114 protein-coding genes and 1 other RNA gene (2 of these 115 running past the window's edge) are annotated in these 115,343 nt (G+C 35.8%); 60 read left to right on the forward strand and 55 right to left on the reverse strand.

Features of this window, described 5'->3' with window-relative positions; all coding sequences use genetic code 11:
* The 14 genes from HCO57_RS04245 to HCO57_RS04310 form a co-directional block, all read right to left on the reverse strand.
* A protein-coding gene (locus tag HCO57_RS04245) for a nuclear transport factor 2 family protein (RefSeq protein WP_167987986.1) crosses the window boundary here: on the reverse strand, nucleotides 1-25 show its start. Its footprint begins 572 nt before the window's first position; only the first 25 of its 597 coding nucleotides appear in the window; its start codon is at nucleotides 23-25; its stop codon lies off the left edge, out of view.
* Between the two features lie 219 nt (nucleotides 26-244).
* A complete protein-coding gene (locus HCO57_RS04250; protein ID WP_167987987.1) occupies nucleotides 245-895 on the reverse strand; it encodes a hypothetical protein in 651 nt (216 codons plus the stop codon).
* Nucleotides 896-925: 30 nt separating this feature from the next.
* Nucleotides 926-1,534, reverse strand: a complete 609-nt coding sequence (locus tag HCO57_RS04255; RefSeq protein WP_167987988.1) for a hypothetical protein — start codon at nucleotides 1,532-1,534, stop codon at nucleotides 926-928.
* Nucleotides 1,535-2,042: 508 nt separating this feature from the next.
* The gene (locus HCO57_RS04260; RefSeq protein WP_167987989.1) at nucleotides 2,043-2,339 is read right to left on the reverse strand and encodes a hypothetical protein; all 297 of its coding nucleotides are present in this window, start codon (nucleotides 2,337-2,339) and stop codon (nucleotides 2,043-2,045) included.
* Entirely contained in the window at nucleotides 2,332-2,574 is a 243-nt protein-coding gene (locus tag HCO57_RS04265) for a hypothetical protein (protein ID WP_167987990.1), read from the reverse strand. The genes HCO57_RS04260 and HCO57_RS04265 overlap by 8 nt, the downstream gene beginning before the upstream one ends.
* Nucleotides 2,575-3,122: 548 nt before the next feature.
* Nucleotides 3,123-5,186, reverse strand: a complete 2,064-nt coding sequence (locus HCO57_RS04270; RefSeq protein WP_167987991.1) for a YARHG domain-containing protein — start codon at nucleotides 5,184-5,186, stop codon at nucleotides 3,123-3,125.
* A gap of 47 nt (nucleotides 5,187-5,233) precedes the next feature.
* On the reverse strand, nucleotides 5,234-5,857 hold the full coding sequence (locus HCO57_RS04275) for a CatB-related O-acetyltransferase (RefSeq protein ID WP_167987992.1): 624 nt from the start codon (nucleotides 5,855-5,857) through the stop codon (nucleotides 5,234-5,236).
* A 21-nt stretch (nucleotides 5,858-5,878) separates the two neighbouring features.
* Nucleotides 5,879-6,343 (reverse strand): MFS transporter, encoded by a 465-nt coding sequence (locus tag HCO57_RS04280; RefSeq protein WP_167987993.1) that lies wholly within the window; start codon nucleotides 6,341-6,343, stop codon nucleotides 5,879-5,881.
* 571 nt (nucleotides 6,344-6,914) lie between these two features.
* Nucleotides 6,915-7,937: a hypothetical protein gene (locus HCO57_RS04285; RefSeq protein ID WP_167987994.1), complete on the reverse strand. Its 1,023-nt coding sequence runs from the start codon at nucleotides 7,935-7,937 to the stop codon at nucleotides 6,915-6,917.
* Nucleotides 7,938-8,044: 107 nt separating this feature from the next.
* Nucleotides 8,045-9,088: a hypothetical protein gene (locus tag HCO57_RS04290; RefSeq protein ID WP_167987995.1), complete on the reverse strand. Its 1,044-nt coding sequence runs from the start codon at nucleotides 9,086-9,088 to the stop codon at nucleotides 8,045-8,047.
* A 160-nt stretch (nucleotides 9,089-9,248) separates the two neighbouring features.
* The gene (locus HCO57_RS04295; protein ID WP_167987996.1) at nucleotides 9,249-10,325 is read right to left on the reverse strand and encodes an ABC transporter substrate-binding protein; all 1,077 of its coding nucleotides are present in this window, start codon (nucleotides 10,323-10,325) and stop codon (nucleotides 9,249-9,251) included.
* An 88-nt stretch (nucleotides 10,326-10,413) separates the two neighbouring features.
* Nucleotides 10,414-11,151, reverse strand: a complete 738-nt coding sequence (locus HCO57_RS04300; RefSeq protein ID WP_167987997.1) for an MIP/aquaporin family protein — start codon at nucleotides 11,149-11,151, stop codon at nucleotides 10,414-10,416.
* A gap of 24 nt (nucleotides 11,152-11,175) precedes the next feature.
* The gene (gene glpK, locus HCO57_RS04305; protein WP_167987998.1) at nucleotides 11,176-12,672 is read right to left on the reverse strand and encodes a glycerol kinase GlpK; all 1,497 of its coding nucleotides are present in this window, start codon (nucleotides 12,670-12,672) and stop codon (nucleotides 11,176-11,178) included.
* A gap of 58 nt (nucleotides 12,673-12,730) precedes the next feature.
* Nucleotides 12,731-14,290 (reverse strand): glycerol-3-phosphate dehydrogenase/oxidase, encoded by a 1,560-nt coding sequence (locus tag HCO57_RS04310; protein ID WP_167987999.1) that lies wholly within the window; start codon nucleotides 14,288-14,290, stop codon nucleotides 12,731-12,733.
* Nucleotides 14,291-14,570: 280 nt separating this feature from the next.
* On the opposite strand from HCO57_RS04310, the gene HCO57_RS04315 reads away from it, so the two are divergent.
* Both HCO57_RS04315 and rluF read left to right on the forward strand, forming a co-directional pair.
* Nucleotides 14,571-15,338, forward strand: coding sequence for a DeoR/GlpR family DNA-binding transcription regulator (locus tag HCO57_RS04315; protein ID WP_167988000.1), 768 nt, complete (start codon nucleotides 14,571-14,573; stop codon nucleotides 15,336-15,338).
* 59 nt (nucleotides 15,339-15,397) lie between these two features.
* A complete protein-coding gene (gene rluF / locus HCO57_RS04320) occupies nucleotides 15,398-16,117 on the forward strand; it encodes a 23S rRNA pseudouridine(2604) synthase RluF (RefSeq protein ID WP_136949742.1) in 720 nt (239 codons plus the stop codon).
* Here rluF and HCO57_RS04325 read toward each other — a convergent pair.
* Nucleotides 16,114-16,668 (reverse strand): uracil-DNA glycosylase family protein, encoded by a 555-nt coding sequence (locus HCO57_RS04325; protein ID WP_245167534.1) that lies wholly within the window; start codon nucleotides 16,666-16,668, stop codon nucleotides 16,114-16,116. The genes rluF and HCO57_RS04325 overlap by 4 nt on opposite strands.
* 306 nt (nucleotides 16,669-16,974) lie before the next feature.
* On the opposite strand from HCO57_RS04325, the gene HCO57_RS04330 reads away from it, so the two are divergent.
* The 4 genes from HCO57_RS04330 to HCO57_RS04345 all read left to right on the forward strand — a co-directional run bounded on the left by HCO57_RS04330 (nucleotide 16,975) and on the right by HCO57_RS04345 (nucleotide 21,758).
* Nucleotides 16,975-18,069, forward strand: a complete 1,095-nt coding sequence (locus HCO57_RS04330) for a TolB family protein (RefSeq protein WP_136949740.1) — start codon at nucleotides 16,975-16,977, stop codon at nucleotides 18,067-18,069.
* Between the two features lie 53 nt (nucleotides 18,070-18,122).
* Nucleotides 18,123-19,802 carry a PorP/SprF family type IX secretion system membrane protein gene (locus HCO57_RS04335; protein WP_167988002.1) on the forward strand — a complete coding sequence of 560 codons (1,680 nt, stop codon included), beginning with the start codon at nucleotides 18,123-18,125 and terminating at the stop codon, nucleotides 19,800-19,802.
* Nucleotides 19,803-20,276: 474 nt separating this feature from the next.
* Nucleotides 20,277-20,921, forward strand: coding sequence for a response regulator (locus HCO57_RS04340; RefSeq protein ID WP_167988003.1), 645 nt, complete (start codon nucleotides 20,277-20,279; stop codon nucleotides 20,919-20,921).
* Nucleotides 20,922-21,050: 129 nt separating this feature from the next.
* Entirely contained in the window at nucleotides 21,051-21,758 is a 708-nt protein-coding gene (locus HCO57_RS04345; protein ID WP_136949737.1) for a Bax inhibitor-1 family protein, read from the forward strand.
* A gap of 69 nt (nucleotides 21,759-21,827) precedes the next feature.
* On the opposite strand, the gene dnaK is transcribed toward HCO57_RS04345, so the two are convergent.
* The gene (dnaK, locus tag HCO57_RS04350) at nucleotides 21,828-23,747 is read right to left on the reverse strand and encodes a molecular chaperone DnaK (RefSeq protein ID WP_136949736.1); all 1,920 of its coding nucleotides are present in this window, start codon (nucleotides 23,745-23,747) and stop codon (nucleotides 21,828-21,830) included.
* Nucleotides 23,748-23,979: 232 nt separating this feature from the next.
* Here dnaK and HCO57_RS04355 point away from each other — a divergent pair, with 232 nt between their 5' ends.
* Nucleotides 23,980-25,404: an L-serine ammonia-lyase gene (locus HCO57_RS04355; RefSeq protein WP_167988004.1), complete on the forward strand. Its 1,425-nt coding sequence runs from the start codon at nucleotides 23,980-23,982 to the stop codon at nucleotides 25,402-25,404.
* Here the strand turns inward: HCO57_RS04355 and HCO57_RS04360 are convergent.
* Entirely contained in the window at nucleotides 25,401-25,859 is a 459-nt protein-coding gene (locus HCO57_RS04360; RefSeq protein WP_167988005.1) for a nuclear transport factor 2 family protein, read from the reverse strand. The two genes, HCO57_RS04355 and HCO57_RS04360, sit on opposite strands and share 4 nt — an antisense overlap.
* 71 nt (nucleotides 25,860-25,930) lie before the next feature.
* Here HCO57_RS04360 and panB point away from each other — a divergent pair, with 71 nt between their 5' ends.
* From panB to HCO57_RS04380, 4 genes are read left to right on the forward strand one after another with little or no spacing between them, the layout of a single operon-like run.
* Nucleotides 25,931-26,749 carry a 3-methyl-2-oxobutanoate hydroxymethyltransferase gene (gene panB / locus HCO57_RS04365; protein ID WP_136949733.1) on the forward strand — a complete coding sequence of 273 codons (819 nt, stop codon included), beginning with the start codon at nucleotides 25,931-25,933 and terminating at the stop codon, nucleotides 26,747-26,749.
* Between the two features lie 11 nt (nucleotides 26,750-26,760).
* Nucleotides 26,761-27,261: a signal peptidase II gene (lspA, locus tag HCO57_RS04370; protein ID WP_167988006.1), complete on the forward strand. Its 501-nt coding sequence runs from the start codon at nucleotides 26,761-26,763 to the stop codon at nucleotides 27,259-27,261.
* The gene (locus HCO57_RS04375) at nucleotides 27,201-27,932 is read left to right on the forward strand and encodes a pseudouridine synthase family protein (protein ID WP_209065970.1); all 732 of its coding nucleotides are present in this window, start codon (nucleotides 27,201-27,203) and stop codon (nucleotides 27,930-27,932) included. Before lspA ends, HCO57_RS04375 begins: the two co-directional genes overlap by 61 nt.
* Before the next feature lie 28 nt (nucleotides 27,933-27,960).
* Nucleotides 27,961-28,482, forward strand: a complete 522-nt coding sequence (locus HCO57_RS04380; RefSeq protein WP_167988007.1) for a DUF4252 domain-containing protein — start codon at nucleotides 27,961-27,963, stop codon at nucleotides 28,480-28,482.
* On the opposite strand, the gene HCO57_RS04385 is transcribed toward HCO57_RS04380, so the two are convergent.
* On the reverse strand, nucleotides 28,472-30,016 hold the full coding sequence (locus HCO57_RS04385; protein ID WP_136949730.1) for a hypothetical protein: 1,545 nt from the start codon (nucleotides 30,014-30,016) through the stop codon (nucleotides 28,472-28,474). The two genes, HCO57_RS04380 and HCO57_RS04385, sit on opposite strands and share 11 nt — an antisense overlap.
* 146 nt (nucleotides 30,017-30,162) lie before the next feature.
* Here HCO57_RS04385 and HCO57_RS04390 point away from each other — a divergent pair, with 146 nt between their 5' ends.
* Nucleotides 30,163-31,335, forward strand: a complete 1,173-nt coding sequence (locus tag HCO57_RS04390) for a 2-isopropylmalate synthase (RefSeq protein ID WP_167988008.1) — start codon at nucleotides 30,163-30,165, stop codon at nucleotides 31,333-31,335.
* 25 nt (nucleotides 31,336-31,360) lie between these two features.
* Nucleotides 31,361-32,479 carry a 3-isopropylmalate dehydrogenase gene (gene leuB, locus HCO57_RS04395; protein WP_167988009.1) on the forward strand — a complete coding sequence of 373 codons (1,119 nt, stop codon included), beginning with the start codon at nucleotides 31,361-31,363 and terminating at the stop codon, nucleotides 32,477-32,479.
* 31 nt (nucleotides 32,480-32,510) lie between these two features.
* Here the strand turns inward: leuB and HCO57_RS04400 are convergent, their stop codons facing one another.
* Nucleotides 32,511-33,734, reverse strand: coding sequence for a peroxiredoxin family protein (locus HCO57_RS04400; RefSeq protein WP_167988010.1), 1,224 nt, complete (start codon nucleotides 33,732-33,734; stop codon nucleotides 32,511-32,513).
* Nucleotides 33,735-33,863: 129 nt separating this feature from the next.
* On the opposite strand from HCO57_RS04400, the gene pheT reads away from it, so the two are divergent.
* Nucleotides 33,864-36,290: a phenylalanine--tRNA ligase subunit beta gene (gene pheT / locus HCO57_RS04405; protein WP_167988011.1), complete on the forward strand. Its 2,427-nt coding sequence runs from the start codon at nucleotides 33,864-33,866 to the stop codon at nucleotides 36,288-36,290.
* A gap of 75 nt (nucleotides 36,291-36,365) precedes the next feature.
* Here the strand turns inward: pheT and HCO57_RS04410 are convergent, their stop codons facing one another.
* The gene (locus tag HCO57_RS04410) at nucleotides 36,366-36,932 is read right to left on the reverse strand and encodes a fasciclin domain-containing protein (protein ID WP_167988012.1); all 567 of its coding nucleotides are present in this window, start codon (nucleotides 36,930-36,932) and stop codon (nucleotides 36,366-36,368) included.
* 210 nt (nucleotides 36,933-37,142) lie between these two features.
* On the opposite strand from HCO57_RS04410, the gene HCO57_RS04415 reads away from it, so the two are divergent.
* The gene (locus HCO57_RS04415) at nucleotides 37,143-37,817 is read left to right on the forward strand and encodes a hypothetical protein (protein WP_167988013.1); all 675 of its coding nucleotides are present in this window, start codon (nucleotides 37,143-37,145) and stop codon (nucleotides 37,815-37,817) included.
* A gap of 5 nt (nucleotides 37,818-37,822) precedes the next feature.
* Here the strand turns inward: HCO57_RS04415 and HCO57_RS04420 are convergent, their stop codons facing one another.
* Nucleotides 37,823-39,451, reverse strand: coding sequence for an ABC-F family ATP-binding cassette domain-containing protein (locus HCO57_RS04420; RefSeq protein ID WP_167988014.1), 1,629 nt, complete (start codon nucleotides 39,449-39,451; stop codon nucleotides 37,823-37,825).
* Between the two features lie 163 nt (nucleotides 39,452-39,614).
* On the opposite strand from HCO57_RS04420, the gene HCO57_RS04425 reads away from it, so the two are divergent.
* Entirely contained in the window at nucleotides 39,615-41,024 is a 1,410-nt protein-coding gene (locus HCO57_RS04425) for a TlpA family protein disulfide reductase (protein WP_167988015.1), read from the forward strand.
* A 76-nt stretch (nucleotides 41,025-41,100) separates the two neighbouring features.
* Here the strand turns inward: HCO57_RS04425 and fsa are convergent, their stop codons facing one another.
* The 3 genes from fsa to ffs form a co-directional block, all read right to left on the reverse strand.
* Entirely contained in the window at nucleotides 41,101-41,757 is a 657-nt protein-coding gene (fsa, locus tag HCO57_RS04430) for a fructose-6-phosphate aldolase (protein ID WP_136949722.1), read from the reverse strand.
* 30 nt (nucleotides 41,758-41,787) lie between these two features.
* Nucleotides 41,788-42,597 carry an SDR family oxidoreductase gene (locus HCO57_RS04435; RefSeq protein WP_167988016.1) on the reverse strand — a complete coding sequence of 270 codons (810 nt, stop codon included), beginning with the start codon at nucleotides 42,595-42,597 and terminating at the stop codon, nucleotides 41,788-41,790.
* Between the two features lie 50 nt (nucleotides 42,598-42,647).
* Nucleotides 42,648-42,746, reverse strand: an RNA gene (ffs, locus tag HCO57_RS04440) — signal recognition particle sRNA small type.
* A 122-nt stretch (nucleotides 42,747-42,868) separates the two neighbouring features.
* Here ffs and HCO57_RS04445 point away from each other — a divergent pair.
* The 8 genes from HCO57_RS04445 (at nucleotide 42,869) to HCO57_RS04480 (ending at nucleotide 50,768) form a co-directional block, all read left to right on the forward strand.
* Complete coding sequence (locus HCO57_RS04445) at nucleotides 42,869-43,864, forward strand: glutaminyl-peptide cyclotransferase (protein ID WP_167988017.1); 996 nt, start codon at nucleotides 42,869-42,871, stop codon at nucleotides 43,862-43,864.
* A 2-nt stretch (nucleotides 43,865-43,866) separates the two neighbouring features.
* Entirely contained in the window at nucleotides 43,867-44,256 is a 390-nt protein-coding gene (locus tag HCO57_RS04450; protein ID WP_167988018.1) for an acyl-CoA thioesterase, read from the forward strand.
* A gap of 1 nt (nucleotide 44,257) precedes the next feature.
* Entirely contained in the window at nucleotides 44,258-45,754 is a 1,497-nt protein-coding gene (locus HCO57_RS04455) for a hypothetical protein (RefSeq protein WP_167988019.1), read from the forward strand.
* A gap of 103 nt (nucleotides 45,755-45,857) precedes the next feature.
* The gene (locus HCO57_RS04460; RefSeq protein ID WP_136949717.1) at nucleotides 45,858-46,589 is read left to right on the forward strand and encodes a LytR/AlgR family response regulator transcription factor; all 732 of its coding nucleotides are present in this window, start codon (nucleotides 45,858-45,860) and stop codon (nucleotides 46,587-46,589) included.
* Nucleotides 46,590-46,730: 141 nt separating this feature from the next.
* A complete protein-coding gene (locus tag HCO57_RS04465; RefSeq protein WP_136949716.1) occupies nucleotides 46,731-46,994 on the forward strand; it encodes a hypothetical protein in 264 nt (87 codons plus the stop codon).
* A 136-nt stretch (nucleotides 46,995-47,130) separates the two neighbouring features.
* On the forward strand, nucleotides 47,131-49,203 hold the full coding sequence (locus HCO57_RS04470) for a sensor histidine kinase (protein ID WP_167988020.1): 2,073 nt from the start codon (nucleotides 47,131-47,133) through the stop codon (nucleotides 49,201-49,203).
* A 60-nt stretch (nucleotides 49,204-49,263) separates the two neighbouring features.
* Nucleotides 49,264-49,932, forward strand: a complete 669-nt coding sequence (locus tag HCO57_RS04475; protein ID WP_167988021.1) for a response regulator transcription factor — start codon at nucleotides 49,264-49,266, stop codon at nucleotides 49,930-49,932.
* A gap of 185 nt (nucleotides 49,933-50,117) precedes the next feature.
* On the forward strand, nucleotides 50,118-50,768 hold the full coding sequence (locus tag HCO57_RS04480) for a hypothetical protein (protein WP_167988022.1): 651 nt from the start codon (nucleotides 50,118-50,120) through the stop codon (nucleotides 50,766-50,768).
* A gap of 28 nt (nucleotides 50,769-50,796) precedes the next feature.
* Here HCO57_RS04480 and glyA read toward each other — a convergent pair whose 3' ends face one another.
* Nucleotides 50,797-52,071, reverse strand: a complete 1,275-nt coding sequence (glyA, locus tag HCO57_RS04485) for a serine hydroxymethyltransferase (RefSeq protein WP_136949712.1) — start codon at nucleotides 52,069-52,071, stop codon at nucleotides 50,797-50,799.
* A gap of 243 nt (nucleotides 52,072-52,314) precedes the next feature.
* Here glyA and HCO57_RS04490 point away from each other — a divergent pair, with 243 nt between their 5' ends.
* A complete protein-coding gene (locus HCO57_RS04490) occupies nucleotides 52,315-53,499 on the forward strand; it encodes a hypothetical protein (protein ID WP_167988023.1) in 1,185 nt (394 codons plus the stop codon).
* Between the two features lie 32 nt (nucleotides 53,500-53,531).
* On the opposite strand, the gene ytxJ is transcribed toward HCO57_RS04490, so the two are convergent.
* Entirely contained in the window at nucleotides 53,532-53,921 is a 390-nt protein-coding gene (gene ytxJ, locus HCO57_RS04495) for a bacillithiol system redox-active protein YtxJ (RefSeq protein ID WP_167988024.1), read from the reverse strand.
* Nucleotides 53,922-54,054: 133 nt separating this feature from the next.
* Between ytxJ and clpB the strand changes: the two genes are divergently transcribed.
* From clpB to HCO57_RS04510, 3 genes are all read left to right on the forward strand, one after another.
* Entirely contained in the window at nucleotides 54,055-56,655 is a 2,601-nt protein-coding gene (gene clpB / locus HCO57_RS04500; RefSeq protein ID WP_167988025.1) for an ATP-dependent chaperone ClpB, read from the forward strand.
* A 97-nt stretch (nucleotides 56,656-56,752) separates the two neighbouring features.
* On the forward strand, nucleotides 56,753-57,349 hold the full coding sequence (locus HCO57_RS04505; protein ID WP_167988026.1) for a TetR/AcrR family transcriptional regulator: 597 nt from the start codon (nucleotides 56,753-56,755) through the stop codon (nucleotides 57,347-57,349).
* Nucleotides 57,350-57,440: 91 nt separating this feature from the next.
* A complete protein-coding gene (locus tag HCO57_RS04510) occupies nucleotides 57,441-58,019 on the forward strand; it encodes a SixA phosphatase family protein (protein WP_167988027.1) in 579 nt (192 codons plus the stop codon).
* Between the two features lie 2 nt (nucleotides 58,020-58,021).
* Here the strand turns inward: HCO57_RS04510 and HCO57_RS04515 are convergent, their stop codons facing one another.
* The gene (locus HCO57_RS04515; RefSeq protein WP_167988028.1) at nucleotides 58,022-58,756 is read right to left on the reverse strand and encodes a DUF6503 family protein; all 735 of its coding nucleotides are present in this window, start codon (nucleotides 58,754-58,756) and stop codon (nucleotides 58,022-58,024) included.
* A gap of 79 nt (nucleotides 58,757-58,835) precedes the next feature.
* On the opposite strand from HCO57_RS04515, the gene smpB reads away from it, so the two are divergent.
* Entirely contained in the window at nucleotides 58,836-59,294 is a 459-nt protein-coding gene (gene smpB, locus HCO57_RS04520) for an SsrA-binding protein SmpB (RefSeq protein WP_167988029.1), read from the forward strand.
* Here the strand turns inward: smpB and HCO57_RS04525 are convergent.
* On the reverse strand, nucleotides 59,291-59,932 hold the full coding sequence (locus HCO57_RS04525) for a protein-L-isoaspartate(D-aspartate) O-methyltransferase (RefSeq protein ID WP_167988030.1): 642 nt from the start codon (nucleotides 59,930-59,932) through the stop codon (nucleotides 59,291-59,293). The two genes, smpB and HCO57_RS04525, sit on opposite strands and share 4 nt — an antisense overlap.
* Nucleotides 59,933-60,022: 90 nt before the next feature.
* Between HCO57_RS04525 and HCO57_RS04530 the strand changes: the two genes are divergently transcribed.
* Genes HCO57_RS04530 through HCO57_RS04570 form a run of 9 tightly spaced genes read left to right on the forward strand, consistent with a single transcriptional unit; the run spans nucleotide 60,023 to nucleotide 68,698 of the window.
* Nucleotides 60,023-60,994 (forward strand): Gfo/Idh/MocA family protein, encoded by a 972-nt coding sequence (locus HCO57_RS04530; protein WP_167988031.1) that lies wholly within the window; start codon nucleotides 60,023-60,025, stop codon nucleotides 60,992-60,994.
* 12 nt (nucleotides 60,995-61,006) lie between these two features.
* The gene (locus HCO57_RS04535) at nucleotides 61,007-61,894 is read left to right on the forward strand and encodes a 3-hydroxyacyl-CoA dehydrogenase family protein (RefSeq protein ID WP_167988032.1); all 888 of its coding nucleotides are present in this window, start codon (nucleotides 61,007-61,009) and stop codon (nucleotides 61,892-61,894) included.
* A 3-nt stretch (nucleotides 61,895-61,897) separates the two neighbouring features.
* Nucleotides 61,898-63,133 carry a DUF1015 domain-containing protein gene (locus tag HCO57_RS04540; protein ID WP_167988033.1) on the forward strand — a complete coding sequence of 412 codons (1,236 nt, stop codon included), beginning with the start codon at nucleotides 61,898-61,900 and terminating at the stop codon, nucleotides 63,131-63,133.
* Nucleotides 63,134-63,136: 3 nt separating this feature from the next.
* Nucleotides 63,137-63,799 (forward strand): YggS family pyridoxal phosphate-dependent enzyme, encoded by a 663-nt coding sequence (locus HCO57_RS04545; protein WP_167988034.1) that lies wholly within the window; start codon nucleotides 63,137-63,139, stop codon nucleotides 63,797-63,799.
* 6 nt (nucleotides 63,800-63,805) lie between these two features.
* The gene (locus HCO57_RS04550; protein ID WP_167988124.1) at nucleotides 63,806-65,098 is read left to right on the forward strand and encodes an exonuclease domain-containing protein; all 1,293 of its coding nucleotides are present in this window, start codon (nucleotides 63,806-63,808) and stop codon (nucleotides 65,096-65,098) included.
* A 2-nt stretch (nucleotides 65,099-65,100) separates the two neighbouring features.
* The gene (locus tag HCO57_RS04555) at nucleotides 65,101-65,961 is read left to right on the forward strand and encodes an ion transporter (protein WP_167988035.1); all 861 of its coding nucleotides are present in this window, start codon (nucleotides 65,101-65,103) and stop codon (nucleotides 65,959-65,961) included.
* Nucleotides 65,958-66,866 (forward strand): tRNA (adenosine(37)-N6)-dimethylallyltransferase MiaA, encoded by a 909-nt coding sequence (miaA, locus tag HCO57_RS04560; protein ID WP_167988036.1) that lies wholly within the window; start codon nucleotides 65,958-65,960, stop codon nucleotides 66,864-66,866. Before HCO57_RS04555 ends, miaA begins: the two co-directional genes overlap by 4 nt.
* A gap of 6 nt (nucleotides 66,867-66,872) precedes the next feature.
* Nucleotides 66,873-67,364, forward strand: a complete 492-nt coding sequence (locus HCO57_RS04565) for a gluconokinase (RefSeq protein WP_136949697.1) — start codon at nucleotides 66,873-66,875, stop codon at nucleotides 67,362-67,364.
* Nucleotides 67,364-68,698, forward strand: a complete 1,335-nt coding sequence (locus HCO57_RS04570) for a GntP family permease (RefSeq protein WP_167988037.1) — start codon at nucleotides 67,364-67,366, stop codon at nucleotides 68,696-68,698. Before HCO57_RS04565 ends, HCO57_RS04570 begins: the two co-directional genes overlap by 1 nt.
* Before the next feature lie 53 nt (nucleotides 68,699-68,751).
* Here the strand turns inward: HCO57_RS04570 and HCO57_RS04575 are convergent, their stop codons facing one another.
* The 13 genes from HCO57_RS04575 to HCO57_RS04635 form a co-directional block, all read right to left on the reverse strand.
* Nucleotides 68,752-69,474: a response regulator transcription factor gene (locus tag HCO57_RS04575; protein ID WP_136949695.1), complete on the reverse strand. Its 723-nt coding sequence runs from the start codon at nucleotides 69,472-69,474 to the stop codon at nucleotides 68,752-68,754.
* A gap of 5 nt (nucleotides 69,475-69,479) precedes the next feature.
* Nucleotides 69,480-71,057: a sensor histidine kinase gene (locus HCO57_RS04580; protein WP_167988038.1), complete on the reverse strand. Its 1,578-nt coding sequence runs from the start codon at nucleotides 71,055-71,057 to the stop codon at nucleotides 69,480-69,482.
* Between the two features lie 72 nt (nucleotides 71,058-71,129).
* Nucleotides 71,130-71,720, reverse strand: coding sequence for a dephospho-CoA kinase (gene coaE, locus HCO57_RS04585; RefSeq protein ID WP_167988039.1), 591 nt, complete (start codon nucleotides 71,718-71,720; stop codon nucleotides 71,130-71,132).
* Entirely contained in the window at nucleotides 71,717-72,679 is a 963-nt protein-coding gene (locus tag HCO57_RS04590) for a hypothetical protein (protein ID WP_167988040.1), read from the reverse strand. Before HCO57_RS04590 ends, coaE begins: the two co-directional genes overlap by 4 nt.
* The gene (locus HCO57_RS04595; RefSeq protein WP_167988041.1) at nucleotides 72,676-73,683 is read right to left on the reverse strand and encodes a glycosyltransferase; all 1,008 of its coding nucleotides are present in this window, start codon (nucleotides 73,681-73,683) and stop codon (nucleotides 72,676-72,678) included. The genes HCO57_RS04590 and HCO57_RS04595 overlap by 4 nt, the downstream gene beginning before the upstream one ends.
* A 59-nt stretch (nucleotides 73,684-73,742) precedes the next feature.
* On the reverse strand, nucleotides 73,743-74,555 hold the full coding sequence (locus HCO57_RS04600; RefSeq protein ID WP_136949691.1) for an enoyl-ACP reductase: 813 nt from the start codon (nucleotides 74,553-74,555) through the stop codon (nucleotides 73,743-73,745).
* A 60-nt stretch (nucleotides 74,556-74,615) separates the two neighbouring features.
* Nucleotides 74,616-76,274, reverse strand: a complete 1,659-nt coding sequence (gene recN / locus HCO57_RS04605) for a DNA repair protein RecN (RefSeq protein ID WP_167988042.1) — start codon at nucleotides 76,272-76,274, stop codon at nucleotides 74,616-74,618.
* Between the two features lie 49 nt (nucleotides 76,275-76,323).
* Complete coding sequence (locus HCO57_RS04610; RefSeq protein ID WP_167988043.1) at nucleotides 76,324-77,214, reverse strand: DUF4835 family protein; 891 nt, start codon at nucleotides 77,212-77,214, stop codon at nucleotides 76,324-76,326.
* Nucleotides 77,207-78,415: a bifunctional phosphopantothenoylcysteine decarboxylase/phosphopantothenate--cysteine ligase CoaBC gene (gene coaBC, locus HCO57_RS04615; RefSeq protein ID WP_167988044.1), complete on the reverse strand. Its 1,209-nt coding sequence runs from the start codon at nucleotides 78,413-78,415 to the stop codon at nucleotides 77,207-77,209. The genes HCO57_RS04610 and coaBC overlap by 8 nt, the downstream gene beginning before the upstream one ends.
* Nucleotides 78,416-78,742: a DNA-directed RNA polymerase subunit omega gene (locus HCO57_RS04620; RefSeq protein WP_136949687.1), complete on the reverse strand. Its 327-nt coding sequence runs from the start codon at nucleotides 78,740-78,742 to the stop codon at nucleotides 78,416-78,418.
* Between the two features lie 17 nt (nucleotides 78,743-78,759).
* Complete coding sequence (locus tag HCO57_RS04625; RefSeq protein WP_167988045.1) at nucleotides 78,760-79,596, reverse strand: outer membrane protein assembly factor BamD; 837 nt, start codon at nucleotides 79,594-79,596, stop codon at nucleotides 78,760-78,762.
* A gap of 103 nt (nucleotides 79,597-79,699) precedes the next feature.
* Complete coding sequence (gene dapA / locus HCO57_RS04630; RefSeq protein WP_167988046.1) at nucleotides 79,700-80,590, reverse strand: 4-hydroxy-tetrahydrodipicolinate synthase; 891 nt, start codon at nucleotides 80,588-80,590, stop codon at nucleotides 79,700-79,702.
* Nucleotides 80,591-80,593: 3 nt separating this feature from the next.
* A complete protein-coding gene (locus HCO57_RS04635) occupies nucleotides 80,594-81,121 on the reverse strand; it encodes a DUF6913 domain-containing protein (protein ID WP_317171106.1) in 528 nt (175 codons plus the stop codon).
* 221 nt (nucleotides 81,122-81,342) lie between these two features.
* Here HCO57_RS04635 and HCO57_RS04640 point away from each other — a divergent pair, with 221 nt between their 5' ends.
* Nucleotides 81,343-82,392 carry an endonuclease/exonuclease/phosphatase family protein gene (locus HCO57_RS04640; protein WP_167988047.1) on the forward strand — a complete coding sequence of 350 codons (1,050 nt, stop codon included), beginning with the start codon at nucleotides 81,343-81,345 and terminating at the stop codon, nucleotides 82,390-82,392.
* Between the two features lie 461 nt (nucleotides 82,393-82,853).
* On the forward strand, nucleotides 82,854-83,975 hold the full coding sequence (locus HCO57_RS04645) for a DUF695 domain-containing protein (RefSeq protein WP_167988048.1): 1,122 nt from the start codon (nucleotides 82,854-82,856) through the stop codon (nucleotides 83,973-83,975).
* Here the strand turns inward: HCO57_RS04645 and HCO57_RS04650 are convergent.
* From HCO57_RS04650 to HCO57_RS04675, 6 genes are read right to left on the reverse strand one after another with little or no spacing between them, the layout of a single operon-like run.
* On the reverse strand, nucleotides 83,972-84,277 hold the full coding sequence (locus tag HCO57_RS04650) for a hypothetical protein (RefSeq protein WP_136949681.1): 306 nt from the start codon (nucleotides 84,275-84,277) through the stop codon (nucleotides 83,972-83,974). The two genes, HCO57_RS04645 and HCO57_RS04650, sit on opposite strands and share 4 nt — an antisense overlap.
* Nucleotides 84,261-84,713, reverse strand: coding sequence for a hypothetical protein (locus tag HCO57_RS04655; protein ID WP_167988049.1), 453 nt, complete (start codon nucleotides 84,711-84,713; stop codon nucleotides 84,261-84,263). Before HCO57_RS04655 ends, HCO57_RS04650 begins: the two co-directional genes overlap by 17 nt.
* Before the next feature lies 1 nt (nucleotide 84,714).
* Complete coding sequence (locus HCO57_RS04660; RefSeq protein ID WP_136949679.1) at nucleotides 84,715-85,107, reverse strand: hypothetical protein; 393 nt, start codon at nucleotides 85,105-85,107, stop codon at nucleotides 84,715-84,717.
* Nucleotides 85,108-85,110: 3 nt separating this feature from the next.
* Complete coding sequence (ligA, locus tag HCO57_RS04665) at nucleotides 85,111-87,105, reverse strand: NAD-dependent DNA ligase LigA (RefSeq protein ID WP_167988050.1); 1,995 nt, start codon at nucleotides 87,103-87,105, stop codon at nucleotides 85,111-85,113.
* Nucleotides 87,106-87,123: 18 nt separating this feature from the next.
* Nucleotides 87,124-87,990, reverse strand: a complete 867-nt coding sequence (gene prmC / locus HCO57_RS04670; protein WP_167988051.1) for a peptide chain release factor N(5)-glutamine methyltransferase — start codon at nucleotides 87,988-87,990, stop codon at nucleotides 87,124-87,126.
* Nucleotide 87,991: 1 nt separating this feature from the next.
* On the reverse strand, nucleotides 87,992-88,477 hold the full coding sequence (locus tag HCO57_RS04675) for a GNAT family N-acetyltransferase (protein ID WP_167988052.1): 486 nt from the start codon (nucleotides 88,475-88,477) through the stop codon (nucleotides 87,992-87,994).
* 30 nt (nucleotides 88,478-88,507) lie between these two features.
* Between HCO57_RS04675 and ribD the strand changes: the two genes are divergently transcribed.
* Genes ribD through HCO57_RS04695 form a run of 4 tightly spaced genes read left to right on the forward strand, consistent with a single transcriptional unit; the run spans nucleotide 88,508 to nucleotide 91,629 of the window.
* Nucleotides 88,508-89,557 carry a bifunctional diaminohydroxyphosphoribosylaminopyrimidine deaminase/5-amino-6-(5-phosphoribosylamino)uracil reductase RibD gene (gene ribD / locus HCO57_RS04680; protein WP_167988053.1) on the forward strand — a complete coding sequence of 350 codons (1,050 nt, stop codon included), beginning with the start codon at nucleotides 88,508-88,510 and terminating at the stop codon, nucleotides 89,555-89,557.
* Nucleotides 89,550-90,149 (forward strand): HAD family hydrolase, encoded by a 600-nt coding sequence (locus HCO57_RS04685; protein WP_167988054.1) that lies wholly within the window; start codon nucleotides 89,550-89,552, stop codon nucleotides 90,147-90,149. The genes ribD and HCO57_RS04685 overlap by 8 nt, the downstream gene beginning before the upstream one ends.
* Complete coding sequence (locus HCO57_RS04690) at nucleotides 90,149-91,012, forward strand: DMT family transporter (protein ID WP_167988055.1); 864 nt, start codon at nucleotides 90,149-90,151, stop codon at nucleotides 91,010-91,012. Before HCO57_RS04685 ends, HCO57_RS04690 begins: the two co-directional genes overlap by 1 nt.
* The gene (locus HCO57_RS04695; protein WP_167988056.1) at nucleotides 91,012-91,629 is read left to right on the forward strand and encodes an IMPACT family protein; all 618 of its coding nucleotides are present in this window, start codon (nucleotides 91,012-91,014) and stop codon (nucleotides 91,627-91,629) included. Before HCO57_RS04690 ends, HCO57_RS04695 begins: the two co-directional genes overlap by 1 nt.
* Here the strand turns inward: HCO57_RS04695 and HCO57_RS04700 are convergent.
* Nucleotides 91,618-92,016 (reverse strand): acyl-CoA thioesterase, encoded by a 399-nt coding sequence (locus HCO57_RS04700; protein WP_167988057.1) that lies wholly within the window; start codon nucleotides 92,014-92,016, stop codon nucleotides 91,618-91,620. The genes HCO57_RS04695 and HCO57_RS04700 overlap by 12 nt on opposite strands.
* Before the next feature lie 212 nt (nucleotides 92,017-92,228).
* Here HCO57_RS04700 and dnaA point away from each other — a divergent pair, with 212 nt between their 5' ends.
* From dnaA to HCO57_RS04715, 3 genes are read left to right on the forward strand one after another with little or no spacing between them, the layout of a single operon-like run.
* Nucleotides 92,229-93,653: a chromosomal replication initiator protein DnaA gene (dnaA, locus tag HCO57_RS04705; protein ID WP_136949670.1), complete on the forward strand. Its 1,425-nt coding sequence runs from the start codon at nucleotides 92,229-92,231 to the stop codon at nucleotides 93,651-93,653.
* 12 nt (nucleotides 93,654-93,665) lie between these two features.
* Nucleotides 93,666-94,118, forward strand: a complete 453-nt coding sequence (locus HCO57_RS04710; protein ID WP_136949669.1) for a low molecular weight protein-tyrosine-phosphatase — start codon at nucleotides 93,666-93,668, stop codon at nucleotides 94,116-94,118.
* Complete coding sequence (locus HCO57_RS04715; protein ID WP_167988058.1) at nucleotides 94,118-94,840, forward strand: SAM-dependent methyltransferase; 723 nt, start codon at nucleotides 94,118-94,120, stop codon at nucleotides 94,838-94,840. The genes HCO57_RS04710 and HCO57_RS04715 overlap by 1 nt, the downstream gene beginning before the upstream one ends.
* 10 nt (nucleotides 94,841-94,850) lie before the next feature.
* Here HCO57_RS04715 and HCO57_RS04720 read toward each other — a convergent pair whose 3' ends face one another.
* The 4 genes from HCO57_RS04720 to dapF all read right to left on the reverse strand — a co-directional run bounded on the left by HCO57_RS04720 (nucleotide 94,851) and on the right by dapF (nucleotide 97,992).
* Nucleotides 94,851-95,492: a hypothetical protein gene (locus HCO57_RS04720; RefSeq protein WP_136949667.1), complete on the reverse strand. Its 642-nt coding sequence runs from the start codon at nucleotides 95,490-95,492 to the stop codon at nucleotides 94,851-94,853.
* A gap of 147 nt (nucleotides 95,493-95,639) precedes the next feature.
* The gene (mltG, locus tag HCO57_RS04725) at nucleotides 95,640-96,686 is read right to left on the reverse strand and encodes an endolytic transglycosylase MltG (RefSeq protein WP_167988059.1); all 1,047 of its coding nucleotides are present in this window, start codon (nucleotides 96,684-96,686) and stop codon (nucleotides 95,640-95,642) included.
* Entirely contained in the window at nucleotides 96,683-97,207 is a 525-nt protein-coding gene (locus HCO57_RS04730; RefSeq protein WP_167988060.1) for a GNAT family N-acetyltransferase, read from the reverse strand. The genes mltG and HCO57_RS04730 overlap by 4 nt, the downstream gene beginning before the upstream one ends.
* A complete protein-coding gene (gene dapF / locus HCO57_RS04735; RefSeq protein WP_167988061.1) occupies nucleotides 97,201-97,992 on the reverse strand; it encodes a diaminopimelate epimerase in 792 nt (263 codons plus the stop codon). Before dapF ends, HCO57_RS04730 begins: the two co-directional genes overlap by 7 nt.
* 122 nt (nucleotides 97,993-98,114) lie before the next feature.
* Between dapF and HCO57_RS04740 the strand changes: the two genes are divergently transcribed.
* The 11 genes from HCO57_RS04740 (at nucleotide 98,115) to HCO57_RS04790 (ending at nucleotide 110,103) form a co-directional block, all read left to right on the forward strand.
* Nucleotides 98,115-99,506, forward strand: coding sequence for a S1C family serine protease (locus HCO57_RS04740; protein ID WP_167988062.1), 1,392 nt, complete (start codon nucleotides 98,115-98,117; stop codon nucleotides 99,504-99,506).
* A 126-nt stretch (nucleotides 99,507-99,632) separates the two neighbouring features.
* On the forward strand, nucleotides 99,633-101,081 hold the full coding sequence (locus HCO57_RS04745) for a glyceraldehyde-3-phosphate dehydrogenase (RefSeq protein WP_167988063.1): 1,449 nt from the start codon (nucleotides 99,633-99,635) through the stop codon (nucleotides 101,079-101,081).
* Between the two features lie 82 nt (nucleotides 101,082-101,163).
* Entirely contained in the window at nucleotides 101,164-101,775 is a 612-nt protein-coding gene (locus HCO57_RS04750; protein WP_167988064.1) for a tRNA (guanine-N1)-methyltransferase, read from the forward strand.
* 6 nt (nucleotides 101,776-101,781) lie between these two features.
* Nucleotides 101,782-102,231 carry a GNAT family N-acetyltransferase gene (locus HCO57_RS04755; protein WP_167988065.1) on the forward strand — a complete coding sequence of 150 codons (450 nt, stop codon included), beginning with the start codon at nucleotides 101,782-101,784 and terminating at the stop codon, nucleotides 102,229-102,231.
* A gap of 24 nt (nucleotides 102,232-102,255) precedes the next feature.
* Nucleotides 102,256-102,936 (forward strand): tRNA (guanosine(37)-N1)-methyltransferase TrmD, encoded by a 681-nt coding sequence (gene trmD / locus HCO57_RS04760; protein WP_136949659.1) that lies wholly within the window; start codon nucleotides 102,256-102,258, stop codon nucleotides 102,934-102,936.
* A gap of 3 nt (nucleotides 102,937-102,939) precedes the next feature.
* Nucleotides 102,940-103,254, forward strand: a complete 315-nt coding sequence (locus HCO57_RS04765; RefSeq protein WP_167988066.1) for a hypothetical protein — start codon at nucleotides 102,940-102,942, stop codon at nucleotides 103,252-103,254.
* A 123-nt stretch (nucleotides 103,255-103,377) separates the two neighbouring features.
* Nucleotides 103,378-103,728, forward strand: a complete 351-nt coding sequence (gene rplS, locus HCO57_RS04770; RefSeq protein ID WP_136949657.1) for a 50S ribosomal protein L19 — start codon at nucleotides 103,378-103,380, stop codon at nucleotides 103,726-103,728.
* A gap of 593 nt (nucleotides 103,729-104,321) precedes the next feature.
* Nucleotides 104,322-106,538 carry an NADP-dependent isocitrate dehydrogenase gene (locus HCO57_RS04775; protein WP_167988067.1) on the forward strand — a complete coding sequence of 739 codons (2,217 nt, stop codon included), beginning with the start codon at nucleotides 104,322-104,324 and terminating at the stop codon, nucleotides 106,536-106,538.
* A gap of 80 nt (nucleotides 106,539-106,618) precedes the next feature.
* Nucleotides 106,619-107,434 (forward strand): DUF4249 family protein, encoded by an 816-nt coding sequence (locus HCO57_RS04780; protein WP_167988068.1) that lies wholly within the window; start codon nucleotides 106,619-106,621, stop codon nucleotides 107,432-107,434.
* A 14-nt stretch (nucleotides 107,435-107,448) separates the two neighbouring features.
* Complete coding sequence (locus tag HCO57_RS04785; protein WP_167988069.1) at nucleotides 107,449-109,842, forward strand: TonB-dependent receptor; 2,394 nt, start codon at nucleotides 107,449-107,451, stop codon at nucleotides 109,840-109,842.
* Nucleotides 109,843-109,866: 24 nt separating this feature from the next.
* On the forward strand, nucleotides 109,867-110,103 hold the full coding sequence (locus HCO57_RS04790; RefSeq protein WP_167988070.1) for a DUF6095 family protein: 237 nt from the start codon (nucleotides 109,867-109,869) through the stop codon (nucleotides 110,101-110,103).
* Here HCO57_RS04790 and HCO57_RS04795 read toward each other — a convergent pair.
* Entirely contained in the window at nucleotides 110,100-110,780 is a 681-nt protein-coding gene (locus HCO57_RS04795) for a DUF4294 domain-containing protein (RefSeq protein ID WP_167988071.1), read from the reverse strand. The two genes, HCO57_RS04790 and HCO57_RS04795, sit on opposite strands and share 4 nt — an antisense overlap.
* A 101-nt stretch (nucleotides 110,781-110,881) precedes the next feature.
* Between HCO57_RS04795 and HCO57_RS04800 the strand changes: the two genes are divergently transcribed.
* Together HCO57_RS04800 and HCO57_RS04805 are read left to right on the forward strand one after the other, a co-directional pair.
* Nucleotides 110,882-111,970: a M42 family metallopeptidase gene (locus tag HCO57_RS04800; RefSeq protein WP_010517975.1), complete on the forward strand. Its 1,089-nt coding sequence runs from the start codon at nucleotides 110,882-110,884 to the stop codon at nucleotides 111,968-111,970.
* 6 nt (nucleotides 111,971-111,976) lie between these two features.
* Nucleotides 111,977-112,531 carry an NUDIX hydrolase gene (locus HCO57_RS04805; protein WP_167988072.1) on the forward strand — a complete coding sequence of 185 codons (555 nt, stop codon included), beginning with the start codon at nucleotides 111,977-111,979 and terminating at the stop codon, nucleotides 112,529-112,531.
* A 1,025-nt stretch (nucleotides 112,532-113,556) separates the two neighbouring features.
* Here the strand turns inward: HCO57_RS04805 and hisS are convergent.
* Together hisS and HCO57_RS04815 are read right to left on the reverse strand one after the other, a co-directional pair.
* Complete coding sequence (gene hisS, locus HCO57_RS04810; protein ID WP_167988073.1) at nucleotides 113,557-114,942, reverse strand: histidine--tRNA ligase; 1,386 nt, start codon at nucleotides 114,940-114,942, stop codon at nucleotides 113,557-113,559.
* A gap of 80 nt (nucleotides 114,943-115,022) precedes the next feature.
* A protein-coding gene (locus tag HCO57_RS04815; protein WP_167988074.1) for a DUF6495 family protein crosses the window boundary here: on the reverse strand, nucleotides 115,023-115,343 show its 3' portion. The gene runs 153 nt beyond the window's last position; 321 of the gene's 474 nt are visible here — the last part of the coding sequence; its start codon lies beyond the right edge, outside the window; its stop codon occupies nucleotides 115,023-115,025.

Consider the following 115,343-nt stretch of genomic DNA (forward strand, 5'->3'; position numbering starts at 1 on the left):
GATTCATATTGATTTTGTTACTCATAATGTGCTACAACGCTTTAGCTATGAACCGTACGGGAGCTAACCGGCGTTTGCTTTCCGCCAAGTACATAGCGAAATCTTTTGGTTTTCTTTTTTTCTTTGTCCTACTAAAGAGCAAAATCCTAAAGATTTTGCGGACTTCATAAAAATACGCAAACCGTTCGTTTAAGCCCAAAGCCCGTATTGTTTATAGGTTTTGTTAGCAAACGTATTTATTCCGTTATTCATTTTCAATTGGTGGCGGTGGAGGCATATATTCAGCAAGGTACTTTTCCATTTCCATTGGATATAACTCAAACATAATCCTTTGATAACGCTCAATATTAAATCCACGATTCCCAAGTCCAGTTGTCCGTAAAATAGTTTTGTCCTTTTCTTTTGGACTAGTCATAATGAAAAAAGGACTACCAATTTTTTCTTGATGGTAAATATCAAAATCCATCATCATTTTTTCTAAGTTTAAAGAATCATTTTTTAATTGGTAATAAACCTTGGCAAAGTGCATTGGTTCATCATCCATAACACGTTTTTCGAGTAGTTGAAGATAAATACTGTCATTTAACTTAGTCACTTGTAACTGGTCATACTCTTCCCACATACACATTGACAATTGTACTCCAATATTCAAAGTGTCTCCATTTTCCATTTTGTCAGCAAACTGAGTATAATCCTTAGCCACTTTAAAGTCAGATAATTTTAGTTTTTCCTTTTCCTCAATTTTTTCCGCACACCCTAAGATTAGGATTCCAAAAACTAAAATTAGTATGTTGAACTTAGGTTTCATGATATGTTTGCTAACGGTTAGTGTATGATTAGTTGCGGACTTTTTCAACGGAAAATGTTCGCCTGTACCGAAGATAGTTAATTGCAAGGATTTCCTTTTTGGGAAATCCGACCGCAATTAATTATACACCGTGTTGGCAACAGTATTTTTTATATTAAACATCGTTTGATAATAAACTCCAAGCACAATGGTTAGTCTATTTTCAAATTCTTTCAAGTCATACTCGCTTGTCCAGTTCAATCTCTTTTTCGCAATCTTAGGACTAATTCTATACTTTGAATTAAATAATAAGAAACTCCTAGTACCAATTCTCCAATCAATTTTTTCAGAAAGACAATTCGAAAATTCTTGATTTAGTTTTACCCTAATGGGGTTCATTGAAGCAACATTGAAAAGTTGCTTTTCCAATTCCATATCTTTTTCCGAGCGAGTTGATTCCGTCCATACATTCAAATTCCTAATTTTTAATTCCAACGAATCTTGAAAAAAGTCAACAGGTAATTTTTTATTACTCCAGTCGGATATAAATTCAAAATAAGCCGCCTCAACTGAAATTTCCGGATATTTTTCTTTAATTCTTGTTTCAAACAATTCAACTGCCTTTTCCAAAATTTCCCTTTGCTCTTTCTCAATACACTCTTTTGAAGATTTGTCAAATGAAGTCGAGTCGATTCCTGATTTACACCCAGAAATTATTAGAAATGATATGAAGAGTAGTTTTTTCAATATTGTTGCCAACGCGTTAGCTATGATTTGTTGGGGGAATTTCACGCAATGAAAATTCCGCCATAGGTTAAAGATAGCTTTTTGCTGTCGATTTTCGCATAGAAAATCGACCCCCAATGAATTATAGGTTTTGTTGTCTGTAGTGATTTAGCCCCGCAGGGCCACCACGGAGTGGCAGTCACCACGTTCTGCTTGCGCAACCCTCCGTACTGAATGGAAGGCTTTCGTACGAGTTAGTAATCGGTCTGTGATGTCTTCGTTAGAGGCAGATTATGGCTTTAAAAAGTCCGACATAACATCAACGAGTAAGAAAAACGGCTGAGTAAACTTTAAGAGATTTTTGCTCGAGTAAGTAGCTCTAGCATTACAGACAACAATTGAATATCCGTAATATAACGGATATCTCTTTTGTATAAAACTACTAAATCTTAAACGGGAGGAAAATCCTTTATTTAAACTTTTAATCCTATTCTGGATTGCCAAGAATGTGTCCTAACTATAACCCGGTCTAACTACTAGCGTTCATTTGCCTATTATCTTTCATAGCTATAACGGTTACTTTGTTTTTAGCAAAAATATAAAAAACAGTTGTGTTCTTATGAATGACAGCCCGTCTCAAATGTCTTTGATTTTTTGATTCAGGATATAATGTAGGAAAATTGGAAACTGCTAGTTCAAATTGCCGAAGTAAACTCTCAAATTTAGACACCTCTTTCTTCGTAAATTTTAGATTCAGGTATTTTTTGATGGCAATGGCGTTTAGTAAGGACCGTTTTGTCCATTCCACCTCGTAAGCTCTATCCATTTGTCAAGCCATTCCAAAAATCGCTGGATTTCATGGTTTCACCTTGCCGATAATCTCTGATACCATTCAGGATATTGACCCGATCGCTTTCGGTAAGCTCTTCCCACCAGTCTGAAGTCTTACCCTCACTTGATAATTTGACAGAACTAAGCAGGCCTAAAATGGAATCATCGGTTAATGATTGAATCCACCCCACTAGCTCCTTTTTAGTCTTATTTAATTCTGATGTACTCATGCCATTACTTTTCAAGTAAAGTTACAAAAACGTTCAATTTTGGAATAATTCTAATATGAACATAAAACTCACCGAGAAAGTGTCCTATCCCATACTTTTTTTGAACTTTCAACGATTAAGCTATGATTTCGTAGCGAGAAATTCGCAAGAATTTCGAATTATAGAAATCAAGCTTTATTAAAAATAACAATTTTCAACTTAGTAGATGGGTAGCTATGAAATATACCTTATTCTGACCTCCATTTTACAGACTTAATTTAAAAGTTCATTTTCCCATGCGTTTTCGTGAACTTTCCAAAAGTTCATGGAAAGTTCATTTCTAAGGTAGCCAGACGGTGGGTATTATGCACTCTAGTTTTTTTCATGTTTAAAATAAAACAATACCTAAACGCAATTAGAATCACCCGAGAAATAAGCAAAACTACCCCATTAAGCAGACGACTCTGGTAGGTTGGTAAAGAACCCCTACCCTAGCTGTCTAAACTTGTACTAAAGCCATTTTTATATGCTCAAAATTAAACGAAACGGAAAGTACTTAAAACCATTTATTACAGATACTCCTTTGTAGCTTGTAAAAAATCTACGGTTGCACCATCTTTTACCTTAAATTTAAAATTAATAAGCTCCTTGACCAACCAACTATCGTATTCATCTTCTTCAATACGATTATCTTCAATACTGATGGTTGTGGTTTCTTCTTCGTGATTAAAATCAATTGAAATCTTATCTAATTCCGCTTGGCTAACATCTTCTGCACCATTTTCCAGTAGCAAATTTCTATCAAGATTTGCTGTTCTAGAATAGGTTAGTTTGTTAGATTTTGCAACGCTCTTAACCGCTATATCGTTTATAAACCTTTTTAAAATGGTATAGTACTTTTCATAATCACTAGAAAAATCTATACTGTTTTGGTATTTATTTTTTAAACCTTGTATTGCTTTGGTAGCCGCCTCTATACGTTCTTGTTCGTACATTTTTATGAGTCGCACATTTTCTTCTTCAATATCATTTAAAACAATTTCCACGCCTTCTACAGGTTGGTACCACCCCATGTTTAAAAAAAATTCTGTTAACTCAGAACTCCCAAAATCAAAACCTCTTCTAGCAAAAATCTCATTTCTAAGGAGAGATAGCTCCCACCTACTATTTAATTTCAGGTATTCTTCAGGAATAATACGCGTGTCTAACCTATCATGTATTAGCATTCTTGTTTTGTAGGGACTATAACCATTACGAGAAAACCATAGGTTTTTATTAGTTATCGTTTCTAAAAAAGGAATTTGCAAAGCTGTATAATCTATTAATTTCTTATTATTAGTAAAATCTAATTGATTACCAATAAACATCAACTTCTGCAGCCCATTTAACGATTTTAATTCCGATAAATAACTAAGGTCTAAATCCTCATACACTTTCTCTAAACTTCTAAAGCCTGTTAAATCTTCTAGGGCATAGTTTCGTCTTAAAAAGATTCTATCTGCGCTTTTTAAATTACTGAAACCACTAAGGTCTACTAATTCGCTATTTTCATGTACGTAGAGGTAAGAAATAAAGTCTAAGTTTTTAAACCCTTGTATACTTTTTAGCACCGGATTTTCTACAATATTAAAAGTGCCCGTTAAGGTCACTAAACCATTGAATCCTTGTACGTTGTTTAAACGTTTATTCTTTTTAATATCTATATTTTCTCTAACCGTTTTAAGACCATTAAACCCAGACAATGACTCTAGCTTCTCATTATCTGTTACAACTATTTTCCCTATTTCTGCAATAGCATTGGGTCCACTAAAATGTTTTAACGTTTCTTCACTCCTCAGAAAAAAACCGTCTTTAACAAACCGTAAATTTTTAAATGTGTTTGTTAAATCAACAACCTCTAAATTGGTCCCAATTCCCAAATCTTCAACACTTGTAAGGTTTTCAAAGGCATTAAAATCTTTGATGTAATCAAATGTAAGGCCAAGCCCTTCTCCTATAGTTTTTAACCCGTTAAAACCTGTAATTCTTTCTAAGTTATTTTTATGAATTTGTACATCCGCTGCAACGCCAACTATATTATTTAACCCGTTAATTTCTCTTAAAGAAAGGTTTCTACCAATATAAATTCCTTTAACGGTCCCTTTTAAACTATTAATAGCACTAATATCTGTTAGTAGTGAATTCTCTGTTATTTTTAAATTTCCCTGTAGAGTACTCAGTTTTTTAATTCCATTTAAAGCAGTTAAATTATCATTCTTAGTAATATAAAAGCCCCCTCCTATACTTTTTAAAGAAGATAATCCTTCTAAATTTTTAAGGTTATGGTTTTGCTTAATATTTAGATAATCACCAACTTCTGTTAATTTTTCTAGACCTTTTAAAGATTCTAATTTTTGGTTTTTGCTAATAACAATATTCCCCGAACATCTTTGTAGTTCTTTTAAAAGCGTTAAATCTACTCCATCAAAATCCTGAATAGTAATAGTTCCTTTAACTTCTGTATAGTGGCCAGCGGCAAAATCTTTTAAGTCTTGGGTCAATAAATTGCCTGTCCATACTTTTTGGGCTTGAGTTTTAACGTTATTGAGCAGAACAGTTATCAGCAATAGGTATACTAGCTTGCTTAATCTCATCTTGGTTTGGGGATATGTTTGTTGGTTTGTATGTTGTGCTTTGGTTGTTACTCAATTATATTTTTAACTTTATTATCTGTTAAATGTTGTACGTTTTGAGTTATTTTTTCAATATCCCAATTCCACCATTTCAGCTCTAATAATTTTCCGATTATTTCGCTTGAAAATCTTTTTTTAATTTCTTTAGCTGGGTTTCCTCCAACAATTGAATAAGGTTCAACATCTTTAATCACTGTGGAATTTGCAGCAATTATTGCTCCGTCGCCAATTGTTACTCCTGCCATAATTGTTGCATTGTAACCTATCCAAACATCGTTACCAATATTAATATTTCCTTTTTGGGGATAGCTCTTTCCATCCATTGCATTTTCCCAGCCATTCCCAAAAATCGCAAAAGGATAAGTTGATAATGAGTCAGTTAAGTGATTTGCTCCGTTCATTATAAATTTAACATCAGAAGCAATCATACAGAATTTTCCAATTATTAATTTGTCACCAACAAAATCAAAGTGATATTTTACATTTTTTTCAAAATTATCAACGTTTTCAAAATCATCATAATAAGTGTAATCTCCAACGATTATGTTAGGGTTCTTTACAATATTTTTTAAGAAACAAAGCCTTTCGTAATTATTAAGTGGAAATTTTAGGTTTTTATCCGGACCTGCCATTCAATTTTAATTTTGTTTTGCTTAGTGTTTTATTTCTAACTTCAATTGTCTTCCTTCTTCAAATGCTTTCTTATCCATCCCTTGACCGACTGCGATACCCATAGCCAATCCGATGGGTAATCCTGCTGCTAAAAAAGCCATACTCCCAAGGATTGTCCCAAAAGCAACTCCTAAAGGGATACCAAATGCAAACATCCCTAATGCTAACCAAGTATTTTTATAATGATTTTTTGTCACTAGCTTAAGTTTCTTCTCAATCAACTTAAGAATACTTGACTGACTCTTTTTTATTTGTATTCTTAGTTCTTTGTTTGATTCCGAAACTGCGTTTATTTGTTCAATTCCATCATTAACAAACTTTACAATTTCTTCTGGCAGTTCCCTTTTTTTCAATTCAATCAAAAGTTTATCAAATTGCGAATAAGTATTAGTCAGGTTTTTATTTTGGTCAATGCTTGGCCTTTTTTTAAGCTCTTTTATTTTCATCTGTAAATTTTAGGTTTAGAATTAACGTCTACTATAGGTGTACAAGCAGTGCAAAATGTTACCATGTTTTTAATTTTTCTCCACATTGGTTGCTACTAAAAGTTTTAACAAACTTTATTTTCTTATCAAAAGTGCTGCAATAATACAGTCTATGGTTTAGCCACTATAGTATAACAGAATCTATTGAGTAAAAATTTATACAGCTATTTATCCTCTTATGTAGATTATTTAAGACGATGAAATAGAACTTATGGAGATACCATCTTATTGCTTAACAGAAGTAATAGAAATCTGTCCATTATGAATTTGGTCAAAAATCAAAAGTTTGTGTTCAAAACCCACTTTTTCATACTTCCTTTTTTTTTGACAAGGTGGTTTTTTGATTCTTTCATAGATTACTAAATAGGATAACTTTTTTAGTCAACCTATTTCAGGACGATGCGGTTTTTCAGCTTTTTGCTAACGGTATTGTTTATGAGTAACAGCGAATTTATACTCGCAAACCTTTTGGTTTTGCACATGCCTTTGTTTTATGCTTGTACTTTCGTTTTATCACTTAAACCGCTATTACCTATACACCGTGTTGTATGGCGTTATTTATTCGGGTCGTAAATTCACTCTTCTTGTCAACGTGTAATGCCAAATTCTTGTATTTATATTTAATTCCATATAATCCTGTCAGTTCGTTTTCTTGCTTTAATCTAATAATGATATTGTGGCTTTCTAATTCTCCCAAAAATGATAGTTTCCGTGTTTCCTTGTTTAACTCTATATCTTTTGACGAAATCTCAATACTATCAACACTTTTTAAATCGATAGTTGTTTCCTTCATTATTCCATATTTAAGGTATAATTTATCATCTTTAATTAATATTGGTCTTTTAGACATTGATTTTAGAAATCCAAGAAGCTGAATTCCAGAATAAATACTTAAGAAAGTTAAAATCCAAGCAACCGTAACATTCCATTTTTGAAGAAGAATATGTAAAACAACAGTTTCAATAACAACAATGAAAATGATTGCAATTAATAGTGAAACTGTTCCACTATCTTTGTGATAAGAAAATTCATTTTCATTTAGTTTTCTTTTTTTCCAGTAAATAAATCCATAGTAAAAAACAGCAATTTCTGTCACTACAGGAATAACTGCTTTTTTGGGAAGTATTTCGTAACAAGTGTTTTTTAGTGCCGTGAAAAAGTCAACTTCATCACTTTTGTTTACTCTATATCGCTTTAGTGCTTTGGCAACATTATATATGATATATGACACTATCGATAACTCAACTACTGGAAACATCCAAGTTTTAAAGAGGTCGAGAAAATATTGATTTTCTATCGGAAGTATTGCGGAACAGACTAACATTCCAATAATCAAAAAAGGAACTACAGTTGTTTTTGGAATACTGGTTTTTCTGATAAGCAAAAAGTATATAATTGGAACTATTAATAATAGGTCTAACGTAATTCCAATCGAGAGTGTATTTGGGTTTGTTTTAAAAATTGATGATTTCGCAAGGATTGTCATCATTCCAATAATCAATATTGGTATTCCAAATAAGATTAGGTTTTTATGAAAATTTAATGTTCTGTTCATAGTTGTGTTTTAATTCCTTACAACGGTTTGGCTATGATTTCGTTGCGGATTTTACACACTTATTATTTGATTTATAGCTGACCTTTAATTTGTTCATTTTGTTTCTTTTAAGCGATTAAACCGCTATTATTTTTATACAATGTTGTAGCCAGTTTATTTTTAGCTGCTAATTTTGTTCCTAAATTAGGTTTAATCATTGATTCAAGTTCTGTATTCATAATTAACTTATCTTTTCTTGAATCGGTTTTTATAACTTTACCATAATAGTCATTAACGAGTTTCCAAGCATAAATTTGAGCTTGTATGGTCAATTTTCGATTAACCTTAAAAGGCTTACTTTTTAGGTTATGAGCAACTTTGTTCCTTATTTCATTTACTAAATATGCGTGAAAATTGAAGTAAGATTTATTTGTGTCCAAAAACTTTTCTTCCGGTTCTATATTCAGCACTTCTTTCCAACGTGCTAATCTTTTTTCTTTATTTGAACCAGGTTGACCAAGTAAACCTTCAACAGCTTTTGTAGCTTGAATAATCGCGATTTCTAGTCTTGGCAAGGCAAATACTTCATAATATTTTTCAAAATCGTGATTTGGATGTTTCCTATATTCTGGCGGTGATAATTCACACACGTGACAATACCAATGAGTCGAAACAGCAGATACTATGTGTTGCACTGCAAAGAAAAATTTATCATTAAAATACAATTCCGATAAAAGTCTTTTGTTTTCAAAAAAGTAGGATAAATTTAGTATTCTACCCTCATTATAAATCTTCTTTAAATCATAATTGAAAGTAAACTCATCAAATCTGTATTTTTCAAGTTCTGGATAGATTAAGTCTTTTTTTAATTTAGTTTTATCAAAATCTGTAATCCATTTATATTCCAGGTCAATTAAAGATTCAAAATCAGAAGTTAAAGCCATAGCATACTTAAATAGTATACCAAAGTTTTTCCAATAATTATGATTATGAATTGACGGCTTAATAACAGAAATCAATTTAGAATAATCGTCCTTTTCAGGCGTCCAAACAAATACATCTTCCAATGGTAATTCCATTAGCTTAATGAAATCATTAGAATATGGTCCGAATGAATTATCAATAAGCAAACCACTTAGTATTCCTGTATTTGTATCTTTATTTGGAAACATTTTTTCAAAATTGGCTACAACAATAAAATATCCGTAATAAAGCGGATATCTCTTTTGTATAAAACTACCAAATCTTCCACAAACAAAGAATCTTTTTCTAAACCTTTTAAGGTACTAAATTCTATGGAGTATCGGTTGTAGTAATTGGAGATAACTACAATTAAAATAATACTCTAAAACAACTTAAATCTTCTTTATCTCTTTCTACAACCTGTACAGGAGCTTCTTTCCATTGTGCAAACATTTCTTTTGCATTTTGAGATAGATTAATGGCTCCACGGGTACCTTGCATACTTACTTTAGTCCAAGCGTTTGCAATATGCTCTCGGCTTGTTCCAAATTGGTTCATTATTTCTGCTATCAACTGTATGGCATCATAACCTTCTAAAGCTACAAATGAAGGTTCTTCTTTACCCCTTTCACGTATTTCTTTTAGAACATATTCCATTTGTGAATTTGCTTCCTTGGGCATATACCGCAAAAACGGAATTGAACTACCTATTGTGCCAAGAGTATTGGTCCAGCCATTGAATTCTGGTTGTCCAGCTGGGGCTCCTATCCTCAAATTTTGCAATCTATTATCTTCTCGTAAAGCTTTTACAATAGCTATTGCAGGTTCTGGATATCCTGTTAAAAGCAGCAATGCAGTGGCGTTACTGGCTGCAACAACATCACATAATTCTAATGGTGTATAATCTTGGATATTAAACGCTATTACAGAACCGTTTTGCTGACTAAACGCTTTTTTAAGAATAGTTACTCCCGATTCCCAATACACGCTTGGTGCAATTGCTACTGCTATATTTGTATGGCCCTCATCCATCAAAAATCTTGAATAAACCTCCCACCCTTTGGATTGTACCAGAGGTAGCCTTGCAATGTATGTAGAAGGTTTATCAATTAAATTATCTATAACGGCAGAGGTACATAAAAAAGGAACGTTTAGCTCATCTGCCTTAACCGCTATATGCTTTGCAACAACACTATGGTATTCGCCAAGGATTGCCTTTACCCCTAAACCAACCAATTCTTCTACAAACTTGGAGGCTTTTTTGGGGTCCGCCGCACTGTCTCTTACTAATAATTTTATAGGCTTTCCACTAATACCACCGCTACTATTTATTTCTGAAACTCCGAGCTCTATACCCGCAAGTACTTGTTTTCCTGCCTCCGCCCAACCTGGACTAGTTAAAGGAACGATTACACCTAAGTAAATAGGGGTATTTTGTTTATGCATAGCTACCTATTTTCTACAAAAATCTTCAATAATAATACTGTTAGGTGTAAAACTACTAAAATCCGATTAAAGGAAAACCCTTGTTATGTTAACTTAGCGCCATATATACTAATGCTGCAATTACGCAGCCTAGAATGGGGCCTACAATGGGTATCCAGGCGTATCCCCAATCACTAGTACCTTTTAAGGGCAATAAGGTGTGTACAATTCTTGGGCCTAAATCTCGCGCAGGATTAATAGCATAGCCTGTAGTACCACCCAATGCAAGGCCAATTACCCATACTAAAAATGCCACTGGCACTGCTCCTATGGAACCAAGTCCCATCACAGCTTTGGTATCTACCGTACTTACAATATCTAGCTCTGGACCTGCTAAATAAAAAATTACAAATACCAATACAAATGTTCCAATAACCTCACTCAACAAATTAGAAAATGGATTCCTTATAGCAGGGCCTGTACTAAAACAGGCCAGCACTCCTCCTTCGTCTTCGGTTACCTTAAAATGGTCCCTGTAGAACACCCAAACCAAAAAAGCACCAAGCATGGCACCTAACAATTCGCCCGCAAGGTATTCTGGAACCAATCCCCACGCTAACTTACCAGCGACAGCTAAGGCTATGGTCACAGCAGGATTTAAATGCGCTCCACTATATGGCCCAGCTACCACTACTCCAACAAATACTGCTAACGCCCAAGCGGTAGTAATGACCATCCAACCTGCATTATTCCCTTTTGTATCTTTTAAAACCACATTGGCTACCACCCCATTACCCAAGAGAATGAGTAGCATGGTACCTAACAGTTCTGCAACAATTATTGACATAATTTACTATTTAAAAGGGTTGGTTTATTCTTCTATCCAGTTTTGTGCGCACTTGACCGCTTTATGCCAGTAATGTAGCATATTTGCAATCTTTTCTTTAGGTGCTTCTGGATAAAACTCTTTATCAATACTCCATTGCTGCTGTATTTCCTCTATATTTTCCCAATATCCTACTGCTAGTCCAGCTAAATATGCCGCTCCCATTGCAGTGGTTTCTAATGTTTTGGGTCTGATGATTTTAAAATCGAATAAATCGGATTGTATTTGTAACAATAGATTACTTGCACTAGCCCCACCATCTACACGAAGCTCTATGCTTTTTGCTCCCGCGTCTGCTTCCATCGCTTTTGCAATATCATAGACCTGAAAAGCAATACCCTCTACCGTTGCTCTAGCAATATGAGCATCTGTTGTACCTCTAGTAATCCCCATCATCGCGCCTCTAGCATATTGGTCCCAATATGGCGCACCTAAACCAGTTAATGCTGGTACAAAGTACACCCCACCATTATCTTCTACAGTTTCTGCTAAATGATTTATCCCTGGGGCAGTTTTTACCATTTTTGCTCCGTCTCTTAACCACTGTACGGCAGCACCCCCTACAAATACGCTGCCTTCTAGCGCATAAGTGGTTTTACCATTAATTTTCCATGCTACGGTGGTTAACAAATTATTCTTAGAATATACAGCCTTATCTCCCGTATTCATGAGTAGAAAACAACCCGTACCGTACGTATTCTTTAACATTCCAGGTTTGGTACACATTTGTCCAAATAAAGCAGCTTGCTGGTCACCTGCTACACCCGCTATCGGAATTTTAGTAGAAAATAAAGTAGTTGCTGTTGTTCCATAAACTTCACTACTTTCTTTTACCTCTGGTAAAATTGCTTTGGGTATGTTTAACAAAGTAAGTAATTCATCATCCCAAGAAAGGGTATGGATGTTAAATAACATGGTCCTACTAGCGTTAGAAACATCAGTGACAAACATTTTTCCGCGAGTAAGTTTCCATATCAACCAAGTATCCACGGTGCCAAAACAAAGCTTACCAGCCTCCGCTTTTTCTCTTGCGCCATCTACATTATCTAAAATCCATTTAACCTTAGTAGCAGAAAAATAGGCATCTATGACCAAGCCCGTTTTCTTTTTAATTAAATCGATATGACCTTCCGCTTTTAGCTGGTCACAGTATTTTGCAGTCCTTCTATCTTGCCAAACTATAGCATTATAGATGGGCTCGCTGGTTTCTCTATCCCATACCACTACCGTTTCTCGCTGATTAGTAATTCCTATAGCCGCAATATTTTCTCCTGTAATTCCCTGTTTTGCAATCACCTCTGCTGCCACGGATATTTGAGAGGACCAAATCTCGTTTGGGTCGTGCTCCACCCATCCTGGTTTTGGAAATATTTGTTCAAAAGGCTTTTGAGATACACGAACAATTTCGCCATCATGATTAAACAAAATGGCTCTGGAAGAGGTAGTCCCTTGATCTAGGGCTAAAATTAGTTTAGTTTTCATTTATTTTTCAGTTTAAGTGGTTTTAACCCGCTGTGGGTAAAGGTTAAAACTTAAAAATTTATAATATATAGTTTGCAGTTACGGCTTTATAATCCGCTAATTGTTGTTGTTGCCATTCTAGGTCTTTTCCTAGTTCTTTTGCCATAATTTCTGCAACTTTAGGAGCCATTTCTAGACTTTCTTTAGCATCTAATAATTGACATCGTGTACGCCTTGCTAAAAAGTCCTCTACCGTCCTAGCCATTTCAAAACGAACCGCCCATACCACTTGTGCCTCTATTACACCTAAAGCAGTACTTATACTGCCCTCCCAAGTATTTTGCTTTGCTAGATGCAACAAAAGCTCTTGGTCACTACCATAAAAGTACAATGGATTGTGCAAATCTACATTAGCTTGGTAACCATGTATTTTTAAATCCTTGGTTTGGGTTTGGGTTTTTGGCCAACCTTGATTTTTCTCTGCTTGGTCTACTAGGTCTTCCCCCATTTTACGGTAGGTGGTCCATTTACCACCAACCATGGTTAATAACCCTGAATTTGTGGTGAAAATTTTATGACTTCTAGAGATTTCTTTCGTTTTCTTTCCTTTTTCATTAGAAGCCGCTAAGGGGCGCAATCCTGCGAATACACTCAATACATCGTTACGCTTGGGGGCTTTTGTCAAATATCGTGTAGCTGTGCGTAAAATAAAATCAATTTCTTCTTCTAAAGCCACAGGTTCCAAAGATTCTTGTTCCACCGGGGTGTCTGTGGTGCCAACAACCACCTTGTTGTGCCACGGTACTAAAAATAACACACGACCGTCATCTGTTTTAGGAATCATAATGGCATCTGTTCCAGGAAGAAAAGATTGGTCTAAAACTACGTGTACCCCTTGGCTAGGTGCAATAGTTTTTTGAGCATTGGGCGAATCCATTTTTAAGACATGATCTGCAAATACGCCAGTGGCATTCACTACTTGTTTCGCGTTAAGTTGATGTGTTATTCCTGTTTCTTCATCTACAAAAGTTACACCACAAATTTTTCCATTATCATTTTTTAAAACCGAAGTAACTCCAGCATAATTCAGGGCTAAAGCTCCCTGCTCAACTGCAGTTTGTAGCGAATTAATAGCCAATCGGGTATCATCAAACTGTCCATCATGATACACCACTCCCGCAGAAATTTTATCAGGTTTAATTGTGGAAATACGTTTAAGGGTTTTCTTTTTGTTGATTCTTTTAGACTTACCTAAGCTTAAGGAACCCGCAAGCCAATCGTACAAGGTTAGTCCAACAGTATATTTTATTTCATCAAATAAACCATGTGTGGGTATTACAAAACTTTGGTCTTTTACTAGGTGTGGTGCATTCTTTGCCAACAGCCCTCTCTCTATCACCGCTTCTCTTACCAAACCTACATTCCCCTGTGCCAAATAACGCACACCACCATGTACTAATTTTGTGCTTTTACTAGAGGTAGATTTGGCAAAATCAGATTTTTCTAACAACACTACAGCATAGCCTCTTGCCGCAGCTTCTAAAGCAATACCTATACCTGTTGCCCCACCACCAATGACCACAAAATCATATATTTTTTTGGTTTCTGTTATTTTGGAAATCATCTCATCCCTATTCATGATGTGCAATTTTTTATTTCGAAATATTAATTCGATATAAAATTATACAAAAACGAAACAATTCAAAACTTATTTTTTGTTATTTTGATATGCAAGTCTTGATTAAAACGATAAATTTTTGTCCTTCGCTTTAAATGTATTACCCCATTACTACCATTTATGGTGATAAATTAAAAAAAAGCATAAAAAAACTTCGTTATATTTCGTTTTTACTAAATCGAAATATTAAATAGTAGCGTTTTGAAGCAGTTATGGCTATCTTTGCTCAAAACGAAACCTTATGTCTATTAATATTGTTGACCGACACAAACGCATTTTAGACAAATTAGAGACCAACGGCTATGTTAAGGTAAACGAGCTAAGTGAGGAGTTCAATGTTTCTCTGGTGACCATTCGTAAGGATTTAAAAGTATTAGAAGAACGAAATCTTTTGTTTCGTTCGCATGGCAAGGCAATTCCTGCAAACCCATATATTACTGAACATCATGTTACCATTAAAGAAAAACTATACAGTAAAGAAAAAAGTAAAATAGCAGCGACTGCCGCTGCCATTTTAGAACCTAATGACAGTATTATATTAGCCTCTGGTACTTCTGTAATTGAGTTCGCAAGACATATTCCCCCTCTCAATGGCTTAACCGTATTATCTGCTTCTTTAAATGCTTCTATAATTTTAGCGGAACTTAAAGAAATAGAAGTTATGCAATTAGGTGGCAGCGTGCGATCTAGTGCTTCTTCTGTAGTGGGCCCTATTGCAGAAAAAATGCTTTCTGAATTTACTTTTACCAAATTATTTGTTGGTGTAGACGGTATTGATCTTGATTTTGGATTAACAACCACCAGTGCTATGGAGGCCTCTTTAAATAAAGAAATGATAAAAGCTTCACAGAAAATTATTGTGCTTGCAGACTCTTCTAAGTTTAATAAAAAAGGATTTGGTCGTATTTGCGGTTTAGAAGAGGTAGACCAAATTATTACGGATTCGGGTATTGATAACCGCACCAAAGAACGTTTAATAGAATTGGGGGTTGAACTCACCATTGTTTAATTCGGTTTAAAATAGCATTTCCTCTACTTGTAGTAACTTGCTCCCAAATTTTTAACACCTTGGTACGAATAAATAAATACTTTAGTGAAGTTGGTTATTGCTCTCGCAGAGAAGCCGATAAATTGGTAGCCCAGAAAAGAGTCACTATTAATGGTATAACGGCAGAAATGGGCAGCAAGGTTGGGCCAGAAGACCAAGTACGGTTAGATGGCAAACTCATTGCAGAAAAAGAAAGTAACTATGTGTATTTGGCTTTTAATAAGCCTCGAGGTATTGTTTGTACTACAGATACTAAAAGGGAGAAGAACAATATTGTAGACTTTATTAATTATAAGGAACGTATTTTTCCTATTGGCCGTTTAGATAAGGACAGCCAAGGTCTTATTTTATTGACTAATGATGGTGATATTGTAAACAAGATACTACGCGCCAAGAACAATCATGAGAAGGAATACATTGTTACCGTAAAACAGCGCATCAACCAAAAATTTATACAGAAAATGGGAAACGGTGTCCCTATTCTAGATACAGTCACTAAAAAATGCTACGTAGAACAGCTAGATGAGTATCGTTTTAAAATAATTCTCACCCAAGGTCTTAATAGACAGATAAGACGAATGTGCGAATACCTGGGGAATAAAGTAACCCGATTAGAACGTAAACGTATTATGAATATTCATCTAGACACTCCTTTAGGTAAATGGCGAAACCTAACCACAGAAGAATTAAGTACACTCCAAGATTTAGTGGCCGACTCCTCTAAAACCAGTGAATTCTAATTGATTTCTGCTAACGCTTTAGCTACTTCTTCTTTTAATCTGGGCAAAACTTCTGTTTTAAACCAAGGGTTTTTAGCTTGCCAAATAGCATTTCTGGGAGAAGGATGTGGCAAAACAAAGTAATTTGGCAAATATTCGTTATACGCCTGCACGGTCTTGGTTAAGGTGGATTTTTTTGTTGCTCTTAAATAATAATTTTGTGCATAGCTACCTATTAATAATGTAAGGCTAACGCTTGGCAATTGCTGTAAAACCCTAGAATGCCAAGTTTCAGCACATTCTGGATGTGGTGGTAAGTCTCCAGATTTTCCTTTTCCTGGATAACAAAACCCCATCGGAACTAAGGCTGTTATTTCTTCGTTGTAAAAATCGTTTGCTGAAATCCCCATCCAATTACGCAGGTTTTCTCCACTTTTATCATCCCAAGGTATACCAGTTTTATGCACTACACTGCCTGGTGCTTGGCCAATTATAAGCAATTTACTATTAGGTTGCGCACTAATAATAGGTCGTGGTCCTAATGGTAATTTTTCTTGACACAAAGTGCACATCCGTATTTGTTCTAGTAATGGGTTAAGCATACCTATATCTTATAAAATAGTATATGTATAGTAGGTCCTTTTTTAATTTTCTTTCATAAAAGGTGCTTTTCAAGCAATTTAAATGATGCTTCTGAAAGTAAAAAAACCATTCATCGATAGATTAAAACAATTAATACTACGACGAAATGCACAATAATCTTCGTTGAAATGCACTTTTTTGTCGTTTAAAGTGCAAAACCTATGAATTTTTCATAAGTAAACAGGTCAAATCTTTACTGACCTTTGTATTGTTCAATAGTTCTAAATCTAAATGTTATGAAAAACAAACTTAAAAACGGCCTACTTACCTGCTTAGCCATCATGGCAGCCAACGTCGCTGTAAATGCGCAAGAAATGGACAAGGCCACAATGACTAAAAACATTGACGACTATTTAGAGTTGATGGAAATGGGTTACTCAGAAACCGAAATTTTCCAAGACTTAGGTAACGTTAACTTTATCGTAGAAAACTATGAAAACGCAGCTTTTTGGTACGAGAAATTGTTAGCTAGCAATGTGGCGCTTAGCGATAAAGAAAAATACCAAGAAAGATTGGCTTTTGCACAGTCTAAAACAAACGGTAAGAGCGTTACAAAAAAAGCTAACAAAGATTGGTTAGCAGCGGTAGAGGGTGATTATAAGGTAGCTTCTACTAAAATTGCAAATAATTTAGAAGAGGTGGCATTATCTCCTGATGGTAGATTCGCATTTTTCAGCAAAGAATCCGAGCAAAAACCAGAATATGGAGTTTTCTCTAAAAAAGAAATTGTATACGAATTGTACCGTGCAGAAAATAAGAATGGAAAGTGGTCTAACTTTAGAAAGTTAGCGGTAACACCAAAGCATTTTTCTGCTAAGCACCCTACAGTATCTAAAGATGGTTCTCAATTGTTTTTTGCCTCTAATATGCCAGGCAGCTATGGAAAGTATGACATATACGTAGCAAACATTAAAGCAGACGGTTCTTTAGGACAAGCTATGAACTTAGGCCCAAAAGTAAATTCTAAAAAGGATGATATGAATCCTACTTATGGTGCAGATAACACACTTTACTTTGCTTCTAACGGTAGAAAAGGCTATGGTGGTATGGATTTGTTTGCTGTGCAGGTAAATGGTAACAAACTAGGTAGTTCCAGAAATCTAGGTAATACCGTTAACAGCAGCAAAGATGATATTGCAATTAAGTTTGATGCCAACACTGGTATGGCTCATGTAACCACCAACAGAAATAGCAGTAAAAGCTTAAGTCAAATTGCTGTAAGCTTTCCGCAAAAGAAAAGCCCTGTTGTTTTAAAAGACGAGAAAGGTTTATTACGAGCGTTGAATGACGACTCTTCTAAAGAATTATCTACAACAGTATTTGATGAATAAGACTCCTTAAGCTTCCCCCCAGAAATTTCCCAAAACTTATAAAACCCCAAGTCATGAAAGCATTTATTAACAACTTTAGAAAAAACATTCTACCATTGGCAATAGTACTTATGGTAGCTGTAATGCCTAACGTAACAGAGGCGCAAGAGACCGCTCCTAACAATAATTATAACGTTGTTAGCCCGTTTCACAATCAGTTGTTCTTTAACAGGTTTATGATTAACCCTACCTATTCTTTGGTAAGAGAAAACAAATCATACCTAAACGTGCTTTTAAGAAACCAGTATTCTGGCTACCAAGACAACAATCAGAACTACTATCTTGGATTTAGTAACAAATTGGACCAAAACACTGCACTTGGTCTTGGAGTCTACGGAAATTGGTCTGGGGTTATACAAGAATTTGGGATAAACGCGAACTACGCTACTGGGGTAGCTTTAGGAGAAAAAAGTGCCTTAACTTTTGGTGCTAACGTTAAATACATGACTATCGGTTTAGACAGAAACAGAACCATAGCCAATGAAGATGACCCACTTATACAAGAGGCGCCAAAACAAAATAAGGTAGCATTAGAGCCAGGTATCAATCTAACATTGGGTATGTTTGATTTTGGAGTACACATGACAGATATGGTGGCCTACAACCAAACTAACGAAACATTAGAAACTAACTTTGGTTTTAACGGTATGCGTTCTACCGTGCAATACACACACAAGTTTAAAAACACCAGGGGAATCTTAGAAGATGGTAGAATAATGCCTTTAGTACAAGTGGGGAATAATGTACAAGGCAACTTCTCTTACACCGGTTCTTTGTTAGTAGACTTGCCTAAGTTTGGATGGCTACAAGGAACTTATGATGCGGATTATGGATTCTCTTCTGGTGTAGGGTTTAATTTGAATAAAAAATTATCTCTTGGCTATGTTATGGGGAAAGACATGAGCAAAACAGGTGATAATCTAGGATGGAATCATGAACTTTCTTTAGCATACAACTTTAAAGATGATTTAAGAGGGGTTGGGATTAATGTAAACATTGCAGATGCTAGCAAATCAGAAGACGCAAGAGTAGATGAGATTGTAAGAAATTACGAAGAGCAATTGACTTCTCTGAAACAACAAATGAAAAAAGAAGCTGTAATTGAAGATAAAAATAGCTTAGCTTATGAAAACAGACTAGTTTTAGACGAGTTAATGTTAAGACAAGACTCTATAGAAAAAGCCAGAGATGAAATGTTTGAAAGAAGGTTTGAGACTATGGTACGCTTAATTAGACATGAGGTTAAGCAAGTATTAGACAGACCTGAGCCTGCAAGAAAAGAGAAAAAACAATATTACGGTTCTCGTTTGGCACAAACCGATACTAAAACCAACAGCACTACTACCAAGAGCACACCTATCAAAAGAGATTATGACGACTCCTTTATCCGTCAGCAAAAAAATGCAGACCACCTAGGAATAAGTTCTGGATACTACGTAATAGCTAATGTATTCAAAAACAAAACTTATTTACAAAGCTTCATGAACAAGCTAAACAAAAAAGGATTGGATGCTAAAAAGTTTTATAACAAAGAAAACGGCTTATACTATGTGTACTTAGCAGATTACAAAAGTAAGGCAGATGCATCTACCGCTATGGTGAGCAATTTAAATGGTGCCTACGAAGATGAAAAATGGGTTATGGAAGTGTACAACACACCTATGGCAACTGCCAATGTAACCTTTACAGAATAAGAAATTAAGGTCTAGCAATAGACTTAAACATATTAAAAATAAAGACTTGGGGAAGTTTTTACGTGGTCTTAAGTGAGTTAGCGCACTTAGGACCACTTTTATTTTTCTGATAATCAGATATATACAAATTTTTCGATAAACTACACTTGAATTTGGTCGAAATTTCCTACAACTAATTTTCAGATTTGGATATAATTTTTAACTTGCCATTAATTATTAAACCCCCGAGTCTATGAATACCTACTTTTATACTTATCAAAAGTTCTGGCAGTCCTGACCAGGAACCTACAAGAAAAAATTACGATGGTTTTAGAAACCGTTCTGCTATAGTTTCGCGGCATTAGCAAAACAGCCCTATTTACTATCCAAAATAAAAGTCTATTATGCTTTAGGTATAGTAACTTTTATGCCCATTAATAAGTATGGATATTTCCATTACTTAATACAAATGTTACAACCCCAAATCTTTGTATAATGAACGCTAACACCATTAAAGTTATTGTTATTGACAATGACCCCATTTCTAAAAAGAAATTTGAGACCTATTTTTCACACCTAGGCCAATATAGCCTTATTGGCACCTATGATTCCTTTACACCTGTTTTGGACAATTATAAAAAACTGAATCCAGACATTATTATATCTGAAGTTAAATTACAAGGAATTAGTGGTTTAGAAGGTGTGCGTGCCCTTAGAGACAAAAAGGTAGACACCAAATGTATAATGATTAGTGAAGAGAATAATTTAGACCTAATCAAAAAAGCATTTAAAGTTGGTGTCAATGGTTTTTTAAGCAAACCTCTTACCTTAGACAGACTACTGAATGCTTTAGAATCTGTTAAACAAGAAGGTACTGCTTTAAGTTATGATGTTGCTAAAAAAGTTGTCGCTGTATTTCAAAAAAAACAATTCGATTTTCTTTCAAAGAGAGAAAATCAGATTGCAGATTTATTAATGCAAGGTCATACCTACAAGACTATTGCACAACAACTGTATGTAACACCAAGTACCGTAAACTTTCATATTCAGAATATTTATTTAAAACTGAATGTAAACTCTAAGTGGGAAGCTTTAGAAAAATTGAGAGAAATGGAAATGGCAGAGCTAAAATCTGCTTAACTTTAACAAAATACCCCATAGGATAGTGCTGTTCATCTATTTTATGGGGTTTGTTTTGTATTTAATAGTATATTCATATACGATAACAGTTACTTTAGTTGTTATCTCAATACTATTAAATATATTTTCATGGAAAACCAATTCACAACTACACCAAAACTCGTTAGTCAGTTAGAAGACCAAGCCCGAGTTGCTTTCTACAAAAAAACATATGCACATTTAGCAGGTGCGGTGTTATTATTTATTCTGGTAGAAACCTTATTTTTTCAATTAGATGGTATATTAAATTTAGCCTTGTCTCTTACTGGTGGCGTAAGTTGGTTGCTATTATTAGGCGGATTTATGCTAGTTACTAACTATGCTGAAAAATTAGCTTTAGGTAGTAACGATAAAAAGATGCATTATGCAGGTCTTGCATTATATGTAGTGGCAGAAGCATTTATTTTTATTCCCTTAATTTTTGTAGCTATGTATATGGCTCAAGATGGTGGTTTTGAAATTCTGAATCAAGCTGCTATATTGACCTTAGCGTTATTTTCTGGTTTAACTGCCGTAGTATTTATTACTAAAAAAGATTTTTCTTTTTTAAGCTCTATTTTAACCATTGGCTTTTTTATTGCCTTAGGTTTAATAGTTGCTGGAGTGCTTTTTGGCTTTAACTTAGGATTATGGTTTAGCGTGGGTATGGTAGTTTTAGCCTCTGGTTCTATTCTATACCAGACCTCTAATCTTATCCATAAATACAATGAAGAACAATATGTTGCTGCATCTTTAGGTTTGTTTGCTTCTTTAATGCTTCTATTTTGGTACATTCTAAGTATTTTATCTAGAGACTAAGAATAAAAATTGCATAAAAAAACCCTGATGAAAATCATCAGGGTTTTTATTTTAATATATTTTAGAAGTTTATTTCACTTCTTCAAAATCTACGTCTTCCACGTTATCACCTTCAGACGCTTGTCCGTTTGCTCCTGCCGCACCACCTGCATTTGCAGTTGGGTCACCACCAGCTTGGCCAGCCTCTGCTTGCGCTTTATACATCTCTTCTGATGCTACTTTCCAAGCTTCGTTAATTTTCTCTAATGCTGGAGAAATAACTGCTAGGTCTTTGGTTTCATAAGCCTTCTTTAATTCTTCCAAAGCCTCCTCTATTGGCTTTTTCTTATCATCAGAAAGTTTATCTCCAAACTCGCTCAATTGCTTTTCTGTTTGGAAAATCATACCATCAGCTTCATTTAACTTATCTGCTGTTTCTTTAGCTTTTTTGTCTGCCTCTGCATTAGCTTCTGCTTCTGCTTTCATTTTCTGAATTTCCTCTTCCGTCAATCCTGAAGACGCTTCAATTCTAATATCTTGAGACTTATTTGTAGCTTTATCTGTTGCAGATACTTTAATGATACCGTTGGCATCAATATCAAAAGTTACTTCAATTTGAGGCGTACCTCTTGGCGCAGGTGGAATACCATCTAAATGGAACCTACCGATGGTCTTGTTATCCGCAGCCATTGGTCTTTCTCCTTGTAGAACGTGTATTTCTACAGAAGGCTGGTTATCTGCCGCCGTAGAAAATACTTGAGACTTCTTTGTTGGAATTGTTGTATTAGCTTCAATCAATTTAGTAGCTACACCACCCATAGTTTCAATACCTAAAGAAAGTGGCGTTACATCTAACAACAATACATCCTTGACATCTCCTGTTAATACACCACCCTGGATTGCAGCACCTACAGCAACTACCTCATCCGGATTAACCCCTTTGCTTGGCTTTTTACCAAAGAATTTCTCAACAGCTTCTTGTACTGCAGGGATTCTCGTAGAACCACCAACTAAGATAATTTCATCAATATCACTCTTAGATAAACCCGCAGATTTTAATGCAGACTCACAAGGAGCAATTGTTCTCTTTACTAAATCATCTATAAGTTGTTCAAACTTAGCGCGACTCAGTGTTCTCACTAAGTGCTTTGGTCCAGAAGCAGTCGCTGTTACGTAAGGCAAGTTAATCTCTGTCTGTGCAGAAGAAGACAACTCAATCTTCGCTTTTTCAGCAGCTTCACGTAGTCTTTGCAATGCCATAGCATCCTCACGCAAATCCATTGACTCATCTGCCTTAAACTCTTCTGCCAACCAATCGATTATTTTCTGGTCAACATCATCACCTCCTAAATGCGTATCGCCATCTGTTGCTAATACTTCAAAAACGCCATCTCCTAACTCAAGGATAGAAACATCATGTGTACCACCACCAAAATCAAATACTACAATTTTCTGGTCAGAATCTTTTTTATCCAAACCATAAGCCAAAGAGGCTGCTGTTGGCTCATTAATAATACGCTCTACTTTAAGACCTGCAATTTCACCAGCTTCTTTAGTAGCTTGTCTTTGAGAATCGTTAAAGTAAGCTGGTACAGTAATTACAGCTCTAGTTACATCCTGCCCTAAATAATCTTCTGCAGTTTTCTTCATTTTTTGAAGAATCATGGCAGACAATTCTTGTGGGGTATACAAACGACCATCAATATCCACTCTTGGTGTATCGTTATCTCCTTTTACAACATTATAAGGTACTCTGTTGGCCTCTTTTTGACTTTCAGAGAACTTATTTCCCATAAATCTTTTTATGGAATAAATGGTTTTATTTGGGTTAGTCACTGCTTGTCTTTTTGCAGGGTCCCCCACTTTTATCTCTCCTCCTTCTACAAATGCAATTACAGACGGAGTTGTCCTTTTACCTTCTGCATTAGGTATAACCACAGGCTCGTTACCCTCCATTACGGAAACACAAGAGTTGGTCGTACCCAAATCGATACCTATTATTTTACTCATGCTTATTATTTTATTTTTTTTCTATTCATTTTACACTGCATAAATGTCAATGATTATGCCATGCCTTAAGCCTATGACAAGGTGTCAGTATAGCGTCAATTTTTTGTCAACTTAATTTCTTTAGACAAGAAAAGAAATTATCAATATGATATTAACCATAAAGATTCTTAAAATTATTCCTAATAACTTAGGGTGTATTTAACTTATATTTGATTATCTAATAATCTGAATCATGGAATGCATTAGTGTTTTTGATATGCTTAAAATTGGCGTAGGTCCCTCTAGTTCTCATACGCTTGGACCTTGGCGCGCAGCAGAACAGTTTTTGGCAGTATTAAAAAAAGAACAAAACCTGGAAAAAGTGATTCAAGTAAATGTATTGCTTTATGGCTCACTATCGTTAACAGGTAAAGGACATGCCACAGATATAGCAGCAGTTTTAGGCTTATTGGGTAAAGACCCAGTATTTATAGATTGTGATACTATTGACCCTATTATAAATACAGTAAAAAAGACTGGTAAAATCTGTTTGGATGCTAAACATGAAATTGATTTTTCCTTTACAGAGAACATTAAGTTTCTAAAAGAATTTTTACCGTTTCATGCAAATGGAATCACTTTTGAAGCTACCCTAGAAAATAACACCAAAGTAACAGAAACCTATTACTCCATCGGTGGCGGTTTTGTGGCACAAGAAAAGATAGATTTATTGCCCAACACTGCCTTAGCTACAAGCGTATTCCCCTACCCCATAGAAAATGGAGAAGCAATTTTACAGTATTGTAAAAGCAATCAATGGTCTATTTCTGAACTGGTTTTAGAGAACGAACGCGCACTGCGGACAGATGCAGAAATAGATTTGCAATTACAGCATATATGGAACACTATGCTGGAGAGCATGTTTCTTGGTTGCCATACACAAGGCATCTTGCCTGGAGGTTTACAGGTAAAGAGACGTGCTTTTGACATGAATCAAAAGCTTATTGGCGACAAACCCTATAAGTCACCGCAAGAATGGATAGAAGCCATAAGAGACACAGAAGTTAAGTTTAGACAAATTATAAAATGGGTGAGCTGTTTTGCCTTGGCAGTTAATGAGGTAAACGCTTCCTTAGGTAGAGTTGTTACTGCACCTACCAATGGTAGCGCAGGTGTAATCCCTGCTGTTTTAATGTATTATTTAGTCATAGAAAACCACGACGGTAATTTTGACGACATTAAAAAATTTCTGTTAGTAGCTGGGGAAATTGGTAGTGTCTTTAAAAAAGGAGCTACCATTTCTGCTGCTATGGGTGGTTGCCAAGCAGAAATTGGCGTTTCTTCTGCAATGGCAGCTGCAGGATTAACAGAACTTATGGGGGGATCTCCGGAACAAGTTCTCATGGCCGCAGAAATTGCGATGGAACATCATTTAGGACTTACATGCGATCCTATTGGTGGTTTGGTACAAGTACCATGCATAGAGCGTAATACCATGGGTGCTATTAAAGCCATAAACGCTTCGGAACTGGCATTAGATAGTGACCCAACTTCCGCTAAAGTTCCGTTAGATAAGGTAGTGAATACCATGTGGGAAACTGCCAAAGACATGAGCAGCAAGTACAAAGAAACCTCTGAAGGTGGTTTGGCTGTAGGAGTAAATTTGAGTGATTGCTAGTTTTCACAACCTTCTTTACCGCGCGTATCTATGAGGTAAATAATCTTCCAATTTCCATCAAAGTTTATGAGCTGAAAAGAATTGACGCCACAATGACTAAATTCTTTATTTAAAAAAAATGTATAATCTATCCATGCATTCGCCATGGTACGGTCTACCTGTATAGAAAAGTTAGTTAATTCTTCTTTAAACTCCACCTTAGCTGGTATTGACACAATATTTTTATAAAGGGTGTGTATGTCTTCTGTCTTAAATAGCGTTTTCCCTTCTTGGGTTACACTTGTAGTTTGCACCACTACATGGTCTGCCACCACTTGTTTCATCATTAGAGAATCTTTTGCATGAAAACCTTTAAAAAAAATAGTAATTGCTTTTTTTACTTGTTCTTCTGGAGATTGAGAAAAACCTAAAGCATTGGTAAACAAATAAAGAATAACTAAAACGACAATTTTCATAAGGTTCAATTACAGTTCCTGCAATCAAATTAAACAAAACTGCTTACATTTAGGCATCAAAGTACAATATAATGTCTGTAGCTAAAAAACGATATAAAAGGGTTACCGTGAAATCCTTGGTAGAAATGAAGCAAAATGGAGAAAAAATCTCCATGCTCACGGCCTACGATTATTCTATGGCGAAAATTGTAGACGCTGCTAATGTAGATGTGATTTTGGTAGGCGATTCTGCTAGTAACGTCATGGCTGGTCACGAAACCACGCTACCTATTACATTAGACCAAATGATTTACCACGCTACTTCTGTTGTGCGTGCAGCGACTAGAGCATTAGTAGTTGTAGATATACCTTTTGGCAGCTACCAAGGAGATTCTAAAGAAGCCTTACGTTCTGCCATCCGAATAATGAAGGAAAGTGGCGGACACGCTGTTAAAGTAGAAGGTGGCTCGGAAATACAAGTTTCTATCAGTAGAATTTTGGAAGCTGGCATACCTGTTATGGGACATTTAGGATTAACCCCACAATCTATTTACAAATTTGGCACCTATACCGTTCGTGCTAAAGAAGAGGAAGAGGCAGAAAAGCTAAAAAGTGATGCCAAGCTCCTAGAAGAATTAGGCTGTTTTGCTTTGGTTTTAGAAAAAATACCAGCAAAACTAGCACAAGAGGTGGCAGAAAGTGTCTCTATACCTGTAATAGGAATCGGTGCTGGTGGCGGTGTTGATGGCCAAGTATTGGTGGTGCATGATTTATTAGGAATGACCCACGAGTTTAATCCACGGTTTTTACGTAGATACATGAATTTGTATGATGAAATGGAAAGCGCCATTTCTAACTATGTGAAAGATGTAAAAAGCAAAGACTTTCCTAACGACGAAGAATCCTATTAAAAATAAGTGTTTTGAGAACCAAATCGATTGTAATCTTACTTCTGATTTTGGTGAATTTTGGATGCGACCAAATTTCTAAAGAACTGGTGCGCAAAAAGGTAGAAGACAATGCATACATACCTTTGGTAAAGGACAATTTTATATTAACCAAAGTAGAAAATACGGGAGCAGCACTGGGTTTTGGCGCTAATTTTTCTCCCATACTAAAAAATGTATTGCTCAACTTTTTACCACTTGTTGTGCTGTTAATTTTATTAGTTCGCATATTTAAAAAGCAAAATTTGCCAAATTGGAATTTAGTTGCTTTCGCTTTTTTAATCGGTGGAGGCCTAGGCAACTTAATAGACCGTTTTTTATATGGCTCGGTTACTGATTTCTTTCATTTGAAAATCGGCTTTTTAAGAACAGGAATTTTTAATATGGCAGATGTATCCGTGACCCTTGGCGCTATTTGTCTACTGATCTCCGTAATGCAACAACAAAAGAAAACATCATCAAAAAATCTAGCATAAAAAATTTAGACGTCTTGTATGAGGACAATCACCTAATCGTGGTAAATAAACGTCCTGGAGATATTGTACAAGGTGATAAAACTGGGGACACTCCCTTGTCAGAAATAGTTAAGGGTTTTCTAAAAGAAAAATACAACAAACCAGGCAATGTATATTTGGGCGTTGTACACAGATTAGACCGCCCTACCTCTGGTATTGTGCTTTTCTCTAAAACTAGTAAAGCTCTGCCCAGATTAAATAAACTATTTGCAGAAGGTAAGACAGAAAAAACCTATTGGGCAGTTGTTAAACAGGTTCCCGACAAAAAAGAAGCCACACTTACGCACTGGCTTAAACGTAATCCAAAACAAAATAAATCTTACGCATACCCTCAAGAAGTTGCAGACAGTAAAAAGGCAATATTGAGTTACCAAACTATTAAAGTATTGAATAATTATTTTTTACTAGAAGTAGATTTGCATACCGGCAGACACCATCAAATACGATCACAATTAGCAGCTATAGGTAGTACTATTAAGGGCGATTTAAAATACGGGGCGGACCGTAGCAACAAAAATGGTAGTATTCATCTACATGCACGCAAATTGACCTTTACGCATCCTGTTAGCAAAGAACATATTACTGTGGTAGCCAACCCACCTAAAGACCCTATTTGGGATTCTTGCTATTAAAGTCTTACTTTAGAAGAAACTCAGAAACATGAAAAAGCTTCTCCCCTTTGTATTTTTATTGATACTTGCTTCTTGTAGTAGCTATAACTCCATTGCTGATTTTTACGAAGCGCACAAAAATGACAATCAAGTTACTGCCTTTAGAGTACCACAATTCATGTTTTCTCTAGTACGAAGTATATCTCCAGAAATGAATAGTATTATAGGGGATACCAAAGATTTAAGATACATGCAATTCCCTAGTGCTACAGATACACAATCTCAATTCTTAAACAACCAAATGAACAGTTTTACGGGCAATTCTTTTATAGAAATTTACCGTAAAAACGATGATTTAAAACGCAATGTGATTTCTGTCCGCGAAAAGCGAGACGTTATTAAAGAAATATTGGTGTACAAAAACGATAATAAAAATGGCTCTTTTCTATATTTTAAAGGTAATTTTGACCCCGTGCAAGTAAGAAAAATGGCCGCAAATAATGAGTTTGAAAGTTTTAGTCAAAGCTTGTTACCCCAAATGTTAAATACCAATGTACCACCTACCGAGTGATAGCTAAAGACTTTTCTCTGATGATTTCTGAAACGGGTCTATTTTGTAAATGACTTTCTAACCAAGACAAAATATCTAAATACAAGAACGCTCTTTTTTCATAAGGATGGTCCTCATATTTCTTAAGCTCATTATATAGTTTCTGAAATTCTGCTTTTAAATCTGTTGGATATATCTCTCCAAGATTACGCAAGAATTTTATCATCTCCTTTTGTACAGCATGCAAATCGTTCATTTTTAATAAAAACTTATAGGTGTTCTTTAACTGCACCTCTAAATGATAATCCATACCCGCCTCATAATGCGCTACCAGACTTAAAACTCTAGCAAAACACATTAAATCTTCTCGCATTTTAAGATTTTTATTGTTGATGATTCGTTTTAAATATGCTATACAATTTTTATTGTCTCCAACACCAAAATACAAGCACGCAATCTTGTAATACAACAACATTACGTGGTGTTCATCAATTCTATCTTTATGCTTCCTAATACCATACTCAACAACATTTACAAGATATAAGCCACTCTCGAACGTACCTTCAAAAAAATGAAGATTTAATTTATTACTGTTGATGTACAAAAAGGCTAGAGATGTAACATTATCGTTTTTAGGAAAACTTTTATTGGCAACTGTATCCTCTAACTTTTGTAAAGTTTCTTTAAATAGACTTCTATATTTTACATAGAAAAGCGATTCTAATAAATAATGATTGCCCTTTAAATAAAAAACGGGATTTAGATAAATCATTTCATGATTTGAGTAAAATAATTCTACCCACTTAGTGCTGTATTTATAAGCTGATAAAAAATCTTGGGTTAAAAAACTATACCATAAATGCGCCTTGTACAACCATAGCTTTTCTCTAAAATCTAAATCCTCAATCTTATATTCGGGTAAATGTGCTTCAAAATATTCCTTTACTAGTTTTAGGTCTTTATCATTCCGAACATAACCCACCTTAAGCATCATACCATACAACTGTAAAGAAAGATTAGACAATTTACTGGTTACTACATTTTGTCTACTTAAATCCTTGGCTTGTCTAGCAAGTTCATCTGCTCTATCTGGTATGCTGCGGGTAATATATTGGGTTTCTATTATCTTTTCTAGTTCCACAATCTCATAGGCAACATTCTTTTCTTCATTCTCTATTGCCATGGTTTTTGCTTTATCTAAAAGCTTTAAACTTTGTTTGTATAATCCTTTCTGGTAAAGAATAGTGGCAAAGTCTAATTGTTCCCTTATTTGCACTCTAATATTCTGATTAACAGGATTCAACCTTAAACTAATCAATATTTGCTTATACAAATGTGCTTTTAAGTTAGATAACTGCGCTTTTTTAACAATACCACTCTCTAAAATTTGCTTTTCATTATAAGATTTCATCTTATCCAACAAATTAAAAAGTGCTAAGAATTTTGCATCGGTATTAACCCCTAGCCTACCCACGTACAATTTAAACTGCCTTTTCTCTGACTTAGAAAGGGATTTAATCAAAATAAACAAGGTATCCTTAGCAGTGCTTGTCATCGTAAAAAATTATATCTATACAACTGATTTATAATAACTTAATATACTCCATTACTAGATAAACATTGTAACAGAAAGTGCTTACGATATTTATTTAATCCCAGCATTAATACATTCGTAAGGATTAGATAAAATCTACGTAAACTATGGGTAAAGATAAGGTACATATTTTTGATACAACACTAAGGGATGGCGAACAAGTTCCAGGTTGTAAATTAGACACGGAGCAAAAATTGGTCATTGCAAGCCGCTTAGATGAGATGGGTGTGGATGTTATAGAGGCAGGTTTTCCCATATCTAGCCCTGGAGATTTTAAATCTGTAGAAGAGATTGCCAAATTGGTTAAAAATGCAACGGTCTGTGGTTTAACCCGTTCCGTTCAAAAAGATATTGAAGTTGCCGCCCAAGCCCTTAAATTTGCCAAAAGACCTAGAATACACACCGGAATAGGAACCTCTGATTCCCACATTACCCATAAATTCAAATCTAACCGAGAAGACATTATAGAAAGAGCTGTTGCTGCTGTAAAATATGCAAAAACTTTTGTAGAAGATGTGGAGTTCTATGCAGAAGATGCTGGCAGAACGGATAATGAATATTTAGCAAGAGTATGCGAAGCTGTAATTAAAGCCGGAGCAACCGTACTAAACATCCCGGATACTACAGGCTACTGTTTACCAGATGAATACGGTGCCAAAATGAAATACCTTAAAGAAAATGTAAAGGACATAGATAAAGCCATTTTATCCTGTCATTGCCATAACGATTTAGGTTTGGCTACTGCAAATTCTATTGCTGGCGCCATAAACGGTGCTCGCCAGATAGAATGTACTATAAACGGTATTGGAGAACGTGCAGGAAACACATCTTTAGAAGAGGTAGTAATGATTATGAGACAACATCCAGACTTACACTTAGATACTAATATTAACAGTAAGTTGCTGTATGACACTAGTTTAATGGTGTCTCAAAAAATGGGAATGCCTGTACAACCCAATAAAGCTATTGTAGGTACAAATGCTTTTGCACATAGCTCCGGCATACACCAAGATGGCGTTATAAAAAATAGAGAAACCTATGAAATTATTGACCCCGCAGATGTAGGCGTTAGCCAATCTTCTATTGTACTTACCGCTCGTAGTGGTAGAGCTGCCTTGGCCTACCGCGCAAAAAACGTTGGTTATGAATTAACTAAAGTACAATTAGACAAGGTTTATGAAAACTTTTTAAAGTACGCAGACCGTAAAAAAGAAATTGTGGATGCGGATATCCATGAAATTGTGGAAACTAGCGCCATAGACATGACAAGTTTAGCTTAATCCCCCCATTTAAAATAAAAGCTTTATGAATTTAGACATCGCCTTATTAGCCGGAGATGGTGTAGGACCAGAAGTTACCCAACAAGCGGTAAAGTGTTTGGAGGCCATTGAGGAGATTTACAATCATAATTTTAAATTTACCCCCGCCATCGTAGGTGCGCAAGCCATAGAAACCTACGGGAGTGCATTACCTAAGACAACTTTAGAAATATGCCAAAATGCAGATGCCGTACTCTTTGGTACAGTGGGCGACCCAAAATTTAACAACAATCCTGTTGCTCAGGTAAGACCGGAACATGGTTTAATACAACTCCGTAAAGCATTAGATTTATATGCCGACTTACGACCAGTTAAAATTTTTCCGTCGCTTGTAAATAAATCCCCTTTAAAACCAGAAATTATTAAGGGAACCGATTTTATTGTATATAGAGAACTCACAGGGGGTATCTATTTTGGAGAAAAAAATATGAACGCAGAAGGCACAAAAGCCTCTGATGTTTGTGAGTATACAGAAAAAGAAATAAGTAAAATTGCTCACTTAGCATTTAAAGCTGCAAAAAACAGAAAAAACAAGGTTACTCTTATTGATAAAGCTAATGTTTTAGAATCTTCTAAATTATGGCGAAAAGTGGTTGGTACAATTGCTCAGAGCTATCCAGATGTTAAGTTGGAATACATGTTTGTAGATCATGCAGCCACGGAATTAGTTAGTAATCCAAATGTTTTTGATGTATTACTAACTGAGAATATGTTTGGTGATATTATTGCTGATGAAGGTGGCGTAATAAGTGGTATTACTAATACTTTAGCCTCTGCAGCTATCGGGGATAATAATGGACTATTTCATCCTTTACATGGTGCATATCCAGAACAAAAGGATAAGAATATTGCCAATCCTATAGCCGCTATTTTGGCTGCTGCCATGTTATTAGAATATTTTAAAATGTTTGAGGAAGCTATGGCCATAAGAGAAGCGGTAAATAAAGCCATAAATCTTGGTATTGTTACCAAAGATTTAGATGCCAATAGTACCTATGGAACAAGCCACATAGGGGATTTTATTGCCAACCACATTGTAGATAATGACGACCAGTTTAATATGAATAATGAAAATATTAATCTAGGAAGGTCTACAATTATCTAAACTTTACTGCAAGCTTAACATTATAAAAGAACTACTCATTAAGTAGTTCTTTTATTGTTTTATCAAATTCCTTTTTAAATTCTTCATATTTCTCCCCAGTTGCAGGGCCATTGAACCCAGTATGTATTTTTCTTACCGCACCTTTTTTATCTATATAAATAGTGGTTGGATATGAGAGAACATGATTTAACATCGGTAATTTTTCATTAGCCTTGTCTTTGGCAGATGTACCAACTTGCGCTAATAAAATTGGGTAGTCTACTCCCACACGTTCTTTTAACCGCTTTATTCCTTCAAAAGCCTTCTCCTCTGTTCTTGCATATTCAAAAGCTAATGCCACCATTTCTACATCCGCATCAGGATTATTTTGCAAATACTCTACATAAAACTTTGTTTCATCCAGACAATTAGGACACCAAGTTCCCATAATCTGCACCAATACTGGCTTATCTTTAAATTGGTCATCAGAAAGACTTACCATTTGTCCGTCCACGTCTGGGAAACTGAAATCAAATGTCTCATACCCCTCCTTTAAAAAGGTTAGTTCGTTAGCATCAGGGAGCTCATAAGTCTCGTCTCTACTACCCTTAAAATTTGCTACATAATGTTTGCCAGAGTAAAATTTACCATTAAGCACATTATCCTCTACTTTGGCCAAGAACAAAAATACATGAGCACCATCAAAAGTGGAAAGCTTTAAACTATCTCCATCCATAACACCCTCTAAATACCTGTAATCTCCAGTAGTAGTTCTAATGGTCCCCGTAACCTTATCATCAGACTGATAAAAAATACCTTTTGCCATATATGCAGAAGGCAAATCGTACTCAAATTCTGCTTTCCAGATTCCAGATACAGATGCCTTCGCGTCTTGCTGAACAGAAAATCTAGGTGCTTCTCCATAGCTGGCCTCAAAAGGCACAGAGCGTCCTAAACTTTCTTTTATAAAATTACCTGCAATATGGTTTTCTGTAAAAGTAGCATTGATGTACCCCTCAAAAACAGGCATTTGTATCCTTATGCTATCTCCTTTTACCATGATTTCGTCTACGGTAAGTTTTTCATCAGCATTGCTAATTGTCATTACATAAGAACTATCTTGCTGCTTCAGCATAAAAGTAAAAGGCAATTCATGCCCTTCCGATACTTCCATAACCGCACGCCAAGGACCTGTATTTAAACTTGGTTTCTTAGGTGTCTCTTTACAAGCAAAGAATACCACACATAACAGCAACAAAACAATCTTCTTAAGCATAAAATTAAATTTTCGTGAAATTTTAAAAAATAAAGGTAATGCTTAGCCCCATTACAAAAAAATGTAAGTACAAATGCCATTGAATGTACCATGGCAATGTTTTATATTTGCGGACTTTAATATAGGTAGATGAAGATTTCTTACAACTGGTTAAAGCAGTTTATACAATTAGATTGGGAAGCCGATAAAACAGGCGAATTATTAACCGATTTGGGATTAGAAGTAGAAGGCATTTCTAAATTTGAGTCTGTTAAAGGCAGCTTAGCAGGCGTTGTTATTGGCCATGTACTTACTTGTGAGCAACACCCCAATGCAGACCGCTTAAAAGTAACCACTGTAAATATTGGACAAGAGGAGCCCGTACAGATTGTGTGTGGCGCTCCCAACGTTGCCGCTGGTCAAAAAGTACCTGTTGCTACTATCGGCACTACTTTATATACACCAGAAGGAGAAGCTTGGACCATAAAAAAAGGTAAAATAAGAGGTGAAGAAAGCCATGGTATGATTTGCGCTGAGGACGAATTAGGTCTGGGCAAAAGCCATGAAGGTATTATGGTTTTAGATGAAGATTTACTGCCTGGAACAGCCTGTGCCGAAATATTTGAGATTGAAACTGATGAAGTTTTTGAAATAGGTCTTACTCCAAACCGCTCAGATGCAATGAGTCATTTTGGCGTAGCACGAGATCTAAAGGCTGGGCTAGAACAAAAAGAGGTATTTGCAGAATTAATTACGCCATCTACTAGCAATTTTAATGTAGCTGAGCGTTCTATTAAAATAGACGTGGATGTTCTAGATAGTAAACTAGCTCCACGTTATTGCGGTGTTACTATAAAAAATGTATTAGTACAAGAATCGCCTAATTGGTTAAAAAACAGATTAAAATCTATTGGCTTAGCCCCAATCAATAATATTGTAGACATCACCAATTATGTACTACACGAACTTGGACAACCCTTGCATGCTTTTGATGCCAGTAAAATTAAAGGGAATAAGATTGAAGTAAAAACTTTAGAAGAAGGTACCAAATTTGTTACTTTAGATGGGGAAGAACGTACCTTGCATGCAGATGATTTAATGATTTGCGATGCGGAAAAACCCTTATGTATTGCTGGAGTTTTTGGAGGGTTACATTCTGGCGTAACAGAACATACTACCACTGTATTTTTAGAAAGTGCTTATTTTGAACCAGTTACCGTTCGTAAAACCGCAAAAAGACATGGGTTAAATACAGATGCCTCTTTTCGTTTTGAACGCGGAATAGATATCAATTTTACCAAATATGCACTTAAGCGTGCTGCTGTTTTGATAAAGGAAATTGCAGGTGGTGAAATTTGCTCAGAGATTGTAGACCTTTATCCGGTAAAGAAAGAAGACCACCAAGTATTCTTAACCTTTGAAAAAATAAATAAACTCATTGGTGAAGAACTAAAAAAAGACACTATCAAATCCATTCTAACAGCTTTAGAAATTAAAGTAAACAATGTTACTGAAGCTGGTTTAGGATTAACTATACCATCTTACCGGACAGATGTGGAAAGAGAGGTAGATGTTATAGAAGAAATTTTACGAGTATACGGCTACAATAATATTAATATCAGCGAAAAAATAACCGCATCTGTAGCTAGCACTTCTAAATTTGATAACCACCGTCTACAAAATATAATTGGTAACTTATTAGCCGATAAAGGTTTTTATGAAATAATGACCAATAGCTTGGTTCCAGAATCTCAAAAAAACGATGCCAATCTACCAGATGATGAAAAAGCGGTGTATTTACTTAATCCATTGAGTAATGATTTATCCAAATTACGCCAATCACTTCTGTTTACTGGATTAGAGAGTATTGCATACAACCAAAATAGAAGACAAAACAATCTAAGATTGTTTGAGTTTGGTAAGACCTATAATAAAACCGGGGACGGATATGCAGAAGCAAATCATTTAGGAATTTATTTAAGTGGTAACCAAAATGAAGGGAATTGGTTAGAAACCGATAGAAAAGGAGATTTCTTTTATCTAAAAGGATTAATTACCAATGTTTTAGAGCGATTAGGTATTAACACCTTAAAAGAAAATCCTACCTATAGCGCTTTGTTAAGCGAAGGAATTGATTTAAAAGTTAAGAAAGAAACTGTCGTAAGTTTTGGACTTGTACACAATAGAATACTAAAAGAAGTTGGTATTAAAACTGAAGTTTTTTATGCCGACATTCATTGGGATAGTATCCTACGTTTAGTACAACAACAAAATATTATCTATAAAGAAATAGCTAGATTTCCTGAGGTTAAACGAGATTTTGCCTTACTGCTAGACCAGTCTATTAGTTTTAAGGATATACATGCAACGGCGTTAGAAACCGAACGGAAACTTTTAAAAGAAGTAAGTCTTTTTGATGTTTATACCGGTAAGAATTTACCAGAAGGCAAAAAGTCTTACGCAGTTAGTTTTACATTATTGGATGAAAAGAAAACGCTAACCGATAAACAGATTGATAAAATCATGGCTAAATTAGAAAAGAATTTTGTGGATAAACTCGGAGCTAGTCTTAGATAAATCAAAACAACATCAAACAATAAAAAGCTTTAGGAATCCCTAAAGCTTTTTTTATAATTCATATATAAAATCTTATTATTTAGAAGGACGTATCACTTGGTCTATTTGATGAATGACGCCATTACTCTGGGTAGCATCTGCATTGGTAATTACAGCTTTGTTTCCTAAAGCATCAGTCAGCACAATATCTAACCCAGACATTGTAGCTATAATTTTATTGCCATGTATAGTAGTGAAAGAAGCTTTCCCTCCTCCCCTGCACATTGCCTTTAAAATTTTAGATGCAGAATAATTACCGGCCACCAAATGATAGGTCAGTAATTCTTTTAAATCAGACTTATTTTCTTCTTTAAACAACTCTGACAACTCCATTTTGCTCATTTTGTTGAAGGCTACTTCAGAAGGAGCAAAAAAAGTAAATGGTCCGTTCGTATCTAAAACTTCCTCTAAATCGGCTGCTTTTAAGGCCGTAAATAAAGTTCTAAAATGTTCGGAATCAGCCGTTTTTTCTGCAATTGTTTTTTTAGCAGAAAAATACATTCCGGCAGGAATAGCACTAAGCCCTTGATTTTGAGCAGATAAAAATAGAGAAAAACAGCACAATAAGGCTACAAAGTAGGTTTTTGTCTGGGGGACATTCATTAGTAAGCTAGGTTTGTTTGGTTTATTTTATGGCCAAATCATCGACCAACTGCAAAATTCTTCGGTAAGTTAACTCTTTAAAACTTATCCACACAATACTAACATGCCGTTTATAGAATTTAACAATTATTTAACTTTTTACAGATTAAACAGTTTTTTTATCGTCTTAATTCATTCAGTAATTTTGATGTAATTGCTAAAAAAAAGAAAATGAATGTACCACGTACCAATTTACAGAACCGATTGCAACAGCGACAGGCTAAAACCATTAAAGAAAAGCAGGTAATAAATGAGGTTAAAGCTATTTTAAAACACCACAAAGTCGCCACAAACAAATTTAATTTTGATGCTTTAGAAACTAACCGAATATATCATATAAATACCATTAAACATATTTGTACAACGTATCGTTTACGCTTTTTGGATTTAAAATATTTTAAGCCAGAGTTACCAGAAGAGGCGCATTCAGAAATCCGAATGTTAGAAAAGAAACATCAAACCAAACTAGATGGCTTTAAAGTTATGGCGCCCTCAAAATTATTTAAACTAGAAGACAAGGATGATCCTTTATTATTTGTACCTCTTGGCAATGATTATTACTACTTAATACACAAATGGGGTAATGATTTACACCCCTTGAGAAAAATACTGGTTTGGCCCTTTAAAAGTATTGGCAACTTACTCTTAGTTCTATTAGCTATTAGTTTATTAGCTACAATTTTATTACCACAAGGTTTATTCTCCAAAACCAGCTCTGCGAGTCAGTTTTGGATAATATACTTTTTTGTGTTTAAATCTCTTGCCTCAGTAGCCTTGTTTTATGGTTTCGCTTTAGGCAAAAACTTTAATCCTTTTATTTGGAATAGTAAATACTTCAATGCCTAATAAAATTAGGCATTGACTGCATACATTTTTTGTCTTTGCTCTTTAATGGATTTGTCAGACATATAATCGTCAAAAGTTAAATAACGATCAATAACTCCATTAGGTGTAATTTCTATAATCCTATTAGCTACAGACTGCACAAAAGCGTGGTCATGGGTAGTCATTAAAACAGTGCCTTTAAAATTTTTGAGAGAGTTATTAAAGGCAGTAATACTTTCTAAATCTAAGTGATTGGTAGGTTCGTCTAACATTAAAACGTTGGCACGCATTAACATCATTCTACTAAGCATACATCGCACTTTTTCTCCCCCAGATAAAACATTACTCATTTTTAGGGCTTCTTCTCCACTAAATAGCATTTTTCCTAAGAAACCACGAATATGCACCTCCTCTTTTTCTTCATCGGTTTTAGCATATTGACGCAGCCAATCTACCAAATTCATTGAGCCATCAAAATAAGCCTCGTTATCTGCTGGCAAATAAGACTGCGTAGTAGTTACTCCCCATTGAAATTCTCCCTCACGAGCCGCTTGGTTTCCGTTAACTATTTCGTAAAATGCACTAGTTGCTCTAGAATCTTTAGAAATCAATGCAACCTTATCCCCCTTTGCCAAGTTAATATTGACGTTACTAAAAAGTACTTCACCTTCTTCTGTAACAGCAGAAAGGTTTTCTACGTTTAAAATTTGGTCACCAGCCTCTCGCTCTCGCTCAAAAATAATGGCCGGATATCGTCTACTCGAAGGTTTAATGTCTTCTACCTTCAATTTATCCAACATCTTTTTACGAGAAGTAGCTTGTTTACTTTTAGCCACATTAGCGCTAAAACGCTGAATAAATTCTTGTAATTCTTTTGCTTTCTCCTCTGCTTTCTTATTTTGCTGAGCACGTTGTCTTGCAGCCAGTTGACTACTTTCGTACCAGAAGGTATAGTTACCACTAAACAAATTTATCTTGCCAAAATCTATATCTGCAATGTGCGTACAAACCGCATCTAAAAAGTGCCTATCGTGAGAAACTACGATAACTGTATTATCGTAATTTGCTAAAAAGTGTTCTAACCAGTGGATGGTATCGTAATCCAAATCGTTTGTAGGCTCATCCATAATTAACACGTCTGGATTCCCAAACAAAGCTTGAGCTAAAAGGACACGAACCTTAAGCTTAGCATCCATATCACCCATAGCAGTGTAATGCAAATCTTCAGCGATACCGAGATTGGACAACAAGGCTGCAGCATCACTATCAGCATTCCATCCATTCATCTCTTCAAATTGCACCTGCAACTCTCCAATCTTATCAGCATTTTCATCTGTGTAATCTGCATAAAGCGCATCTATCTGTTTCTTTATTTCATACAACGGCTTATTCCCTATAACTACGGCCTCTAATACGGAGAAATCATCATAAGCATTATGATTTTGCTCAAGAATAGACATACGTTTACCAGGCTCTAAATGTACATGCCCAGAAGTAGGGTCTATTTTTTTTGATAGTACTTTTAGAAAGGTAGATTTACCAGCACCATTGGCACCAATAATACCATAACAGTTCCCTTGTAAAAAGGCAACATTAACCTCGTCAAAAAGTACTCGTTTACCAAATTGTACAGATAAATTAGATACTGATAGCATGTATTTCTATTTATTTTTTTGCAAAAATAGCCAAATTTAAACGGGCTTTACAAGCAAACAACAAAGTATTAAATCTAATAATTTTGCCGTTTAACAACATTTAACTGCTCCTTAACAACATGGAATACCCTCTAAATGTTAGATTTGCTTAGACTAAGTTTGTATGAATAGACTACTACCACTACTATTTTTATGGGGACTCGTTGCGTGCAAGAAAGATAAAACCGATAAAGATTTGGTTTTTTTTGCTGGCGAGATTGTCAATCCAAGTAGCCAACACGTTGTACTATACAAGAATAATGAGGTGGTAGATTCCGCCGCTTTAGACCCCAACAATAGATTTGCTTTTAAATTAAAGAACATAGACGAAGGTTTATATCACTTTAATCACGCTCCACAGTACCAATATGTTTATCTAGAAAAAGGCGACAGCGTTTTAATTAGATTGAACGCTACACCTTCTTATTTTGATGAGTCTTTGGTGTTTTCTGGAAGTAATGAAGAGGTGAACAACTTTATGATTGAGATGTTTCTTACCTATGAAGATGAAGACCCACTAGTTCGCAGTTTTTATAGTTTACCTCCTGCAGATTTTAGCAAAAAAATTGATTCTTTAAAAGAAATGAAGTTAGCGGAGTTAAAAACATTAACTGTCAACAATGCTAATTTAACAGATAAAGCTATGGCAATGGCAAAAGCAGCCGTGCTATATAATAGTTATTTGTATAAAGAGAAATATCCTTTTTATCATAAAAAATACACAGGTGAAAATACACTTCATAACTTAAGTGATGATTTTTATGATTACCGAAAAACTTTAGACCTTAATAATGAGGAGTTATCCTATTTTAGACCTTATTATGATTTTCTAAAATTTCATTTTGGAAACCTTTCTTATATGGCTTGTCATAAAGAATGTGCCACGGAAGAAGGTGCCGAAACGACTACTTTAACACGCCTGCACCACAATAAACATAAACTATCCATTATAGATAGTATTGTGGTTGAGGAAAAATTGCGCAATAATCTTTTTAGAAATATTGCAATGGATTACCTCTTAAAGGAACATGAAGCGAGTGAATCTTGTCGTGATTTCATAAGAGAATTTGAAGAGCTTTGTACCAATCCTGCCTACGTTACAGAAATAAACGATTTATATGGCAACATAAAATCTTTACAAGCAGAAAACACATTGCCAGAATTAACGGTGCAATGTGTACAAGGCATCCCCAAAACACTTTCAGAATTAGCAAAAGACCGCAAAACAGTTTTTTATTTTTGGACGGCAGACCGTAAAAGACATTTTAGAAATGCGACCAATAGGATAAATAAGTTAGAGCAAGAATATCCAGACATTCAATTTATAGGCATCAACCTTAAAACAGGTAATGATGAATGGCAAAAGTTGATGGCAGAAAAAAACATGAATACTAAAAATCAATACTGGGCATCTGATTTTGAAATGGCTCAAAAAAAATTGATAGTAGATAATTTAAACAAATGCATTTTGGCAAAAGACGCTAAAGTGGTCAATGGTTTTTCTAACATTTATCAACCAGTTGCCATAGAATAAACATCCTTTATAGTATTTAAAACAAAAATGCCCTTGGAAATCCAAGGGCATTTTTTATTTACAACGCTAAAATTAATTAGCTATTTCCTTTTTTGTAATCCGCCAAAAACTTTTCTAAACCGATATCTGTTAATGGATGTTTTAACAAACCAGTAATAGCAGATAAAGGTCCTGTCATTACATCTGCGCCTATTTTAGCACAATCTATAACATGCATGGTATGCCTAACAGATGCTGCTAAAATTTCTGTATCAAAACCATAGTTGTCATAAATGTGTCTAATTTCCGCTATTAAGTTAAGGCCATCTGTAGATATATCATCTAGACGACCTATAAATGGAGACACATATGTAGCTCCGGCCTTAGCTGCTAATAAAGCCTGACCAGCAGAAAAAACTAAAGTTACATTTGTTTTTATCCCCTTATCAGAAAAATACTTACAAGCTTTTACTCCATCTGCAATCATTGGTAATTTTACTACAATTTGCGGATTCAAGGCTGCCAAAGCTTCACCCTCCTTTACCATGCCATCAAAATCTGTAGCTATAACCTCTGCAGATACATGACCTTCTGTAATTGCGCAGATGTCTTTATAATGTTGTAAAATATTTTCTTGTCCTGTAATACCCTCTTTTGCCATTAAAGATGGATTAGTGGTAACACCATCCAAAACGCCTAATTGCTGTGCTTCTTTAATCTGCTCTAAATTAGCGGTATCTATAAAAAATTTCATTTTCCAATGCTTTTTAAGTTCTATGTAAAACTACAATTTATAATGCTTTAAAAGTAATTTTTCAAAGGCTTTATCTGGCAATAATCGCTTTAATACTTGCGAAATTTTTTGCGTAAATTCTCCTACCCTATAGTGTACCTTTGGATTGGTAGTATCTATTATTTTATAAATGGCTTTAGCTACCAGTAAAGGGTCTCCGCCATGGTCTACGTGCTCATTCATCAATGCCAGGGAATCGCCATAGGTTTTTTCATAAGTAGAACCTTTAATCACAGGAGCGTGGTATCTTCCGTTTGCAATGTTAGTTGCAAAATCTCCTGGTGCCAAAGTGGTAATTTTGATACCCGATGCCTTTGTTTCCATACGTATGGCCTCAGTTACCAGTTCTAACGCGCCTTTACTAGCAGAATACACACCTCTAAAAGGCAATCCCATATAACCGGCTATAGAAGTGATATTGATAATTAGACCACTTTGTTGGTTTCGCATAACAGGTAAAACGGCCTGCATTAACCGTATTGGCCCGTTAAAATTGGTGTCAAAAGCTTTATTAATTTCATCAATCGGCGTTTCCTCTATTGGTCCAGTAATCCCGACTCCCGCATTGTTAATTAAAATATCTATTTTACCAGACTGCGTGACGATGTGATTGATTGCAGTACTAATAGTTTCCTCTTTGGTCACATCTAGTTCAACCAACTCAAACTCCCTAAAATCTACATATTTTCCTAAACTTCTTGTAGTGCCGTAAACTTTAAAACCTTTTTGGGTAAGAAATTGTCCGGTTGCTTTGCCAATTCCAGAAGAACCTCCGGTAATTAGTACAATTTTTTGTTCCATGTAAAAACGCTTAATTATTAGGTGAAAAGTACCTAACTTTTGGGTACAAAAAAAGGCAAGCTACCTACATCGCACCGCTACGACCGCATACCCTTGCTGCGTTCCCACCCTGGGGGATTCTGCAGGAGCTGGTCGTGTAGGACTTGCCGGGTGCAAATATACAATCTTTTAAATTTGCCACAATCGTTTGTTAACAGTAATTTGCTTTAGATTTTATAAACTATAGATTGTGAGAATTTTATCTTTTATTTTAAGCTTATTTTTTTTGGTTATGACAAGTTGTAGTAGCTCTTCTAAAGCTACGGACTTGTTTGGTATTCAGCTAGAAGGCAACCAAAAGACGTTTACAAAAGGAGCACAAGTAGGCATAGCCTTGAACAATAAAAAAGACACTGAAGTAACCAGCATTTCGTATTCCCTAGATGGCGAATCCCTCCCTGTTACTAATGGAAAAGTGGTTTTTAACCCAAAAAAATTAGGTTCTAAAGTGTTAAAGGCTACAGTTTCTTATGGTGATAAGACAGCAGAAATCACTAAAGACATCAAAGTTTTAGCTGAGGATGCACCTGATATTTACACCTATGAAGTTATTAACACATTTCCGCATGATATTAAAGCCTTTACACAAGGGTTAGAGTTTTATGATGGTGTACTTTATGAAAGCACTGGAATAAAAGGAGAATCGTCCTTACGTAAAGTAAATTTTGAAACAGGAGAAATTTTACAAGAAGTTGCTCTAGACGATACACTATTTGGAGAAGGCATTACCATTCTTAACAATAAGGTATACCTACTTACATGGCAGTCCGGACTTGGCTTTGTTTATGATGCTACAAGCCTTGAAAAAACTGGTTCTTTTACCTATGGTAACAGTAAAGAAGGTTGGGGACTCTGTAATGACGGAACTTCAATTTACAAAAGCGATGGTACCGAAAAAATATGGAAGCTAGACCCAGACAGTTTAACCGAAAAGGAATACATACAAACTGTAACCAATCGCTCTGTATTCAATAAAACTAATGAATTAGAATATGTAGATGGAAAAATTTACGCCAATGTATGGCAAAAGCCAAGCATGATGATTATTGATGCCAATAGTGGTGCCATAGAAGGAGTAATCAATTTTAGTGGTCTAAAAAACAGAGTAAAACAACATAGCAAGTTAGATGTATTAAATGGCGTAGCTTACCATCCTGAGAGAGGCACATTCTTTGTTACGGGAAAACGCTGGAATAAGTTATTTGAAGTAAAAATTAAGAAAAAATAGCAATGAAAAGCTATACAAAGACCATTACAGTTAAGGAAACCGACCTAGACGATTTAGACCATGTTAACAATATAAGGTACATAGAATGGATTCAAGATATTTCTAAAGAACATTGGCAAAAAACCGTCCCTACAGAAGAATTGGAACTCTACATCTGGGTGGTACGCCACCATGATATTACCTACCACGCTTCTGCATTACTACAAGACACCTTAGAACTTACAACACACATAAAAAGCTGGCGAGGACCATTATCAATTAGACAAGTAGAAATTAAAAATAAAGTAACGGGTAAAACTCTAATAACAGCAGAAACAGAATGGTGCTTATTGCAACCAGAAAATGCTAGACCAAAAAGAGTTCCGGAACATATTGCAAATATGTTTGTTTAGTATGAAAAAGGCTTGGTTTTTAAGTATCATAGGTTTAGTTCTTCTCTTTTCTTGGTCCTGCAGAGAAGATTTTGATTATGAACCAAGCGTTGGACAGCTTTCCTTTTCTAAAGACACTGTTTTTTTAGATACTGTTTTTAAAGGTATCAGTAGTAGCACCTATAGCCTTACAGTATATAATACAAGTAGTACAGATATACGCATACCCACAGTAACGCTTAAAAATGGTGAGCAAAGTCAATACAGATTAAATGTAAATGGGAATGCAGGAAATTCTTTTACAGATGTTCCACTTTTAGCCAAAGACAGCCTTTTTATATTTATAGAGACTACCGTAACTGACGTCAATGAAAACGAGTTTTTGTATACAGACGTGTTACAATTAGGCCAAGAAGATAATTACCAAGAAGTTCCACTTATCACTCTTGTTAAACAAGCAAATTTCATTTATGCAGATGGTACATCACGTAAGAAAACCATTCAAATTGGCCAAGATATAGATGGCAACCCAATCCAGGTAGAGGGTTTTGTTTTAAAAGATGACCAATTAGAATTCGTAAACACGCAACCCTATGTGGTTTATGGGTATGCTATTGTTCCAGAAAATAAACAACTTAACGTTGCTGCAGGTAGTCGTGTGCATTTTCATTCTAATTCGGGCATATACATTAGCTCCAATTCTCAATTAAATGTAAATGGAGTTTTAAGCGAAGACATAAACCAGTTAGAAAATGAAGTTATTTTTGAGGGTGACCGCCTAGAACCAGAATTTGCTCATGTAGCAGGCCAATGGGGTGGTATTATCTTTGAGGCAAATAGCATTAACAATTCCCTACATCATTTAACCATTAAAAACGCTCAAATAGGCATACAGATTAAAGGCGATCCTAATGATGACGCTCCCAACATACAATTGAATAATTGCCAAATACACAACTCCAGTATAGTTAATATGATGAGCCAAGGCGGAAGTTTTACCGCTGTGAATTCAGTTTTTGGTAGTGCCGGCAACAATTCGGTTTTACTGCAGAAAGGAGGATTTTATTCATTTACGCATTGCACGCTTGCTAATTATTGGAATGAAGGATTTAGAACCCAGCCAGCATTTTTTATTCATGCTACGGAGAACGGAGGCAGCTATCCACTTTCCTTAGTAATGGAAAATAGTATAATTGATGGAAGTACTTTTTCTGAAATAGCATTGAGTATAGATATAAGTACCATACAAGAATTACGTTTTAACCATACCAGTTTAAAAACGACAACTTTGGACTTAACCCCAGATATCTCTATAGAAGCATCTGAATATTTTATAAACCCAATCCTCAATCCTGCCCTAACCTACCTTAACCCCAACAAATTATTGTTCTGGCCACAGTCAGGTTCTGAAACCTTGGATATCGGTGACCCAAATATTTCGGCAGATTTCCCAAAAGACATTCACGGGGTTGATAGAATGACTTCTCCAGATTTGGGAGCAAAAGAACTACTACCATAGAAAAAACTTAATTATTTGTAGGAAAACCCTACTATTTTTAAGGTAAAACTGTAATACAAACTAGATATTTGTGCCTACCTTGCTGTAAATAAGCTACTTGACCATGAGGTATGGCTACGTCATAATGGACTCTGCTACCTCAACAGCTGTACAATTGCAACTGTTGCTGCACGAGTATGCAGATTTTCAACATTTTGGGACTGGAGACAACTTTGAAGAAACACTAGATTTAGTACTAAAAACCAATCCAGAAATTTTAATTCTAAATCTTGATTATCAAACAGATTCTTGCTTTAATCTATGTACTGAATTACTTAAATACATGGATAAAACCCCTATAATTATTGGGGCTTCTAAAACAGAGCAACATGCCTTCCAAGCATTAAAAAACGGTTTTTACGATTATTGGCTTTTACCATATACTGCTTTTGAGGTTAGAAAAACAGTCTACAAACTAAGAAAACAGCATCCTGTAGAAAAAGTGGCTCCAACCCTATGCCTAAGTTCCTATAAGGATTTTCATTATTTAGACACAAATGAAATCCTTTATCTAAAAGCAGATAATAACAGTACAGATTTCTACCTTAAAAACGGAAAAGTGGTTAGCGCCTTTAAAACCCTTAAAACCTTTGAAAACAAATTACCCAATAACTTTATACGTATTCACCAGAGCTACATATTAAATACTAACTACGTTTCTAGAATCAATTTTGGAAAAAATACGTGTCTATTAAAAAATAGCGAAGAAAAACTGCCTTTTTCTAGAAGTTACCGCAAAAAGATAGATGATTTAAAAGCTATTCTATCCAAAAACGCAATAAATACCCTTAGTTAACCAAATTCTTTAAAACACCTGTCAAATACTCACAGATAGGTGCAGCCTACTAGGTATCGATTTTAAATAGGAATTTTCTTACCCAGCGCCATTAGTTTTGGAGTGTAATTAAATCAAAAATCCAATCTAAAATCTTTTAACATGAAAAATTTACTTAGTCTTTTTTTATTAGCTCTTTTAACTTTAGGTTTTGTTGCCTGTGATAACGATAGCGTTGCTAATGAAGAAAAAGTTTACATTGATTCCCCAGACGGAGACGATTTGCCAGAAATAGAAACCGATTCTCCAGATGGCGACGATTTACCAGAAATAGAAGACCTTGACTCCCCAGACGGAGACGATTTACCTGAGATTGAGGACTTAGACTCCCCAGATGGTGATGACTTACCAGAAATAGAGGACTAATTCTGTAACAGGCAACTTTCTGAATTTTGGAAGAATGAAGTAACCTCCTGTCAGATTAAAAATACAAAACATTAACTTTGGCCCTAAATAAAATTTATTTAGGGTTTTTTTTTACCTTGTAGGTAAGGCACTTTCCATGAACTATAGCACTAAATTTGTACAAGGAAGCATGTCTCTTTTGCTCCCCCTTTTGTTTCTTATAATTGGTTGCACCAATGATAAAGAAACAAAAACGAACATCAAACCCCAAGACAAGGATAGCATTTACAATATCGTCATTTGGGCAAAAGACAGCACAACACTACCCCTTAAAGAACGGAAAGCATTATTAGAAAAAGCCTACTCGCAAGCTAAAAAAGAAAAAAGCTTAAAAATTAGACTCAAGAACTTAAATCAAATAAGCAGCACCTACCATTCTTTTAATGACACTTCTCGTTTTAAAAAACTACAAGAAGAATATATTACGTTAGCGAACCAAACTAAGGATTATGTAGGCAAAGGAGATGCACATATTAAATTTGGTCAGTATTATTTTAACAAACAGGTAGATAGTGCGTACTATCATTTTAGAGAAGCATATAATGCATACCTGCAAGCCAAATTAAAAACATCAGAAATAGACAAGCCCCTTGTAGCCCTGTATTATATGGGCTCTATTAAGGAACGCAATAAAGATTATGCTGGAGCAGAAAAAGAGGCAACGCAAGTAATCACCTATGCAGAAGAAAATGGATTAAAGGACAAGCTTTTTCCCGGTTACACCTTACTTGGTATAATCCAAAATGGTTTAGATAATTATGACGAAGCAGTAAATTATCATAATCAAGCCAAAAAATATATTAAATACACAGATCCAAAAAGACAAGATTCTTACCAATATATCAATCAAAATAATATAGGGAGTACCTATTTGAGAAGCGAAAATTATTCCGAAGCTAAAAAAATTTTCAATTCGCTATTAGCAAGCGAGTCTTTAAAAACAATTCGGCCTAAGCTTTACGCCAAAGCGCTATCTAGCTATGCATACGCAAGCTACAAAGAGAAATCAGTTTTCAATGATAGTCTTGTCAAAGTTATTAAACAATCCAACCAATTATTAGATAGCATTAATTACACTTACGATTATGCGCGTAACTACTACTTTTTAGCTGATATTTTAGCCAAGAAAGATAAAGCAAAAGCTATAGAATATGCTTATACCTCTAAAAATGTAGCGTTAGAAACTGAAAATAGAGACCGCTTACTAAGTACTTTGCAATTACTAACTATAATCGATGATAAAAATAGTGCTAAGCATGCCGAAGATTATTTTAATCTTAACCACCGATTGCAACAAGAAGAACGCAGAATTAGAGACAAGTTTGCGCGTATTCAGTTAGAGACAGACCAAATTTTAGATGAAAACCTAACACTATCTAAGAAAAATGAACTGTATACTAAGATTGGTATAGCAACACTTGTTCTGGGCTTTGGTTTATTCATCATCATAATACAACGTATTAACAACCAAAAACTTAGATTTAATCAAAGGCAGCAAGAGAAAAATGAGGAAATATATGACCTGATGCTTTCCCAACAGGGAAAATTAGAAGAAGGTAAAAAAGAGGCCCAACGACGAATATCACAAGAGCTGCATGATGGTATTCTAGGAGAAATGCTAGGCATTAGATTACTGCTCAGCGGTCTTAACAACCGTACTGATGAAGCCTCTATAGCACACCGAGACGAATTAATTCTAAAATTGCAGCAATGCGAAGAAGAAATTAGAACCGTTTCTCATGAGCTAAATGCTGCTAGCCACACTAAACTTGGAAATTTTGTGTCTACGATAGAAAATTACATATCACAGGTGTCAGAATCTTCCCGTATTAATGTATGCTTTAATTATGATATTAACTTTAATTGGGATGTGTTACCTGGAGAATTAAAAATTAATATCTATCGTATTATCCAAGAAAGCCTACAAAACAGCATAAAACATGCTCAAGCGGAGAAAGCAGAAATTACATTTGTTAAAGAAGAAGATCGCTTAGAAGTTTTAATAGAAGATAACGGTTTGGGGTTTGATCCTAATAAGGAAAGAAAAGGTATTGGTTTAAAAAATATTAATTCTAGAATAGCAAAACTGAACGGAAAAGTATTTGTAAAAAGTGCGCCTGGTAAAGGAACAAAAATAAAGTTAGATATTCCTACAAACCTAGTATACTAAAAACAAGAAAAGTACTAACTTTAACGTTTTAGTTTTATAGACTCTAGTAAGAAATAGCTTATGAAAACCCTTAGAATACTAGCCATAGATGACCATGAAATGACGATGTTAGGCTATAAATTCATCTTGGAACGTATTGTTTTTGATGATTATACTATAATTGTAGACACTGCTAATAATTTTGATGCTGGTAAAAGTAAAATAGAAGAAAGTGCAAAGGGCCTTCCCTACAATATTATTTTTTTAGATATACAATTGTACCCTCCTAATGAAAACCAACCCGCCAACGGTGAGGATTTAGGGATTTTAGCTCGTAATCTAGTGCCAGATAGTAGAATAATTTTTATGTCTAGTTTTAGTGACAACTACCGTATAAATAGTATTCTTAAATCTGTTGACCCTGATGGTTATATGGTTAAAACAGATATTGACCCTAAAACTTTGGAACAAGCGGTTAAAACGGTATTAAATCATCCTCCATATTACTCACCAAAAGCCTTATCTGCTATCCGTAAAAAGATGGCCAATGATATTAGCTTAGACGAAAACGATAAAAAAATACTTTACCACCTTTCTGTAGGTACAAAAACAAAGGATTTGGAGCAGTTTATAAAGTTGTCTTCGTCTTCTATTGAAAACAGAAAACGACATTTAAAAACCCTATTTGGAACTGAAAAAGAAAACGATTTAGCACTTATACTGGCTGCTAAAAACAGAGGTTTCATCTAATTTACACTTCAATCCTTATATTTTGCATTTCAGCTTAAAATGTTGCAATTCACTTTAAAACCAATTTTTTAACCGAATTTTAACGATAAAAATGTTAAAATTTGCTAATTCCATAGTTTTTTTAGGGTTCAAACCTAGTCCAGAAATTATTTTTCTGAGTACTTTAGGTAAACAATCAAAAAACTATGGCTAAGATGGTTAACAAAAGTATATGCAAACTGTACCGCCAAAAGTATGGTGTTAAAGGACTTAGTAAATTTGCAAAAGTCCTAGAGAAAGATTTTATAGCAAAAGTGGCTTTACGTTTAAGCCCTACTCCCAATAACAGATTTAATCTTTCCCTGCATATAGATTGTAATTATGCCCTGCATATTGCCCTTTTTCAACTAACTAATTATAACTGGGGTAACTTAAATGCGGTAGAAAACAAAAATATATCTATCCTTAAAAAAGAACTTGAACAGTTAAATTATTTAAATGATGGAAAAATAACTGTGGACGAACTCATCTTTTCTTTCACGGATACTTCCTTAATAATTAATTGTATTGAGCGTATTTCTATAGAAGACAATCTTAAAGAAATATTAGAAAATTTAAGTTTAAACTACGTTAATATAACCAAGGGCCTAACAGAAATGCCTTATGAAATATTTACAACTATCTATGAAGATACTATTAATGAAAAGAGCAGTGAAACTACTCTTAAGATAAAACCCTTTATGGACTACCTAGACCATTGGGGACTCTATTTTCCCTCAAATGATGAAATAGAGATTTTTGACGTGCAACGTAAAGTATTTATGAAAAATACGGATTGTTACCTTTTAGAAGAGTAGTAACAATCCGTATTTAAATTTATTTTAGTTAGGCATTGAATAGTGGTCTAGGACCCATAAATTCGTTGACCTTATCCTTAATAGAAGAAAGCAAGCTTTCATTGCCAGAGTTCTTAACGATTTCATCTATATAACCTACTACCGTCTCCATATCCCCTTCTTTAAGTCCTCTAGTTGTAATTGCTGGAGTTCCAAAACGAATTCCCGAGGTGATAAATGGAGATTGGTCATCAAAAGGAACCATATTTTTATTGGCTGTGATATCTGCTTTACCCAAAACCTCTTCAGCTTCCTTACCCGTAATCCCTTTGTTCCTAAGGTCAATCAACATCATATGGTTATCTGTACCGCCAGAAATTACTTTATAATCTAGCGCTACAAATGCTTTTGCCATAGCTTCTGCGTTTTTCTTAACCTGTATCATGTAGTGCAAAAAGTCGTCTGTTAATGCTTCTCCAAAAGCTACAGCCTTCGCTGCAATAATATGTTCCAGAGGCCCTCCTTGGTTCCCAGGGAACACAGCTAAATCTAACAAACCAGACATTTTCCTTAAATTTCCATTCTTCAGTTTAATACCAAAAGGATTTTCAAAATTCTCACCCATCATAATTAAACCACCTCTTGGCCCTCTTAAAGTTTTATGCGTAGTAGTAGTTACAATGTGGCAATGTGGAATAGGGTCATTTAAAATTCCTTTAGCAATTAACCCAGAGGGGTGAGAAATATCTGCTAATAAAATAGCATTAACACTATCTGCAATTTCTCTAAAACGTTTAAAGTCTATATCTCTAGAATAAGCAGAAGCTCCCGCAATTATAAGTTTTGGTTGCTCTTTCTCAGCTATTTCCTGAATCTTATCATAATCCAACATTCCGGTTTCTCTATCTACCCCATAAAAAACAGGGTTGTATAGTTTACCAGAAAAGTTAACAGGAGAACCATGGGTTAAATGACCACCATGAGAAAGGTCAAACCCTAAAATTTTATCTCCCGCCTGCAAACAAGCATGGTATACTGATGCGTTTGCTTGGGAACCCGAATGTGGCTGCACATTGGCATAAACTGCCCCAAACAACTCTTTTGCTCTATCTATTGCCAACTGCTCTACTTGGTCTACAACCTCACAACCGCCGTAGTAACGTTTGCCTGGATAACCTTCTGCATACTTATTGGTTAGTACAGAACCTGCAGCTTCCATTACTTGCGGACTCGTAAAGTTTTCAGAGGCTATCAACTCTATACCTCTTAGCTGTCTTTGTTTTTCCTCTTGAATAAGATCAAAAATCCTTTCGTCTCTTTGCATTTTACGTATGTTGGATTAAGGCTTCAAAAATACAAATAGCCATTCATAATTAGCAAGCTACGCTACTGTTTTTAAGTCTATTTTATCACCAAAATTAATCAAGTTGTTAACAGCTCCTATTGGGGCTAAGCACTAGCTTTAGACTTAAAATTATACTAGGACTACCGTACAAACGTTCTACCCTATAAACCAATTTTGGCACGTTAGTTGAAAATGTTTAAATCAACCTTAAAATCAAAGACCATGAAAAAACTTTTACTCTTTGTAATATCAATCACCCTAATTGCATGTAGCGGTGTAAAGAAAACTCAAGAAGCATTAAATAGTGGTCAATACAACTTGGCCATGAACAAGGCTATCAAAAATCTTAGAGATAATAAGACCAAAAAAGGACACCAGAAGTATGTGCTGTTACTGGAGGAGGCCTTTGAAAAACATCAACAACGTGAACTTGATAAAATTAATTTTTGGAGACAAGATGGCAATCCTGCACATCTAGAAAAGATTTACAACAGCTATACTTCGCTCAGAAATCTACAGAATCAGATTAAACCCTTATTGCCATTACCGGTTTACGAGCAAGACAGAAATGCAAAATTCAAATTTAAAGACTTTGACAGTGCTATTGTAAGTACCAAAGAAGACTTATCTAATTACTTGTATAATAATGCCATAGCCTTGAGTAAAAACGCTATTAATAAGCAAGAATTTAGAGAGGCTTATGCAGACTTTGATTATTTATTAAAGATTAACCCCGGCTACAAAGATGCTGCTATTAAGATGGAAGAAGCAAGGGTTAAAGGCCAAGATTATATAAGAGTAGCACTCTATAATGCTACGGAGCAAATTATACCAGAACGTTTAGAAGATGCACTACTAGATTTTAACACCTATGGGATTAATGATTTTTGGACACAATACCATGCCAACCCAATACAAAATTTGCATTATGATTATGAAATGGCTTTAGATTTTACAAACATATTTGTTTCACCCGAGCAGGTAACAGAAAAACAGCTAGTAAAAGAAAAAGTGGTTAAAGATGGCTTTGACTATGTTTTGGATAAAAATGGGAATGTAGCTAAAGATAGTTTAGGTAATGATATTAAAGTGAATAAGTTTAAAACAGTTAGATGTGAATTTTATCGTTTTACCCAAACCAAGTCTGCAGAGATTGGTGCTAAAGTTAGTTTTACAGATTTAAAAAGCAATCAGGTTATCAACTCATATCCTTTAAGCAGTGGCTTTGTGTTTGAGCATGTTTATGCCAATCACCGCGGCGATAAAAGAGCCTTAGAAGAAGACCTTATTCAATTATTAGCGGTTAAGTCTGTTCCATTTCCTAGCAACGAACAAATGGTATATGATGCAGGTGAAGATTTAAAACAAGGGTTAAAAGAGATTGTTAAAAAACATCGCTTTAACTAAAACCAAATACACCCCAACTATGTTGGGGATTTTTATTGGTACTGCTTTAAATCTACGTCTGATATTGCGCCGTGAGAAGTATGAAAAACCACTTTGCCGTCTTTTACAATAATTAATTGTGGCGATTGGTGCACTACTTGAAACACTTCTGCAATTTTGTTAGATACATTTCTGTAGGCATGCAAATCTAAAAAGTACATGTCCATTTCTCCTTCTGGAACATCAAAATTAGATGTAAACATATTTAACACCATCCTACTGATACCACAAGTGGTAGAGTGTTTAAAAAGCACTTGTGTCCTTAATTTAGATTGCTCCGTTATAATGTTTAGTTGGTCCTCATTTTCTAATGGAATCCAAGGAATACCACTAGCATTAGATTCATCTGTAGAACCACCAAATATCTTATTAAATAATCCCATACTACAAAGTTACGTTATTCTATTTCACTTTTGAAACCGTCAATTTGTCGCACAAAACTCCATAAACTAACGCCATATTGGCACTGTTTTTAAGTTGGTATTCTATTTGACTGTAGAACAGAAAAACAGTAAAATGAATTTCAATAATTATACTATAAAATCACAGGAGGCCATACAACAGTCGCAGCAAATAGCGCAAGAGATGGGGCACCAACAGATAGAAAATGAGCATATTTATAAAGCGATAACGGTAGTAGATGAAAACGTACTCCCTTTTATCCTAAAAAAATTGAATGCAAATATTAACTTGATTAATCAAGTAATAGAAAAAGAACTACAAACATTTGCTAAGGTTAGTGGTGCAGACATTGTCCTTTCTAGAGAGGCTGGCAAAACACTCAATGAGGCTAGCATACAAGCTAAAACCATGGGAGACGAATATGTTTCTGTTGAGCATCTTCTTTTAGCCATCTTTAAATCTAAAAGTAAAATTGCGCAAATACTTAAAGATAACGGAATCACAGAAAAGGATTTAAAGGCAGCCATTAATGAATTACGTAAAGGCGGCAATGTTACTTCTCAAAGTGCAGAAGAAACCTATAATTCACTAGAAAAATTTGCAAAAAACTTAAACAAATTAGCAGATTCAGGAAAATTAGACCCAGTTATTGGGAGAGACGAAGAAATTAGAAGGGTGTTGCAAATCCTTTCTCGTAGAACCAAAAACAATCCAATGTTAGTAGGCGAACCTGGCGTAGGTAAAACAGCTATTGCAGAAGGTTTGGCGCATAGAATTGTACAAGGAGATGTTCCTGAAAATTTAAAAGACAAGGTACTGTATTCCTTAGATATGGGGGCATTAATTGCTGGGGCAAAATATAAAGGCGAGTTTGAAGAACGATTAAAAGCGGTTATCAAAGAAGTTACCTCTTCTGATGGCAATATAGTCCTTTTCATAGATGAGATTCATACCCTTGTAGGTGCCGGCGGAGGGCAAGGTGCCATGGATGCTGCAAATATTTTAAAACCAGCTTTGGCGCGTGGCGAATTAAGAGCGATTGGCGCCACAACTTTAGATGAATATCAAAAGTATTTTGAAAAAGACAAAGCCTTAGAAAGGCGTTTTCAAAAAGTAGTAGTAGATGAACCAGATACAGAAAGTGCTATTTCTATCTTAAGAGGTATTAAAGAAAAGTATGAAGCACACCATAAGGTACGCATTAAAGACGAAGCCGTGATAGCGGCAGTAGAACTTTCGCAACGCTACATTACCAATCGTTTTTTACCAGATAAGGCCATTGATTTGATGGATGAGGCGGCTTCTAAATTACGAATGGAAATCAATTCTAAACCAGAAGAGTTAGACGTTCTAGACCGTAAAATTATGCAGCTAGAAATAGAGATTGAAGCTATTAAGAGAGAAAATGATGAAAGCAAACTAAAATCTTTAAATCTAGAATTAGCTAATTTAAAAGAAGAACGAAACGAAATATTTGCACAATGGGAAAGTGAAAAATCTGTAGTAGATAATATTCAAAAAACAAAACAGGACATTGAAAACTACAAAGCAGATGCAGAGCGTGCAGAGCGTAATGGTGATTATGGTAAAGTAGCAGAGTTACGTTATGGTAAGATTAAAGAGGCACAAGCAGCTTTAGAAAAATTACAAACCGATTTAGAAGCACAACAGCAAAATAGCACGCTGATAAAAGAAGAAGTTACCAATGAAGATATTGCAGAGGTGGTAGCCAAGTGGACCGGAATACCGGTTACAAAAATGTTACAGAGCGAAAGAGAAAAACTTTTACAGCTAGAAGCCGTACTTCACAAGCGTGTAGTAGGCCAAGAAGAAGCTATAGAAGCCGTTTCTGATGCCATACGTAGAAGCAGAGCTGGGTTGCAAGATGCGAGAAAACCCATTGGTTCTTTCTTATTTTTAGGAACAACTGGTGTTGGTAAAACCGAATTGGCAAAAACATTGGCTTCTTATCTGTTTGATGATGAAAATGCCATGACCCGGATAGATATGAGTGAATACCAAGAACGCCATTCTGTTAGCAGACTAGTTGGTGCTCCTCCAGGTTATGTTGGGTATGATGAAGGCGGCCAACTTACAGAAGCGGTACGCAGAAGACCTTACTCAGTAGTCTTGTTAGATGAGATAGAAAAAGCGCATCCAGATACTTTTAATATCCTTTTACAGGTGTTAGATGAGGGACGATTAACAGACAACAAAGGGCGTGTAGCCGATTTTAAGAATGCTATCATTATCATGACAAGTAATATGGGAAGCCATATTATTCAAGAAAAGTTTGAAAATTCTAACGATATCTATAGTGCTACAGAAGCTGCCCGGGTAGAGGTATTAGGATTATTAAAAAAATCAATTCGCCCAGAATTCCTGAATAGAATAGACGACATAATTATGTTTACACCGCTGAGCAAAGAAAACATTAAAGCTATTGTTCAATTACAAATAGAACAGTTAAAGCGTTTATTAAATCAGCAAAACATTATATTGGATGCTACAGCAGAAGCTGTAGAATATTTGAGCAACAAAGGGTATGACCCACAATACGGCGCTAGACCGATAAAAAGATTGGTACAAAAGGAAGTATTAAATAGATTGTCTAAGGAATTATTAAAAGGGACTATTAAGGCAGACAGCATTGTCTTATTAGATGCGTTTGATGACGAGTTGGTCTTCAGAAATCAGAATGAGTTGGTAGAATAAAATCCTATAAACTTGCGTGTTAAGACCCCTAAATTAAGGGGTCTTTTTTTATACCTATCAGTATTTATAGTATCTTAGCAATAAAAGCACTTAAATCATGACCACAAAAGCGGAACGTACCACAAAGTACATTATAGAAACGGTTGCACCTATCTTTAGCAAACATGGTTACGTAGGCACAAGTATGAGCCATTTAACCGAAGCTACAGGATTAACAAAGGGTGCTATTTATGGTAATTTTGAAAACAAAGAAGCCTTAGCACTTGCTGCTTTTGAATACAATAAAAATATACTTTTAACCAAATTTGATGAAGTATTAACAGTAGAAGGTTCTGCAATAATAAAATTGAATAACCTTTTGAGCTTTTACAAACAATACGACGTATTTACAGCTGAACTAGGTGGTTGTCCCATTTTGAATACAGGGGTGGATGCAAAACATAATAATGATTTACTAGCAGCTGCCAATAAAGAAACCATAAAAGAGTTAGAGGGTAAAATAGCCTTGGTTCTAGAAAACGGACTCAATCAGCAAGAAATAAAGCTATCCGTTCCCCCATTACAATTTGCAAAGCAACTGTATACCATGTTACAGGGTGCGGTAGCGATGGCTACTATGGCTAACGACCGCAAATACTTAAGTAATACCGCTACTTATTTAACCTATTTAGTAAATGGCGAATTAAAAAAATAGGAACCGTGGGTTACCTTTATACTCATAAAATAAACCCTAACATTTTGCGTTATGGGAATACTGCTACCTACAGACCAAATAATACCAGATAATGAACGAGCTACTTTATATAAAACGCAATACAAAATGGCAATTATTAATACTGTTAATGCTAGGAACTGTATTTATAGCTTGTAAAAAAGATCCAAAAACACCCGTTTCTACAAAAGCCCCTGTTATTACAACATTTTACTTGATAAGACACGCAGAAAAAGACCGTAGTAATCCAGAGAATAATGACCCTGAACTTACACAAGATGGCTTAGGTAGAGCCATGCTCTGGGCTAATGTTTTTGATACTTTACAACTAGATGCTATCTATTCTACAGACTACAAAAGAACACGTATGACGGCTGCTCCCGCTTCTGTAAAACACAATATAGAGATTCAACTCTATAATCCTAATACTATAGATACAAAACAATTACTGAAAGAAAATTTTGGCGGCAATGTTTTAATTGTTGGCCACAGCAATACCACCCCTGCTCTAGCTAATAAGCTTATAGGGAAAGAGAAATATGAGCCTATGAGCGATGATAATAATGGCAATATATACATTGTAAAATTAGCCGACAGCACAGGGCAAGTTGCGCAAACTAGGGTGGAATATGTACAAGCTTATCAAAACTAACACTATTGTTCCACTCTAATATTCTCTAGTTCAATTTTAGACACTAATTCTAATTCTTTACCAACAAATGCCTCTGCAATTTTAGAAAATTTCACGTGCTTTCGCGGCTTGTAATTTTCATAATCTACAAAGCGTATTTTACCTATATAACGCTCGTTGTAGGCCCTTCTAAAACGTACTCCTCCTCCGTTTACCGTAAACGTATACGCTAAATAATCTACTTTAAAATCTTCTTTACCAATCCAATAGTGATAAACATCTTCAAAATCGTCTCCACCATTAGTCTGGTCAAAATCTATCTGAATTTTATAGTACTGTTTTCCATTTATAGTTTCTGTTCCTAAAAACTGTTTGTTTACAGCAGCATCATTTAAACCATAAGGTAATTTAGCAAAATAGTGTACTGAATTTACGGAGTTATCGTATTTACGCGCTGTAGTATCTGCTAAAAAGGCAATGGAGTCATTTATAGTCCTAGTGAACTTACCATCATACTTCGTATCTAAAATTATGCTATCTCCGCTAACAAACTCTCTTGTTAATTGCATCTTTCCGTTAATAAAGTCACTAGAATACATCTTTTCCCTAAATTGAAAAGTAGCTTTATGGGTTTCCCACAAAATACCCCCACTTTCTGCAATTGCTTTATCTACAATTTGCTGTGCATTTATTTTTTCTTCTTGATGACAAGAATAAAATAGTCCAATGCAAAACATTACCGTCAAAATCCTTTTCATGATATCCTTTATTTTATCAGTTAATCGCAAAAACGAATGCAACATTACAAATTAAAGTAGAACCCTTATTTTTGTCTTAATGAATAACATCAACATAAAAAATAAGAGAGCCAAGTTCGATTATGAAATCTTGGACAAATATACCGCGGGGATTGTTTTATCTGGAACAGAGATAAAATCTATAAGGCTGGGGAAAGCGTCTATTTCCCAAAGTTTTTGCGAGTTTAACAAAAAAGGAGAGTTATTTATTATTAACATGCAGGTAGATGAATACAGTTATGGCGGCCATTATAACCACTTGCCTAAAGCTGAACGTAAATTACTACTTAACAAACGAGAACTTAAAAAATTACATAAGGAGGTTGCCACTAGTGGCTTAACCATTGTTCCTCTAAATCTGTTTATTAACGATAGAGGACTTGCTAAAATGAATATTGCCTTGGCAAAAGGTAAAAAACAATACGATAAGCGAGAAACTATAAAGGATAGAGACAGCGAGCGTAATTTAGCTCGAGTTAAAAAGAACTTTAATAACTAATTTTTATCTTCTAACAAGGGTACAAATCTGAAATTTCCGAAGGTAGTTTTCTCAAATTCTTTCTCACTTTTACGCACATAAAGAGTCATGATTTGGTCTTCTATACCAACAGGAATAACTAATCTGCCCCCAACTGCTAATTGTGATAATAGCGCTTTGGGCACTTCTGGTGCTCCAGCAGTTACAATTATACCGTTAAAAGGTGCTTCTTCTGGCAATCCTTTGTAACCATCACCAAAAATATGCTTTTTAGGTCTGTAGCCCATTTTGCCAAAAAACCTGCTTGTGGTCTTAAAAAGCTCTAGCTGGCGCTCTATAGTATACACTCTTGCTTTTAATTTTAGCAACACAGAGGTTTGGTAACCGCTACCCGTTCCTATCTCTAAAATTTTATCGTTTGGTTTAACCTGCAACAATTGACTTTGAAAAGCAACGGTATAGGGTTGAGAAATAGTTTGCTCAGCACCTATCGGGAAAGCTTTATCTTGGTAAGCGTGAGCTTCAAAACTACTATCTAAAAATAGATGTCTAGGCACCTCTCTTATCGCAGCTAATACTTTCTCATCTTCTATACCCTTAGCGGCCAATAAGTTTGCCAACTTATTGCGCATCCCTTTATGTTTTAACGTATCTCGCATGTTTTGGTTTGGTTCTCAAAATTACTGAACTCTTTAAAAAAATCACACCCTTTTAATGCGATATCCTTATTTTTGAAAAAACTATAGTACATGCTAAAAGTAGGCGTTTTAGGAGCAGGACATTTAGGAAAAATACATCTTAGGCTGTTAAACCAATCAGAGAAGTATATACTTGTTGGGTTCTATGACCCAGATGAAATTAATGCTCAAAAAGTTTGTAAAGAATTTGGTTACACCTACTTTGCTAATATTAATACCTTAATAGAAGAGGTAGATGTAGTAGACATTGTAACCCCTACACTGTCTCATTTTGATTGTGCAAAGAAAGCTATAGAAAAAGGCAAACACGTTTTTATAGAAAAACCTATTACCAATACCATAGAAGAAGCAGAAACCCTAATTGCACTTGCAGAAAAACATAAGGTTAAAGGACAAATAGGCCATGTAGAACGTTTTAACCCCGCCTTTTTATCTGTAAAACATAAGGTAGATAACCCTATGTTTATAGAAACCCATAGATTAGCAGAATTTAATCCTAGAGGTACAGATGTACCTGTAGTTTTAGATTTAATGATACATGATATTGATGTAATTCTCAGCGTTGTACCCAGTAAAGTAAAAAATATAAATGCTAGTGGTGTTTCTGTTATCAGTAATTCGCCAGATATCGCAAACGCTCGTATTGAGTTTGAAAATGGCTGTGTTGCTAATTTAACTGCGAGTCGCATTTCCTTAAAAAATATGCGTAAATCACGTTTCTTTCAAAAAGATGCCTATATCTCTGTAGATTTTCTAGAGAAAAAAGTAGAAGTAGTTAAAATGAAAGATGCTCCAGAGCAACCAGGTGATTTTGATATGATTTTACAAAATGCTGAGGGCGAAAAGAAACAAATTTATTTTGAAAATCCCGAAATAGCACCGAACAATGCTATTTTAGACGAGCTAGAAACTTTTGCTGATGCCATTGCCAACAATAAGACCCCTGTTGTTAGTTTGGCAGACGGGACAGAAGCTTTGCGTGTGGCTTTAGCCATCATTTCTTCTTTTGAAAACAACAACTAAAGACTAAATAAAATGAATACAATTGCAGTAATCGGTGCAGGAACTATGGGTAACGGTATTGCCCACGTTTTTGCACAAAACGGCTATCAAGTAAATTTAATAGATATTAGCCAAGAAGCTCTAGATAAAGGCATGCTAACTATCACCAAAAATTTAGACCGGATGCTAGCTAAAGAACGTATTAGCGAGCAAGATAAAATAGATACGCTAAATAATATTGCTACACACACCATTTTAAAAGAGGGTGTAAATCAGGTAGATTTAGTAGTAGAAGCTGCTACAGAAAACCATGATATCAAATTAAAAATTTTTAAAGAACTGGACCTAATTTGTTCAGAAAAAACCATTTTAGCTACCAATACTTCTTCTATCAGTATAACGCAGATTGCTGCTGCCACCAATAGACCAGAAAAGGTAATTGGTATGCACTTTATGAACCCTGTACCTATCATGAAATTGGTAGAAATTATCCGTGGTTACAACACTACTGACGAGGTAACAGCCACTATTATGCAACTTTCTAAAAATCTTGGTAAAACTCCTACAGAAGTTAATGATTATCCTGGTTTTGTTGCTAACAGAATTCTTATGCCAATGATTAATGAAGCCATTGAAACCTTGTATAATGGTGTAGCTGGCGTTCAAGAAATAGATACCGTAATGAAATTGGGAATGGCACATCCAATGGGGCCATTACAATTAGCAGATTTTATTGGTCTAGATGTATGTCTTTCTATTTTGAAAGTAATGTATGATGGTTTCAAAAATCCGAAATATGCCCCATGTCCTTTATTGGTAAATATGGTAATGGCGGGTAAACTAGGTGTAAAGTCAGGCGAAGGATTTTATGATTATTCAGAAGTCAAAAAGGCAGAAAAAGTAGCAAAACAGTTCGCGTAATTTATGGCGTTGATAAAACCTTTTAAGGCGATAAGACCCGCCAAGGACAAAGTGGCCTTGGTGGCTTCTCGCTCCTACGAGGAATACTCAGAAAAAGAATTACAGTGCACTTTAGAACACAATCCTTTCTCTTTTTTGCACATAATTAATCCAGGATTTAAATTCCATAAAAGTCTATCTGGTGAAGAACGTTTTAAATTGGTAAAAAACCGCTATTGGGAATTTTTAGAAGAAAAAACATTTATAAAGGATAATACACCCTGTTTTTACCTCTATCAAATAAAAAAAGAAAACTTTAAATGCCTTGGACTATTCTGTGCCACCAGTGTAAGTGATTATGATAAGGGATTAATTAAACAGCACGAGAATACCTTAGAAAGTAGAGAAACACTTTTTGCCAATTATTTGAAAACGGTTGGGTTTAATGCGGAACCCGTTTTAATTACCTATAAAGACAACGAAACTATTGCATCACTTCTTAAGGCAGAGACAAAAAAAGACCCTGAATACCATTTTACGTGCACAGACAAAGTCACCCACACTTTATGGCGCGTAACAGACAATACCACCTTAAACGCCATACAAAATGCTTTTAAAGAGATAAGACAAATGTATATTGCAGATGGGCATCATAGGAGCGCCTCCTCTAGCTTATTGGCAAATGAGATTAAACATAACAACCCCAACCATACAGGGCAAGAGGCCTATAACTATTTCATGAGTTATCTTATACCTGAACATCAAGTTAAAATCTTTGATTTCAACCGTATGGTGAAGGACCTAAACGGTTTAACCAAGGAAGAGTTTCTAATTAAATTAGATACCTATTTTAGAATTGAGCAAAATTCAAACAACGGTAATCGTCCTTTAAAAAAGCATCATTTTAGTATGTATTTAGATGGCGAATTTTACATGCTTTACCTTAGAAAACAATCTTATACTTTTACAGATGCCTTAAGTAAGTTAGACACTCAAATTCTATACAAAACTATTCTAGAGCCGATTTTGGGGATAACGGACTTACGGAATGATGAACGTATTTCTTATGGTTACGGCAAGCATAACCTTATAAAAATGAAAGATTGTATTGATAAGGGCGAGTTTAAGGTTGGCTTTAGCCTTGTCCCTATTACAATAGAAGAAATAAGACAGATTGCAGATGCAGGGCTTGTGATGCCACCAAAAAGCACTTATATTGAACCTAAACTAAGAAGCGGACTTACTATATACGAACTATAGCCCATGGCAATACAGGAAAATTTAAAAGCAATACGCGCTACCCTACCAGAACATGTTACCCTAGTTGCTGTTTCTAAAACTAAACCAAATACAGCTGTTTTAGATGCATATGAGGCCGGTCAGCGTATTTTTGGTGAAAACAAAATTCAAGAAATGACCCAGAAATGGGAAGAACTACCCAAGGATATTCAATGGCATATGATAGGTCATGTACAACGTAACAAGGTAAAGTACATGGCACCATTTGTAAGTTTAATACACGGTGTAGATAGCTTTAAATTGCTAAAAGAAATAAATAAACAGGCAGAAAAATTGGATAGAACAATCCAATGTCTATTGCAAATGCACATTGCAGAAGAAAGCAGCAAATTTGGTATGGACCAAGAAGAACTTTTGACCGTAATTAATTCTGATGAATTTAATGCAATGAAAAACATCAAAATTAATGGTTTAATGGGCATGGCTACTTTTACAGATAATAAAAACCAAGTAAGAAAGGAATTTAGATACTTAAAGTCCATTTTCGATAGTACAAAAGACCTCTTACCACAAAGTGAAATACTTTCGATGGGGATGAGTGGAGATTATAAAATTGCCATAGAAGAAGGTAGTACTATGGTACGCATTGGCAGTAGTATTTTTGGCGCAAGAAATTACAACCAATAATCTATGATGTATGCAATCTTAGACATAGAAAGTACTGGTGGTAAGTACAATGAAGAAGGCATTATGGAGATTGCTATCCATAGATTTAATGGAGAACAAGTTGTAGACCAGTTTATCAGTTTAATAAATCCAGAAAGAGACATACAGCCCTTTGTGGTAAAGCTTACTGGTATTAACGAAAGAATGCTAACTACTGCACCTAAATTTCATGAGGTTGCCAAACGAATTGTAGAGATAACGGAAAATGCTGTACTAGTAGCACATAATGCACAGTTTGATTATAGAATTTTACGTACAGAATTTAGAAGGTTGGGATACGATTTTAAACGGAAAACACTGTGTACCGTAGATTTATCTAAACAGTTAATTCCAGATGCGGAATCCCATAGCTTAGGAAAATTAGTCCGCTCTTTAGGCATCCCTGTCGGGGATAGACACCGAGCTAATGGAGATGCTATAGCAACCTTAAAGTTATTTAAGCTATTGTTAGCTAAGGATACCGATAAGACCATCATAAAACAGATTATAAAAGAAGAAAACCTTGGTGAACTCTCTCCTAATCAAATAGATATTATTGAGGCTTTGCCGTCTGCTACTGGTGTTTATTACATGCACGATAAAGATGGGGAGATTACATACATCAGCAAAAGCAGTAACATTAAAAAAAGAGTAAATCAACACTTTACCAATGTAGGCGATTTTGCCCGTAAACTACAAAAATCTACAAAACGGGTAAGCTATGAACGTACTGGAGGCGAATTGGCTGGGCTGATTAAGGAAGCTATAGAAATACGTAAAAACAGACCTAAATACAATAAAAAGCCAAATCAAAAAGGGTTTAGCCACGGCATTTATCTTAAAGAGAATGAAGATGGTATAATTTATCTAGTTGCAGAACGTGCTAACCACAGAAATGCTAGATTAAGTAGTTTTTCTTCCTTAAAGTCTGCTAAAAGTTTTTTACAAAAATTAAAAGAGCGGTATGGAGTAAACATGGAAAGGCACCAAGAACATCAAAATGAGTTGGTGCACGAATTGTTTTTGGACTTTAGCACGTATAAAAGAAACATCATTCTAATAGATAAAGGTAGAGAACTAGGGGAAAAATCTGTATTTCTCATTAAAAATGGTGAATTGGCAGGCATGGGCTACGCAGAGTTAAATCATCAAATTAATAATATTGCTATCTTAGAATCGCTCTTAACTCCCATAAAAGGAAACCCTTATTTAACTTACATTGTGGAATCCTTGTTACGAAAGAATGAGCGCATCAAGATTTTAGAACTAAATCAAGAATAATTTTGAAAGAGCACGAAGTGCATTCTGGCTGGAGACATAAGCTCCACGAAATCATTTACGAGGCTGACACCCCTAAAGGTAAAGTGTTCGATATTGCCCTGATTATCCTCATAGTCATCAGCGTAATTCTAGTAATGTTAGAAACGGTAGATGAGTTTGATGCTAAATATCATAATGTTTTGTGGTTTTTAGAATGGGTAGTAACAGTATTCTTTACGGTAGAATATATTGCTAGGATTATCAGCATAAAAAAACCTCTTAAGTATATCTTTAGTTTTTATGGCGTTATCGATTTTCTATCCACTATACCACTGTATCTATCCTATATTTTTGCCGGTTCTCAGGTACTTTTAGCCGTTAGAGCCTTTAGATTATTACGTATTTTTAGAATACTCAAATTGGTAAAATTCATTGGAGAAGCATCCCAGTTGAGCCATGCATTAAAAGCAAGTAGAACCAAAATAGCTGTTTTTATTTATGTTGTTCTAATCCTATCTGTCATCATGGGAACGTTCATGTATATTATAGAGGGTGATGAGGCCGGCTTCACCAGTATTCCTAGAAGTATTTATTGGACCATAGTAACCCTTACAACAGTGGGTTATGGAGATATTGCTCCACAAACTAATCTTGGACAATTTATTGCAACAGTTATTATGATTTTGGGTTACGGAATAATCGCAGTGCCAACCGGAATAGTTACCACAGAATTTGCTAAAGAATATAAAAAGAACCAAGCTGCTGGAGGATTGCAAGATAATGCACATTACGTTCACGTAAATACACAGTCTTGTCCCAGCTGCGCAGCAGAAGGGCACAGAGACAACGCCAAACATTGCTATAACTGTGGAGATTTATTATGAAAAACAAAACTGTAATAGCCATTGTGGGTCCTACTGCCATTGGTAAAACACGTACCGCTATTAGTATAGCAAAACATTTAAATACAGAGATAATTTCTGCAGATTCCAGACAATTTTATAAAGAAATGTGTATTGGCACGGCGGTGCCAACAGCAGAAGAATTAGCTAGTACTCCTCACCATTTTATACAACACAAAAGTATTAATGAACCCTACAGTGTGGGCGACTTTGAAAGAGATGCGGTAAAAAAAATACAAGAACTTTTTACAACACATAATACAGTGGTAGTCGTTGGCGGCAGCGGACTATATGTAGATGCTATTTTGTATGGCTTAGATGAATTCCCCACAATAGCTGAATCTGTTAGAAAAGAATTAAATGAAACGCTAGAGAAAGAAGGCATTTCCACTTTACAAGATTTATTAAAAGAAAAAGACCCTAATTATTACCAGCGCGTAGATATACATAATCCCCATCGTATAATTCGTGCTTTAGAAGTATGTATAGGTACAGGAAAACCCTATTCAGAATTTCTAAAACGAGAAAAAAAATCCAGATTTTTTAATCATATTCTTATAGGACTAGAAGCAGACCGAAAAATCATCTATGACCGTATTAACAGAAGAGTAGACTTGATGTTAGAGATGGGGCAACTAGAAGAAGTACAACAATTACTACCGTTTAAAGGATTAAACGCCTTACAAACCGTAGGTTACAGAGAATTGTTTGCGTATTTAGATGGGAATTTTAGCTTAGAAGAAGCTATTGAAGAAATAAAAAAGAACACAAGACGCTTTGCCAAACGCCAATTAACTTGGTACCGTAAGAACAAAGAAATATGCTGGATTCCATTTGATATCTCCACAGATAAACTAAAACAAACTATAGACCAACAATTAACTTAAAACCAAATGCCTTCTACCAAAATATACTTTATCATGGGCGTTTCTGGCACCGGAAAAAGCACTATTGGCAAATTACTATCTAAAGCGTTAAATTACCCTTTTTTTGACGGTGATGACTACCACCCCGAAGCTAACATTAGAAAAATGAGTAATGGCGAGCCGCTCAATGATAACGACCGGAAAGAATGGTTAGAATCGCTAAACAATTTAGCTAAGGAACAATTGCAAAATGGAGCTATAATTGCTTGCTCTGCCCTTAAACAAAAATATAGAACCTCTTTACTAAAAAATATTGAGACTAAAGGCAAATTTATTTATCTGGAAGGGCAAATAGAAGATATAGCAGCGCGTTTAGCTAAGCGCAAAGACCATTTTATGCCTAAACAATTACTGCAGTCCCAATTTGATACTTTAGAACCACCTAAAGAAGCTATTACGGTTTCTATATTACCAAGTCCAGAAGAGATTGTTGACAATATTTTAAAAGCTATAGATTGATGGAAACTACTCTGCTTATAGCTGTTGTTGCTGGGATTGCCTTGTTATTGTTCCTTATTTTACGTTTAAAAATAAATGCTTTCTTAGCACTTTTAATGGGCAGCATCCTCACCGGTATAATTGCTGGGATGCCCCCCTCAACCATTATAGACACCATCCAAAAAGGAATGGGAGGTACGCTTGGCTTTGTAGCAACAGTTGTGGGTTTAGGCGCCATGTTTGGTGCCATTTTAGAAAGTTCTGGTGGCGCAAAAACCATTGCAGATTTTATGGTAAAAACTTTTGGTTTAAAAAATGCGCCCTTAGCCATGGTTATATCTGGTTTTTTAATTGCCATTCCCGTATTCTTTGATGTAGCTTTTATCATTTTAGTTCCTATGATTTATGCTTTACAGCGTAAGACAGGAAAATCACTATTGTTGTATGCTATTCCTCTTTTGGCAGGATTAGCAATCACCCACGCCTTTATCCCACCTACTCCTGGTCCTATAGCTGTAGCAGATATTCTTGGCGCTGAGTTGGGTTGGGTGATCTTAATTGGTTTTATTGTAGGTATTCCCACGGCAATTACAAGTGGATTACTCTTTGGAAAATTCATCGCAAAAAAAATTCATGTTGACGCGCCTTTAGCAGTTGCAGAAGAAACTCCCACCGCCACACCTCCTATTGCACTAACGCTAATTATTATAGGAATACCCATTGTGCTTATATTAGTAAACACCTTGACTAAAAGTGGTTTACTAGGTATTGAAAATTCGCAGTTCGTGGCCTCAATGGAGCTTTTGGGCCACCCCTTTGCTGCTTTGATTATTGCAAACCTTTTAGCTTGGTACTTTTTTGGCTTAAAAAGAGGATATACTAAGGAAGATTTGTTTAAAATTACCAGCAAATCTTTAATGCCAGCTGGTACTATAATACTACTAACAGGTGCAGGTGGTGTTTTTAAACAAATGCTTACAGATACCGGTGCTGGTAAATTATTGGCTACTTCGCTAAACGATTTGGGTTTCCCCGTTATTTTATTTGCATTTATTGGCGCTGCAATTGTAAGAATTATACAAGGGTCCTCTACGGTGGCTATGATTACGGCCGCTGGTTTAATAGCTCCCTTGCTAGCAGAAAGCAGTTATAGTCAACCACAATTGGCATGTTTGGTTATTGCTATTGCATCTGGTGCAAGTATTTTTTCTCACGTAAACGACAGTGGATTTTGGTTGGTAGGTCAATATTTGAGAATTACAGAAAAGCAAACCTTTAAATCTTGGACCTTAATGACCACTATTTTGGCATTGACAGGGTTTATCACAGTTAGTGTACTGTTTATAATGGTATAAAAAAAACCGCTACATTGCTGTAACGGTTTACATCTTTATCCTATTTTTTACTATTAACTAGCAGCTTCATCTTCAGTTTTAACCACTAATCGGAAACCTTCTCCGTGAATGTTAAGTATTTCTACAACATCATCTTTTTTAAGATACTTACGTAATTTGGCAATGTAAACATCCATACTCCTAGAAGTAAAGTAATTATCATCTCTCCAAATTTTTGTCAACGCCAGTTCTCTCGGCATCAAATCATTCTCATGTAAAGCTAACAAACGCAGTAATTCATTTTCTTTTGGCGAAAGTTTAATAGGCTCTTCCTCCATATATTTTAAAAAGCGAAGCTTTGAGTTAAGATGAAAGTTACCTATCTTAAATTCAAATTGTTTGCTGTCTGCTAAAGTACTAGACGCTTTACGCTGTAAAATAGCCCTTAACTTCATCAACAATACTTCCGAATCAAAAGGTTTATTAAGATAATCATCTGCACCAGCTTTGTACCCTTTTAGCACATCTTCTTTCATTGTCTTTGCGGTCAAAAAGACAATAGGTACATTTTCATTCTTTTCTCTAATTTCTTTGGCAAGGGTAAATCCGTCCTTATAAGGCATCATTACATCTAAGATACAGATGTCAAAATTGTCTTTTTTGAACTTTTCAAAACCTTCCATTCCATTCTTGGCCAAAACCACATCAAAATCATTCATTTGAAGGTAATCCTTCAACACGATTCCAAAGTTTGGGTCATCCTCAACTAAAAGTATTTTTTTATTCTCTGTTTCCATAACGTTTAAATTAAAGGCAATTTTATGTAGAAGGTACTTCCCTTCCCTTTTTCACTTTCTACATAGACCTCACCTTGATGATCATCAATTATATTTTTAACGTAAGCCAATCCTAAACCATGGCCCTTTACGTTGTGTATGTTCCCTGTATGCTCTCTAAAGAACTTTTCAAAAACTTTCTTTTGCACCGCTTTACTCATCCCCGACCCTTGATCCTGTACCTTTATAACAATGTGGTTCTTTACCGTTTCTGTATACACATCTATCTTGGGAGTTTCTGGAGAATATTTTATGGCATTATCTAACATGTTAACAATAACATTGGTAAAATGCATATCATTGGCCAATATCTCCGTTCTTGCTGCATCTAAATGCGTATTAATATACCCCCCTCTATCTTGCACTATTAAATCTACATGGGTCACTGCATCTTCTATTATGTCGTGCACATCTACCCTATCCTTACTTATATCTAACTGGTTCTTTTCTAATTTAGATATACGCAAAACATTTTCTACCTGTGCATGCATACGTTTATTTTCATCTCTTATCATACCCAAATACCGTAATACTTTTTCTTGATCTGTAATGGATTTAGGGTTACGTATGGCTTCTACCGCTAAATTAATTGTAGCAATAGGAGTTTTAAACTCATGCGTCATATTGTTGATAAAGTCCGACTTAATCTCAGAAATTTGCTTCTGCTGTATTAATTGATAAATAGCACTAGAATATGCAAGTACAATTATCAAAGTAAATAACAAGGATAAGATGGCCATAGACATGATACTATTCAACAAAAACTTTTTCTTTTCTGGAAATGTCAGTAATAAAGAAAAGTTAGTAACGCCTTCACTATCCCTAAAGATTGGTGTTTCGTAAATGGTACCTCTATCAAATTTAAAACCTTTGGTTCTCACTTTTGTAGGGAAACCTTTGCTGTAAATACCATATTCAAATTCAATATCAATACCCCTGTCTTCTAGTTCTTTTTGCAGTGATAGCTGCAGTTCCTGGTTAGAAACACGTTCATGTATTGGCACTAGCTTGGCCTGCTCCATAAATACATCTTCATAAGCAGCTTTATCTACGGCACTAAGACCTCCAATTTTTTCTACCTTTTGTATAGGGGTTAGCGCATAACGTTTACCATCTAAACCAAAATCTTCCTTAAGTATGGTCGTCGTACGCTTACTAGTAAAATTCTTAATCGTAGTCGTGTCATCTAAAGCGTTGTCAAAGAACATGGATGAGATATCGTACCCTTCTTCCAGAATTCCATGGGAGTAGAATTTCATCTCATCAGAATTTAAATCTCTATCTACAAAAAATATGCTTTTGTAATGAGAGGTCTTTGGTTTTCCTACACTGTCTATTAAATCTACCAAACGGTCCATGTAGTCTTTTCGTTCTCTACTTTCTACCCGTTCAGCAACTTTATCTAAAACATCCTCCACAGTATTTGAAAACTGCTCTTGCTTATCTGATACTGATTTCTTAATCCAATATACTTGAACGGAAATAATACCAACAAGCGAGAGACTCATCAAAATGACCAGTAGAATAAACTTTCTCTTGTTCATTTAGTCAAAATTAGAAATTTAACATTTCGGGACTTGTCCGTTTAACCTAACCTTAACAAAAATGTTAAAGTTTTAATCGCAACTAGCTTGTTTTAACAGATTTAGATGTATTATGGCAACTTTTTCCCTGGTTTTAGAGAGAAGCGTATTTTCAATAACCAAAGTGGCTCTATCTCTTTTTTCAGCTTCCGCTAACTGGTTAGCCATACGTGCCCTAACTTTTTCTGGAGCTACTTGGTCTCTTTTTACTACCCGTGCTAACCTTACTTCCTCTGGCGCTGTAACTAAAATTACAGCATCAAAGTTAGCTTCATTATTGTTTTCGAATATCAAAGCAGATTCTTGCAACACATATGGAGCTTCTTGTTTTTTTACCCAATCTAAAAAATGAGTACGAACGGCGGGATGCACTATAGCATTTAATTCTTGCAACAATCCTTTGTTTGCAAATACTTTATCTGCAATGTAAGCCCTGTTGAGCCTACCATTTAAGTAAGCGTCTTTGCCCAATAACTGTACAATGGCAGATTTGACTTCTGGTTGGGTATGCATCAGTTTTTTGGCCTCTTCATCTGCAATGTAAACAGGAATGCCTAATTCTTGAAACATTTTGGCTACCGTGCTTTTACCACTACCTATACCTCCTGTTAGCCCTACAATCATTCTTTCTCTAAAACAAATTCTACCTTGTTCTGTACCAACTTTACAGAATACACGCCTTCTGGGTCTTTACCCAACTCTATATATAAGGTTTGTTCTTCTTGTTCGTTTTTTGAATTGTAATCTACAAAAACTTCAAAATCTTCTTCAGTAATTTCTTTAAGCTTATCTACGCTTGCTTTGCACACCAATTTAACTGTATTGGGGAACATCTTTAATTGATATCCTTCTGGTACATGCAAAGGACTAATAGGCACTACAAACTCTTTTTCTGAAAAACGAACCACCTTTCCTTTAACCGTTACAGAAGTTGCAGCAATTTCCAGATTCTCCCCATTTTCTATAGGTTTTAAAGCTACTTGCCTCTTAAAATTTTGATTTACCGAATGCAATTCAAGTTTTTCTGTGACTACTTTATGTATTTTATCGAGTTTTACCTTTGGACCTTTTATTAAAACGCTGTCTGGCACCAACTGCACTGCTTCTTCCATTATAAAGTTATGGGCTAAGCTCAAATCTAGAGCTAATATAACTGGTACTTTTTTAGCATCTACCAGCATAGCTTTTACCTGATGCTCTTCCTCTAAAAGATCTATTAAGGCAATGTTACTAGGTAATTGTTGATTTATTTGTCTTTTTACTTCTGCATTTGTTAAATAAAAACCGGTACGCCCTTCTCTTAATTGGCTTAAGTTCAGTTGAAGTTCTTTAGCACTCATGGCATATCCTAAGTATTTAAAGCCACTAGCTTTAACCTTGGCAGGGATTAGTGGTTGGGCATCTGGGGGTAACATTAAACTATCTGGTAATTGTGTATAGGCAACATTAAAACTTACACTAGACTCGTATGCTTCAGAAAGCTTATTAATAGTCCATGCAAAAAACGAACAAAGCAAAAACAAAGAAAATACTTTAAACTTACGTTTATCTACTAATTTTTTTATGTCTTTTGTTGCTTTCAATTCTTAAAAAATAGTTTAGGAAAAACCTCTTCTGGTTCTTTACCGCTAAAGTTAACCAACAAGGTGGATTTTAAAAAGCCCCAACCGTACCCAAAAAATTGAATTATTACCGCATACAATGATAAAAAAGCAATTTCTAAATTTTTATTCCTTACTAATGATTCTACAAATAATACTATAAAATAGGAAGCAAGCATTTTTAAGGGTAGGTAAAAGCCAAATAGCGGTGCAAACACGGCTAAAATGCTAAATATGAAAAATACCGTAGGAAACCAATATGTAATTTTAGCCGTGTTCGGATGCCATTTATTCAAAATTGGTCTTACCATGCCAAATTTCTGAACTTGTAACTTAAACTTGTCCCAGTCTATTCTACGTTTATGATAAACGTATGCCTCTGGAAACAATCGAGTTTCAAAGCCCGCGTTCCAGATTCTAAAAGTTAAATCTGGGTCTTCTCCAGGGTGTATGTTGCCAAATCCTTGAGTAGCCTCAAAAGCTTGTTTAGAAATACCCATATTAAAACTACGGGGTTGAAATTTACCGACCGCATTTTTATTACCCCTTATGCCTCCTGTGGTTAAAACGGAAGTCATAGCATAGTTAATTGCTTTTTGTATTTTAGAAAAAGACTCATGTGCCGCATCTGGCCCACCAAAGCAATGGACAAAACGGGTATTTTGCTCTTTTTCTACTTCCATTAAATACTGTGGCGGAATTATACAATCTGAATCTAAAACAATAAAGTAATTTCCCTTAGCCTTACGCATACCGTAATTTCTAGAATCTCCCGGTCCGGAGTTAGGTTTTTGGTAATAACTAATTTGCAACTGCTCTGTAAATGCTTCCACTACAGCAGCACTGTCTTTTGTTGAGCCATCTTCTACAATAACAATTTCAAAAGGTTTACCGTATTCTTGCTTAACCAAACTTTGTAAAAGCTCTTGCACCTCGTCTGGGCGATTGTATACAGGTATAATAAAAGAATAATATAATGACTCCATGGTCTAAAAAGTAAAAAGCCATCCATAAAAATGGATGGCCCCTTAACGCTTATGCTAAATTATTTGCTAAATTCTTCAATCACCTCTTGACTAACACCTACATTAGAAAAGCCTCCATCATGGAACAAATTCTGCATGGTTACTTTCTTTGTTAAATCAGAAAACAAGCTTACAGTATAGTCTGCACAATCCTGTGCTGTTGCATTACCTAAAGGAGACATTTTTTCTGCATAAGAAATAAAACCATCAAACCCCTTAACACCTTGGCCCGCTGTTGTTGGTGTAGGAGATTGAGAGATGGTATTTACTCTTACTTTCTTTTCTTTACCAAAGAAATAGCCAAAACTTCTCGCTACAGATTCTAAGTAAGCTTTATTATCGGCCATATCATTATAATCAGGAAATGTACGTTGTGCAGCCATATAGGTTAATGCTACAATACTACCCCATTCGTTCATAGCATCTGCTTTGAACAAGGATTGCATTACTTTATGAAAAGAAAGCGCAGACACATCCCACCCCTTGGCTGTCCAATCATACTTTTCATCTGTATAGTGCTTGCCTTTTCTAACGTTAACAGACATTCCTATAGAGTGTAGTACAAAATCTAGTTTACCACCAAGGATTTCCATGGATTTCTCTACCAAGTTTTTTAAATCTTCTTCATTGGTAGCGTCTGCAGGTATAATTTCTGAACCAGTTTTAGCAGCCAATTCATTAATCTGCCCCATCCGCATTGCTATAGGCGCATTGGTCAACACAAAGGAACCGCCTTCTTCATGCACACGTTCAGCTGTTTTCCAAGCGATAGAATTCTCGTCTAACGCACCAAAAATAATTCCCTTTTTACCTTTTAATAAGTTATAACCCATGTGTGATTTTTGTTGGTTTAAGTTGTAAATATACTAATTTGACCTGCAAAAAAAGCTGCCTTATGCATTAGCCAATAATTCTTTTGCATGTTCCATTGCAGAAGAGGAAAATTGCTTTCCTCCTAGCATTTCTGCTAATTCTTCAATGCGTTGCTCTTCTTCTAAACGCTTCATTTGTGTTGTGGTGGTATCCCCTACCTCTTGCTTAAATACCTTGTATTGCTGCTTACCCTTGGCAGCTACCTGTGGTAAATGTGTAATGGAAAAAACCTGCATATAAGCTCCCATTTCTTTCATTATTTCTCCCATTCGGTTAGAAATTTCTCCTGACACGCCTGTATCTATTTCATCAAACATTAACGTCGGTAGTTTTTCATAAGATGCTAATATGGATTTTATTGCCAACATAATTCGGGACAATTCACCCCCAGATGCTACTTTTTTTAATTCGCCATAGGCAGAACCTTTGTTAGAAGATAAAAGAAAAACAAGTTCGTCCTTTCCATTACTTTTAAAGTCTGCCGCAGGTACTATTTCTATCTTAAATGTCGCCGCCGGCATTCCTAAAGAGGCTATTTTTTCTTGAAGCGTATTTGCTAAAATGGGTATACTTTTTTTTCTATTTTGATGTAATGATGCACAGATAGTATTTAAAATAGATTCTTGCTCCTTTACTGCTTTGGCATTAGCTGCAATTTTTTGATCCATATTTAAAGAAACATCCACTTTCTCCTCCAAATCTTTTTTAAGTGCCAGTAATTCTTCTTCTGAACTTACTTGATGCTTTTTAAGAAGAGTGTGCAATTGTTGCATCTGCCCGTTTACGATTTCTAAACGCTCTGGGTCTGCATCAATAGTATCATTCAATTTTTCAATTTCCGATGCTAAATCTGCAAGCTCTATGGCTACCGATTGTACCCGATTATTAAGTACTCCATATTGCTGACCAAAAGTGGCTAATTTCTGCAAGGCTTGTTGTAAACCTGCTGCAGTGTTTACCATACCTATTTGTTCGTCATTTAAAACCTGATGTGCTTGAGCTAGCCATTCTTGTACCTGCTCAACATTGCTTAGTTGCTCGTATTCCTCCTCCAGTTCAGCTAACTTTCCTTCCTTTAGTGGTGCAGCCTGCAATTCTTCTAATAAAAATGTGTTGTATTCTAATTCTTTAGAAGCTTCCGTTTGATACTGGAGTAGCTCTTGATACGCTTTTACTAGTTTGCGATACTCATTTAGTTCCTTTCGATATTTCAATAATTCCGCTTGGTTCCCTGCAAGCGCATCTACCACCTTAAACTGAAAGGCGTTTTCTGTTAATTGCATTGTTTGGTGTTGACTGTGGATATCTACCAGTAATTCTCCTAAACTAGAAAGCACACCTAAAGTAACAGGGGTATCATTTATAAATGCTCTAGATTTACCACTGGGTAAAATTTCTCTACGCAAGATAGAATCCTCCTCATAATCCAAGTCGTTTTCTTTAAAAAAGCCTTCTAATTGATAAGCTTTGATAGCAAAAGTGCCTTCTATAGTACACTTTTTATCTTGATTTTTTAGGGCGCTTAAGTCTGCTCTTTTGCCTAATACTAAAGACAAGGCCCCTAATAAGATGGACTTACCGGCTCCAGTTTCTCCGGTGATTGTAGTAAAACCGCTTTCAAAACCAACATTTAAGTCGTCTATTAGCGCGTAATTTTTTATTGTGAGTTGGGTAAGCAATTCAATTTAGATTTTGAATCGCAAAGATAAGCATACAACTTAATTGGCATCAATATTTTATCTGATTCCAAGTATTAGAATAGAAAGGCGCAACTTTATTTAAAGTTTCTTTTAATTTAACGATATCTACCTTTGGTCCGTCAGAAAAAACATTTTGTATTTCTTCTGATTTAGCATCAAAAAAGGTTTGTATTAAAAACGCATTTGGTCTTCTTTTTATCAAGGTTTCAAAAAGACGCAAGCTCCCTGCTATTATTTGCTTACCAGTACTATTATTATCCCCTAAAATATCTAGTCCTTTTCTATGGTAATTATACATAGCTATACGGTACTCTCTAAAAGTGTTAGATAATAGATTATCTATCAACTCAAACCGTGTACGCTGACCACTATCTTGATCCCAGCCTGCAAAATTACTTCCTTGTGCTTGTGTCACTATGTTTCTGGCTTGTCTATAAAAATCGTCGCCACCTTGCAAAGCAAAAGTATCTGCATCTAAACCTAAAATTACATAAACGTAATAACTAATAACGCCCACTAGATTACTTTCAAAATTATTAGGATTATACACTAGAGGTTCAAATTCCTGATATTGAAAATTAAAAGCGTTGTCTTTGTAATTAAAGACTGGGCTCTCATAAGAAGTATTGAAAACAGGACGTGTAGATTGTATTTGAAGGTTTGCCTCAAAGCGGTCCGACTCGTAATTGGTTACCGTGATAAACATACGTGCGTTTACGCGCTCATTTTCGCCGTATACTCTATTGGTCCACTTATTCTTGTTTACAAAATCATTTAAACTCCGTTCTAAGGTTTTAAAAATCTGTTGATTGGTTTGCCCAACTTGGTCAGAATTAATGGTTATTTCGCAATTAAGCTCTTGTGCTTTTATCACAAAACTCAGCAAACAAGTAAACAAACAAATAAGAAAGCTACGCATGTATTCTCTGGATAATTTCTTCCCAAATATCTATAGCTACTTGGGCTTTTGTCTTTACATCAAACGTTTTTACCTTTAAATTCTTATCTAAAAAAGTAATTTTATTGGTATTCGTTCCAAATCCTGCTCCAGCATCATTTAAAGAATTTAAAACAATAGCATCCAAATTCTTACGCTCTAGTTTACCTTTAGCATTCATCATTTCATCTTGGGTTTCTAAAGCAAAACCAACTAAAAACTGATTCTTTTTAGCCTCTCCTAAAGATTTTAATATGTCTTTGGTACGTTCCAACTCTAGTACCATAGGTTCGCCATCTTTCTTTTTGATTTTTTGTACTGCGATGGTTTTAGGTCTATAATCTGCAACTGCAGCAGCACTAATAACCACAGCAACGTCTTGAAAGTATAGATGTACCGCATTGTACATTTCTTCTGCAGAAGTTACTCGTATTAATTGTATATGCGAAGTTGTTGTTTGTAATGTGGTTGGACCGGCTATCAAAATTACATCTGCCCCTAAATGAGCGGCTTGTTCCGCTAGCCTAAAACCCATTGTCCCAGTAGATTTATTCCCTATAAAACGAACAGGATCCAAAGCCTCATGGGTTGGCCCTGCAGTAATTAAGACTTTTTTACCATGCAAAGGCAAACCTTGTTTTAAATGTGCATTGATAAATGCAACAATATTTTCTGGCTCTGCCATTCTTCCCTGTCCACTTAAACCACTTGCCAGTTCCCCTTCTTCTGCAGGAATAAGAATATTACCAAAAGCTATTAAAGTATCTAAAGATTGTTTGGTGCTTGGATGTTTGTACATATCCAAATCCATCGCAGGGGCAAAATACACAGGACACTTAGCAGAAAGGTAAGTAGCCATTAATAAATTATCACAACGACCACTAGCCATTTTAGATAAGGTATTTGCGGTTGCGGGAGCAATAAGCATCAGGTCTGCCCAAAGGCCCAAATCTACATGGTTGTTCCAAGATAGAGCGCCATCTTCCTCATTAATAAAATCTAACTGTACTGGGTTTTTAGATAGTGTAGCCAAGGTAAGAGGCGTAACAAAAGAGCTGGCGCTAGGGGTCATTACTACCTTGACCTCAGCGCCAGCTTTTACCAATAAACGTGTTAAAAAACTCGTTTTGTATGCAGCAATCCCTCCGGTTACCCCCAAAAGGATTTTTTTACCGCTTAACATTTATGCGTCTTTCTCTGTATTTCTATAATAGATTTTGTCATCTAACCACTCTTGGATAGCCAAAGCGTGTGGTTTAGGTAACTTCTCATAGAACTTAGAAACCTCTATTTGCTCCTTGTTTTCGAAAACCTCCTCTAAGCTGTCACTGTACGTAGCAAACTCTTCTAACTTCTCTAACAACTCTTTTTTTATTTCTGAGTTGATTTGGATTGCCCTTTTAGAGGCAATAGAAATAGCCTCGTAGATATTCTCTGTTCTTGTATCTACCTCGTTACGGTTGTGCGTTACCGTAGATACTGGGGCGTTGGTATTTTTTAAATCCTTCATGTGTAACAATCTAACTTTTATTTAGCAACTTCCTCTTGTTCTAGATTCAGTTCTTCCTTTAATACTTCGTAAAACTTATCAACTTCCTTCTTATACTTGGTCTCTGGGTAAGACTTTAATAACGCCTTATAATAGTCCAAAGCTTCCTGATAACGCTCCTCTTGCTTTGCTGCAACACTGTTTTCAGCCAAAGTCATTGCAGATTTTAATCTGTAATAAAAAGCATCTTCACGATAAACAGAACCTGGATTATCTGTGATAAAATTGTTAAAAGCCGTCATAGAAGATATCAAAATGGGATAGTTAAATTCTCCCAATTTATCAAACTGTTTGGCTATTTCTAATTCTTTTCTCTGCTTTTTAGTAGTAAGCTCCTGCGCCATATTATTGGCCTCCTCAAAGTACTCTGATTCTGGGAACGTATTGATAAAATTCTGCAATTTAGCAAGGGCTTTATCTGTATCTGTTTGATCTAATGAATATTTTGGAGACATTTTATAGTAGCTCTTACCTTCTAAAAAAGAGGCCTCTTGTAGTTTATCACTTTGTGGATAGGATTTGATAAAACGTTCAAATTGATATCCTGCCAAGTAATATTGTTTTGTTTTAAAATAAGAATTTGCAAAAAAGAACATCACTCGTTCTCCTTGCGGTTTACCTATATATTTTGGAGCTATTTGCTCAAACAAGCGATTAGCTCTTTTAAAATCTCCTTCATTATAGTAACGCTCTGCTAAATCATACTTTGCTTTAACATCTTCATTCTTAAGTACTTTTTGGTACTCGTTACAAGAGGTTAGTACGATAGCGCCCATTAACGCTATAATAAGATTAGTGCTCTTTTTCCAAAACATTCTGCAAAATTAGTGATTATCAACGGATTTATAAAACACAAATTAGAATCAAAAAAAAGAGGCAACCTAGTTGCCTCTTAAGTTTTAGTCAAATTTTAACGCATTAGGCAGGTACTTGCTGTGTCGTCTTTAAAAACTGTGCTATTTTTTGTTGTAATTCCTGACTAGCCGCCACTAATGGTAAACGCACATTGGTACTTCCAATACCTTGTTGCGCGCAAAGTGCTTTTATCCCAGCTGGGTTACCTTCCTCAAAAATAAGATGCATTCCATTTAAAAGTGATTGGTGTATTGCGTAGGCTGGCTCACTATCTCCTTGCAAACCTAGCGCTATCATTTTAGAAAATTGAGCGGGCAAACCTTGTCCAATGACAGAAATTACACCGCTACCACCTGCCAAAACAGTTTGTAAGGCAGTAAAATCATCCCCAGAAATGATTAAAAAATCCTCTGGTTTATCTTGTATCAACTGATCTATTTGTTTAGGGTCACCAATTGCTTCTTTTATACCAATAATATTTTCAAAATCTCTTGCTAGACGCAACGTTGTTGCTGGCAACATATTACTACCTGTTCTAGAAGGTACATTGTACAGTATAATAGGTAGTGGCGCTACCTCGGATACCGCTTTAAAATGCTGATAAATACCTTCTTGTGTAGGTTTATTGTAAGCAGGTGACACCGATAATATGGCTTGGTAGTCTAAAAAATCTAAGGTTTGTAATTCTTCTACCAATGCCATTGTATTATTACTAGCTACCCCAACCACTAAAGGTAAGCGACCTGCATTTACTTTAGAAACGGTTTGCATCACCAATTGTTTCTCCTCTTTGGAAAGTGTAACGGATTCTGCAGTTGTACCTAAAACTACCAAATAATCTGTACCACCTGCAATGTTGTATTCTACCAAGGCTTCCAAAGCCGGTACATTCACCTTTAAATCTGAGGTAAATGGAGTTATCAACGCTACACCTGTTCCAATAAACTGCTCCATGGCTTAAATTTCATTTAATATTGTCAAATACTTTTTTAGTTCGTTTTTGAACGTGTTATAATCGTTCATTTGCGCTCCAAGAATTAAATCGCTCAAGGCGTTATCACCACCTACCAACCCTACTCTTATCCGGGCATCTACATGTAACGACATCAATTTTAAAAACAACCGATCATCTGTAAAATAATTTATGAGCACATCATAAGGTCTACCCATAAACTCAGAAAAATCGCCATTTTCAACAGAGCCATTCCATCCCAAATCCTTATCAGTACAAAAAGGAATTGAGAACATGCCATTTTTATCTCTCCCCCTTTTATAACCAATAATTTGTACCGCATTGGGTTTTAATCCCAAGGTGTTTTTAAGCTCCTTAAAAATCTCTGCGTTATTAAATTGGTCCATGTCTACAATACACGCCACATTACCAATGCCTTTTTTATTGTTCAATGAACTTTCTTGATTAAGCTTATCCTCCACAAACTTTTTGGCGGACTTAATCTTAAATTTATCTTGGATTACTTTGAACACACTTTACTATTTAACTATGCCATTACTGCAAATGTAAATATTCTGCTCAAAGCACTGTGCGAAGTTACAGGAAAGCCTAAATTAAATAATTACACATTTTGTTACAAATACAACAAATTGAAATTTTCATTTTCTAACCTTCTCCTTGCACAAGCTTAACACAACTCTCTTATATTTAGACTAATAAATTTCCCCACAGTACTAAACACATAATAATTGCCATGGCTACATTAAAATTCGCACTTTGGAATGCCGAATGGATGAACGAATTGTTTACAGGAAATCCACCACAATTTCATCCCAACAACCACAAAGGTTACATGACAAAACAAAAAATTGAAAACCGGCGTAGAGATTTGGCTGGTGTTATTAATGATATTGATGCTGATATCTGGGTACTCGTAGAAGGTCCTAACCAAAAAGAAGAACTACAATTATTCTTTGATAGTGATATACAAGGGGATTGGCAGTGCGAGGTACAATCTTCTGGAGCACAAAGTATTGGCATTGCTATTAAAACAGATAACAACTTATTTGCAGCAAATCCTATAACATGGCATGATTTATTGAACGACCCTTTGGCACAACCACTCCGAGCGGCTACGGATGATTTTTTTATGGATACTGATAATGATGGCTTAAAAGAACAACACAAATTTGAACGCAGACCACTTTATGCAACGATACATACGGCCAACCAAAAAGCCTTTAGAGTGGTAGGTGTACACTTAAAGAGCAAAGGAATATTCAACGCAATGGAATGGTCTAAGTGGTGGGCAAAAGCTGATGGAAATCGAAAAAAAATTGTGGCCCAATGCTATCAATTGCGATGTGCCTTCTTAGATGATTATTTAGAAGATGCTACCACAAAAGACATCCCTATCATTATTTGCGGTGATATTAATGACGGTCCTGGTTTTGACACCAGCGAAATGAAAATCAGCGCTAGCGGTGTAGAACGCCTTATGGGTAGTATTTGGCAACCAGAAAAAACCTTGGGCAATGTAATGTTTGATAGTTTATCTGCTGAAGACCAAAAAGAATTGGATTTTAGAAGCCTTTATACCGCAAGTTTTAAAGACCCCATTTTTAACAACCAATACCAACGCGCATGGATAGACCATATTCTGTACAGTAAAAACAAGAAAGATTGGATTGCTAACGGTGCAATTATAGATACACTCAGCAATGGCGAGAAGATATACCGTGCTTTCCCAGATTCATCTGACCATTTTCCTGTAGTGTGCAATATAGAAACAACTAGACTGTAAATTATTTTCGTAATTAAATCTTAAAATTTGTAAGAAAATTATTATGTAAGTTGAAATTAAATTAGTTTTGAATTGTTCATCGTATAAAGAAAAGCATTTAACTCCCCCGGCTTTTCTTTTTCATTTTAGGGTGGATTTGTACTACAAATAAAAACCACGAGTATTCCTATACAAACTTAGATTAACACCCTTAAACAAATGATTTTTAGCTAATTGACAAGAGGACTATTATCTGTAAAATTGAAGAAATATAATCTTAAAATGCAAATAGCCATAAGCTTTTATTATTTTAAGAAAAAGGAAAGAATCTAATTGTAGGAGCTACTAAGTTCATTTAGAAGAAATTCTAAATCTCATCTTGATAATTTCGCAACGCAATTACAATAATCTACACTTATCTGATTAATATAACATATACTTTTATTTAAACGTTAGTATTTTTAAATGTATAAAACTTGTCTATGAGTTTCTTTAAAAAGCTATTTACCAAAACCTCGACTCATACATCTGTTCCAGAAAAATCCATAACCACCTATAAGGATTTTTGGAACTGGTTTACACAACATCAGGAAAGCTTTTACAAAGTTATAGCAAATAACGGTGATATTACTAAAGTGTTTTTTGACGAGCTATCTCCTAAGTTAGAAGTTATTCACCCAGGGATATGGTTTTTATGTGGTATGTATAATGACACCACGGCCGAGCTCATTTTAACTCCAGATGGTATCGTTAAAAATGTAGTGTTTGTAGAAGAACTAATTGCAGAAGCTCCAGAATTACCTAATTGGAGATTTACAGCTTTAAAGCCTCCATCGATAAAAGGTGAATCAACGTTAGAAAAAGACGGATTTTCTTTCAGTGCAGAGAAGTTAAATTTTTATAGCATTGATGACATTAGCTATCCAGACCAAATTAGCATTACCGTAACGCACCAAGATTTTTCTGAGGAAACTAAAGATGCTATTTTCCAAGGGGTTTGTCTTTATCTAGATAATTATATTGGCGAACTAAAATTTATAACTTTAATTGATGACATTACGGTTATACACCCATCCCAAGCATCTCAAGAACTCGTACCAATTAACAAATTAAAAGATTTCTTAATCTGGAGAGAAAAAGAATTTATAGAGAAATATACAGGAACCAGACGTAATACTGATACGGATAACTATTCTCTTTTAGAGGCAACACTTAAAAATGGTAATCCACTTATTGCCGTTGTAAATATGGATTTACTCCATTGGGAACGTAAAGCCTCTCATCCTTGGATTGCAACCCTTTCCATTAAATATAAAGAAGCCTTAGAAAATGGTATGCCTAATCAAAAAAGTTTAGACATGATGAATGGTTTAGAGGATGCTATTTTAGAAGAATTAAAAGATGAAGAAGGATATTTAAATATTGGTAGGGAAACAGCAGACCACTTAAGAGAAATCTTTTTTGCTTGTAAGGATTTTAGAAGAGTTTCTAAAGTGTTGAACCGTTATTGCAAAAATAGTGATGATTTGGAACTAAAATACACAGTTTACAAGGATAAATATTGGCAGTCTTTTAATCGGTATATCCCTAACCCAATTAGCTAATTAGTTTTCAACAAAGCAGCAATTATTGTATCTCTTTCTTCTCGTATACTAATATTTGGCATGGTCTTACCTGCTTGGCGATACCAATAATTAGCATTCCATTGGTCACCCTCTTCTCTATGTAAATGAGCATGTACCCATTTACTAGTGGCATCTGTACTCTGGTCTACCAAATCATGTGCGTTTTTCCAATTCTCATTACAAGCCCACCATAAAGCCTGTAAATAATTTGGCCAAGATTTTATAGGCTCATCAGCATCCAAGGTGTCTTTAAATACTTCTAAACTAACGGGTACTTTCATCTTTTTGTTTTTCTAACACTTTTTGTACATCTTCTGGCTCAAAAACATATTGTGGCCAAACCCGGTGCCCTAAATAGCCACCGCAAAACATAATTAACACTTGTAACCATGGCTCAATTTGTAAATCTTCTATTTGCCCAATTGCAAACAAAAGAATAAGCATAGCTAAAAAACCAAAGAAACCAGAAATCTCTTTCTTCTTTACCGTCACTTTTCTATTAAAAAATACTTTGGCTATAAGTCCTGAGAGCAGAAAGTTCAACCAAATCAGTTCGCTTCGATTGTGTTCTACCACCTCACTAAACGTGGGAAATTCATCTCCCAATATTACAAGAATGATATCTAGAACAACCATAACCCCAAAGAGAATAGCTAAAATTAAGCGAATGGTATTAATAGCCTTTAAATGACGTAACAGAAAGAATCTCAACTTCATCTTAATCAAAATTTAATGACCATAAAAAATGACCGTAAGCTAGTCCTAACAATAGTAATAAGCATAAAAACCATAATGGCTTCTTAAATTCAACCTTATACCCTATAATGGTGCAAATAATAGCTAACGCGAACAAAATATAAACAGGCCAGCCGTCCCCTATATAGAATGCCTTATTTGTAGTACCAATAAACAAATGCCCCAAAATTGCACCTAATGCAAATGGGATGAAGAAAAACTGTTTTTTGGCAGCGTCTAGCAAAATAATATTAGAGGTATCATCCTCTAGTTCGTTAAGATTTAGCGCTACCTCAAAAAGCACGTAAAAAATAGCGAAACCTATCATGATGTTACGCACCATTCTATAGGCTTCAGGATTAAACAGTTCTTCCATACCCTAAAGCATATTTAAAAAATCTTGTTCGCTTATTATAGGCACACCTAAATTTTCTGCTTTGGTACGTTTACTAGGTCCCATTTTATCCCCAGCCACTAGATAGGAAGTTTTTGAGCTTATAGACGACCCTACCTTACCTCCATTATCCTCTATCATTTTCTTAAGTTGATTGCGGTCTAATGTTTGGAACACTCCAGAAACCACTAAGGTTTGCCCTTTTAATTTATCTGATTGATTTTGCAGTTGCTCTTCTGACAAGGAAAACTGCAATCCGTAAGACTTTAATCTTGCCACCAACTCTTGATGGTGTGGGTCTAAGAAAAATGATACCACACTTTTAGCAATACGCGTACCAATTTCATCTATGGCAGTCAACTGCTCTTCCGTAGCCGCCATTAAAGCATCTATATTTTTATAAGCTTTTGCCAATTTCTTAGCTACGGTTTCCCCAACATACCTAATCCCTAAAGCAAACAAAACCCGCTCAAACGGAATAGCCACAGATGCAGCCACACCGTTGACCAAATTTTCTGCAGACTTTTCGGCCATTCGTTCTAAAGGCAATAGTTGTTCTTTGGTCAATGTGTACAAATCTGCATAATTACGTATCAAACCTTCCTTAAACAGCAACTCTACTGTTTCCCCTCCTAAACCCTCTATATCCATAGCCTTACGACTAATAAAATGCTGTATTTTCCCTGTAATTTGGGGTGGGCACCCCATATCGTTGGGACAAAAATGCTGAGCCTCTCCTTCTTTACGTATAAGTTGGGTACCGCATTCCGGACACTGTTGTATGTATTGAGTAGGCTCCGAGTCCAAACTTCGTTTGGTAAAATCAACTGCAATAATTTTCGGAATAATTTCACCTCCCTTTTCAACAAATACCGCATCCCCTTCCCTTACATCTAATTTTGCAATTTGGTCAGCATTGTGTAGTGATGCTCGTTTAACTGTTGTACCGGCAAGTAAAACAGGATTTAAATTAGCAACCGGTGTAATGGCGCCAGTACGCCCCACTTGGTAAGTAATTTGCTTTAAGACGGTAGCCACTTGTTCTGCCTTAAATTTATATGCCATAGCCCACCTAGGCGATTTGGAGGTGTACCCTAGTTCTTCTTGTTGCACAAGATTGTTTACTTTTATAACCACACCATCGGTTTCATAAGGTAAATCATGACGATGTACATCCCAGTAGGCAACAAAATCCATCACTTCTTGGGTAGATTTACACAATTTAGCCACCGTAGGTACTTTAAAGCCCCATGCCCTGGCTTTCTCTAGCATATCAAACTGGGTATCAAAATTTAAATCGCTGCCCACAATACTATACAACAAACACTCTAAAGGTCGTTGTGCTACCAAACTACTATCTTGTAACTTTAAGCTTCCAGAGGCCGTATTTCTGGGATTCATATAGGGTTCTTCTCCATTTTCTAATCGCTCTTGATTCATCTGAGCAAAACCCTCTAAGGGTAAAATAATTTCGCCCCTAATGTGGAACTTTGGAGGGTAATCTCCTTTCAACTTAAGAGGTACAGACTTAATCGTTTTAATGTTTGTAGTAACGTCATCTCCTTGAAAACCATCTCCACGAGTCACTGCCCGTACTAGTGTACCGTTTTCGTACGTTAAACTTATACTAGCACCATCATACTTTAACTCACAAGTATAGCTCACTTCAGCATCACCTAAAATGCGTTGTATACGTTTTTCCCAATCTTCTAAGTCTTCTTTAGAATAAGAATTGTCCAAGGAATACATGCGGTAATCATGAACCACGGTATCAAAATTCTTAGTAATACCGCCACCCACACGTAAAGTAGGTGAGCTTTCGTCAAAAAACTCTGGATGCGCCTCCTCTAATGCCTGTAACTCTTTCAATTTCATATCAAAATCATAATCTGATATTGATGGTTGATCCATAACATAATATTGGTAATTATGCGCTCTTAACTCCTCTCTAAGTGCAGTAATTTTTTTTTCTACATCCATAATTTACGGTGACAATACCTAATTTTTGCCCGATTTAATTCCTTTTAACATTCGGAAATTACCAAAAATATCCTTTTTCAATTCCACTTGCTCAAAAGAGTTTTCCACTAGTAGTTGCTTTGTTTCTTCTGGCAGGTACTGGTTAATTTCAAAATATAATCTACCACTGGGTTTTAAGAGTATTTTTGCTTTTAGAGTGATGTGTTGATAAAAAATGAGTGGGTCTTGGTCCGAAACAAAAAGAGCCGTTACTGGCTCATAATCTTTTACGTTTTTTTGAATTTCTGCTTTTTCCAATTCTCGAACATAGGGCGGATTAGACACTATAATATCCCAAGGTCCTTGTAGTTCTTTTTGGAAATTATCAGACAATACATCAGCCTGTAAAAAATTTACAGCTACACCATTCTTTTCTGCATTTTGCTTTGCAACAGCCAGAGCTTCTTTGCTAATATCTATGGCGGTCACAGATGCTTTAAGAAGTTCTTGTGCTATGGACAATGCAATACACCCACTACCTGTACCTATATCTAAAACCTTGAGTTGTTGATTTTCCCTAACATCTTCCAAAATCCATGACACTAGCTCTTCTGTTTCTGGCCTGGGTATAAGCGTATCTTTAGTAACTTTTAGCGTTAAATTTCTGAAATATGCTGCACCTGTTATGTGCTGTAAAGGCTCTTCTTGTTTTAAGCGATGAAGTGCATTAAACAATAGTGATTCTTCCTCTTTACTAACTACATAATTAGGCTGCATTACTAGGACAAACTTTTGCAGGTTTAAAAAATGGTCTATCAAAGCATAAAAGAAACTATCTATCTCTTCTTTGGGATAGTAATGTACTAGTTCTTTATGAAAGATACTTTTGATTTCTGAAAGCTGCATATTATAATTTTCTCAACATATATACAGGACAAGCAGAGTGGCCTGTACAGCCCATAGGAGCATCAATGTATTCAAATCCATTTTTCTTATATAATTTTTGAGCAGCTTCCATATAGGGCATGGTTTCTAAATACATTGCTTCAAAACCATAAGCTATAGCCTGGTTAATACAGGTAGTTATCATTTTAGCACCCAAACCTAAACCTCTAGCCTCTTCTAAAAAATACATTTTTTGTAGTTCACAAACGTTGCCTTCATAATTATCCAAAGGTGCAATTCCGGCACAACCTATTACCTTACCATTGGCCTCAACTACAAAATAATCACTGCGGTCTTTCTTATATGCATTATACATATTATCCAAGGCCTTATCTGCATAGGCTGTACCCACTTTTGGCACTCCTAGGTCTTCTAAAACCTTCCGCACTACTGCAGCAATATGGGCATTATCTTTTGGGGTTATTTTTCTAATTACAGGAGTGTTCATTACTTTGAAATTAAATACTACTTTTAAGGCATGAATATAGACGAAAAATACTTGTTTCGCTGTATAGAATTAGGCAAAAATGCTTTAGGTAGCGCTGCACCCAATCCTATGGTGGGTTGTGTTATAGTGTATAATGATAAAATTATTGGGGAAGGCTTTACAAGCCCTTTTGGTGGCCCACATGCAGAAGTTAATGCCATACATAGTGTCAAAGACCAATCGCTTTTACAAAAAGCTACGCTGTATGTAACCCTAGAACCTTGTTCACACTATGGAAAAACACCTCCCTGTGCAGACTTAATCATTGAAAAAGGAATACCCAATATTGTTATTGGCCTTAAGGACCCGCATGAAAAAGTTGCAGGGCAAGGCATTCAAAAATTGAAAGACGCGGGTAAAAATGTCGTCTACGGGATTCTGGAAGAAGAATGTAGAGAACATCATAAGCGTTTTTTAACTTTTATAGAAAAAAAGCGTCCTTACATCATTCTAAAATGGGCAGAAACCTATGACGGTTTTTTAGCTCCGGACCCACAAATGAGAAGTAAAAACCCAGAACCATATTGGATTACAGGGATACCTGCAAGACAATTGGTGCACAAATGGCGTGCAGAGGAACAAGCAATTTTAGTGGGCACAAAAACTGTTCTAATGGATAACCCCTCCTTAACTGTTAGAGATTGGAAAGGAAAAAACCCCATACGTGTAATTATAGATAAAGACCTAAAATTATCCGCTACAGCCGCAGTTTTTAATGATGACGCCAAAGTGCTGGTATTAACAAATAAGAAGACCACTGCAACTAAAGCGAATTTAACCTACCTAACCTTAGATTTTAGCACTCCCTTAGTTCCACAAATTTTAAAAGCATTGCATCTGCAAAATATAACAAGTTTAATTGTAGAAGGTGGCGCCAAAACATTAGAGCAGTTTATTACGGAAGACCTTTGGGATGAAGCCCGAATTTTTACTGGAAATACTGTATTTAAATCTGGAATTGCAGCACCAAAAATTACAGGAAAACTTATGTTTGCACAAAACTTAGAAACCGATAGCCTAACCATACTGTATAATGATTAAAAACATCATTTTTGATTTTGGCGATATTTTTATCAATCTAGATAAAACGGCAACACCAAAAGCAATGTCAGAATTCGGGTTTACCGAAATTACACCTTCCCTAGACCATTTATTTAAAGCCTACGAAAAAGGAACGATTAGTACCGATGTATTTTTGCAAGAAACGGGAGCAATTTTCCCAAACGCAAGTAAAACTGACTTGATAGACGCTTGGAATGCCATTTTAAAGGATTTTCCAGAGTATCGTTTAAAGTTTTTACAAGATTTAAAAAAACATAATCATTACCGATTGTTCTTATTAAGCAATACGAATGATTTGCATATTGAAGAAGTAAAAAAACAGATGGGCAATGCCTATACCGAATTTCAAAACTGTTTTGAAGTTTTTTACCTTTCTTACAATATGGGTAAACGTAAACCAGATGCCGATATATTTGAGCAAGTATTGCAAGAAAATAATTTAATTGCAGAAGAAACCTTTTTTATAGATGACACCCAAGAGAATACAGACACCGCTGCTAAACTTGGCATGAAAACTTGGAATCTATTAGTGGGCAAAGAAGATATTATAGACCTTAAAAAACATTTATAATGCTAAATCTTGCTCTAAGTGTTTTATGTTCTAGCCTCATTTTTGTGGTATTCAAACTTTTTGGCACTTATAAAGTTCAGTCGCTTTACGCTATTGTGGTCAACTATTTTGTTGCCTGTATTTGCGGACTTCTTTTTTATGAGGGAGATGTGCAATTGGGCAATCTAACACAGACTGGTTGGTTTTATGGTACATTTGCTTTGGGCGTATTATTTATTACCATTTTTAATGTAATGGCAAAGTCATCTCAGGTAAATGGAGTTGCAGTTACCTCTGTTGCCACAAAAATGTCCTTAGCTATCCCTGTAGTATTTGCTCTTGTTGTTTACAAAGAGAGTTTATCCTTTTGGCAAGGCATTGGCATACTCCTAGCTTTAGGCGCTGTGTATTTTGCTTCTATAAAAAAGAAAGGATTAGTTATTGACCCTAAAATGCTTTTGCTTCCTTTTCTGGTATTTGTGGGATCTGGGGTTATTGATACTACCATAAAGTATATCCAGGATGAATTTTTAGACGAAAGTCTGTATCCCATATTTTCCGCAACTGTTTTCGGTGCCGCAGGCACCACAGGCGTTATATACCTTTTAATAAATAGTAGAAAGGTACCCTTAAAACTAAATTTAAAAAATGTGGTAGGCGGAATTTGTTTAGGTATCCCTAACTACTTTTCTATCTACTTTTTATTACAGGCTTTGAATAATCCAAATTTTAATAGTGCATCTATCTTTACTATTAATAATGTTGCCGTAGTAATGTTTACCACTTTAATTGGTATTCTGCTATTTAAAGAAAAATTATTGCCTAAAAACTGGCTAGGTGTGGGATTAGCTATAATCAGTATACTTTTGGTAGCTTTGCTATAATGCAAGAGGTAGAAGACAGTTATAAAACCATCAAAGAACCCGTTACAGATGTCCTTTTCAAAGAAAAGAAAAGCAAGTTTATCAGCTATGCGTATCCTATATCTACAGAAGAAGAGGTAAAGCCGATTATAGAAACATTGCAACTACAGTACCCCAATGCCAACCATGTTTGTTACGCTTGGCAATTGGGAGTAAAAAATGTAAGATACCGTGCTAACGATGATGGTGAACCCAATAACTCTGCTGGTATGCCTATTTATGGTCAGTTGCAAGCATTTGAACTCACTAATATACTAGTGGCTGTTGTTCGGATTTTTGGTGGTGTTAAATTAGGCGTAGGCGGTCTTATTTCTGCTTATAGAACCGCAGCGCAATTGGCTTTGGAAGAAGCTAAAATTTGCACACAATACCAACAATCAAGCTTACAACTACAATTTGCCTATGAGCAAATGAACAACGTAATGCGGTTAATTAAAAAACACCAATTAGATATTATTGCACAACGATTAGAAATGGACTGCTCCATTACTCTTCAATTTAGAGCCAGTAAATTAGCGGCAGTTAAAGAAGACTTATCCCTTTTAAGAAAGGTAAAGGTTAAAATTTTAACCCCTTAACTTATCTAAGATATAACTTGGGCATTTTATAGGCTTCATTTTTAACTTATCCATGAATACTAAAGTGGTGCTTGCCTCGACCAACAACTCTTTATTTTCGTTATAAATTTCGTAGTCAAAAATAATTCGTACGCCTGGAACTTTTCTTAGAATGGTTTTTACTGTGATTAAGTCATCGTACTTTGCAGATTTTTTATACAAAATTTGTAAGTTTATTACAGGTAACATTACACCGTCTTCTTCCATTGTTTTGTAAGAAACACCTAAAGCTCTAAGCCACTCCACACGACCAACCTCAAGATAATCAGCATATTTGCCATGATATACTACTCCCATTTGGTCTGTTTCGCCATACCTTACTCTAAAACTACATGTGTTAAAATTCATAAAAAGTGCAAAAAAATACTATATTTATAAGATCTGCTTTTGGGTTACAAAGCATGCAAAAAAAAAAGTATATTTTCAACTGATGCCCTATTTTTTTTTTAGCTTTTTTGTTCACATATTTGCCCCTGTTCATAGCAACAGGGATACCCCCAAAAGTTTTATCCTATAAAACACGAGTTAAACACTAACCAACAACAAAGGACACACTAAGAATGAATAATACTGCATCTTCCGTATGGAACAATTGTTTGGCATTTATCGAGGATAATATCCAACCGCAGGCATTCAAAACGTGGTTCCTTCCTATTAAGCCCGTTAGACTTGCAGACAATGCATTAAGCATACAAGTGCCTAGTAAATTTTTCTATGAATGGCTAGAAGAGCATTACGTAAAGCTCTTAAAAGTTGCTCTAAGAAAGGAACTCGGTGCCAATGCTAAGTTGATTTATGTAATTAAAATGGAAAACAAGTACGGTAACAATGAATCTTTTACAGAAAAGATTCCGAGTTCTAACCGTTCTGCTATGGCACCACAAGAATTGGATGTTCCTATAACTTCTAAAAATCCGGAGCTTAAAAACCCGTTTGTAATTCCTGGTATTCGAAATATTAAAATTGAATCCCAATTAAATCCCAATTACAATTTTGAGAATTTTTTAGAAGGAGACTCTAATAGGTTAGCACGTTCGGCAGGTATGGCCGTTGCCAATAAACCAGGAGGCACTAGTTTTAATCCATTAATGATTTTTGGCGGGGTAGGCTTAGGAAAAACTCACCTAGCACATGCTATTGGAGTAGAAATTAAAGATAAATACCCAGAACGTACAGTTCTCTATATTTCTGCGGAAAAATTTACGCAACAGTATATTGAATCCGTTAAAAAGAATACCCGTAATGATTTTATTCATTTTTATCAATTAATAGATGTACTTATAATTGATGATGTACAATTTTTAAGCGGTAAATCTGGGACTCAAGATGTGTTCTTCCATATATTCAATCACTTGCACCAAAATGGCAAACAAGTAATTTTGACCTCAGATAAAGCACCTGTAGACATGCAAGATATTGAGCAACGCTTATTATCTCGGTTTAAATGGGGCTTATCTGCAGAATTACAAAGTCCAGACTATGAAACTCGGGTATCCATCCTTAAAAACAAATTGTACCGGGATGGGGTAGAAATGCCAGAGGAAATTATAGACCACGTTGCTAAAAATATTAAAACGAACATTCGTGAGTTAGAGGGAGCAATCATTTCTCTGATTGCACAATCCTCTTTTAACAAAAGAGAAGTTACTTTAGATTTAGCGCAACAAGTAGTAGAAAAATTTGTAAAAAACACTAAAAGAGAAGTGTCTATTGACTACATACAAAAAGTAGTTTCTGATTACTTTGAAATGGATGTGGCCACACTGCAGTCCAAGACACGTAAAAGACATATTGTACAGGCAAGACAGCTAGCAATGTTTTTTGCGAAGAAATTCACTAAAGCATCTTTAGCAAGCATAGGTTCTCAAATAGGCAAACGAGATCATGCTACGGTATTACATGCCTGTAAAACTGTGGATAATCTTGCGGAAACCGATAAGCAATTTCGCAAGTACATAGATGATTTAACTAAAAAATTCACCTAAAAAGTTTACTGCATGACCAAAGTACTCATGGTGTGCCTTGGCAATATTTGCAGGTCTCCGTTAGCAGAAGGAATTTTGAAAGCTAAAGTTGACCCAGATAAAGTATATGTAGACTCCGCAGGCACAGCAGGTTATCATATAGGTAATGCGCCCGACCCTAGGTCTGTTGCTGTTGCTAAAATTCACGGTCTAGATATTAGCAAACAACAGTGTAGAAAGTTTATTCCTGAAGATTTTGATGCCTTTAACAGTATCTATGTAATGGATAAAAGTAACTTGGCTAATGTTTTAGCTTTAGCTAAAAATGATGCAGATAGAGCCAAAGTTAAATTATTACTTAGTGAACTAAATGGTCCAATAAAAGAAGTACCAGACCCTTACTATGGGGGAGATGACGGTTTTGAAAAAGTATTTCAGATGATAGATGAAGCTTGTACTAAAATTGCAAAACAAATAACACTCTAATGAATACCACAAGCCCCCAAGGTATTTTATATATGATACCTACAATGTTGGGAGATACAGCTCCGTTAGAAGTTTTGCCGTTGTCTATAAAGCAAACTATTGAGAATATTGACTTTTACATTGCGGAGAATGAAAAAACAGCAAGGCGATTTATTAAAAGAATAAGCCCATCTAAATCACAACCTTCCTTACATTTTCAGCTATTAAATAAATATACAGACCCACTAGAAATTCCTTCCTTTTTAGACCCATGTCTAGAAGGCACTTCTGTTGGTTTATTATCAGAAGCTGGGTGCCCAGGTATTGCAGATCCAGGGGCAGATGTAGTTAAGATAGCCCATGAAAAAGGTATACAGGTTGTCCCTTTAGTAGGCCCCTCCTCTATTCTATTAGCACTTATGGCCAGTGGAATGAACGGGCAAAGCTTTGCGTTTAACGGCTATTTGCCAATTGATGGAGCAGAACGAGGAAAAGCGCTAAAGAAGTTTGAAAAACTTTCAAAAGACATACAACAATCTCAAGTATTTATCGAAACTCCTTACAGAAACGATAAGTTGTTTCAAGAAATGCTTAAAAAGCTGCATCCAGATACCCGGTTATGTATTGGTATTGATATTACGCTACCTACAGAATATATAGTCACTAAAACCATACTAGAATGGAAAAAGACTAGTTTAGACCTTCAAAAAAGGCCAGCGGTCTTTATCATACATTCCTTTTAACCAATTCTATCTACACCTTAGGCCGCTGTACCGCTTTAATGCCAGACACATCAAAACCTGCAAACTTTTTAATATAATAAGCAATGGTACTACCGTAGGCGTCTGCAAAATCTTGTTGTCCGTAAGACCTCAAGTATTTTTTAACATTACCAGCACCAGCCAAATGTGCTGCCGCAACAATACCAGATTCTGTTATTACAGTACCATTGATTTTCTTACCCACAAATCTCTTAATATCTCTACGCAAAATCCATTTATTTCTTGCCACGTTCAATTCAAAAACACGTTCTTGAATTTCTGGATTTTGAATAAAGTCATCCACATCATACACACCCATCAACCGTAGAGTGCCTGCACCAAATTGGTATTTACCTAGATACCCCAATGTATTTATAGAGGTATAATCCCCTCTAGACTCTTTAAAAGCCAAGGCTTCTTTAAAACCATGGAAAGACTTACCAAGAAAAACAGAAGAAGTTTCTTCTTTTGGCTGATTTGCCAATATTTTTGGATATCCAAACTTGTACACTCCGTCTGCAACAACTAAATCTGCAGGTACAGCTACTTTATTACTTTTTGCCTTATAACTGGCAAAACTGGTCAAAATTGTAATTATGGCAAGATGACCTAAAAAACCGATCCATCTTTTCATAAGCGTTCTCTTTTAAGAATTCTCGCAAATTCTAATTAGCGGGCAAATATAAGAGGGGATCTTTGTTCTAGAGGTTAAAATTTCCTAACTTTTTGATAAATAGGTATTAAAATCCGCTAAAAGGCATGCTTTGTGGGTTAAAATACACTATCTGTTTATTTTTTGCTGGTTTAACCATCGGACGTACTGCACTTTATTTTGGTTGTGCTGCGCTAGGGTTTTGGCAAACATATGATAGCCGAACCTTGATACATCTGCTACAAAATATAAATAATCATGCTTTTCCGAATTTAAGACTGCATCTATAGAAGAAACATCTGGCATTGTTATAGGCCCTGGTGGAAGCCCAGCATATTTATACGTATTGTAGGGAGAATCCATCTCTAAATCCCGAAACAAAACCCGTTTTATGATGGTATCATAATTCCCTGTTTCTTTTTTTATAGCATAAATTACGGTTGGATCTGCTTGCAACAGCATACCACGTTTTAAGCGGTTTAAATACACCCCTGCTACACGTGGTCTCTCATCTACCTTTACAGTTTCCTTCTGTACAATAGATGCCAAAGCCGTAACTTGGTTAGGTTTCATACCTAATTGTTTTGCTTTTGCCCTACGCTCCTCATTCCAAAATCTGTTGTATTCTTTCAACATTCTTGCCCTAATACCTTCTGCAGAAGTATTCCAGAAAAACTCATATGTATTAGGAATATACATGCTTAAGTAATTTGGTTCATCAAAACCATTTTCTGTTAGAAAAGTAGCATCGCTAAGGCTTTTTAAAAGGCTTAAACTATCTGGTTCTAATTGCGTAGCAATGCGCCCTGATAGGGTAGCAACGCTTTCTTGATTATTAAAAGTTACTTTAACGGGCAGGTTACCGCTACGCAAGGCATTCACTATTTCATTATTGTTCATCCCTTTTTTTAGTGCATACTTACCTCCTTTTACATTAGTGGTATAGCCTTTGCGCCTTGCTACCGCAACAAAAGAATCGGCATCATCTAATAAAGGCGCCAATTGTTGCATCACTTCACCAAATCCTGCATCGGAAGGAATAAAAACATAGGCCTCTTCATTAGAAAAAACTGTATTTGGTGTAAAAATGGCACTATACACGTAGTAGGCAAAAATTCCGCACACTAGCAAACCTAATAAGGCTGTTGCCCAGATAACTTTCTTTAAATTTTTCAAGCGTTTATTTTTTGATATAAAACTTCATTCTTAAACGTACCATCTATACGCACCCAATCTTTTTTTGTACCGATAAGCGAAAATCCTAATTTTTCAAATACGGTTCTACTAACACTATTGTCTTCTAATATATTTGCAAATACTTGATGTACATCTAAAACCTTAAATGCATAATCACAAACCAACTGCAATGCCTCTGTACCTATTCCCTTACCCCTATCTTCCTCATTATATACTAACACTCCTACTCCCACACGTTTATTAATAGGGTCAAATTCAAACAAATCTATCAACCCTAAACGCTTATTATGATCATCACAGATACAGAATCTAAATTGTTTAGCTTCATAAATATCTAAATGCGCTTGATCCAAATATCGTTCTAATATAGCTTTAGAATAGGGTGCAAAAGTACCGCTTAGCTCCCATATTTTAGTGTCATTCTCCAACCGATAGAGGTACTCTAAATCTTCTGGTTCTAGTGCTCGCAGTTTACAATATTTGCCTTTGAGGGTTAACATTTTATAACACCAGAAAATACTTGTTTTGCACTACCTTTTAAACGCACTTTGGTAAAACTGCCATCTTCTTGGGGTTCAAAAGAAACTTCTAAATCTCCACCCATTGCTTTGATTTGAATTCTTTTAACGTCTGTTTTTTTAGCTGCATACATGGATAAGGCCACTGCAGTTACCCCAGTACCGCAAGACAATGTTTCATCCTCTACGCCTCTTTCATAAGTGCGTACAGCGTAGGTTTCTGCGTCTACTGCTTCTACAAAATTAATATTACTCCCCTTTTCGCCATAAATACCATATCGGAGTTTAGCACCCTCTTCCTTTACCTTTAGCTTAGGCAAGTCTTTTACCAATTGCACATGGTGAGGCGACCCTGTATTCACAAAAAAATACTTATCTCTTTGCTCCACAAGAGTTACATCTATCATCTGTAAAGAAACTACATCTTTTACTAGGGTTGCATGGTGTAATCCATCTACAGCATTGAACTTAGTTTCTCCTTGTATTATTCCTAAATCTCTGGCAAAGGCCACAATACATCTGCCACCATTACCACACATGGTACTAGGATTACCATCAGAATTATAATATACCATCTTAAAATCTGACACATTGTCATTTTCTAATAGTATGAGTCCATCTGCTCCTATTCCAAATCGTCTGTCGCATAAAAAAGCTACCAATTCCGTGTTTTCCTTTGGAAAAGATAAAGCTCGGTTATCCACCATTACAAAGTCATTTCCCGTGCCTTGATATTTATAAAATTCTAATTGTAAGCCTGTGTTCATGCCACAAATATAGTACATTCTTTAAGCTTTGTTTAGCAGTTAAAAAGCCGTTAAACTGTTAAAATTGGCACGATTTATGGCTAATTTTAAACAACAGAAAGAAAATAAAATTTAATGAACATATGAAAAAAGTAGCACAACTATTTTTGGTAGCTCTATTAGCTGGCGGAATTACACTTGGAGCTTATAAAACCTTTTTAGAAAAGGACCAATTTACATTTGTATCAGAATCAGACAATAACCCTTTTATCACCACAAGTATGCCAACATCTCCAAGAGGTGCGGGTATAAATGAGGTGGATTTTACGATAGCTGCAGAAAAAACGGTGCACGCCGTAGTACACGTTAAAAACATGACGGTAGGTACCAGTAATCCTATTGCGGAATTCTTTTACGGTTATAAAGGCGGACAACCATCTCAAGTTGGCACTGGTTCTGGAGTAATCATTTCGCCTGACGGATATATTGTAACCAACAACCATGTTATTGACAATGCTAAAAATCTAGAAATTACACTGAATAACAACAGAAGTTACGATGCAGAAGTGGTGGGTACCGATGCCAATTCTGATATTGCTTTATTAAAAATCAACGTTGAAGAACCCTTACCCTATTTAGCATTTGGAGATTCTGACAATGCAAAAATTGGCGAATGGGTTTTAGCCGTAGGGAATCCTTTTAACTTAACGTCCACGGTTACCGCAGGTATTGTAAGCGCTAAAGCACGTTCTATTAGCCCAGGCAGAAACCAATCGTTTATACAAACTGATGCTGCTGTGAATCCTGGTAATTCTGGTGGTGCATTGGTAAACACTAATGGAGATTTAATCGGGATTAATACCGCAATTACCTCACAAACTGGTTCGTATGTAGGCTACAGTTTTGCAGTTCCTAGTAACATTGCTAAAAAGGTGGTAGATGATTTACTTGAGTTTGGTAAGGTACAAAAAGGGATTTTAGGCGTAACTACTATAAATGCTAATAGCTCTGTAGCAAAAGAGAAAAATTTAGACCAAATAGATGGGGTTTATATAAATGGTGTAGAAGATGAATCTGGCGCAGCAGATGCTGGCTTGCAAGAAGGTGATATTATTAAACAGGTAGGGAATGTTAGAGTATCTAAATTTTCTGAATTAACCGGATATTTATCTACTAAACGTCCTGGAGACATCATAGAAGTTATAGTAGATCGTAATGGAAAAACGGAGACTTTTGAGGTAGAATTAAAGAAAAAAATGACCGAAATCCTACCTATTATGGGCCTAGAGGTTAAAAATCTATCTAAGGATGATGAAAAAGCGTTTAAAACCAAAAAAGGTGTGAAAATTACGAATGTTCCGGAGCGTTTTAGAGGTTATGAATTAGAAGATAAGGTAATGATTATGATAGACGATGAAGAAATTAAAGATGTAGATGATGCCAAGGAATTATTTGGTAGTATATCTAGATACGGACGCACAAGCATAACGCTACTTGGCAAAAATGGGGAGCGAGAAAGACTAATTTTTCAGTAGTTTACCCGATAAAAATTACCATTGAAAGAGCATCCTAAAAAAGGATGCTTTTTTTATTTCACAAACTTTCACGAAAACGTTTGAAATGATACTTTTGCAAAAACTTTAAGACTATTCTAAACTGTTATGAGCAACATTACATCCTACGAAAAGGAACTTGCTTTTCAGGCTGACAGAAGAAAGGCCACGACTGAATTCATTAAACTTATTAGCGATTTATGGTATGACAAGGCTATAGAGATTGTCCTCTTTAAAAATCAGGTAATTGATAAAAATGTAAGTGATATCATCAACCTACATGAATACGCTGGTGAGTTTGTGCAAAAACCTATTTCTATTTTTGATTCGGTAGAGATTTTAAGGGCTATCAATGATATTCCCCTGCCACCTGCAAAAATAGATATTGGTAAACTAACGTATGAATTTCACACCCAAGAAGATGAGCATTTAAATGTCAAGGCCTTTGTACTAGATAAGTTGAATGACGCGCAATCCTCTAAACCTATTAAACCCAAAGATGTTGTTTTATACGGTTTTGGAAGAATTGGTCGTTTGCTTGCAAGAGAATTAATGGCAAAAACAGGAAAAGGCAACCAATTGCGTCTACGGGCCATTGTAACCCGTGGCGAAATTACAGCAGAAGTACTAGAAAAAAGAGCTGCATTATTAAGAACAGACTCTGTTCACGGAGAATTCAGCGGTACCGTGAGTATAGATATAGAAAACAAGGCTTTAGCCATTAATGGAACTACTGTTTATTTCATTAGTGCTAACCAACCAGAAGATATAGATTACAGTGTGTATGGCATTAAAGATGCCCTAGTCATAGACAACACAGGCGCCTTTAGAGATAAAGCTGCTTTATCTAGACATCTAAAAGCTAAAGGTGCCAGCAGAGTGTTGCTTACTGCCCCTGGCAAAGAAATTCCTAACATTGTTCACGGTGTAAACCACACGGAGTACGACCCTAATAAAACTAAAATATTTTCCGCGGCATCTTGCACTACAAATGCTATTACTCCAATATTAAAAGTAATAGAAGATTCGCTTGGCATTAAAAAAGGACATTTAGAAACCATACATGCATATACCAACGACCAAAACTTGGTAGATAATATGCATAACAAATACCGCAGAGGTAGAGCGGCCGCTTTAAATATGGTTATTACAGAAACAGGAGCCGGCAAAGCGGTATCTAAAGCGCTACCAGTGTTAGAAGGTAAATTAACGTCTAATGCCATCCGAGTTCCTGTACCCAACGGTTCTTTAGCTATTCTTAATTTAGAAGTGAATAACAAAACAAGCAAGGAAGCGGTAAATACAATTCTTAAGAAATATGCTTTGGAGGGTGATTTGGTAGAGCAAATTAAGTACTCCTTAAGTAATGAATTGGTGTCTTCTGATATCGTTGGCACCTCTGCCCCTTCTATTTACGATAGTAAAGCTACTATTGTAGATGCAGATGGCAATAATATTGTGCTTTATGTTTGGTATGATAATGAATATGGCTATTCTCATCAAGTAATACGTCTGGCTAAATACATTGCCAAGGTAAGACGTTACACCTATTATTAGAATATTTTTGGGGATTGGAGTAATTGCTGTAACTTCGCCAATCCCCAAAATAATCTAAGAACACTAAAGCATTAAGAACACTATGAAAAAGCTTTCAATGTACCTACTATTGGTAGGTTTGTCCATTGCCACAATGACTGCCCAAGAAACAGAAGAAGAAACTACGCAAGATGACCCATCTGTTAAAGGACAATTTGAAACTTTAATACGTAAATCTGGTAACTATAGGGCCAACGGAAAAAGATACGAAGTTGTTAACGTAATTGACTTGGATCGTTTGCAACGTAATGTTATAGATTCTCTAAAAACCGCTAATAATACCATTAGCGATTTAAACGCTACCATTCAAGAACATGAAAATACTATTAGTGGTTTAAATAGTAAATTAGATAATACTACAGAAAACCTAAACAATATCACACAGGAAAAAGATAGTATTGATTTTTTTGGGGTTCAAATAGACAAAGGAACGTATAAGCTGATTGTTTGGTCCATAATTCTAACATTGGTTGTTTTCTTAGCTTTCTTTATCTATAAGTTTAAAAATAGCAATTCGCTAACACAACAAGCCAAAATTGCGTTAGCAGATTTAGAAGAAGAATATGAGCAACACAGACGAAGAGCTTTAGAAAGAGAGCAAAAGATTAGTCGTAAGTTACAAGACGAAATCAATAAAAATAAAAAAGGTATTTAATTACGTATGAGTACCGTAGAAATTAAAAGAGCCACACCTGCAACTATTGCAGATGTGGCTTTTCTTTTTGATGCCTACCGCGTTTTTTATAAGCAAACATCTGATGTAGCAGCTGCTCATAAATTCTTAACAGAGAGATTATCTAAAGATGAATCTGTAATTTTTGTAGCTTATTTAGAGGGCAAGCCCGTTGGTTTCACCCAATTATATACTTCTTTTTCTTCAGTCTCACTACAACCACTTTTTATTTTGAACGATTTGTTTGTAGAAGGAGCACATAGAGGCAAAGGTATTGGAGAACAATTATTGTTAGCTGCTAAAACACTATGCAAACAGAACAATTATAAAGGCGTAGCGCTAGAGACAGCAGAAGATAATCCGGCTCAACATTTGTATGAAAAATTAGGTTGGATAAAAGATGATGGATTTTTGCATTACTTTTGGAGCTGCAATTAAACTATTTGCTTTTATACTTCCATTGTGCGCATAGATATCATAACAGTATTACCCGAGTTATTACATAGTCCATTTGAGGCCTCTATTTTAAAACGTGCCCAAGAAAAAGGGCTTGTAGAGGTTCATTTACATCAACTTAGAGACTATGCTGTTGGCAACTACAAACAAGTAGATGACTACCAATTTGGTGGTGGTGCTGGCATGGTACTTATGATTGAACCTATAGATAAATGTATTAGCCAATTAAAAGCAGAGAGAGATTATGATGAGGTGATTTACATGACTCCTGATGGCGTTACACTTAACCAACAAATAGCAAACGAACTTTCTTTAAAAGGAAATCTAATTATTCTTTGCGGTCATTATAAAGGTGTAGATCAACGTGTACGGGATTTATTAGTTACCAAAGAAATATCTATAGGAGATTATGTTTTATCTGGTGGTGAACTTGCAGCAGCTGTTTTAGCAGATTCCGTAATTCGTCTTTTACCAGGGGTTTTAAATGATGAAACTTCTGCACTTACAGACACCTTTCAAGACAATTTATTAGCACCGCCAGTATATACTAGACCTGCTGAGTATAATGGGCATGAGGTACCAGAAATTCTAACTAGTGGTAATACCCCCAAAATTGAAGAGTGGAGGGAGGAGCAAGCGCTAAAAAGAACACAAGAACGCCGACCAGATTTACTAGACAAAGCATAGACTATGGAATATTTAGATATTTACTCAATCCTAACAGCAATATTTACGGGTCTTGTTTCCCTTCTCTTTTTAGTCTTAGGAATAATCATGGTTACCAAGATAAAAGGGTTACCTAGTTATTTGGTTTTAGTCGGTTCAATATTGGGAATACTATTCTTATCTGGGCGATTTGTACTTTCAATACTATTTGCCCAACATTCAGTTGAAGCCTTAGTAAATGCACAAATGATTTTTAACGTCTTTGCCGTGTTGCCAAGTTTATTAATCGTTACAGGGCTAATAGCTTTTGTTATCAAGCTGCCTAAAACAGAAAACTGAGTAGAAAATTCCTTACAAATGCTTGTCTAATCAAAAATTTGAACTAATTTTGCACTCGCATAATTGCAACCTCTGACGATATCCGTGTAAGTTGCTCTTAGTAAACCATCTAAAAAGATTAAAATGGAGTCTTTAATAAAATTTGTAGAAGACGAGTTTGTAACAAAAAAAGAGTTCCCTAATTTCAGTTCTGGTGATACCATCACTGTGTATTATGAAATTAAGGAAGGTGAAAAAACCCGTACTCAGTTCTTTAGAGGTGTAGTAATCCAAAGACGTGGTTCTGGAGCTACAGAAACTTTTACTATCAGAAAAATGTCTGGTACTGTTGGTGTAGAGCGTATCTTTCCAATCAACATGCCTGCCTTACAGAAGATAGAGGTGAACAAAAGAGGTAAAGTACGTAGAGCTAGAATCTACTACTTTAGACAACTTAGAGGTAAAAAAGCAAGACTTAAAGAAATTCGTTCTTAAGACTACGCTAGCACAAATACAAAAGCACCCCATTGGGGTGCTTTTTTTATGAACAATTGTTAATTTTAACAGTTTATAACCAGTTGATTTCTAAAGTGTTAAAATTACAATTTGCATTAAATTAATTAGTACATTAGTATAGTTGTTAAGGATATAGCCTTACATTTTATTAAAAGTTCACGTTCTTTTATTTAAATGATGTTCAGCTTATAAAGAATGCCTGAGGTGTTAATCACATTCTAAAAAGTAATTGAATTACTACAATTAATTAGTTATTTACTTTGTGTGCAGACAAGTCGGGTAAAGACATGTTTTGACAGAGTTAGGTGAGCTGCAACAGTATTGATAACAGCAATCTAACAACGCATATCAATACCTAAAAACGTAGAAATACACACCAAAAGTGCTATGGCTCTTACCAGGACCGTAATACTATGGTAAAGTGTTTTCTAAAAAGCCATGTTAAAGTATTATACATTAACATGGCTTTTAACATTTATAGCAGCTTTTGTACCATATTTTTAGGGATTTCGCAGCATTTTACAAGGTGTTAAAATCGTATATTTGCTCCGCTTAAAATTAAAATATTTTAAATGGCAAAAATACTCTACACTAAAACTGACGAAGCTCCCGCTTTAGCAACCCAATCATTTCTTCCAATCGTAAAAGCTTTTACTAAATCTGCCGATATTCAAATTGAAACCATGGATATTTCCTTGGCAGGTAGAATTATTTCTGCTTTTCCTGAGTTTTTAAAAGAAGACCAACGCATTTCTGATGATTTAGCTAGCCTTGGTGCTATTGCTAAAACACCAGAAGCTAACATAATTAAACTTCCTAATATCAGTGCTTCAATTCCACAGCTTACAGAGGCTATAGAGGAATTGCAACAAAAGGGATTTGCACTGCCAGACTACCCTGCAGCACCTAAAACCGCTGAAGAAAAAGACATAAAGTCTCGCTATGACAAAATTAAAGGTAGTGCTGTTAATCCTGTTCTTAGGGAAGGAAACTCTGACCGTAGAGCTCCTAAGGCAGTAAAAAATTATGCCAAAAAGAACCCACACAAAATGGGCGCATGGAGTAGTGATTCTGCTACTCACGTTGCCACTATGGGGCAAGGAGACTTCAGGTCTAATGAGCAGTCTACAACCTTAGAAAGTGCAACCACTGTACAAATTGTATTAAAAAATAGCAATGGTACAACTGTTCTAAAGGATAACCTTTCCATTTTAGACAAGGAAATCATAGATGCTACCGTAATGAGTAAGGCGGCATTGGTAAGCTTTTTAAAGCAAGAAATTGCAGACGCAAAGGAAAAAGGATTATTGTTATCCCTTCATCTTAAAGCGACCATGATGAAGGTGAGTGACCCAATTATCTTTGGTCATGCTGTAGAAGCCTTCTTTTCAGATGTTTTTGCACAATATCAAGATAGTTTTAAAGAAGCCGGTATTTCTCCAAATGATGGTTTAGAGAGTTTGTTTGATAAACTAGAAAAACTGCCAGAAGACCAACAAAAAGCTATTGAAAATGCGATTACAAGCGCTATCGAAAATGGACCCGATTTAGCCATGGTAAATTCTGATAAAGGGATTACCAATCTACACGTGCCTTCTGATATTATTATTGATGCATCTATGCCTGCTATGATTAGGAATAGCGGTAAAATGTGGAATAAGGCAGGAGAGTTGCAAGATACTAAAGCTATAATTCCTGATAGCAGCTACGCAGCCGTGTACCAAGCTACAATCGAATTTTGTAAAGAAAATGGAGCGTTTGATCCTACTACTATGGGTACAGTGCCCAACGTAGGCCTAATGGCACAAAAGGCAGAAGAATACGGTTCTCATGATAAAACATTTGAGCTAGCAGAAGCAGGTACCGTTCAAGTAATAGATACAACAACAGGTAACGTACTTACAGAGCACGCTGTAGAAGCAGGTGATATTTGGAGAATGTGCCAAGTAAAAGATGAGCCTGTAAAAGACTGGGTAAAATTGGCGGTTACTAGAGCTAGAGCCACCAATTGGCCAGCTGTTTTTTGGTTAGATGAAAATAGAGCTCATGATGCTGAGCTTATTAAAAAAGTGAACCAATACCTACCAGAGCATGATACTTCTGGGTTAGAGATTCATATTCTATCGCCATTAGAGGCTACCAAATTCACGCTTAAACGCATGAAAGAAGGTAAAGATACCATCTCTGTTTCTGGTAATGTTTTAAGGGATTATTTAACAGATTTGTTTCCAATTTTAGAAGTAGGTACTAGCGCAAAAATGCTTTCCATTGTTCCTTTAATGAATGGTGGTGGTTTGTTTGAAACTGGTGCTGGTGGTTCTGCTCCTAAACATGTGGAACAATTTATGGAAGAAGGCCACTTACGATGGGACTCTTTGGGCGAATTTTTAGCGCTTGGTGTTTCTTTAGAACATTATGGCGAAAAAAATAACAATGAAAAAGCATTGGTATTAGCAGATACTTTAGATAAGGCTACAGAAAAGTTCTTGGAGAATGATAAATCACCTTCTAGAAAAGTTAACGAATTGGACACTAGAGGCAGTCATTTTTACCTTTCGTTATATTGGGCACAAGAGCTAGCTATTCAAGATAAAAATGAAACTTTAAAAAGCCTATTCTCTCCGATTGCGGAGGAGTTGACAGCGCAAGAAGCTACCATTCATCAAGAGTTATTGGCTGCTCAGGGTAAAACGATAAATATTGGAGGTTATTACTTGCCAAATAATGAACAAGCCGCTGCAGCAATGCGACCAAGTGCTACATTAAACAGCATTCTAGCAAAGTTATAAGCATTTTATGCTTTAAATAAGTGTTAATCATGGGTAACTATGGCTTCCTTTAGTTAATTTAGGCAGCAATTTAGTTACCCATGATTATTAAAAAAATCACTCCAATCCTCTTTCTAGCGTTCTGCTTAGTAGCCTGTGAGGACACCATAGATGTAGATTTAGAAACTACTGAACCTAGATTGGTCATAGATGCTATTATTGGCTATAATGATAACGATGGAGAACCCGTTACTATAGGCGAAGTAAAACTAACGCTAACTACTGCTTTCTTTGATGAAGAAGTTCCTATTGCTAGCGGTGCCGAAGTTGCCCTAATTGATGAAAGTATGAAGACCTCTTATCCTCTAACTGAAAACGAACCTGGAGTTTTTAGAGACGGTATTCCTAATTTAGAATTTAATGCAGAATACACACTCCGTGTAGTATACCAGGGCGAAACCTATGAAGCAACAACGCAACTGATGCGTACGGGCACCATTAATAGTGTTACCCAAGGAGATGGCTACCTGTTTGATGAGGAAGAGGAAACCGAAGTAATTGTAGATTTTTCTGATGTTATTGGGGAACGTAATTATTATTTATTTGCCTTCGGTTTTAACAATTTTCTAGTAACAGACGATGAATATTACATAGACGAAGGTTTAAGATTTTCTTATTACTATGAAGAAGTGGAACCTGGAGACTTGTTGACGATAACTCTGTTAGGAATAGATAAAGATTTTGCAGATTATACAGAACAAATTTTAACCCAATCAGGAGAAGATGGGAGCGGCGGCTTTGGCATACCACCAGCAAATGTTCGTGGCAATTTTTATAATACTACCAATCCAGAAAATTATGCATTTGGCTATTTTGCCATAAGTGAAGCTGAGGTAGCCTTAATCCGAGTTCAATAATGCAAACCCCTTCTATGCGTATCAGAAATCGTAAAGCCAACCATAATTTTCTTTTTGTCTTTATACTTTTTACTTCTTTTTACTCACTCACGGCGCAAGAAAAATATACGTTAAGTGGTGTCATTAAAGAAGCGAGTAGCAATGAAACTTTAATTGGTGTCACCGTTGCAGTGCCAAGTCTAAATACGGGTACGGTTACCAATGAATATGGCTTTTATTCCCTAACACTCCCTAACGGTAGTTACGATGTTATAGTGTCTTACATGGGGTTTAAAGAAGAATACTTAACCTTGGAACTATCTAAAAATACCAAGATGGACTTTTCCCTTACAGAAGAGGCAGAGCAATTGGCAGAGGTTATTGTATCAGAAGATGTAGAACGCATGGATGTCCGTAAACCCCAAATGAGTGTTAACACTTTATCCGCAGCTACCATTAAAAAAGTACCTGTTGTTCTGGGAGAAGCAGACGTTATTAAATCTTTAGTTTTACTCCCAGGGGTAACTAATGCTGGTGAAGGTGCTTCTGGTTTTAATGTAAGAGGTGGTGCAGTAGACCAAAACCTAATTCTGTTAGATGAGGCAACTGTATTTAACTCTTCGCATTTATTCGGGTTTTTCTCGGTATTTAATCCCGATGCTATTAAAGACTTAAAATTATACAAAGGAGGTATCCCAGCGCGCTATGGCGGTCGTGTTTCTTCTGTATTAGATATTTATCAAAAAGAAGGCAATAGCAAAGAATTTAAAGTAAGTGGTGGTATTGGTGCCGTAGCAAGTCGATTATTACTAGAAGGTCCTATCAAAAAAGACAAAACTGCCTTTTTAATTGGCGGTCGTTCTTCTTATGCGCATTTATTTTTACCGCTGTTTGATATTAACAATAAAGCCTACTTCTATGATGTTAATACCAAGATAAACCATCGTATTAATGATAATAATAGCCTTTACCTTTCTGGCTACTTTGGCAGGGATTTATTTAGCATTAATGAAAGTTTTATCAATGTATATGGTAATGCTGTAGGTAATCTGCGTTGGAATCATTTGTTCAGTGATAAGCTGTTTTCTAACTTATCTTTAATCTATTCTGACTATTATTATGGCCTAGAACTAGATTTTGTTGGGTTTGAATGGGATTCTGGCATACAGAATTTTAATGTGAAATACGATTTAAAACATTACTTAAACAATAACCTACAAATCAACTACGGATTAAATAATATTTATTATGTTTTTAATCCAGGAGAAATAGCACCAAACAATCCAGATTCTGGTATTATAGAAGACCAGTTAACCAAAAAATATGCAAACGAAACTGCGGGTTATATAGATATAGAACATCAAATCACTACTAACTTATCTCTTAACTATGGTTTGCGGGTCAGCCATTTTAACCGTATGGGGCAAGATGAATTCTTTGTTTATGAAAATGACCATGCTGTTGTGTTTGATGAGCGTCAAGGCATATACAAAGAAGCCACTCCTATAGATACCTTAACACCAGGCAGAGGTGGCAGTTTGTCCAAATTCACCAATTTTGAACCTAGATTTTCTTTAGCTTATACGCTCAATGAGCAATCCTCTATAAAAACCAGTTACACACGCTTAGCACAATACTTGCATTTATTATCTAATACCAGCTCACCTACCCCTTTAGATGTATGGACCCCTAGTGGACCGTTTGTAGACCCCCAATTGTTAGACCAATTTGCTATAGGGTATTTTAGAACGATTAATGAAGGAGATTACACCTTAGAAGTAGAAGGTTTTTATAAAGACATACAAAACCGTATAGATTATATAGATGGGGCAGACTTAATTGCAAATAACGCTATTGAACGCGTAATCCTAAATGGAGACGCAAGGGCGTATGGATTAGAATTTTTATTTAGAAAAAATGAGGGCGATTTAACCGGTTGGTTGTCTTATACCCTTTCTCGTTCTGAGCAACGTGCACAAGGAAGAACAGCTGTTGAAACTGGTATTAATAATGGTAACTGGTACCCTACTGCTTATGACAAAACACACGACCTTTCTTTAAATGCCAATTATCAATATAATGATAAATGGTCTTTTGGTTCTAACTTTATATTTCAAACGGGGCAACCCACCAATTTTCCAATAGGGCAATTTCAACAACAAGGTTTAGTTATCCCTATCTATGGAGAGCGTAATCAAACCCGCTTACCCAGCTACCATCGGTTGGACCTTTCTGCTACCTTAACCCCAAGAAAAAACAAGAATAGAAAATTACAGGGCGAGTGGGTTTTTAGCATTTACAATGTATACAACAGGCGTAATGCGGCATCCATTAACTTTAGTAGAAATGAGGATAACGGCCGTAATGAAGCTACACGAACTGCTATTTTTGGATTAGTACCTAGCGTCACATACAATTTTAAATTCTAACCATAGCTTCCGTAACTTTGCAGGATGAGAAGAACAGATAAGGATTTATTGGTAAAAGGGTTAAAATCATTCTTAAAAACAGTAGGTCTTATGTTTTTAGCTCCCTTTGTGCTATATCAAGCTTTTAAAAATACAGGTCACCCGTTTTACATCCCTGTATTAATTGTGGGTGTAATTTTAGCTATTACAGCTGTATACATGGGTTTTAGGTCTGTGCAAATAGTAATGGATGCTGTTTTTGGCAAAAAACCTAAATCCTAGTTGCTTTCGGTAGGTTTGGGCGCGTTTTTCCACTTATTGCTAAGTTCAGCATAATCATAGTCCAACACAGATTTTTGTCTTTTAAGTTGATTAGCCGCAAAAGCCCGTTGTAGAATATCTTCAATAAGGTAATCCTCGTGCCTTTCTTCCGGTATAAATTCTTCTTTTAAGCTAATATTAAAAGCACTTGCTGTGGTATTGTACCAGAAAGCGCGCCAACCGTTGCGGAGTTCTTTAACCAAATCAAACGCGGTACTACCTGTTTGCCTATGGATGAGCTTTACTAAAATCTGCCCTTCTGTACGGGTTAGTTTTTTTAACTCCGCAGAAAATTCGCCTTCAATATATTTTTGTACTTCTTTGGTATATTTCTTTTTATGTCTCTTTTTGGTAATCTTTCCCAAACTATCGTTTAGTTCTACCAAGCGTTCCGCAGCTAGTTTAGCGTACGGATAGACCTTTATTGTTTTTCGTCTTAAAATATAGTACCGTAAACGCTCTTTTTTATCATCAAACTTTAGCTTACCAAAAATATACACATCGTCTAATGCAATGGTTCCTAACCACGTAGTGTCTCCTTGCATACGCACATAATATTCTGTGGAGTCTATTTCTTTCTGCTGTGCAAAAAGGAACATTCCATAGAACAATGCGATAATTGGTACTAACTTTTTCATATAAAAAATAATACAAAAACCTTACCAAAGGTAACGATTAGAAACAGCGTGTATTATTAAATCCTCTTTAAATTGCTAAGTTTGTATTGAAATTTAAAACTATGGCAGAGAAAAGCATACTTACCGAAAAGTCGTTAGCATTTTTTGAGAAATATCTAAATAATGCTTCCCCTACCGGTTACGAATGGGAAGGGCAAAAAATATGGATGGATTACCTAAAGCCGTACGTAGATGAGTTTATCACAGATACCTACGGTACTGCTGTTGCGGTTATAAATCCAGACGCAAAATACAAGGTGGTTATAGAAGGCCATTCTGATGAAATATCTTGGTACGTAAATTACATTACCGATAATGGTCTTATTTATGTGATTAGAAATGGCGGTAGTGACCACCAAATTGCTCCATCTAAATGGGTAAATATCCATACCAAAAACGGAATTGTAAAAGGCGTTTTTGGTTGGCCGGCCATCCACACTCGTAAAAACGAAAAAGAAGAAGCCCCAAAAGTTGATAATATATTTATAGATATAGGTGCAAAAGACAAAGAGGAGGTAGAAAAAATGGGCGTACACGTGGGTTGTGTAATTACCTACCCAGATGAATTTCAAGTGCTGAACAATGATAAATTTGTGTGCCGGGCCATTGATAACCGTGCTGGCGGATTTATGATTGCAGAGGTGGCTCGTTTGTTACACGAAAATGGGAAAAAACTACCTTTTGGATTGTACATAACCAACTCCGTACAAGAAGAGATAGGCTTGCGTGGTGCAGAAATGATTACCCAACGCATTAAACCTAATGTGGCTATAGTTACAGATGTAACACACGATACCACTACCCCAATGATTGACAAGAAAACCCAAGGCGAAACCCATATTGGCAAAGGCCCTGTAGTTTCCTATGCGCCTGCGGTACAACAGAAGTTGCGCGATTTAATTTTAGACACTGCGGAAGAAAAGAATATCCCGTTCCAAAGACAAGCTTCTTCTAGATATACCGGTACGGATACCGATGCGTTTGCCTATAGTAATGGTGGTGTGGCTTCTGCATTAATCTCCCTACCCTTACGCTATATGCATACCACGGTAGAAATGGTGCATAGAGACGATGTAGAAAACGTGATAAAACTGATTTACGAAACCCTATTGAACATTAAAGACGGGGAAACCTTTAGTTATTTTGAGTAGTCTTTTATGGACGAATTGATAGATATATTGCATGAAAACGGTTCCCCAACGGGAACCGTTTTGCTTAAGTCCAAAGCGCACCAACGTGGACTTTTCCACCCTACGGTACATGTATGGTTTTATACCAACCGAGGTGAAGTTTTGCTACAACAACGTGGAAAAAACAAGGCCACCCATCCCCTACTTTGGGATGTTTCCGTTGCAGGGCATATTGCCGCAGGCGAAGCGTATGAGATTGCCGCTGTGCGGGAAGTTTTAGAGGAGATTGGATTAACGATTAAACCTGAACAGTTAGAGAAAATTGCCGTTGTAAAAGCGATGCATACCCATTCTAATGGCATACAGGATAACGAATTTCACCAGGTGTATTTATGTGCGCTTACCGTACCCCTAACCCAATTGACCAAACAAGAATCTGAGGTTGAAGCGTTACAATTAAAACCGCTCTTGAGGTTTGCAGAAGAAACATGGGGTCTTGCTCAGACGAATGCCTACGTGCCGCATGGCTCCGATTATTATAAGCTGATTTGTAAAGAAATACAGGCTCGACTTAAACGATAGTTGTTCGTTGTTCGTTGTTCGTTTTTCGTTTTTCGTTTTTCGTTGTTCGTTTTTCGTTTATAGATAAGAAATTAAATTTATTAAGACATTGGAGGAAATACGTCCTCTGTATTTTTTACTTTGCACTTCTAAAAAGATTTCTTAGTCAAAGCTTCGCTTTTCTTATCAAAATGACACCATAAATTTCCCTAAAACGAGATGCTGAAACAAGTTCAGCATGGCGAATACAGACCACTTAATACTTTCTACTTCGTACTTTTTACTTTTAACTAATCACTTCTAACTACAAAACAGACCCCTCAGTCCTTCGGACAGCTCCCCTTACTAAAGGGAGCACCTATATTCGTATTCTACACAGATTTCTCAGTCAAAGCTTCGCTTTTCTTATCGAAATGACAGCCTAAATTTCTCTAAAACGAGATGCTGAAACAAGTTCAGCATGACGAATACAAACCACTTACTACTTAATACTTCGTACTTTTTACTTTTAACTAATCACTTCTAACTACAAAATAGACCCCTCAGTCCTTCGGACAGCTCCCCTTACTAAAGGGAGCACCTGTATTCGTTTTTTAAACAGATTTCTCAGTTAAAGTTTCGCTTTTCTTTCGAAATGACACCATAAATTTCCATAAAACGAGATGCTGAAACAAGTTCAGCATGACGGATACAGACGACACCTAATACTTTGCACTTCGTTCTTGTTACTTCCAAACAGATTTCTCGGTCAAAGCTTAGCCATTCTATCGAAATGACACATTAAATTCTTTAGAAACAAGATGCTGAAACAAGGTTAGCATGACGAATACAGACCACTTAATACTTTGTACTTCGTCCTTGTTACTTCCAAACAGATTTCTCAGTAAAAGCTTCGCTTTTCTTATCGAAATGACACCATAAATTTCCCTAAAACGAGATGCTGAAACAAGTTCAGCAAGACGAATACAGACCACTTAATACTTAATACTTCGTACTTACTACCTTTAACTAAAAAAAGTCTCGACTACGCTCTCCCTGACAACAAATTACTGCTGCTTCACCTTAGTAACAAAAGCTTCCAAATCGGTAAGGCTATAGTTAGTTTGCTCGCCTTTGGCCATGTCTTTTACGGTAAATTCACCTTGGGTAATTTCACTTTCACCCAAAAGAATAACATACGGCACATTGCGCTTATCCGCATATTTAAATTGTTTTTGCATTTTGGTTGCAGACGGATACAAATCTGCACGCAAGCCATGACTACGCAGTGCGGTAACCAAACGCAATGCGGCACGACCTTCTTTTTGCCCAAAATTTAGGCATAATACATCTAAAGACTGCTCCATGGCTTTTGGAAACAAATCCAGCTCTTCTAACACCAGATAAATACGGTCTAGACCAAAAGAAATACCAACGCCACTCACATCTTTAAGTCCAAAAATCCCGGTAAGGTCGTCATAGCGGCCACCGCCACCAATAGACCCCATTTTTACGCCTTCTGGTGCAGCTACTTCAAAAATAGCTCCCGTATAGTAATTTAATCCACGGGCCAGGGTAACATCTAGTTCTAGCTTGGCAGACTTAAGCCCTAACTCGGTCACGGTTTCCAGGATCTCGTCTAGCTCTGCCACACCTTTCATCCCCACTTCAGAAGTTACCAACAAATCTTTAAGTTGGTCTAATTGCTCCGCCACGGAACCTTGCATATTAAAGAGCGGTTGTGCCTTGGCAATTGCAGCGGCGGAAATGCCTTTGGCCAACATTTCTTCTTTTACTTTTTCTTCACCAATCTTATCTAACTTATCCAAAGCCACGGTAAAATCTACCAGTAGGTGTTGCGCACCAATAACCTCCGCTATACCAGACAACACTTTTCGGTTGTTTAGTTTAATGGTAGTACCCGTAAGCCCTAAATCTGTAAAAACAGCATCGTACAACTGTACAAACTCCACCTCTTGTAGCAGGCTGTTGGCACCCACCACATCGGCATCGCACTGGTAAAACTCCCTAAACCTACCTTTTTGCGGTCTATCTGCCCGCCAAACCGGCTGTACCTGGTAGCGCTTAAACGGAAAATCTATCTCGTTCTGGTGCATTACCACATACCGCGCAAACGGTACCGTAAGGTCGTACCGCAGGGCTTTCTCCGTAATTTTAGGTGCTATGGTACTGCTATTTTTAGAGCTGTACGTTACATCATCAACTTTAGAAATAAAGTCGCCCGAATTTAAAATCTTAAAAATCAGACGGTCGCCCTCTTCTCCATACTTGCCCAAAAGAGTATCCGAATTCTCAAAACTTGGTGTTTCTATGGGCATAAACCCAAAGGTTTCAAAATGCTTTTTTATGGTTTTGATAATGTGGTTACGCTTAGCGACCTCTACTGGAGAAAAATCGCGTGTTCCTTTAGGTATACTTGGTTTATGGGCCATAAGTTGTATTTAAAATGCAAATATAAGTTGCCATGGCCGCCCTGCCAAAGTTGGGCTAAGCCGACCGTTTATTTCAATATTTAGTTCTCTATAATAGCATCAAACCATTGGTACAATTCCCCTTTGGTTATGACCGCCCCTTGTTTAATAAGCTCAAACTTATCTACATTTTTATCGTGGCTGTATGCTTTGGATGCGGTGAGGTATTCTACAAAGTCTGATTGCCAGTTCTTTTTAAACCAACCAAAACCTTCTTTGGTGCGCAGGTCTATTTCTGGATTCATCACTTTTACGGAAATCAGTTTCATCTCTTTCTCTTCTAAATGAAACAGATGCATGTGGCGTTCCGATATGTTTTCTAAATAGTTAACCTTGTTTAAAACCCCTTCCCAGATTAAATC

The sequence above is a fragment of the Croceivirga sp. JEA036 genome (assembly GCF_011882165.1).
GTDB lineage: Bacteria > Bacteroidota > Bacteroidia > Flavobacteriales > Flavobacteriaceae > Croceivirga.

Coding starts and splice junctions, on each gene's coding strand:
- HCO57_RS04260 (WP_167987989.1), bottom strand. CDS start 2,339: ATGGATAGAGCTTACGAGGTGGAATGGACAAAACGGTCCTTACTAAAC.
- HCO57_RS04265 (WP_167987990.1), bottom strand. CDS start 2,574: ATGAGTACATCAGAATTAAATAAGACTAAAAAGGAGCTAGTGGGGTGG.
- HCO57_RS04270 (WP_167987991.1), bottom strand. CDS start 5,186: ATGAGATTAAGCAAGCTAGTATACCTATTGCTGATAACTGTTCTGCTC.
- HCO57_RS04275 (WP_167987992.1), bottom strand. CDS start 5,857: ATGGCAGGTCCGGATAAAAACCTAAAATTTCCACTTAATAATTACGAA.
- HCO57_RS04280 (WP_167987993.1), bottom strand. CDS start 6,343: ATGAAAATAAAAGAGCTTAAAAAAAGGCCAAGCATTGACCAAAATAAA.
- HCO57_RS04285 (WP_167987994.1), bottom strand. CDS start 7,937: ATGAACAGAACATTAAATTTTCATAAAAACCTAATCTTATTTGGAATA.
- HCO57_RS04290 (WP_167987995.1), bottom strand. CDS start 9,088: ATGTTTCCAAATAAAGATACAAATACAGGAATACTAAGTGGTTTGCTT.
- HCO57_RS04295 (WP_167987996.1), bottom strand. CDS start 10,325: ATGCATAAACAAAATACCCCTATTTACTTAGGTGTAATCGTTCCTTTA.
- HCO57_RS04300 (WP_167987997.1), bottom strand. CDS start 11,151: ATGTCAATAATTGTTGCAGAACTGTTAGGTACCATGCTACTCATTCTC.
- glpK (WP_167987998.1), bottom strand. CDS start 12,672: ATGAAAACTAAACTAATTTTAGCCCTAGATCAAGGGACTACCTCTTCC.
- HCO57_RS04310 (WP_167987999.1), bottom strand. CDS start 14,290: ATGAATAGGGATGAGATGATTTCCAAAATAACAGAAACCAAAAAAATA.
- HCO57_RS04315 (WP_167988000.1), top strand. CDS start 14,571: ATGTCTATTAATATTGTTGACCGACACAAACGCATTTTAGACAAATTA.
- HCO57_RS04325 (WP_245167534.1), bottom strand. CDS start 16,668: ATGTGCACTTTGTGTCAAGAAAAATTACCATTAGGACCACGACCTATT.
- HCO57_RS04330 (WP_136949740.1), top strand. CDS start 16,975: ATGAAAAACAAACTTAAAAACGGCCTACTTACCTGCTTAGCCATCATG.
- HCO57_RS04335 (WP_167988002.1), top strand. CDS start 18,123: ATGAAAGCATTTATTAACAACTTTAGAAAAAACATTCTACCATTGGCA.
- HCO57_RS04340 (WP_167988003.1), top strand. CDS start 20,277: ATGAACGCTAACACCATTAAAGTTATTGTTATTGACAATGACCCCATT.
- HCO57_RS04345 (WP_136949737.1), top strand. CDS start 21,051: ATGGAAAACCAATTCACAACTACACCAAAACTCGTTAGTCAGTTAGAA.
- dnaK (WP_136949736.1), bottom strand. CDS start 23,747: ATGAGTAAAATAATAGGTATCGATTTGGGTACGACCAACTCTTGTGTT.
- HCO57_RS04355 (WP_167988004.1), top strand. CDS start 23,980: ATGGAATGCATTAGTGTTTTTGATATGCTTAAAATTGGCGTAGGTCCC.
- HCO57_RS04360 (WP_167988005.1), bottom strand. CDS start 25,859: ATGAAAATTGTCGTTTTAGTTATTCTTTATTTGTTTACCAATGCTTTA.
- panB (WP_136949733.1), top strand. CDS start 25,931: ATGTCTGTAGCTAAAAAACGATATAAAAGGGTTACCGTGAAATCCTTG.
- HCO57_RS04380 (WP_167988007.1), top strand. CDS start 27,961: ATGAAAAAGCTTCTCCCCTTTGTATTTTTATTGATACTTGCTTCTTGT.
- HCO57_RS04385 (WP_136949730.1), bottom strand. CDS start 30,016: ATGACAAGCACTGCTAAGGATACCTTGTTTATTTTGATTAAATCCCTT.
- HCO57_RS04390 (WP_167988008.1), top strand. CDS start 30,163: ATGGGTAAAGATAAGGTACATATTTTTGATACAACACTAAGGGATGGC.
- leuB (WP_167988009.1), top strand. CDS start 31,361: ATGAATTTAGACATCGCCTTATTAGCCGGAGATGGTGTAGGACCAGAA.
- HCO57_RS04400 (WP_167988010.1), bottom strand. CDS start 33,734: ATGCTTAAGAAGATTGTTTTGTTGCTGTTATGTGTGGTATTCTTTGCT.
- pheT (WP_167988011.1), top strand. CDS start 33,864: ATGAAGATTTCTTACAACTGGTTAAAGCAGTTTATACAATTAGATTGG.
- HCO57_RS04410 (WP_167988012.1), bottom strand. CDS start 36,932: ATGAATGTCCCCCAGACAAAAACCTACTTTGTAGCCTTATTGTGCTGT.
- HCO57_RS04415 (WP_167988013.1), top strand. CDS start 37,143: ATGAATGTACCACGTACCAATTTACAGAACCGATTGCAACAGCGACAG.
- HCO57_RS04420 (WP_167988014.1), bottom strand. CDS start 39,451: ATGCTATCAGTATCTAATTTATCTGTACAATTTGGTAAACGAGTACTT.
- HCO57_RS04425 (WP_167988015.1), top strand. CDS start 39,615: ATGAATAGACTACTACCACTACTATTTTTATGGGGACTCGTTGCGTGC.
- fsa (WP_136949722.1), bottom strand. CDS start 41,757: ATGAAATTTTTTATAGATACCGCTAATTTAGAGCAGATTAAAGAAGCA.
- HCO57_RS04435 (WP_167988016.1), bottom strand. CDS start 42,597: ATGGAACAAAAAATTGTACTAATTACCGGAGGTTCTTCTGGAATTGGC.
- HCO57_RS04445 (WP_167988017.1), top strand. CDS start 42,869: ATGACAAGTTGTAGTAGCTCTTCTAAAGCTACGGACTTGTTTGGTATT.
- HCO57_RS04450 (WP_167988018.1), top strand. CDS start 43,867: ATGAAAAGCTATACAAAGACCATTACAGTTAAGGAAACCGACCTAGAC.
- HCO57_RS04455 (WP_167988019.1), top strand. CDS start 44,258: ATGAAAAAGGCTTGGTTTTTAAGTATCATAGGTTTAGTTCTTCTCTTT.
- HCO57_RS04460 (WP_136949717.1), top strand. CDS start 45,858: ATGAGGTATGGCTACGTCATAATGGACTCTGCTACCTCAACAGCTGTA.
- HCO57_RS04465 (WP_136949716.1), top strand. CDS start 46,731: ATGAAAAATTTACTTAGTCTTTTTTTATTAGCTCTTTTAACTTTAGGT.
- HCO57_RS04470 (WP_167988020.1), top strand. CDS start 47,131: ATGAACTATAGCACTAAATTTGTACAAGGAAGCATGTCTCTTTTGCTC.
- HCO57_RS04475 (WP_167988021.1), top strand. CDS start 49,264: ATGAAAACCCTTAGAATACTAGCCATAGATGACCATGAAATGACGATG.
- HCO57_RS04480 (WP_167988022.1), top strand. CDS start 50,118: ATGGCTAAGATGGTTAACAAAAGTATATGCAAACTGTACCGCCAAAAG.
- glyA (WP_136949712.1), bottom strand. CDS start 52,071: ATGCAAAGAGACGAAAGGATTTTTGATCTTATTCAAGAGGAAAAACAA.
- HCO57_RS04490 (WP_167988023.1), top strand. CDS start 52,315: ATGAAAAAACTTTTACTCTTTGTAATATCAATCACCCTAATTGCATGT.
- ytxJ (WP_167988024.1), bottom strand. CDS start 53,921: ATGGGATTATTTAATAAGATATTTGGTGGTTCTACAGATGAATCTAAT.
- clpB (WP_167988025.1), top strand. CDS start 54,055: ATGAATTTCAATAATTATACTATAAAATCACAGGAGGCCATACAACAG.
- HCO57_RS04505 (WP_167988026.1), top strand. CDS start 56,753: ATGACCACAAAAGCGGAACGTACCACAAAGTACATTATAGAAACGGTT.
- HCO57_RS04510 (WP_167988027.1), top strand. CDS start 57,441: ATGAACGAGCTACTTTATATAAAACGCAATACAAAATGGCAATTATTA.
- HCO57_RS04515 (WP_167988028.1), bottom strand. CDS start 58,756: ATGAAAAGGATTTTGACGGTAATGTTTTGCATTGGACTATTTTATTCT.
- smpB (WP_167988029.1), top strand. CDS start 58,836: ATGAATAACATCAACATAAAAAATAAGAGAGCCAAGTTCGATTATGAA.
- HCO57_RS04525 (WP_167988030.1), bottom strand. CDS start 59,932: ATGCGAGATACGTTAAAACATAAAGGGATGCGCAATAAGTTGGCAAAC.
- HCO57_RS04530 (WP_167988031.1), top strand. CDS start 60,023: ATGCTAAAAGTAGGCGTTTTAGGAGCAGGACATTTAGGAAAAATACAT.
- HCO57_RS04535 (WP_167988032.1), top strand. CDS start 61,007: ATGAATACAATTGCAGTAATCGGTGCAGGAACTATGGGTAACGGTATT.
- HCO57_RS04540 (WP_167988033.1), top strand. CDS start 61,898: ATGGCGTTGATAAAACCTTTTAAGGCGATAAGACCCGCCAAGGACAAA.
- HCO57_RS04545 (WP_167988034.1), top strand. CDS start 63,137: ATGGCAATACAGGAAAATTTAAAAGCAATACGCGCTACCCTACCAGAA.
- HCO57_RS04550 (WP_167988124.1), top strand. CDS start 63,806: ATGTATGCAATCTTAGACATAGAAAGTACTGGTGGTAAGTACAATGAA.
- miaA (WP_167988036.1), top strand. CDS start 65,958: ATGAAAAACAAAACTGTAATAGCCATTGTGGGTCCTACTGCCATTGGT.
- HCO57_RS04565 (WP_136949697.1), top strand. CDS start 66,873: ATGCCTTCTACCAAAATATACTTTATCATGGGCGTTTCTGGCACCGGA.
- HCO57_RS04570 (WP_167988037.1), top strand. CDS start 67,364: ATGGAAACTACTCTGCTTATAGCTGTTGTTGCTGGGATTGCCTTGTTA.
- HCO57_RS04575 (WP_136949695.1), bottom strand. CDS start 69,474: ATGGAAACAGAGAATAAAAAAATACTTTTAGTTGAGGATGACCCAAAC.
- HCO57_RS04580 (WP_167988038.1), bottom strand. CDS start 71,057: ATGAACAAGAGAAAGTTTATTCTACTGGTCATTTTGATGAGTCTCTCG.
- coaE (WP_167988039.1), bottom strand. CDS start 71,720: ATGATTGTAGGGCTAACAGGAGGTATAGGTAGTGGTAAAAGCACGGTA.
- HCO57_RS04595 (WP_167988041.1), bottom strand. CDS start 73,683: ATGGAGTCATTATATTATTCTTTTATTATACCTGTATACAATCGCCCA.
- HCO57_RS04600 (WP_136949691.1), bottom strand. CDS start 74,555: ATGGGTTATAACTTATTAAAAGGTAAAAAGGGAATTATTTTTGGTGCG.
- HCO57_RS04610 (WP_167988043.1), bottom strand. CDS start 77,214: ATGCGTAGCTTTCTTATTTGTTTGTTTACTTGTTTGCTGAGTTTTGTG.
- coaBC (WP_167988044.1), bottom strand. CDS start 78,415: ATGTTAAGCGGTAAAAAAATCCTTTTGGGGGTAACCGGAGGGATTGCT.
- HCO57_RS04620 (WP_136949687.1), bottom strand. CDS start 78,742: ATGAAGGATTTAAAAAATACCAACGCCCCAGTATCTACGGTAACGCAC.
- HCO57_RS04625 (WP_167988045.1), bottom strand. CDS start 79,596: ATGTTTTGGAAAAAGAGCACTAATCTTATTATAGCGTTAATGGGCGCT.
- dapA (WP_167988046.1), bottom strand. CDS start 80,590: ATGGAGCAGTTTATTGGAACAGGTGTAGCGTTGATAACTCCATTTACC.
- HCO57_RS04640 (WP_167988047.1), top strand. CDS start 81,343: ATGGCTACATTAAAATTCGCACTTTGGAATGCCGAATGGATGAACGAA.
- HCO57_RS04645 (WP_167988048.1), top strand. CDS start 82,854: ATGAGTTTCTTTAAAAAGCTATTTACCAAAACCTCGACTCATACATCT.
- HCO57_RS04650 (WP_136949681.1), bottom strand. CDS start 84,277: ATGAAAGTACCCGTTAGTTTAGAAGTATTTAAAGACACCTTGGATGCT.
- HCO57_RS04655 (WP_167988049.1), bottom strand. CDS start 84,713: ATGAAGTTGAGATTCTTTCTGTTACGTCATTTAAAGGCTATTAATACC.
- HCO57_RS04660 (WP_136949679.1), bottom strand. CDS start 85,107: ATGGAAGAACTGTTTAATCCTGAAGCCTATAGAATGGTGCGTAACATC.
- ligA (WP_167988050.1), bottom strand. CDS start 87,105: ATGGATGTAGAAAAAAAAATTACTGCACTTAGAGAGGAGTTAAGAGCG.
- prmC (WP_167988051.1), bottom strand. CDS start 87,990: ATGCAGCTTTCAGAAATCAAAAGTATCTTTCATAAAGAACTAGTACAT.
- HCO57_RS04675 (WP_167988052.1), bottom strand. CDS start 88,477: ATGAACACTCCTGTAATTAGAAAAATAACCCCAAAAGATAATGCCCAT.
- ribD (WP_167988053.1), top strand. CDS start 88,508: ATGAATATAGACGAAAAATACTTGTTTCGCTGTATAGAATTAGGCAAA.
- HCO57_RS04685 (WP_167988054.1), top strand. CDS start 89,550: ATGATTAAAAACATCATTTTTGATTTTGGCGATATTTTTATCAATCTA.
- HCO57_RS04690 (WP_167988055.1), top strand. CDS start 90,149: ATGCTAAATCTTGCTCTAAGTGTTTTATGTTCTAGCCTCATTTTTGTG.
- HCO57_RS04695 (WP_167988056.1), top strand. CDS start 91,012: ATGCAAGAGGTAGAAGACAGTTATAAAACCATCAAAGAACCCGTTACA.
- HCO57_RS04700 (WP_167988057.1), bottom strand. CDS start 92,016: ATGAATTTTAACACATGTAGTTTTAGAGTAAGGTATGGCGAAACAGAC.
- dnaA (WP_136949670.1), top strand. CDS start 92,229: ATGAATAATACTGCATCTTCCGTATGGAACAATTGTTTGGCATTTATC.
- HCO57_RS04710 (WP_136949669.1), top strand. CDS start 93,666: ATGACCAAAGTACTCATGGTGTGCCTTGGCAATATTTGCAGGTCTCCG.
- HCO57_RS04715 (WP_167988058.1), top strand. CDS start 94,118: ATGAATACCACAAGCCCCCAAGGTATTTTATATATGATACCTACAATG.
- HCO57_RS04720 (WP_136949667.1), bottom strand. CDS start 95,492: ATGAAAAGATGGATCGGTTTTTTAGGTCATCTTGCCATAATTACAATT.
- HCO57_RS04730 (WP_167988060.1), bottom strand. CDS start 97,207: ATGTTAACCCTCAAAGGCAAATATTGTAAACTGCGAGCACTAGAACCA.
- dapF (WP_167988061.1), bottom strand. CDS start 97,992: ATGAACACAGGCTTACAATTAGAATTTTATAAATATCAAGGCACGGGA.
- HCO57_RS04740 (WP_167988062.1), top strand. CDS start 98,115: ATGAAAAAAGTAGCACAACTATTTTTGGTAGCTCTATTAGCTGGCGGA.
- HCO57_RS04745 (WP_167988063.1), top strand. CDS start 99,633: ATGAGCAACATTACATCCTACGAAAAGGAACTTGCTTTTCAGGCTGAC.
- HCO57_RS04750 (WP_167988064.1), top strand. CDS start 101,164: ATGAAAAAGCTTTCAATGTACCTACTATTGGTAGGTTTGTCCATTGCC.
- HCO57_RS04755 (WP_167988065.1), top strand. CDS start 101,782: ATGAGTACCGTAGAAATTAAAAGAGCCACACCTGCAACTATTGCAGAT.
- HCO57_RS04765 (WP_167988066.1), top strand. CDS start 102,940: ATGGAATATTTAGATATTTACTCAATCCTAACAGCAATATTTACGGGT.
- rplS (WP_136949657.1), top strand. CDS start 103,378: ATGGAGTCTTTAATAAAATTTGTAGAAGACGAGTTTGTAACAAAAAAA.
- HCO57_RS04775 (WP_167988067.1), top strand. CDS start 104,322: ATGGCAAAAATACTCTACACTAAAACTGACGAAGCTCCCGCTTTAGCA.
- HCO57_RS04780 (WP_167988068.1), top strand. CDS start 106,619: ATGATTATTAAAAAAATCACTCCAATCCTCTTTCTAGCGTTCTGCTTA.
- HCO57_RS04785 (WP_167988069.1), top strand. CDS start 107,449: ATGCGTATCAGAAATCGTAAAGCCAACCATAATTTTCTTTTTGTCTTT.
- HCO57_RS04790 (WP_167988070.1), top strand. CDS start 109,867: ATGAGAAGAACAGATAAGGATTTATTGGTAAAAGGGTTAAAATCATTC.
- HCO57_RS04795 (WP_167988071.1), bottom strand. CDS start 110,780: ATGAAAAAGTTAGTACCAATTATCGCATTGTTCTATGGAATGTTCCTT.
- HCO57_RS04800 (WP_010517975.1), top strand. CDS start 110,882: ATGGCAGAGAAAAGCATACTTACCGAAAAGTCGTTAGCATTTTTTGAG.
- HCO57_RS04805 (WP_167988072.1), top strand. CDS start 111,977: ATGGACGAATTGATAGATATATTGCATGAAAACGGTTCCCCAACGGGA.
- hisS (WP_167988073.1), bottom strand. CDS start 114,942: ATGGCCCATAAACCAAGTATACCTAAAGGAACACGCGATTTTTCTCCA.